We start from the raw sequence: 115343 nt of genomic DNA, 5'->3' as shown, positions 1-115343 counted from the left end.
GCGCGGTCTGGAACAAAGGCGCTGAAGGCGTGATGCACCAAACCCACGACGTGGAAAACAAGCTGCCCTTCGCCATCCTGGGCTTCGACTGCGACAACGGCAGCGAGTTCCTCAACCACCATCTCACGCGCTACTTCCTGCAACGCAAACAGCCCGTCTGTTTTACACGCAGCAGACCGTACCACAAGAACGACAACGCCCATGTCGAACAAAAGAACTGGACGCACGTGCGCGAGTTGCTCGGCTACGACCGGCTCGACAACCCGGCCATGATCAGAGAGCTCAACGCACTCTACCGCGACTGGGAACGGCTCAACAACTTCTTCAAACCCTCGTTCAAGCTAAAAAGCAAGGTTCGCGTCAAAAGCCGGTACAAAAAGAAATACGATGCCCCCGCCACGCCCTTTGACCGCCTGAAGGTCAGCGGCATCCTTGGCGAACAACAGGAGGCTGCTCTGCAACGCGAATACGAAACGCTCGACCCTTTCGAGCTGGGCAATCGCATCCAGCGCCGACGTCGCAAGATCGAAAAAATGAAGAAAACCGGCGAGTCCGCCGCAGTCGGGGAACCCGGGTTCCCCGACTGCCTCCCCACCTTGACAACCCCCGAATTAGAGGGTACCCATTAATGCAGTCAAACGACTCCTCATCCGCACCTCTACGGTGTCATTTATTTTTGAGGCAACGCGCCGTGTTCCCTTCCGAAAACAACACCATATCGCGCGTTGGACAACCAACTCGCGCCCCCGGATTCCCGACAAAAACGTAGCATCGCATCGCGTCCCGAAACTGAACAATCACATCTCATTAATGTCCAACATCATGGGAAAGGAGGACAAAATGCATACTGTATCAACAATCCGGAACTGGACGCACCTGATTCACGATGAAGGAGTCAAGATTACCCACATCTGCGTGAACCTGCTGCACGAAAAAAGTTTTTGGGGAATACTGGCAATTTTGGCTGTGCTAGGTCTGCTCTTCAAGCTGATATTGCTGTTTGGCGACAAGATGCCACTGCGGGAATTCGGCATTCCCTCGCCCTATGGCTACGGCTACTACTAATCAGCGGCTGTCAGAGACGGCATCGAGTGCGGCGCGGTCTGCGCCCGGATCGGATGCCAAGGCCCGTTCGCCTACCCACTTGATGGCGAGAGCCCCGAGAGGCGCGGTGAAAACGATGCTCAGCACGGAAACCGCCAGAATGACCTCCCCGGCAGCGGTTTGCATTCCCGCCTTCTTCATGGCCATTAGTGGAACCGCCCCCATCGCCGCCTGAACCGTGGCCTTCGGCCAATAGGAAACCACGGCGAACAAGCGTTCAGGCCCATTCAGCGGACTTCCGATGAGCGAGAGCATCACCCCCATGCTACGAGCAATCAAACCGCACACGATCAAGGCCAGCCCCGCCAAGCCCGTACTCCATGCCAGCGAAACATCCACCTGCGCCCCCACCAACGTAAAAAGCATGATCGAAGCAAACACCCAAAGCTTCCCCAGCTTGGAGGAGATCTCGTGGGCCATATGCTCCCGTTTTTCCAAAATAATGAATCCCGTTGCCATGACCGCAAGCAGGGCCGCAAACGGTAGCCCCACCCCGGCAAGGAGATGCTCGAAGCGAACCAACAGGATTGAAACACCGATCACAATCATCGTGCGCTTCGTGGCGCGCGGATTAAACTTTTCAAACAGCCTCAACAACAGCCAGCCAATCAGCAAACCCGCCCCGATCCCCGCAATGATGGAGAGAGGAATCCCTGCAAATTTCACCAACACGTTTTCCGACGATCCCGTATAGAACCCCAGAAAAACCGAAAAGATGACGATGGCCACCACGTCATCCAGCGAAGCCGCCGCGAGAATCATGGTTGGAATCCCTTTTTTCGCCCCCATGCGGCGTTCGATGAAATGGATCATCATCGGCACCACCACCGCCGGCGACACCGCCGCAACAATGAAACCGAGCATCGCCGACTCCAGATGCGTCAGCGGCAGAAACCTCGGGCCAAGCAGGGCGATCGTCCCGCCCTCCAGCATACCGGGAACAAACGACATCAGCAGGGCCTGCACCCCCACCCGGTTCAGAACATCGCGGCTCAATTCGAATCCGGCGCGCAGTAGGATAATGATCAGCGCGATCATCCGCAGGTCGGAGGATGCCGCCAGGAATCCCGGCTCCAGCAGATCGAGCACATACGGGCCAAAGAGGACACCGAGCAGCAGCATGCCCAGCAGGCCGGGTAGCCGCAACTTGCGGAACACCCAGTCCACCAGCAATCCCAGCAGGATCATCTCCGCAATGCTAACAGCCATGGAAATTAAGAATTAAGGTTCCAGAAGCAAAAAAACCTCATCCCCCAATCCTGCAAGGGTGACATCCATTTGCACGATCGTGCAAATGGATGTCACCCTTGCGAGGGACTGAAGGCTTCATTCCTCACTCATCAAATGGTTTTGAACGTAATCGGCCACGCCGTCTTCGAGCGCGGTGAATCCGGCATCATATCCGGCGGCGCGCAGCTTCGAGAGGTCGGCCTGGGTGTGGTACTGGTATTTGCCCTGTAGATGCTCCGGCATGTCGATGAACTGGATATTCGGCTCGCGCCCCATGGCCTTGAATACCGACGAAACCAGATCCACCCAGGTGCGCGGGGTACCTGTGCCACAGTTGAACACACCGCCCACATCCCTGTTTTCGCCGAACCACAGGGTTTGCTTCACGGCATCCTTCACATAGACAAAGTCGCGCACCTGCTCTCCATCCTTGTAGTCGGGTCGGTGCGACTTGAACAGCTTCACCTCGCCCGTCTCGAGGATCTGGTAGTAGGACTTGTGAACCACCGAGCGCATATCGTCCTTGTGCGCCTCGCCGGGGCCATAGACGTTGAAATATTTCATGCCCGCAATCTGGCTGGCCACCCCCGCCTTCAACGCCCAGAGGTCGAACATGTGCTTCGAATATCCATACATGTTCAGCGGCTTGTATTTCGGCGTCTCCTCGTCGGCATCCGAATAGCCCAGGTTGCCGTCGCCATAGGTCGCCGCACTCGAGGCATAGACAAAGCGGACACCGTGCGCCAGGCACTCCTCGCACAGCGCGCGGGTGTAGCCATAGTTGTTTTCGGCCAGATAGTCGGCATCCTTTTCCGTTGTCGCGCTGCACGCACCCAGGTGGTAGACCGCCTCCACATCCGCCAGCAGACCATCCGCCAGCACCGTGAACAGGTCGCCCTTGTCGAGGTAGTCCTCGTATTTCAGGCCAACCAGATTCTTCCATTTTTCGCCAATGCCCAGCGAATCGACGATCAGGATATCGTCCTCGCCCCGCGCATTCAGCTCCTTGACAATGTTGCTGCCGATAAACCCGGCCCCGCCCGTTACAATATATTTAATAGCCATCCTATTCCTCCAAATCCTTCCGCATCCTCTGAATCGTTTTAACCAGCACAGGGATATCGCTCTCACAAGCATCGAACACCGCCTCGGCGTCCAGGTCGAAATAGTGGTGGGTAATGATATCCCGAATCCCCATCGCACCTTTCCACTCCACCTCTGGATACATCGGCAGGAGTTCCCGTCCGGTAACTTTATCAAGATTCTTCAAGCTTTCGCCAATCGCAATCAACTGCATGCAGATGGCATCCAACCGCTCCAACCCCTCCTCCGAATCAAGAAAGACGTCCGCAGAATCCACTTTCGAAAAACGCCGCTCGACCCGAAGAGCGGCACCTTCAATTTGCGCAAGGATCTCAAGCACAAGTTTAGGATCAGACATAGCAGGCCTCTTGATCAATGCGCTCTTTCAGAAATGAGTTCATCCTTGATCGATAGCTCACCAAATCCACATGCTGACCGATCCGATCCTCCAGCTCGATGCGCAGACGCGACAACGTGAAGAGATTAGGAGTTGCAAGCTTCACAACAACATCCACATCGCTATCATCGGCGACCAGCCCCCTTGCAACCGAACCAAAGATGCCCAGCGACTCGATTCCAAACCGAACCCCGGCCTCTTCCTTAAAGCTTCTTAACGAATCCAACACCTGCTCTCGGGCAATCATAGTTCAACCCTGCTGATTAGCTTCCTTCCCATACACTTCCAAAATCCTGCCGATCACATTGGTGGTGGAGCGACCTTCAACCATCTTCGCCAACACCACCTTGCCGCCGGCGGCCTCGACCTCCTCGCGACCGGAAACATAGTGCGCCCAATCCTCGCCCTTCACCAGCACATCGGGTAGCAGCTCGGCGATGAGCTCGCGCGGTTCGTCTTCGTCGAACAGCACCACATAGTCGATGCACTCCAACGCGGCGACCACGCTTGCCCGGTCTTCCTCGCAGACAATCGGGCGGTCGTCGCCCTTGTTACGCTTCACCGAGGCATCGGAATTCATGCCCAGCACCAGTACATCGCCCTGCTGCCGCGCAAACTGGAGATAGGTCACATGGCCGGGATGCAAAATATCGAAACAGCCGTTGGTAAACGAAACCACCGTCCCCTGCTCCTTTAGCCTTGCCCGCTCGGCCAGCATTTCGGCCTTCGTCAAAATCTTGTCTTCTAAGTTTCTCATAAGTTCTGAACGATGCCGTTTTCGCCTTTCCATTGAAAGCTGTAAAAAGCAAAAGGCACCCCGCCGGAACGGGATGCCTTTGCGTTGCCGATATGGCCCGCCGCTAGTATTTCTTGAAGCACAGCGTGGCGTTGTGGCCACCGAAGCCGAGCGAGTTGCTGAGCGCGGCGTTGATTTGCATCTCGCGCGCGACGTTCGGGACGTAGTCCAGATCGCATTCGGGATCGGGCGTGGTGTAGTTGATGGTTGGCGGGGCAATGCCATCGCGGATGGCGAGCGCCATGATGGCCGCTTCAACACCGCCGGCCGCGCCGAGCATGTGACCGGTCATCGACTTGGTGGAGCTGACCGCCACTTTGTAGGCAAGCTCTTCGCCCAATGCGCGCTTGATGGCAAGGGTTTCGCCCTTGTCGTTATACGGCGTGGAGGTGCCGTGCGCGTTGATGTAGTCGATATCGGCCGGAGAAAGCCCGGCATCCTTGATGGCGAGCGACATGCCGCGGCCGGCCTGAACAGCCTCTTCCGCCGGGGCGGTGATGTGGTAGGCATCGCCGGTGCGGCCATAGCCGGCGGCTTCGCAGTAGATTCTTGCGCCACGGGCCAAGGCGTGCTCTTCGGATTCGAGCACCACAATGCCTGATCCCTCCGACATCACGAATCCATCGCGATCCATATCGAACGGACGGGAAGCCGCTTCGGGGTCGTCGTTGCGGCGGCTGGTTGCGCGCAGGGCGGAAAAACCAGCAACGCCGAGCATCGCCACGGATGCCTCGGAACCACCGGCGATCATCACGTCGGCATCGCCATACTGGATGATGCGCATCGCTTCGCCGATGGAGTGCGTGCCGGACGCGCAAGCGCTGGTGACACAGAAATTGGGGCCTTTAAAGCCATACTTGATGGATACATATCCGGAGAGGATATTGGTGATCATCTGGGGAATCAATTGGGGCGAAACGCGGCGCGGACCACCCTTGTATGCGCGCAGGCACTGCTCCTGCATGAACTGCATGCCACCGATGCCTGAACTCGCGATGACACCAACCCGCTCGGAATCGACCGCTTCGGGATCGAGCCCGGCATCCTCGATGGCCATGGAGGAAGCGGCCACCCCATGGATGGAAAACGGATCCATCTTGCGGGCCTCCTTTGGCTCAACGTATTTATCGATGTCCAGATCGCGAATCTCGCCGGCGATCTGTACGGCATACTGATCGATATCATCCATGCCCTGGACACGGGAGATGCCAGACTTGCCGTTCTTGATGCCTTCCCAGAACCTATCAAGCTCGCTTGCGACAGGCGAAACCACGCCCAAACCGGTAACTACAACTTTACGTCCACTCATGCTCCGAACCTCGATCGTATTTAATGCTGAAATGGCCGGAACACCCGTTCGGGGCAGTTCCGGCCACTATAAAAACTTCAGCTGGGTTTACTCGAAACCCTTTTCCGTCAGGTAGCTGATGACGCCGCCAACGGAAGTCAGCTTTTCAGCATCTTCATCCGGGATTTCCGCACCGAATTCTTCTTCGAACGCCATAACCAGCTCCACGGTGTCGAGGGAATCCGCTCCGAGGTCTTCGATGAAGGAAGCACCTTCAACAACCTGATCCGCATTAACGCCGAGTTGCTCAACGATGATATCTTTAACTTTATCTGCAAGTGCCATTTCTATTCTCCTTATTCCTAGGTTTACACAACAAGTGTTACATTACCATGCCGCCGCATGTCGAGAGGACTTGTCCTGTAACATACGCGGAGGCATCACTAGCCAAAAACAGTACTACGTTCGCAACATCTTCCGGCTCGCCGAAACGGTTGAGCGGAATCAGCTCCTTCATCTTGCCCTGCACCTCTTCATCCAGCGCATCGGTCATGGCCGTGCGGATGAAGCCCGGGGCAACCGCGTTGCAACGCACGTTGCGCGATGCCAGCTCCTTCGCGACGGTCTTGCTGAAGGAAATCACCCCGCCCTTGGAGGCCGCATAGTTGGCCTGGCCGGCGTTGCCCATCAAGCCGATCACGGAGGCAATGTTCACGATGGTTCCGGAACGCTGCTTCATCATGCCGCGCATGGCCGCCTTGGTGCAAAGGAACACGCCTTTGAGGTTGACGTTGAGCACCGCATCCCAATCGTCCTCGCTCATGCGCATGAGCAGGCCGTCCTTGGTGATGCCGGCATTGTTAACCAGTACGTCGATTTTACCGAAATCCTTGGTGATGGCCTTTACGCCTTCGGTCACGCTGTCGCCGTCGGCCACATTCACGCCATAGCATTCAACCTTGCGGCCGATCGCCTTGACCTTGCCTGCGGTCTCCTCGAGCCATTCGGCGTTGAGATCGCACAGGGCGATATCGGCGCCGGCTTCGGCCAGCTTGACGGCAATGGCCTGGCCCAGCCCGCGGGCGGCGCCGGTTACCATTGCGACTTTATCGTTCAATTCAAACATGGTGTTCCCCTATTGGTTTTCTAAATCGGAAAGTTGGCCGATGTTACGGACTGCCGCACTCTTGTCAATACGCTTTATAAGTCCAGCCAAAACCTTGCCCGGACCGCATTCGACGATTTCCTCCACGCCGTCGGCAACCAGCTTTTGGACGGAGGAGACCCACTGCACGGAAGACGTGATCTGCTTGACCATGTTGCCGCGAATCGCGGCAGCCTCATGCACATCGGCGGTAACATTGGAAAGCACAGGAACCTTGGGCGCGGCCAATTCGACATCGGCGAGGAAGGCATCCATCCGGTCGGCGGCAGGCTGCATCAGCGGCGAATGGAACGCGCCGGCAACCGGAAGGCGGATGGAACGCTTGGCGCCGGCCTCCTGGCAAAGCACCTCGGCCTTATCGATGGATTCGGCCGTGCCGGAAAGAACGGTTTGCGCCAGCGAATTGAAGTTGGCCACGTTGCAACCGGCTTCGGTGGCGATTTCGACGAGCTTGTCGCCATCGAGGTTCATCACGGCCAGCATGGCGCCCGGATTCTCGACGCAGGCGGCCTGCATGAATTCGCCGCGGGCCTTCAATATCTTGATGGCATCCTCGAAGCCAACCACGCCAGCAATATGCAGCGCCGTCCATTCACCGAGGCTGTGCCCGGCGAGAACGTCGTATTCGAGACCGGGTTGCTTGAGCTCCAAGGCCTTGAAAGCCGCCGCGCTGGCAACAAAAATTCCAAGCTGGGCATGGTTGGACTTGTTGAGTTCCTCCTGCGGCCCTTCGAAACAGATGCCGGCGAGGTCGTAGCCGAGGATTTCGTTGGCCTGGTCGAACAGCGCCTTGCACTCGGGAATCGCATCCGCGAGATCCTTGCCCATTCCGACCACCTGGGAACCTTGCCCCGGAAAAACAATTGCTCTTTTCATTACTTCCCCCACTCCAAAACATTTGCGCCCCACGTGAAGCCTCCACCGAAAACGGTCAGGACAACCAGGTCGCCCTTGGCAATGGTTCCATCCTTTACGGCCTCGTCCAGCGCAATCGCGAGGGCGGCCGAGGAGGTGTTGGCGTATTTATCGACATTGGTATACATGCGGTCGGCAACCTTGAGGCGCTTCGCAATGGCATCGATGATGCGGATATTGGCCTGGTGCGGAATGAAGCATTTAACCTCGTCCGCCGAAACGCCGTTCTTTTCCAAGGCCTGGACAACGGATTCGGTCATGCGGGTGACGGCGTGCTTGAACACATCGCGCCCCTGCATCCTCAGGAATTGCTGCTTCTGGTCGAGCATCCCGTGGGTCATCGGGTTGCGGCTGCCGCCGCCCGGAGTCTGGAGCAGCTCGGCCAGGGAGCCATCGGAACCCATCACGGATTTCATGATGCCCCGGCCTTCGTCGCTGGCGCGCAACACCGCCGCCCCGGCTCCGTCGCCGAAAAGAATGCAGGTGGTGCGGTCTTCCCAATCGAGGAAGGCGCTCATTTTTTCCGTACCGATCACCAGGGCGGTTTCAACCGCACCGCTGGCAATCTGGTTCTTGGCATTGTCCAGCGCATAGAGAAAGCCCGAGCAGGCCGCGCCGAGGTCGTAGCAATACGCGTTTTTTGCACCGATTTTTTCCTGCACAAAGCAGGCGGTGCTGGGGAAAAACATATCGGGGGAGAGCGTTGCAACGACAATGAGATCGATTTCGTCGGCACGGATTCCGGCGTCGGCCAAGGCCTTTTGGGCGGCTTCGGCCCCGAGGTCGGATGCGGCCTGGTTTTCCGCGGCAATATGGCGCTCGCGCATACCGGTACGGGAGTGGATCCACTCGTCGGAGGTGTCGACCATCTCCTCAAGATCGTGGTTCGTCAGCACCTTTTCAGGCACATACGATCCCGTTCCAATAATTGAAACTGTACGTTTCGGTTCCATGCAAGCGTTCCGTGAAAATACTAAGATTGGGTGGTTATACTCTGAAGTTCAGCTTCAATCAAATGGTTTACGTCATGATCAAGCGCTTCGGTGGCCACCCGGATGCCGTTCAGGGTCGCAAAGGCGGTCGACGACCCATGGCCGATGATCACCACGCCATTCGCCCCCAGCAACGGTGCGCCGCCATAACTGTGCGGATCGGCGTGCTTGCGCATCTCCTTGAAAACTCCGCGAGCTAAAAAATAACCCAGAATCCGGAATATGTTCCGCTTGAACATATCCTTGAGCCAGTTGCCGATCATGCTGGCAACCGCTTCACTGGTTTTCAGCACCACGTTGCCCACAAAACCGTCGCACACGGCCACGCTGACCTTGCCGCCATAAAGATCGCGGCTCTCCACATTGCCTTTGAAGTTGAGATTGCTCTTTTCCAGCAAACCAAAGGTTTTCTTGGTGGTCTCGTTGCCTTTGGCCGCTTCCTCGCCAATGCTCAGAAGCCCCACGCTGGGGTTTTCCACGCCGAGGATTTCGCGCGAATAGATGGTGCCCATCACGGCATACTGCTGGATCATCTCCGGCGTACTGTCGGGATTGGCTCCGGCATCGAGCAGGACAAACGGCTGGTTCGGGGTTGGCATGACGGTCGCAATGGCCGGGCGCGAGACGCCTTTAAGCGTCCGCAGTTTCAACGTGGCGGCCGCAACCGCAGCCCCCGTGTTGCCGGCGGAAAACACCGCATCGGCCTTGCCATCCCTCACCAGCTCAACGGAACGGGTGATCGACGAATCCTTCTTGCGGCGGATAGCCACCGCCGGGGATTCGCCCATCCCCACCACTTCCGAACAATGCACGATTTCAATGCACGAAGGCACCGGGCCCTTGTGCTTGGCAAGTTCAGCCTTGATGGCGGATTCGTCACCCACCAGATAAAGCTTCTCCAGACCCTGGAGTTTTTCAGCGGCCTGGAGGGATCCGGCGACGATCTCAGCAGGAGCGAAATCGCCCCCCATCGCATCTATCGAGATACGCATGGCCTACTCTTCAGTAGTAACCGAGAGCACCTGGCGTCCGTTATAGTAGCCGCAGCTTTTGCACGCATGATGCGGCTGGGCCGGAGCTCCGCACTGGGAGCAGGAAGAAGCGCGGGCAACCGGCTTCTTGGTGTTCTGTGCCTTGCGGCTTGCTGACTTGCTTTTAGAAGTTTTTCTCTTTGGAACTGCCATCGCAATCCTCCTTCACATCTATAAATTCAATCCATCCAGCGCCGACCAGGCGCTCGGACGTTCCTCGTCCTCACACTCGCAGGAGCCCTTGTTCAGATCAGCCCCACACCGGGGGCAAACCCCTTTACACTCGTCGTTGCACACCGGAAAACCCGGCACATGCAACAGGAGTTCTTCCCGCAAATCATCCGTAATATCCACCGAATCGGTGCCATCTGGGGCGGGATAAGCGCGTAGAAAATCGGAAACCCCTACCGTTGTCGAGAAAAATTGCGAACATCTTGCGCACTGCAAATCCAGCCCAACCTCCAGCGCTCCGCGCACGACCAGCTCATCCGAAACCCGCTGGGCATAGAGTTCATAGTGCACATCACCCGGGTTTTTGATGAATTGCTCCCCCTCCACCTGCAAAATATCCCCCGGATCGTCGCCCTCATAGTTCGAGCCTTCCTCCGGAATCCGTGCCACTAGAATCTTCATATCGTTGCTCCCTGCCTGTTGATCAGGGCGTAATAGTCGGTAATTGGATTCAAGTTTCAAGTTTCAAGTTCCACGTTTCCCCTGTACGTTCCTCCCCATGCAATTTTCGCACCTCATTCAAAACGAAGAAATCCTGCGCGCCATCGCCGATGCCGGCTTCACCGAACCCACCCCGATCCAGGCGAAGGCGATCCCCGCCATCCAGACCGGGCGCGACATCATTGGCTGCGCCCGCACCGGCACCGGCAAGACCGCCGCTTTCGCCCTCCCGCTCATCCAGCGCCTGCTCGAAACCTGGACGGCCGCCCGCGAAATCCGCGTGCGATCGCTGATCCTCTCCCCCACCCGCGAGCTGGCGATCCAACTACAGGAAAACATCAGGAAGTTTTCCGCCCACACCGATCTAACCACCCTGCTCGTGCACGGCGGAACCGAATACGAAAACCAGATCCTCACCCTGCGCGAAGGGGTCGACATCCTGATCGCCACCCCGGGGCGCATGCTCGACCTGATCGACCGCAAGGCCCTAAGGCTCGACCAGGTCGAGATCTTCGTGGTCGACGAGGCCGACCGCATGCTCGACATGGGCTTCGCGCCCGACATCCGCAAAATCGCCCCGATGCTGCCGCAAACCCGCCAGGCGCTCTTCTTTTCCGCCACCATGCCCCGCGAAGCCCTATCGTTGGCCACCGGCATCCTCCACAAGCCCATGCACATTTCGAGCGACCCCGTCTCCGCCGCCGCCGAAAACATCGAAAAATCGCTCTACTACGTGGAAAAGAACAACAAGAACGTTTTGTTGAGCTGGCTCCTCCAACGCCTGGAATACGAACGCATTCTCATCTTCTGCCGCACCCGCCGCGGGGCCGACCGCCTCACCGAGAGCATGAAAAAGCAGCACCTACCCGTCGATGTCTTGCACGGCGAAAAGGAACAGCGCCATCGGCAGAACATCCTCGAAGCCTTCAAATCCGGCGAAACCCCCGTCCTGATCGCCACCGACCTCGCCGCGCGCGGCATCGACATCGAAAACATTTCCCACATCATCAACTTCGACCTGCCCAACGAACCCGAAACCTTCGTCCACCGCATCGGCCGCACCGCCCGCGCCGGCGCCTCCGGCAAGGCGCTCACCTTCTGCGACCCCTCCGAAAAGGGCTACCTGCGCGACATCCTCGCCCACCTCAACGAAGACATCGAGGTCGTCGATGACCACCCCTTCCACAGCGAGCAGGTCAAAAACTATTCCGGGAACGTCAAATCCAAGCACACGCCCGACAAACAGAAGCACGTCAGCAGGATCCGCGAACAAACCACCTGGCGCCTCACCCCCGGCGAACAAAACAAGCTCCACGCCAAACCCGACTCCCCCAAGAAAAACGCCCGCCGCAATCCCAAGAAAAAGAAATAGCCCGCAGGTCTACGCGGATTAACGTGGAAAGAGCAAAGCCCCGGCCAATGGAAAGCCATCGACCGGGGCATTCATTGCAGTTGGCTTATTCCACAGCCTTAACGCGGAAGAAGCGTTTTTCGCCATCGACCGGGATCGACCATTACCGCTGACTATTCCGAGTAAATTATACTTTAATTTAAGAATAGCCGACAGATGAAAGCCGACCTGCGGACATAGGTCGGCCTTGCTTAATCGATCTTTAGCACAAAGAACCTATGGCAAGATCAACACACGGAAGGTTTTGCTCTCCGCGTCGCGCGTAGGGAAGGATATGCCGGTGCGCCCGCCCTCTCCGGTTACGACATCGCTGACATTGCTCCAACTGTCTCCAGTAAGGTTGGTGGACATCTGTACAACATAGTTGCTTCCAGCCATCGCCTTCCATGAAATCTCTATGGCCGGATATTCCGCAATGTAGAGGCTGATCGCGTTCGGATCGGTTCCGTTCTGATATTCCTCAAGGTTGGTGTAGAGATCGCCGTCTGTGTCGCCTTCCGGATCGCAGTTGGAGATGAGGCCGAAGTGCGTTGTTTCCCACGTATCCGTGATTCCGTCATCGTCCTTGTCTGGATCGTCGCTCGGATCAAGCGGATCGTAGCCGTTAGCATGCTCCCAACCGTCCAATGCCCCGTCGCCATCGGAGTCCGGATTTAACGGCAGAGTTCCGGTGGCGATTTCTACACCGTCGTTCAGTCCGTCGTTGTCGGAGTCGGCATCGAGCGGATTAGTACGATGCGAGGATTCCTCTCCATCGATCAGCCCATCGTCGTCCGAATCGGCATCGAGCGGATCGGTTCCGGCAGCGACTTCCGCACCATCAAGAATCCCGTCATCGTCTGAATCTGAGTCGCTCGGGTCAGTTTTTCCATAATCCTGCTCTACATTCTCGACCTCGTCCCCCAAGCCATCAAAATCGGAGTCGGGCTGAAGCGGATTGGTATTTGAAATGTTCAGTTCCACATAATCATCGAGCGTATCGTCGTCCGTGTCCGAATCATGGGGATCGGTTCCGGCCTGGTATTCCTGCAGATTGTTGAGGCCATCGCCATCGGCATTCCCTACGGCATCCCCAGCCCCACCAGAAGTTGGATCAAAGCCGTTGTCGAGTTCCCACTGGTCGGGCATTCCATCGGTATCAGTATCCGCCGACGTAGGTGAAGTTTCATGTGTATGCACTTCTGCGCCATCCAGCAAGCCATCCCCATCTGAATCAGGATTCCATGGATCCGAACCAATCATTTCTTCGTCGGTATTCAACAACCCATCGGAATCTATATCCTCCGTTGCTACCACCGCAATGGACTGTGTTGCAAAGATTCCGCCGGGATAGGAATCATTGAAGACCGAGAGCACAATTTCATAGGTTCCGGTGGACGCCCAGGCATGTGAGGGGAAAAGGTTATTTGTGATCATCGCTTCATCGCCAAGATTCCACACATGCATCGTAGCCGCACCATATATTTCGCCAGTCAATTTGAGTTGCGTATCCGTCACAAGGCAAAGCGGAACGGCTCCAACAGACACGGACACATGGCCGGCAACCGTGTCCGGCCCATGATATTCGTCGCATCCGATAGAGGGCGGATTGAGCCACGACTGTCCATCGACATCGATCGCAGGCAGCTTTGTAGCGATTCCCGCACCGATACAGGGCGACAGAAATGAAAGATGCGTATAGGAAGCCAACAATGGAGCATTCGTAATGTTGCCGTTGACTCCCGGGGTCAGGTCGGAGCAGCAACAAGAAAACACAGCATTCGTTTCTGTCTCTCCGTTGAGAAACTTGACTTCGTCCAGCTCACCAGACAATGCAACATTCCCGAAGATAATGGTATTGAATGCCATAAAACCAGAGACGCGAGCATCTAACAACCCACCCCCATCATAAGCTTGGTTATCCACAATGGTACAACTGTAGACATTGCAGTTGTTCGCCCCACCGCCATCGCCCGTAGCAGTATTACCGTAAATGGAACATCCTTGGAGAGTTGCGAAGTCAGCCCCGCCGCCTCGTGCTGCTTTGTTGCGGGCGATAGTGGAGTTATGAACCGTACCGTTCTTGACCCCGCCGCCATTGGCCAGCGTTTCATTGTCGATGACTATGCAGTTCGTGGCATAGTTTGCAGATCCAAAGTGGATGCCGCCACCATGGTCTCCAGCAAAGTTGCGCTCAACAGAACAGCCTTCCAAGTTGGAGTAGAATACACCCCCACCCATGTCTCCGGCTTGGTTGTCGGCAACGATACAATCGAAAAGCGTGCACCTTCTCACCCCTCCCCCATCGTCACCAGCAACATTCGCCACGATCACACAATTAGTTAAAACCGCGTCAGCCGTTAATGCATCAACTCCACCACCATCGATTGCATGATAACCATTGGAAATCGTGAATCCTTCAACCATGCAAGCTGTCGAACCGAGGTTAAAGCAACGATTGCTTCCTCCTCCATCGACAATGGTCAGATCCGGCCCGTTGATGGACTGGATGACAATGTCATTGGTTACTAAAATCTCAGACGACAACATGTAGTGCCCGGCAGCAACCACGATTAAATCATTGCTTCCAGCAATATCCACAGCATTCTGGATATTGGTTGTCGCCGTTTCCCAAGAATCATATGGCGAAGAAGCATTCGTGCTCCCAATGTCCACATAATGCGTGATTGCCAGTCCATTCACTGCCAGTCCGAATATCAATCCCAACAAACAAATGATGTTCTTCATACCCTAATTCCCTTTCGTTGACACCACCAGCCCCATGCCGGCGATATGCAACCACATACGCCATGAAGTTTTTCGATCTTATTCTAAATATTGCATTTTTTTTTCGAGAAGCGTGATAAAGGGAAGAGAAAAAGGGAGTTCCGCTGTAGCTTGCATATCCGATGCGAGTTACCGGCGAACGGGGAACGCGGATCGGATATCCGCACCACGAATTGCAGCGCATCGGGAATGCGGTGAGGGCACCGCGTCCACGATCCTCCTACTGTTTCAAGGCCGGGAGCTTCATGCAACGCAGCTTGCCGTCCTTGCCAAGCAGGTATAAACGGGAGGCATCGCAGTTCAGGACAGCCTTCTCGACCTTGAAGTCCACTATGCGCGGATCGAAGACGGGGTAGAGGTCGGATTTGAGGGCGATCTGGAGCTGTCCTTTCTCCATGGGGAAGACCACGCGCGGATCCTTACTGCTAAATTCGGGATTTTCAATGCCTGTGCGCACCCAGTGGTTTTGCATAGCTGAGGTCTCGCCGGTTTCGGCATCGTAGAGTTGGAAATTCTGAGACCAAAGCTTACACCAGTATTTTCGCTTACCAGACGCTGGATCCGAGAAAGGGATGATGGCCAAAGGAGAACTGCCTGTACTTTTGATCCAGTTTGTGGAGACCACGAGACTGACAGGATCAATCGAGAGGGATTCAAACCTACTAACACCTCCTCTTGTTAAGAGCAGCCTAGGCTGACCATCTATGCGATCCAATACTACATCGCTAAAATGTGCATTTTTTGAATCGGAATGTGTGATCGATAAAACATTCGACCATGTTGCCGTTTTGTAAACCCGCATATCGGCACACCAACCGGCATCCAAATCGCCACCGTAATAAAAGAATTCTCCTGCATCATCAAACCTGATTCGGGAGGACGGACCATCATCGTGCAGCCATATGCTGGAAAACTGCAGCTCCTTTTCTCCTGTCTCTAAACGATAAACTGTCCCCGTGCTTCCTTCCACAATTGCATAGAACCGGTCAAGGGGATCACAGCATATGGAACGGTTTTTCAGCACCTTTAATGGCTGAATCTTCATTGCCTCCAATGAGCTAAGATCAACCTTCTGAACAAGATTTTCTTTGCCCTCGCCCAGACCTACCAACAAGGTGTCCGGGCGACTTCCTTTGCATAGGTTTGCAACCCGTTGATCGAACGGCACGACAGAAAACGTGTAGCTTTGCATATCGTATAGGTGCAATACCCCGCCTGTAGTTAGCAAGCAGACAACTCCCTGGTTGGAGATACTTACATCAACAACATCCTTCCTAACAACTTTCCAACTACCCGCGAAGCTGGAGATCCCCGAACCTGAACCCACATGCACCTCTCCACCTTCCACAAGCACGCAACAGCTGTTGCCATTTGCTGAAAAAGAAGCTCCTATGGCATCTGCGTACGGCAAATCGAGCATTTCTCCCCGCTCTGGAAACCATCCAGCACGATCCTCTTCAGCGTAAAAAGGGTGACTTCTAAAAAAGCGCAAGAATGCATCATTCGGTGAAAAATATTTCCCGTTTGAAAATATCATATTCATCCTGCTGTCGCCTGAAAAAGAAACTGCGGAAATCGGAAAATCCCGATTGTAAACATATGCTTCACGCAATAGGTCAGGCAATCGGAACCAAAACACGGTTGATGACGCGTGGAACGGAGGCCGGAAAGCCAACCTCGTTTCATCTGGTGAAAGCGCGAGCATTACCGCCTTCCCGTCACCACCAGTCAACAGCTTGCCAAAGCGGGTTCCGTGGCCGACCGCCAACCAACCACGGCACTGTTTGTTTTCTAGATCGAACCACCCAACCATATTGGCACCCAAGGCAATCGCGGCATGGCTTTGGGCTTGGTTTAGCAGAACTCCCGAAATGGCTTGCTTTCTTCCCTTGGAAGCCATCCAGCCCTCTAAGGCCTTGCGGTCGATGTTGTATTCCTCGGGTAACGGGGGATAGTCGAGTTGGCTGACATCCAAGACAGACGTCCATTCTGCCCCGACTTTGCGATAAACCACAGAACCACTGCCCGCCCAAAGCGTTCCCCCGCCAGCTTCATGCACTGCTTCGCAACCCATCAATTCAAATGGCACTTTTATGGACTCAACAACTTTGCCCGGCGCCTTTCGTTTTCCGAAATTGAAGTCATGGACGGCGACGACGGTTTCAGAATCATATCCAACATCAGGAGCCAACCGGATTTTTTTCATCTTCCGCTTCCCAACCACCCAAACACAATTGCTTTCAACCGCCTGCATAATGCCAAGCGGCTCTGCCATGCTGGTTACGATGGAACCCCGGTACGGATTCATGTTGGCGGCGACACGGATGTTGAGGAGGGTTTCTTCGTCAAGGCCATCCATGCCGTACTGGTCATGCAGTTGCCAGAAGGCGGCGACGGTGGCCTCGTAGTTTTGCTCGCCATAATGTGCTGAGATCAGATTGATCAAGCTATGGCGGTGTTCATTGGCGGCCTTTTGTCTTTGGACTTCGGTTTCCTTTTGTTGCGCACGGATCATGAAGAAACCGACACCGAACAATACGGCAATGGTGACTAGCAGGAGGCGGGCGGTGAGGAGGAGTTTGCGCAGGCGGTTTTTGCGGGAGTCGCGCTCACGGATTGCGGATTGGATTTCGTTCAGCAGTCCAACATGGGCAGGATTGTTTTGGTCGAGCAGGGACTGGGCGAGTTCGTAGTCGTGGCGCGCGATGGCACAGCGGGCGTGGTCGAGGGTGGCGGCTTCGAGCAGGGGCTGGGCATCGGGGTTTTCCGGCCAGAGGGTGAGCGCTTCGCGCAAGCCGTAGATGGCTTGGTTGAATTGGTTGTAGTCGCCGCGCTTCTTGGCTTGGGCAAGGTTTTCCTTTGCGCTGGCAAGCAGGGTCAGGCTTTCGGAGTGTGAGCGGTAGTCGCGGATGGCCTGCTGGAACTCCTCGACGGTGCGGTAGCGGTCGGCAGGGGCGGCGGCCATGGCTTTGAGGGCGATGCGCTGCAGTTCGCCATCTTCGTCAACGGGATCGATGTGGTTTTCGGCGGCGGCTTCGAGGCAATAGATGGGGTTCTTTTCGCTGCGCGGCGGGCGACCGGTGAGGATGTGGTAGAGAATTGCACCAAGCAGGTAGACATCGCTACCGACACCCATCCGGTTTTTGTCGGCCTTGGCCATTTCGGGTGCCATGTAGGCGGGCGTCCCGCAATAGGCGGTGTCGGTCGGGACAATGCCGGCCACGTTGGAGCCACTGAGCGTGCAGGCCGCACCCCAGTCCATCACCATGATTTCGCCGAATGCCCCCAGCATGATGTTCTGCGGCTTGAGGTCGCGGTGAAGGATGTTCTTGGAATGGGCGAAGGCGATGGTGTCGGCCACGCGCAGCAGGATGTCGAGGTTTTCATCGAGCGTCTTTTCGCCAATGAGCGCGCTCCACGGGAAGCCTTCCACCTCCTTCATGGCATAGAACAGGCGGCCTTCGCCGTCCACGCCCAGGTCGTAGACCGGCACGACGTTGGGATGGTCGAGGCAACCGGTCACGACCGCCTCGGACATGAGGGCTTCGGAAGCCGATGCGGAATCGGCGCGCTCCGGTTTGACCATTTTTATCGCCACCTCGCGGTTCATCGAGGCCTGGCGGGCGGTATAGACCACACCCATGCCGCCCGCACCGAGCTTGTCACGAATCTCGAAGTCGCCTGATTCCCCGATGGAACGGGGGCTAGGAACGGGCAGGGCTTCGGCCTGGGTGTTCCAGCTTTTGGAGCGGATTGAATCCTCGGATTCCATTCCCGGAGCAATCGACTCCTCCCACATCTTCAGCGTTGCATCGTCCATTCATTCCCCCAAACCAATTGTGCTAAATTCATCATTGCAACGAGTGTTTCGGCAGTTTGGATTCGTTGCTTTTCCTTCATTCGTTGCGCAAATTTCCGTCGTCACCCAATGAGCCGTAATCTCCACACCACTAAATCAAGCGATCCTGATGCGCAGGACGGCGGAGCCAAGTTGCAGTTCGTCGCCATCGCACAGCTCTTCCACCTTGACCTTCTTGCCGTTGAGCAAAACCCCATTGGTCGATCCCTTGTCGCGGATGCGCACCAGACTGCCGACCGGCTCAAGAAGGCAATGCAGGCGCGAAATACCGGCATGTTCCAAACGGTAGTCCGCGGTTTCCCCGCTGCCGATGGTGGCGGGCATCCGGGCAAAAGGAATACTCAGCACCGGGGCGCCATCGCCCTCAAGCACGATTGCCCCGTCGCGATCGATCGGATCGCCGCGCGAATCCACCGAAGCCCTCAACCGGTCGAAGCCCCAGTCGCGGGTGGCGAAAAACGCCCCCGTCTCGTCGGTGCCGGCCTGTATGGCCTTCAGCAGATGCGTGTCCGACATAGATCGATCTTTTTCTTTCATCAACCTCTTCCTCCAGAAACCAATGCGGCAAAGCCGCCCTGGAGTGCGCCTACGACGTCGACGCGTTTAAAAGCGGAGACACCGTCTCCGCACTCCAAGGCACCGCTTTGCGGCGCATCCATGCAAATCCTGTTCATCCTGCTACCTCGTCTACTATTCCCATTCCGCACCATCATCGTTCCGCCTAGATTTCATCCTTCAGGATTTCAACCTCTTCACGCACCAATTTCAGGACGCGGTGCTTGCAGGCATAGACGGCATTGGCCTCCATGTCCAGCCGCTCCGCCACCTCCCCGGCCGAAAGGTTTTCCACGGCGAAGAGCTGGAACGCCTTCCGGCTTTGCTCATTGATTCTTCCGTAGACCCGCTGGAGCGCCGCTTCAAGTACGGCCTTCTCCCACTCCGCATCCCAAACGGAGTCGTCCACCGCGCGCTTTTCCTCGTGCATGACCGCCGCATGGTCGCGGTAGCCCTCGAACAGTCCGGCACGCCGCGACCGGCGGCGTAGGTAGTCGAACACGGCGTTTTTGGTGACGGTCTTGAGCCACCCCCGAAACGAACCCAGCTCAGTGGAATAGTTAAACGAGAAGATGTGCCGGAACAGCTTCACGCAGACATTCTGCACCACATCCTCCGCCTCGGCATGGCTTAAGCCGTGTCGGAGCGCATAGCCGAAAATCATCCGCCCATAGATATTGTAGAACTCGCGCCACGTCTCCTCGTCGCCCTGTTCCTTCAGACGCAGCAATAGACTTGAACGCGTTCGGTATGCGGAAAGCAATTCGTTGGAATCAATCGTTTTCATACGTACACAATAAGATACTGTTTCACCGACTGAAATCTTATTATCGAATCAACAATCATTTCGTTTCTTCATAAAATCGCACCACCAGTGCGCAACGCATCTCGCGACGGCCGTCGTGAGATGCGTGGCGCACTGGTGCGGGATTGTCCGGTTCCGAAGAGGTGGAAAACGGTTACAAACGCCATGCGACATTATAATGGAGAGTTTTGCTGCGCGCGCTATCTTTTGAATCAACCAGCAAGAAATCATGGTCTGGAACAGATGAACCATTGACAAGCAGTACGCAAATAGTTCAAAAGTGTTTCAGGTAGTATTGGCGGCCAGGGTTGGTTACCCACCGCAGGTCATCCCGGGGAGAACCGGGAGCTAACGAAAGGAAAAGCAATGAACCTGATAAAACGCATGATGCGTATCTCGAGCGCCCGCATAGAGGCGTTCCTCTCCTCGGTCGAGGATCCGGAAACGATGTTCCCCCAGCTCGTTCGCGAGATGGAGGAGCAGGTGGGCAAAGCCACGGAAGCCGAGGCCCAGGCGCTCACGGCGCTCAAGCTGGCCGAAAAAACCCGCGACACCGCCAAGGCGAATGTCGAACGGATGCAGGCCGGCGCGGAGCTCGCCCTGAAAAACAGCGACGAAAGCACGGCGCGCGAGGCGATTGCGGCGCAGCTCGACCTGGAAAAGGCGCTGAAGCAAAAGGCCGAGGCCTGCGATCGGGCCCAAGGGGTCTACGAAAACGCCCGTTCCGTCCGCGCCGAGATCAAGGAAAAGCTGGACGAGACCCGCGCCAAGCAGGACGAAATCCTGACCCGCGCCCGGCTGGCCAAGACCCAGAAAAAGATTACGGAGACCGTCAGCTCGCCGATCCACTCGACCGACAGCATCCTCGATGCGATCGAGCGGCTGGAAAACAAAGTTGAACTGGCCGAAGCCGAGCTGGAGGTTGAGCGCGAGCTGGCCGGCAACGGAGCAACCGAAGCCGCCCTGAAGCAGCGACTGGAGCAACTCGAAACGGAGCAGGAAGTGGATAAGCGCTTCGCCGAGTTGAAAAACAAACTGTCCGACTGAATGAATTAGCCACAAAAGAACGCATAGACCGCAGAGCGAATCCTTTGTTTTCCTTGCGTTCTTTCGTGGCTAGAAAACCAGGGAGCATGGAATGAACATCAAAGACCGACTCAAGAACGTCTTCAAGGAAACCTTTCTTGATCTGTTCCACGATGAAGCACCATCGAAGGACACCATCGACAGCGCCCTCGCCCAGGCTCGTTCCGGAGTTGAGGAAGCCACCGATGCGCTTGCCGCATTCACCGTCGCCCACTTGCATCTCACGGAGGAGCATCAGCATGCGGCGGGGCAAATCGAAGCGGTGGGCCAACAGCTCGAAACCGCCCTGGCGGCAAACGACGACGATCTTGCGCGCGCCCTCATCCGGAAACGCCAGCCGTTGCAAAAGGAAGCGGCCGTGCTTGGCGAACGGGTGGAAACCAGCAACAAACGACTGCTTGAATTAAAGGGACGTGTTGCCGCGATGAAGGCGCAAGTGCTGGAAATCGAGCGCAAGAAGCTGGAGTTGCAGTTGCGCGACCGCGCCGCCGATGCCATCGACCAGGTCAACCTGAGCGAAACGACCATTGGACAGGCGCGCGACTTCGCCACCAGCGCCGATGCCGAAGAGGCCACGCTGCAAAAGGAAGCCGGAAACGAAATCGCCGAAGCCGAGCGCGACTCGGTGGATAGCCGGCTGGATAAATTAATCGAAGAAGACGAAATCGAGCAGGAACTTAGCCGCCTTAAACAACAACGGAACTAACGTACCCATGCAGCAGAAGATTGAAACCGCGAAGGAACGCAGAGAACGCAAAATCAGGAATCGAACTACTCTGGTTAGATTCCTTTGCGTTCCTTGCGTTCTTTCGCGGTTAATGAAAAACACCTGCACAGAAGTTGGGATGTAAAATGGGCTTACTTTCACGACTCAAGGATATCAGCACGGGAAAGGTAAAGGCGTTTCTCGATGAGGCCGAGCGCCCGGAAGAGATGATACCGCAACTGCTGAACGAGCTGCAAAGCCAACAACAGGCCTTGCGCAACGCCGAGGCGAAATCGCTAACCGCCGTGCGGGCCGCCCAGCGACGGCTGGAGGAAACCATGGGCCGCGCCCTCCGCTTGGAGCGCGGCGCGGAACTTGCCCTGAAAAAAGGCGAAGAGGAGACGGCGCGCGAGGCGTTGCGCGAACAACTCAAGGTGGAACAGGTTGTCCCCCGCCAACGCGAGCAGGTTGAACAGGCGCAAAAGATCCTGGACGACGTCCGCGAACGCGGCAACGCGTTGAAGGCACAGATTGCCCTGGTCAAAGAAAAAGAAGTGCAGCTAAAAACCCGTCCCGAACCGGCTCTATCCCCGGATCGCACCGAACCCTTGCTGAAGAAAGTCGCGGAGATGGAGGAACGCGTGCTGACCGAAGAGGCCGAGGCCGAAGCCAACCGCGAAGTAAACCAGAACCTACGCAAACGCTCGCTCGACGAACGCCTGTTCGAACTCGAAAAAAACGACGAGATAGAAAAACGCCTGAACCAAATCAAAACCGGGAATTAAGAATGAAGATTTCAGAATGTAGAATTATAGGTCTGCGACAGCCCTGTTTTGAAAAAGGCCAACGCCGCCTGAGTTCCGCCATTCTTCATTCTGAAATCTTAATTCTTCATTTAACAAAATCCAATATGGGGAATAATCATGACGGCTGAACTCAAGGAACTCATTCAGATTGCGCTGGCCGGCATCAACCTGCCGATCACCCTGCTCTTTGCCGTGATGCTGCTCTACTGGGTCAGCGTGATCATCGGCGCGCTGGACATCGACATCCTGCAACTGGATTTCGACATCGAACCCGATGCGGACCTCGACCTGGAAGCCGATGGGGACGTGGATGTGCAGTCCGGCGGCGCCCTGAATGGAATGATGCTCTACTTCAACATTGGAGCGGTTCCCGTGACGGTCTGGCTCAGCTTCCTGATCTTCACCTGCTGGATCCTGTCCATACTCGAGACCTACTATCTCAACCCCGGCCGGCATTTCGTGTTCGGGCTGATCTTCGTGATCCCGAACCTGATTGCCGGCATGTACACCGCCAAGTTTGCCACGGCACCTCTCAAGAAGGTTTTCGAGGCCATGGCGCCAAAGAACACCACGCGAAAGTCGCTCATCGGCCAGCGCGCCGTAGTGGTCTCGTCCACCGTCAGCAGCAGCTTCGGGCAGATCGGAATCAAGACCGATGGCGCACCGCTCACGCTCAATGCCCGCACCGAGGGCGACACCGAAATCGCCAAGGGTCAAACCGTCGTCATCACCAGCGAAACCGGGCAAGGCATCTTTACCGTCGAAGCATTTACCAGCAACTAACCAACGTACTTAAAAACCAACCAGGAGAAAAACCATGCCGGAACTACTCGGATTAATCCGAGTTGCCTCAAATTAAATGACACCGAAGCATCCGATAGGATGCGGGCGGAAAGGATTCGTTGACTCACAAAAAATCACACCCTGTATACAGGGAGGATGAAAGAGATGAGTTGCGAAACCAGAATGGAATACATCGCGGTACAAAAACGCCGCTATAGGCGCGCGGAAAAGGCCTACAAGACCCGGTTGCTCGATGAAGTATGCGCGGTATGCGGCTATGATCGCAAGCATGCCACCAAGCTGCTCAACGACTCGTTTACGCCCTCCAGGGGCAAACGCGGCCGCAAAGGCGAGTACGACTCTGCTGAATTGCGCAAGACCCTCAAAACTCTGTGGCTTCGTTCTGGACAACTGTGCGGGAAGCGCCTCAAGCCTGCTATGCCACATTGGCTGAAGCACTATGAAAAACATTACGAACCGCTATCGACCGAATGCCGTGAAAAGCTACTGAGAATCAGCCCGGCAAGCATCGACCGGGTGCTCAAACCCTTCAAAGCGCAGTACCAGCGAAGGCGCAATACCGGTACCAAGCCCGGCTCGCTGCTCAAGAATCAGATCCCAATCCGCACCTCCACCGAGGACATCGACCGGCCCGGCTATCTCGAAGCCGACACAGTAGCCCACTGTGGCGGATCGATGAGCGGGGACTTCATCTGGTCGATCACCTATACGGACATCATAAGCACCTGGACGGTAACCCGCGCGGTCTGGAACAAAGGCGCTGAAGGCGTGATGAACCAAACCCACGACGTGGAAAACAAGCTGCCCTTCGCCATCCTGGGCTTCGACTGCGACAACGGCAGCGAGTTCCTCAACCACCATCTCACGCGCTACTTCCTGCAACGCAAACAGCCCGTCTGTTTTACACGCAGCAGACCGTACCACAAGAACGACAACGCCCATGTCGAACAAAAGAACTGGACGCACGTGCGCGAGTTGCTCGGCTACGACCGGCTCGACAACCCGGCCATGATCAGAGAGCTCAACGCACTCTACCGCGACTGGGAACGGCTCAACAACTTCTTCAAACCCTCGTTCAAGCTAAAAAGCAAGGTTCGCGTCAAAAGCCGGTACAAAAAGAAATACGATGCCCCCGCCACGCCCTTTGACCGCCTGAAGGTCAGCGGCATCCTTGGCGAACAACAGGAGGCTGCTCTGCAACGCGAATACGAAACGCTCGACCCTTTCGAGCTGGGCAATCGCATCCAGCGCCGACGTCGCAAGATCGAAAAAATGAAGAAAACCGGCGAGTCCGCCGCAGTCGGGGAACCCGGGTTCCCCGACTGCCTCCCCACCTTGACAACCCCCGAATTAGAGGGTACCCATTAATGCAGTCAAACGACTCCTCATCCGCACCTCTACGGTGTCATTTATTTTTGAGGCAACGCGAATCATCATAGGAGTCGTCGCGCTGCTCGTTTTGGGACTGCTCGCCGTCATTGTCAAATGCTACCGCAAAGTTGAACAGGGCACGGCCATCATCCGTACCGGAGTGGGCGGCACCCGCGTCTCCTTCGAAGGCATCCTGGTCTTCCCGGTCATCCACCGGATGGAACTGATGGAAATCTCGGTCAAGCGCATCGAGATCGACCGTGCCGGCGTGGATGGCCTGATCTGCAAGGACAACCTGCGCGCCGACCTGAAGGTCGCCTTCTTCGTCCGGGTGAACAAAACGCCCGAAGACGTTCTGAACGTGGCGCAGTGCCTCGGTTGCAAGCGCGCGTCCGACCCGGTTGCACTGGTCGAGTTCTTCGACGCCAAGTTTTCGGAGGCGCTCAAGACCGTCGGCAAAAAGTTCGATTTCGTGGAACTCTACTCCAACCGCGACACCTTCAAGGAAGAGATCATCAAGGTGATCGGCACCGACCTTAACGGCTACGTGCTCGACGACGCCGCGATCGACTACCTCGAACAGACCCGGCTCGAACTGCTCAACCCCAACAACATTCTCGATGCCGAAGGCATCAAGAAGATCACCGAGCTAACCGCCCGGCAGGCCATCCTCGCCAACGACATTGCACGCGACAAGGAAAAGGTGATCAAGAAACAGGACGTGGAAGCGCGCGAAGCAATCCTCGAACTGGAAAAGCAGCAGGAGGAAGCCGAGCAGAAGCAGCAACGCGAAATTGCCGAAATCACCGCCCGCGAACAGGCCGAAGCCATGAAGGTGCAGGAAGAAGAGCGCATGAAATCCGAGAAGGCGCGCATCCAGACCGACGAGGAGCTGGCCGTGGCCAACGAAAACAAGGACCGCCAGATCATCGTGGCCGCCAAGAACAAGGAGCGCACCGACCTGGTTGAAAGCGAACGCATCATCAAGGATCGCGACCTCGAGGCCACCGAGCGCGAGCGCATCGTGACCCTCGCGCAGATCGAGCGGGACAAGGCGGTTGAAATCGAAAAGAAAAACATCCAGGAAGTCATCCGCGAGCGGGTGATGGTGGAGCGCAACGTGGTTGAAGAGGAAGAGCACATCAAGGACACGCAGGAATTCGCCGCCGCCGACCGCTCCAAGCAGGTGGCCCTCACCAAGGCGGCCGAAGAGGCCGAACAAAACCTTCTGATCGAAACCAAGGCCGCCGAGGCCCGGAAGGAAGCCATGCGCCACGAGGCCGAGCAGATGGTCATCAAGGCCGAGGCGGAACGCGCCGCTTCCGAAAAATCCGCCGATGCCCGCAAGATCCTCGCCGATGCCCAGGCCGAAGAAGAAGCCGTGCTCGGGATCGGTGAAGCGCGCGCCCTCGATGCCAAGGCCGCCGCCACCGAAAAGTTCGGCATTGCCGAGGCCAACGTAATCCAGAAGAAGGCCGAGGCCGAAGCCGCCGCCATCCAGAAACAGGGCGAGGCCGAGGCCGTTGTGATTGGCAGCAAGGCCAGCGCCGAAGCCAAGGGCATCGACGAAAAGGCCGCGGCCATGAAAAAGTTCGACTCCGTCGGCAAGGAGCACGAGGAGTTCAAGCTCGAGCTCAACAAGGATCTCGAGATCGAGCTGGCGCACGTCAATGTCCAGAAGGATATCGCCCGCGAGCAGGCGGCGGTTATTGCCGAAGCCCTCAAGTCGGCGCGCATCGATATTGTCGGAGGCGACAACACCTTCTTCGACAAGATCGTGGACTCCGTCACGAAGGGCAAATCCTTCGACCGGATGATCGACAACAGCACTGCGCTGACCGGCATCAAGGAGACGCTCTTCAACGGCGACTCCGGCAACTTCACCGAACAGTTGCACCGCTTCACCAGCCAGTTCGGCATGGATTCCGAAGACCTGAAGAATATCTCCGTGGCCACCGCGCTCACGCAGATGATCGTCCAGGCCGACGAAGGCACCAAGGGCATCCTGGAGAAGTTCCTTTCGTCCGCCAAGAAGGCCGGCATCGCCGACCAGATGGCCTCGAAGTTCCTCGGCAAATAGAATCATGAACCACAGAGACCGCAGAGACACAGAGGAAGGTATGTTGCCATACTTCTCTGTGCCTCCGTGTCCTCTGTGGTGAGACTTAAAGTTAAAGGGTCTTCCCATGGCTGAAGAAACCGAAAAAAAAGAACAGGGCGCCCAACTCGAGAGCGGGACGTATGAGGTGATCCGGGGGCGGCTGAACACGCACGCCCGCGATCTGCTCACACGGATCGACCAGCTCGACCAACAGCGGCGCGAGGTGTTCGGCTCGATCGAGACCACCCTGCTGGGCACGGAACGGATCACCACCGAGAACAACTGCATCCCGCGCGACATGATCGAGGTGGGCGAGCAGTTCCTGTTTGGCTACAACGTGCACATCGGCCTACGCTCCGAGATGCATCTGGTCGATGTCTTCTCCGTCTACACCTTCAACGAAGACGGTGGCTTCCGCGCCGAGCCGCTCGACCTGATCGGCAACAACGAGTTCAACAGCCATTTCAAGGAACTCTACAAATACTACAAGAACACCACCTTCGCCGCCTTCCGCGATGTCGGCCCCTTCCTCTACATGGTCTTCCGCATCAGCGACGACCCCTCCGACATCAAGGCCTTCAAGTGGCAGCGCAACGACGACGGCACGCTGACCTATATCGACAACCGCTCCGACCACGAAGTCAAGTTTCCGCCCCAGCACGAGTTTGAATGGAACCGCGCCACGCGCGACATGCAGCGCACGGGGGTGCACCCGCATATTTCCATCGAAGAGCGCATCTTTGTTGAAACCATCGGCGGCGACCTCACCATCAAGATCGAGGACAACACCGAATCCGGCGAAGGCATCTTTGCCGAACCGGTCGACAACCCCGACCAGACGCTCGACGATGCCGAAGTCTGGTATGCCTGCATCGAAAGCCTCATCCTGCTCAAGATCCTGCCCTACCAGGAAAAGGATTACCGCTACATCGTCTACAGCGAAAAGCTCGGCACCGCCCACCGCATCGACGCCATCGCCGATTCTTGCGTGCTGCTTCCGCGCAACCGCGGCATCATTTTCGCCAACGGCTACTTCCTCCAGAACGGCGAGGTCAAGACGTTCGACAACAACCTGCTCGACATGCGCTTCCTGCGCCGCATCGCCGCCCCGAACGGCGAAGACCACCTCTACGTTTTCTTCAACCGCCGCAGCGGTCTCTACATCCTGCTCGCCTACAACGTCATCAAGGAAACCGTCGGCACCCCGATCATCTGCCACGGCTACAGCCACTTCCAAAACGGCCGCCTCATCTTTTTCAAGGCCGGCGAAGAGCCGCAGAAGAGCCACGCCATCCAACTCTGGCAAACCCCCTTCACCGGCCCCGACGTCATCCTCAGCAAAAACACCGAAGACTATCTCTACAAGATCGGCAACTCGGACATCGTACGCTGCATGGCCGCCTGCCACACCATCGTCAACCTGTCGCGCCGCGAGGATTCCTACGCCAACCTCTACATCGACCTCGTGCGGGAAACGCAGGATGTGATCGACGCCTATTTCTGGATCGAGAAGGAAGAGGCCTTCGTGCTGCGCGAACCGCTGCTGCAGATCCGCGACGCCGCCAAGGCCGCGATCGACGAGTTCGAGAAAGTACGCCGCCTGCGCCAGCAGGCCGCCGCCGCGCTCAAGGAGATGGCCCGTCGCGTGAAGGAGGCCACCTCGGCCTCCGCCTCCAGCCGCTACCAGAAGCTCGATCCCTACGTCAAGGCGCTCGCCAACCTGCGCGCGCTCCGCGGCGAAACCATCAGCCTGCGCGAGCTGCGCTACATGGATCTCGACCAGGTCGAGGCCATGGAAGCCGCCGTCGCCGCACAGGCGGAGCGGACGGCGCACACCTGCGTCGAATTCCTGCTCAAGCCCGAGTCGCTCATCCCCTACGCCGACGACGTTGAAACGGTATCCAAATCCATCGAGAGCGTCGAAAAGGTTTCCGATGCCAAGAAGATCGAACAGGCCGTGGGCGAACGCGCCGCCGAACTGGAAATGCTCACCGACACCGTCAGCAACCTGAAGATCGACGATGCCACGCACCGCACCGACATCATCGACCGCATCTCGCAGATTTTCTCGGCGCTCAACCGCGTACGTGCCACGCTCACGAACCGGATCAAGGAGCTGGCCGCCCACGAAGGGGCCGCCGAATTCGCCTCGCAACTCAAACTGCTCTCCCAAGCCGTCACCAACTATCTCGACGTCTGCGACTCGCCCGCCAAGTGCGACGAATACCTGGGCAAGATGATGATCCAAATCGAGGAGCTCGAAGGCCGCTTCTCGGATTTCGACGACTTCATCACCCAGCTCACCGAGCGCCGCGAGGAGATCTACCAAACCTTCGAAACGCGCAAGCAACAGCTGATGGAGGAACGCAACCGCAAGGCCGACACCCTCCTGCGCAGTGCCGAGCGCATTCTCAAGAGCATCGGACCGCGCCTCGGAACGATGCAAAGCGTCGAGGAGATCAACGGCTACTTTGCCGCCGACCTGATGGTCGACAAGGTGCGGAACATTATCGGGCAACTGGCGGAAATGGACGACACCGTCAAGTCCGGCGACATCCAGACCCAGCTCAAAACCCTGCGTGAAGACGCCATCCGCCAACTCAAGGACCAGCAGGAGCTTTTCGTCGCCGGCGAAAACGTCATCAAGTTCGGCACGCACCATTTTGCCGTCAACACCCAGCCGCTGGAACTCACCCTCGTCCGCCGCGACGACAACATGCTGCTGCACCTCACCGGCACCGACTTTTTCGAGGCGGTCACCGATGAAACCTTCCTGGCAACGCGCGCCGTCTGGGAACTCGACCTGCCCAGCGAAACGGCCGACCTCTACCGCGGCGAATTCCTTGCCGTGCAGCTCTTCCGTAAGGCGCTGGCCGACGCCCTGCCGGCAAGCACCGAAAAGGCACTCGTGAACTATGTGCAGGAGCACATGGCGACGCGCTACACCGAGGGCTACATCAAGGGAGTCAACGACATCGATGCCGCCAAGATCCTGCATGAGCTGCTCGGCATCCACCAGCGCGCCGGATTGCTCAGATACAGCCCCTCCATCCGCGCCCTCGCCCTGCTCGGCTGGACGCTCCAGGCCAACAAAACGGAACTGGCCAACAAGCTCGAGGGCTATGGCCGGATGCGCGCCGTTTTCCGAAGCACCGATTCCAATGCCGCCTACACCGAAGAGCTGCACCACATTCTCCGCGCTTTTGCGCAGGAGAACGACCTTTTCCCGGCAACCGATGCCGGCTATGCCGCCGAATACCTGTTTGATGTACTCACCCACGAGGGCAAGCATCCGATCAGCCGCGAGGCGATGGTGCTGCACAACGGGTTCGAGCAACGCATGAAACGCCCCGGCGCCAAACGCCTGTTCGACGAAGCGATGGCGCCGGTCAAGGATGCGCCGCTCGCCAAATTCTCGCTCCTGCGCGACTGGCTCGCCGCCTTCATCGAGGATGAAAACCAACCCGAACTGACCGAGGCACTCGAAGAGACCGCCGCGCTCATGCTCACCGGGAACATCGATCCCGTAAACGCCGGCGATCTCGAAACGCGCCGGGAACTCGAAGGCTTCGCCGGCAGCCATGCGCGCATCGCCGACGGGAAATACCAGTTCGACTACCACGACCTGCTCCGCCGCGTGCATCTGCACGAACAGGAACTGCTCCCGAGCTTCACCGTTTTCCAACGGGAGAAAAAGGCGCTCATCGAACGTACCCGCGATGAAATGCGCCTGGAGGAATTCAAGCCGCGCGTGCTCACCTCCTTCGTCCGCAACCAACTGATCGACAAACTCTACCTTCCGCTCATCGGCGACAACCTCGCCAAGCAGATGGGTACCGTCGGCGTCAACACCCGCACCGACCGCATGGGCATGCTGCTGCTCATCTCGCCGCCCGGCTACGGCAAGACCACGCTGATGGAATACATCGCCAACCGCCTCGGCATCATTTTCATGAAGATCAACGGCCCCGCCATCGGCCACCAGGTCACCTCCATCGACCCCGCCGAAGCGCCCAACGCCGCCGCGCGCCAGGAGCTCAACAAGCTCAACCTCGCCCTCGAGATGGGCGACAACGTGATGCTCTATCTCGACGACATCCAGCACTGCAACCCCGAGCTGCTGCAAAAGTTCATCTCGCTCTGCGATGCCCAGCGCAAGATCGAGGGGGTCTACAAGGGCCGCCCGAAAACCTACGATCTACGGGGCAAGTCGGTCTGCGTTGTGATGGCCGGCAACCCCTACACCGAGAGCGGCGAAATGTTCAAGGTCCCCGACATGCTCGCCAACCGCGCCGACACCTACAACCTAGGCGACATGATCGGCGACAGCGGCGATGCCTTTAAACTCTCCTACATCGAAAACGCGATGACCTCCAACGCCGTGCTCGACAAACTCGCCTCCCGCACCCGCGCCGACATCCACGCCATGATTCGGCTCGCGCAGACCGGTTCGCGCGAGGGCATCGAGTTCGAGCGCGACTTTAGCGCCGACGAGATCGGGGAGTTCACCTCGGTGCTCAAAAAGATGCTGCGCATCCGCGACGTGGTGCTGGCCGTGAACCAGGAATATATCCGCTCCGCCGCCCAGTCCGACGACTACCGAACGGAACCGCCCTTCAAACTCCAGGGTTCCTACCGCAACATGAACCGCCTCGCCGAAAAGGTGCAGCCGATCATGAACGATGCCGAGATCGAGACCATCCTGCTCGACCACTATACCGGCGAAGCCCAAACCCTCACCACCGGCGCCGAGGCCAACCTGCTCAAGTTCAAGGAGCTCTTCGGCCTGCTGGACGAAACCGAAACCGCCCGCTGGGCGGACATCAGGAAAACCTTCAACCGCAACCTGCTCTTTTCCGCCGCCGGCGACGACAAGCTCGCACCCATCATCCTCCAACTCACCAACTTCAACGACCAGCTGGGCTCGCTAAGGGACACCATCGCCGCAGCGGCGGGGGGTGGTGGATCAAAACCGGGCAAGGTTACCGCGAGCTTGAGCAAAGCAACGCTCGAGGCGCTCCAGTTCGCCCGGCCCGACTTTTCACCGCTCCAGCAAACCCTGCTCGAGATTGCCGAAAAGATCCAGGCCGCCCACCCGCAGAACAAATATGAACTGCCGCACCACATGCGCAATCCCCTGCCCAAGGATGTGCGGGATGACAAAGGGAAAGAATAAAACCTGGACAAAGAAGAGATGCGTTCTCCGCTTTAGGAAGAGGAAAAAACAACCGTAACGCGATGAGGATATCGCGTCTTCGAATATTTCGAACGGCTTCCGGCTAAACCCAAATGCCGCTTTACATTTATAAGATTATCATATTTATTCCGCTTTTTACGGTTGAGAATTTATTGTTGAGGAAAATCCTGATGAGCTACGAAAAGATCGAAGTCCCTCGCGAAGGCGGAAAAATCTCCATGCTGGAATATGGCCATCTGGATGTTCCGGATCATCCCATCATTCCCTTCATCGAAGGCGACGGAGTGGGCCCCGAAATTACGGCGGCGATGATTAAGATTGTCGATGCCGCAGTGGAAAAGGCCTATGGCGGCACAAAAAAAATCCAGTGGATGGAAGTCTATGCCGGCGAAAAAGCCAATGCCATCTACGGCGAGGATACGTGGCTGCCGGACGAAACCCTAAAGGCGATCGATGAATACCGCGTAGCCATCAAGGGGCCACTCACCACACCGGTCGGCGGTGGCCGCCGCAGCCTGAACGTCACCTTGCGCCAGCAACTCGATCTCTACGTTTGCCAGCGCCCGGTCAAGTGGTTCCACGGCGTGCCCTCCCCCGTCCATAATCCCGACCAGGTCGATATGGTCGTGTTCCGCGAAAACTCGGAAGACATCTATGCCGGCATCGAATGGGAAGAGGGGTCCGACGAAGTTCAAAAGGTCATCAACTTTCTCCAAAACGAAATGGGCGTCACCAATATCCGCTTCCCGGAAGATTCGGGAATCGGCATCAAGCCGGTTTCCAAGAGTGGTTCGCAGCGCCTGATCCGCGCCGCCATTGAATACGCCATCCACAACAACCGCAAGTCGGTCACGATCGTGCACAAGGGCAACATCATGAAGTTTACCGAGGGGGCCTTCCTGCAGTGGGGCATCGATCTGGCCGAGGAAGAATTCGGCGCAGTCTACCACGGTAGCGAAAAGGTTTATAAAATCAAGAATCCGCACACGGGCGAACAGATTGTGGTGAAAGATTGCATCTGCGATGCCTTCCTGCAGAACATTCTGCTCAAGCCGCAGGACTACGATGTGATCGCCACACTCAACCTCAACGGCGACTATGCCTCCGACGCCCTCGCCGCCTGCGTGGGCGGCATTGGAATCTCGCCCGGCGCCAACATTAACTATAAGGATGGCAAGGCCGTCTTCGAGGCCACCCACGGCACCGCGCCCGACATTGCCGGGCAGAACAAGGTGAATCCCTGTTCGCTGGTGCTCTCCGGGGAAATGCTGCTGCGCTACCTGCCTTGGACGGAAGCGGCCGACCTCGTCATCAACGCCGTCGACCAAACGATCCAGAACAAAACGGTGACCGGCGATTTCGCGCATATGATGGAAGACGCCACCTGGCTCAGCTGCTCCGAATTCGCAGAGGCCGTTGTTGCCAATATGTAGGGCACGGGTTTACAGACGCTGGCAAACCACCTCATTATCATACTTATGCAAGTATGATAATCCTGCCCTCTGCGGAAGCGTATTTGGAGGTCGTGACTTCCAACGCGAAACCAACATGCCGAGCGTTTGGCGACGGGCGGCGGATCGGAATCCACCGCCACGCGCCCCCTATCACTCCGCCTTGACGACCTTGATGGGGATGGCGGGGGCGGGATAGTAGATACTGTCCCTGCCCTGCCGAACTTCGGCCGCCACGACCAGGCTGGAGCGGGTTCCGGGCGGGACGGACTCTTCGACCTTGATCAAAATTGCACCGGTAGCCAGATTCTTGTCGTTCTTCTTTTTCCCATCCTTGCCCTTGATTTGCTTTCGGCCGACCCATCCATTCTTCGGGGTAGAGAATCCTTCGGGTGGAGTATCCAGTTTAATGGTATATCCCTTCTGGCCAGCGAAAATATTGCCATCGAGCAGGATCCGGGTTTCCTGGCCGGCGGGCAATTCGATGACCCCCGACTTCGGGATGCGGGCTTCGAACGCCAGCGGAGGCTTCTGCTCAACCGGGGCAAGCACCAGCTCCTTGGCGGGAACGAGATGGCGATAGAGGAAGGCCTGCATCTGGTTATCGACCGGCACCGCGGGACGCGTGACTGGTCGTCCATCGACAATGCCAGTTCCGGTGATTTCCGGACAAACCGCCTTGCCCTTGATCTCTTTGGGGGCGGTGATGGTGAAGCGGGTCATATCGGAGCTCTCGGGAATGAGGGCCTCGCTCATGCTGAAGCCTTCCGGCAGATTGGCGCCCTCGAGCTTGATCTTGCCGTCGAATCCATCCTGGCGCATCGCACGCACGGTAAAGGCGGCGGTTCCCCCGGGAGCGATTTGGATTCCGGAAGGTTCCATGCGTAGCTTGAAATCGGGATTGGACGGACTTATTCGCAGGCGGTAGCCATAGTCGTGGCCGCCCTTGGCCTGGGCATCGCCGATTTCGACGGTGTAGCGCCCGGTGGCGGGAAGCTCATGGTGAAGGTAGGAGTCGGCATGGTGCGTAATAAGTCCGGCCCCCAGATGCAGATGCTCGTCCTTGGCCATGTTGTCGTCGTTGCGCACCGGGTTTTCAAGGCCGGGGCCATTCAGCGTGATGACGGAGTCGAGCGGGGAGTTGAGCCGGCGTGCGACCACCTCGATGGAAACGGAATCGCCTTTCTTGCCGTTGAAGCCGTAGACGTCCACATCGCCGGATTGCTGGATACGGCCATTGATGGTGAGCGGCTGGCGGACTGGTTGCGCCTCTTCGGCTGCATTGTTAGGTTCGACTTCGAAGATTTCGTTCAGTTCCCCGATAGCAAAGGGCATCTCGTTGGAGCGGTAGCCCTGTTTCTTGATGGAAACATGCCTCACCTCGAATCCATCCGCGGGGAGCTTGCCCGTCAACCGGGTCTTGGGAAGGTTTCTTCCGCCCAGGGCGATGTCCACATCCCTGCCCTGCTGGGCGCCCAGCGGGAAGATGCTGGTAATGAAGGGAAGTTCGCCGATGGCGATGCGGTAGATGAAATCCTCACGGCCGCGGTAGATGGAGTCGCGGATCGAGAGCGTGTAGGTTCCCGTGTCCGGGACATCGAAGAAGAGGACGGGGTCGGGATTGAACTTGTAGTCGTCCTCATAGGCCACCTCGTTGCCATCCTCGTCGTAGAGGGCCACAACGGCCTGGAACCAACCGGGCACGGCATCGGCCAGATAGGGAATGATGCGGCGGGCGCCGACATCAACGACAATGGAGTCGCCTTTGTTGGCGTTGAACCGGAAATGATCGATATCGCCGGGGCGGACTTGGCCATTGATGACCGAAGGAACCTCGACGGTCTGCAGCCCGGGCCCCATGTGGTCGTCGTTGGGTTCGGCTTCGTGAATCTCGGCCAGCGTTCCCACCTGGAAGTAGATCGGATTGGAGAGGCCGGCGGGGGTGTAGACGCGCAGCTCGCGTTCGCCGGGCGGGGCGTTGCGGTCGATGTTGACCTTGACCCGGAGCCGGTCTTCGATCTGGGGATTGAACTGCTCCTTGTCATCGATCTTGTAGTATTTCGCTATGTCTTTCTTATCATAGGGGTCCACCCCTACCGGCAGATCGGCCATGGCGATCTGCTTTTCAATCTGGGCAATCTGCTTTTCTAGCTTTGCAACCTCTTGCGTGTCGTTCTTCTCCCGCGCGGCGGCGAGGGTCGCCATGCGGTTTTCGCGGTTCCGGACGAACTGCCGGAAACGGCGGGGTTCATAGCGGACCCCGAATTTAACGATCTCCACCGATACGCCCTCGCCGCTGACAAGGACGTTGGTGGAACCCAGCAGGAATTGCCCGCCGATCTCCACACCGAAGGAGGAGCCTTGCTGGCCTCCGGCGGGGAACCCATATTGGATATGGGGCGAGTTCGCCGCCAAAGCCGAGCCTGCGCCGCAGGCCAGCAACACGATAACCTTCCACTTCGGGGCACGGCTCATGACATGATTTCCCGCAAGCGCCCCCCGATGGTTACGCCATCGGCTTCGGTTGGGCAAACGCGGACATCGATGCCCTGCGGATGCGGAAGGCGGGCATCGCTGGCGATACCGAGCTGCTCGTACATGCTACCGATCAAGTCCCACGGATACACGGGGCGATCCTTCACTTCGGTTCCGTTTTCGGTTGAGGAACCGATCACCTGGCCGCCTTGGAATCCGCCGCCGGCCACCACGTGGCTGAAGCATTTGCCATAGTGGCTGCGCCCTCCGCTCCATGGGGCTTCGTGCTGGATCTTCGGCCCACGGCCGAATTCACCGCCCCACCAGACAATGGTGGAGTCGAGCAGGCCGCGCTGGGAAAGGTCGTCCAGCAGGGTGGAGAACCCGCGGTCGAGTTCGGTAAGCTTGTTGTTCATGATTTCGAAATGTTTTTTGTGCGTATCCCATCCATTGTAGTTGATGGTGACGTAGGGCACGCCGGCCTCGACCAGCTTGCGGGCAATCAGGCAGGAGGCGCCGAAATCGGTGGCGCCATAGCGGGCACGCAGTTTTTCGTCCTCGGTCTTGATATCGAACACCTTGCCGGCATCGCCGAGAATGAGCTCATAGGCCTGTTCCTCGCACATATCCATCTGCTGGAATGCCGGGTTGCCCTGCATTTTCTTGCCATAGGTTTCGAGATCGTGCAACAGCTGGCGGCGGTCTTGCTGCCGTGCCTGGGTGATGCCCTTCTGGATGACGCCTTCGACGGTGAAGACCGGGGCGCTGGGTTTGCCGCCGGTGGCGAACGGCTTGTAGCGCAGGCCCATGAATCCGGATTCGGAGAAACGCCCCTGCGGCCGGGTGAGCACGATGTAGGGCGGAAGCAATCCCTTGTAGCCGGCATCCTCTCCCTTGAAGCGCGAAACAACAGCCCCCGCGCACGGATAGACTTCCCCGCCAACCGGGCGCCCGGTCTGGGTGACGTACGATGCGGTTTCGTGCCCGTTGATGCCGTGGGTCATGCTGCGGATGATCGAATATTTATCGGCCTGCTTGGCCAGCAAGGGGAGGCGCTCGCAAATGCGGATGCCGCTGACGTTGGTTTCGATCGGGCTGTTGTAGGGGCCGCAATAGTCCGGGCCCGCATCGGGCTTGGGATCGAACGTGTCGAGATGGGAAGGTCCGCCCCACATCCAGATCTGGATGACGGATTTGGCCTTTCCGGCCGCAACGGCATTCGCCTGCAACGGCGAACCGAGCATCAGGCCGCCGGCGCCAGCCGCGGCGGAATAGCGCAACATGTCGCGTCTGGAAATGTCCGTGTTCAGATGGTTCTTCTCATTCATTGCTCGACCTCCTGGATCAATGTTTGTAAATGAATTCCTTCGTATTCAAAAGCGCCCACGCAACATCCACGCCTGCTTCCGTTCGGCTATCGCTTTCATGGAAATAGGCCAAGGCGGTTCTTTTCTCCTGCGCAGTAGGATAGCGCGAAAGGATCGATAAGTACATGTTTTCGATGGTTTTTTCGGGGGGATGCCAAGCCGTCCTGGGCTTCTTCGCGTTGCCCTTTTTGTCGGTGCCGTCCTGTTTCTCGAAGTACATGCCGACGAGTTCCTTGTTGTTGAGGATTTTCAGTTGGATGTGCGATGAATTCAGCATATGCAGCTTTTGCGAGCTCGACGGGGTGTTGTTGCGCTCGGATTCGTAGCCGGTGTCGCGGGGCGGGCGGCCGAAGAGGTCGAGGAACGGGCTGGTGATGCTGCCGTCCGACAACTTGATGGAACGCTCCTTTTCCGGAATGAAGGTGAAGGGTTCGGGGATTTGCGAGGAGTAGGATTCGGTGGTCTTGGTGATCTGGCAGATGGCGTCGATCAACACCTCGGCGCCGAGGCGGCGGACATAGTAGCGGGAAAAGTTGGCTTCGTCCGAAAGGTTCCCCTCGTTGTGGATGGAGGCGAGCTGGTAGACCTTCGAGTTGAGGATGATACGGTAGATGTGCCGCAGGTCGTAGTTGCTGGCGACGAGCTCCTTGGAAAGGAAGTCGAGCAGGGCCGCGTTCTGCGGCGGGTTGTCGTCGCGGATATCATCGGCCTCGTGGACGATGCCGCGCCCCAGCAACCAGTACCAGATCCGGTTGACGACGTTGTGTGCAAACACATTGCTATCGACCAGCCAGTCGGAAAAATCGAGGCGCGGGTCGCGGGTCGACGAGAGTTCGATCACGGTGCCGTCGGGCAGGCGCGCCTCGACGGGTTTTTTGGTTTCGGGATCGACGTAGCTTTTGGTGGGGTCGAAGAAGACAATCTCTTCCTTCCACTCGGCGGTGCCCTTGTAGCCGACACTGCCGAAGAAGGCGGCCATGCCTTTGCGGTCTTCGGGTTTCCAGCTGTCGGTGCGCATGCCCATGAAGGTGAGCGCCACGATCTGGGCGATCGACTCCGGCTCGCGCTTGGGCATGGCTCGGTAGAAGTTGACCGGCGCGACGCGGAAATTGCTACCGCTCGAGGTGAGCATGGCCCGGGCGAATTCGTCGTAGGGCATGTTGTTGAAGAGCGCGGTGCGCACCCAGCGGTGGTAGGCTTGGACGGCGTTGGGCCAGAGCTTGCTGGGGAACTCGGCCTTGACCCGCAGCAGGTCGCACCATTTCAGGGCCCAGTAGTCGGCGAACTCGGGACGTTCGAAAAGATCCTCGATGAGTTCGTCCCGCTTGTTGGTGCCGTTGCTGGCCAGGAAGAGGCGAGCCTCCTTACGGGTCGGCAGGGTGCCGGTCATATCGAGGTAGACGCGCCGGAGGAAGACTTCGTCGGAGCACGGATCGGAGGGCGGAATGCCCAGTTCATCGAGCTTATTGAAAACCAGCCGGTCGATCCGGGCGCTGGCCTTGCTTTGGGCGGACTCCGCCCTATCGGCAACCACCCAGGCAACCGCAACCACAAACAACCATCGATAAAGAAGTTTCATTTCCATCCTTTCCAACGTACGGAAGTCTGGGCGATTTCCAACTGCTGGAAACGGAGCGCAGTCCTTGCTGCCCTTGCCCATCCAGAGAACGCTCCCACTCTTGCTCTATGGACAAAATGGAAACGTTTTCTATCAATGCCCGCAGGACAAAAAAAGGGGGTTCCCAATGCGTGGCACGTGGCCATGCACCGGAAAACCCAGGGGAGGATGAAATTCCATGCCTAGAGTACGCCTTGAAGGGCGTCCACGGCCTTGGCAATCGCGTCCTTGGCCTCTACGGCTTCCTTGGCGCTTTTGATGATCTTTTCATAATCCGAGATGGGCATCTGGACGGCGACGGCGTTTCCGTTGCCATCGTAGAAGATCTGTACATTATCGTTATCCATGACTTGCTCCTTGGTTTTTTAACCTTTTATTATTTTTTATTTTTTCAGCTTGTTCAGCAGATCGAGGTGGCCTCCGAGCCAATCATCGTTTTTGGCTTTTTCCGGCTTGGGTATCTGGGCGGGCTCGGGATCGGGCTGGACGGCCTGCTTAACAGGCGCCTCTTGCGAAAGTTCAGCTGCGGGTTCGCTATCGAGGTCGAGTGCCACCGACACCGCCGGCTCTTCGACCATCACGCCACCCTCGTCGTCCATGGAGCCGGATGCATAGAGGCCCGCATCGAACGTCGGCATGGAAAAGTCGGTTTCGGGCTTTTCGTCTTCATAATCGTCGTCCTTGTCGATTTCGAGCGGGAAGAAGTGTTCCTCTTCGACCTTCTCTTCCACCACCGGCGCGGCTTGCATCACGACAGGCTCCGGCTTGGGTTGCTCGACCGGTTTAGGCGCTTTCACCTTCTTGGCGGCAATGGCCGGTACGGGTTCATCCTCTTCCACAACGGCATGCGCGGGCATCTGGATCACCAGTTTTTCGGAGGCGACGGCTTCCGCCGGGACGGCCTCGAGGGTTTCTGCGGCGGCATCGGCCATGGCAATCACTTCGCTGGGCTTATGGCCGATTCCAAAACGATTGAGCACGGACCAAATGAGGCCGATGATTACACCGGCCAACACGAAGGGGAAGACCACCGCGTTGAGCAGGACGCTTCCACCGGCCGTGGACACCTGGCTATTGAGCCCGGCATCGACCACCAGCAACCCGACAATGATGAAGATGAAAGGCACCTGCCCCTTGTTGAAAAAGGCCAAGCGAACTTTCACGGTTGCATTGCCAATGGCCAGCGCGCCGAATGCACCATAGGTGGCGCCGGCGGTGGCAATTTCGGCCACGTTGATTCCTTCCATTCCGCGGACCCCCTTGAACGCCAGGAAGCCGCCAACCACATAGGATAGCGAAACCACCAGCGGCTGGAGGCCCAGCAGGCTGATCGCCCATAGAATGGACACGACGTTGAGCACGACAAATCCGCCCCACAACATCATGTTGTCGATCGGCGCAATCGCACCCTTGCTCGCAGCCAGCCAAACTCCCACGTTGACGGCCAGAAGCACCGCGGCGGCGGCCGCGGACATGACTATGTTCATTGTTTTATTTGCTTTCATGTTTCTCCCTTCCATTCCCTAACTAGCGGTCAGGCCGACTTCCTCGAAAGCCTTGACCAAAACAGCGAGCATGGTGTTGTTCAAATCATCGACCTGGACACACACCAGGTTGTGTCGACTCGAAAGCAGGCGCGGCACTTCGCACAGGCTGAGCGCTTTCAACTCGTCGGTATAGCGCGGATCGAGCGCGATGCGCAGATGCCCCTCGAACATATCGACGAAGGCGAACTCTTCCCATTCGTCATAGTTCCACAGGCTGCAGAAGCCATCCTTCATGGTCACGCGGACCGTTCCGCCGCACGTGTCGTTGAGGCAGGTGTAGTATTGCTTGAAAACGCTGAACAGACGGCCGGACTCGTCGTGCTTGTTGAAATGGTCGGAAATATCCTTCTTGATCGGCGGGACATCGATGCCTTCGGCCATTTTACGCGCCTTTGGCGCTTTTGCCGGTTGCTTCTCGGCCTCGAATTCAATCGAGACCTTCTCCGCTTTTGGAGCAGGCTGGGGTTTAACCGGCTCGGGAGCTGGCTTGGGCTCGACCGCGGCGGCTTTTTCCGCAACCGGTCGTTCCTCTTTCTTCGCTCCGGCCGGAACCTCGCCCCGAGACTCCCCTCCCAGGAAGTTCATGAGGCTCGCCAGCGCAACTTCCTTGGCCTGCCGGATACGCTTGCCTTCACGGGCTTTCTCCATGATGGCCATGTAATCGGCATAAGGAAGCTGCAACTTGCCGTTGTCCTTCGATATTAATGTTTGCTGTTTGATGCTCATTGTTCCCTAACCTTCATGTTTCGGTTTTCAAAATCTGCAGTCGGTATCAAGCATCATGCATGCCACAAATCAAAACGAATGCAATTTTCCTTACCCGCCCCACGCATTTTCGATTCTTCCCAAATCCGGCATGCATCCTGCTTCAAAAGGCCCGTCACAATGGGAGTGCAAAACAAAGGTATGAAAATGAAAAGACAAGATCATAGGATTAAGGGAGTCGTGATCGGCCTGGTCGTTGGTGCGGCCATGTTTGCGAATGCGCAAGGTTCGGTCAACCAATGGCGCGGCAGCGTTGAAGGTGCGGACTGGATGGACCGTTATAAGTGGAAGCTGATGCACACGCCGACCGGCGACGAGGCCGTCCACTTCCGCGAAGCCACCAGCGTGGTCACCGTCAACAGCAGCGTTTATCTCAACAACGGCATGCACCTGTACGGAGAAGAACTTTCGTTGCGTGGAAATGGAAACATCAACCTGCAAAATCCCGTGCCCCACCAGCGCACCATCAACGTGCCCGCATCGGCCACCGGATTCGCAAACCTAACGCTCAACGACAACTTGTCGCTCAACGGACGCCTTGCCTTGTCCGCCAAGGGATTCGGCACCTCGGCCAGCAAAGGTTCGGTCACCTTGAAGGATCGTTCCACGGTTACCGGCGTCTTATCCATCGGCAACGACGGAAACGGAACGGGCCAGGTCTATGTTAAGGGGAATTCCACCTACCGCATCACCGGATTGGAACTCGAGACCCGGGCCAATGCCGGCGGATCCGCCGAAATCCATGTGCTGGGCGGCACCGTCCGCATCGAAACGCAGGAAAACCCGTTCGACGTTTTCCTGGCCGACACCAGTCGCAAACTGATCGTCGGGGATACGGGCACCGTGCGGATAGAACACAACCTGCATCCGGCAAAGAAAAAGGATGCCATCAAAAAGATGATTGTGGAGAAACGACTGGTGGCCGCCCCCGGTTGCCGGCTCCTCCCCCCGGTCATCCAAGACAACATGATGATCATCCGCGCCGAAGACGAGCGCAACGACAACTCGATCAAAACCCAGAAAGCCCTGCTTGCGGCCATCGACCGTATCGAGGTCAACTCCACGGGTTCGGTAGCCTCGTCGTCCGCCAAGCCCAAACTCGAGTCGCTGTTAAAGACGATGCAGACCACCCAACCGTCGCAGGCCCCGGTTGCAACAGCCCCGGCCCAACCGGCAGCACCCGCCATGGCGGACGCAGCCCCGCAGGGCCCCAGGGTGGCGGGCTACATCGTGTTTTTCGGCACCGTACTGCTTGTGCTGCGCCGCTCCCCCAAGGATCTGGACAAAGAAGGCTAGGCACACCGGGAATCGGGAGCCCGTCTCCCGGTTCCCCAAGTGGAACCGCGCGGCACGCCGCATCCATGCCAAGAACAACATGGCCCCGACAAGGTACAACCGCAAGAATGCAATGCAATTGATGCTCGCCATCGGCGCAGCAACAATTCCACCGGCCTTTGCCAACTTGGCCCCGGCAAACCGGCAACCGCATCCCCCCACCACGCGGCCTCCATTCGAGGCCCCCGAACCGCCTCCCATGGACCGGCCCAACATGGCGCAACCGCCTCCCGGTCCCGATGGGAAAACTCCGCAAACGGCTTCAACTCCCTCAGCCAAACTATCCGGCTACACGGTTTTCATGGCCGGACTCCTCTTGCTTTTCCAAAAGAACCGCTAGGCGGTGATTATCACACCTTGTGAGGTGTGATAATGACTCAACCACCCACCTCAGCCAGCTTCACACGGCGCCGTCCTTGGCATGTAAAGTGCTTTTGGAATGGGGATTGATTAGCGTCCAAAATGGTAAGGCAGGAAATATGAAAATGAAAAGCGAAGCGATGTCGTGGAAAAGAAAATCACTGTTGTTCGGGCTGGTTGCCCTACCGACGGCCGCGTTTGCCCAAACCACGTTGGCAAACATGCTGCCCGTGGAAATGAGCCTGACGAGCTACCTCATCATTGGCTTCATGCTGATTATCTCCATCGTCATGTTTTTCCTGTTCCAGCGGCGCTTCCACACCGCCAGCCTGCAGCTGAAGGATGTCACGAGCGAGTTGGGAAGCACCCGGAAGCGACTGGTGGAAAGCAATCAGCAGCTGGAGCTTTCCAAACACGAATTAAAATCGACGGCCGACCGTTACCAGAACATTCTTTTCGACGCCCATGTCGGCATGTTCCAGATGGATGTTTTCGGGAAATGCACCTACATCAACACCTCCCTCCAGGAAATGTCGGGCCTCTACCCGAAAAAGGCACTGAAGGAAGGGCTTGCCAGCGCCATCCACCCCGACGACCGCGAGGCATTCCAAACCGCATGGAATTCATTCGTGGAAAACAACGGAACCTTCAACGAGGTGTTTCGCTTCCGCCAGGCCAAGGAACGCGATGTCCATGTTTCCTGCCGGGCCAACAAGATCTTCAACGAAAAGAAGGAAGTGGAAAGCTTCATCGGCTGGGTAACGGACGTGACCCAGTTCCATGAAGCCCAACTGGCGGAACAGGCGGCCACCGCCCGCTATGAACACTTTGTGGCCGAGACCATCGAGGGGTTCTACCAGCTGGCCCCGAAAACGCCCATCGCCCTATCATCCTCCCCCGACAAGATGGCCGAAGCCATCATGGAAAACGTTGTCCTGGCCGACTGCAACGATACGTTTGCCGCAATGTATGGAGCCAAACCCAAGGATCTGCTTGGAAAATCGATCAACGAACTCAAAGATGGCGTGGGGGCATTCAGGAACAACGAGACCATCAGGGCCTTCGTCGAGGACGGCTACAAGTCCATCGATCTCGAATCCATTCGCCAGGACTTGAGCGGGAACCGAATCAATCTCACCAACAATATCGTTGGGATCATCGAGGATAAAAAACTCGTTGGCATCTGGGGTTCGCACCGCAACATCAGCATGCAGAAGCGCGAAAAAGCGGAGCTTTCGAGCAGAGTCGAGTTCATGCACCGCATCCTCAACTCCCTGCCGGCGGATGTGCACGTCAAGGACACCCGCTGCCGCTACCTCTATGCCAGCAAAAAACTGGCCGACCGCACCGGCATCCCGCAGGAAGAGTGGATTGGAAAAACCATTTTCGAAGTGATGCCGGCCACCCCGCGCGACCACGATCAATCCGCCATCGACACCATGAAGTCCGGCAAACTCTTCCGCTCGGAGCGTCCCTACGAAGCCCGCGCGAAATCCGGCTGGATGGAAACGGTCCAAATCCCGTTGGTCTCTACGGAAGGCTTGGTGGAAGGCGTCGTCGGGCTTTCGCTCGATGTCTCCGAGCGCAAGAAAAAGGAAGAGGAATACCACCACTACCGCGGCGAGCTCGAAAAACAGCTCAAACATGCGAAAGGCGAGCTGGCCCAGTCGCGCATCGACTATGGCAAGAGCACCACCTCCCTTTCCGAAACCATTCAGAAACTCAAGGTGGCCGAAGCCGAAAAGAGCAACCGCGAACACGAGTTCAAGCAACACCTTTCCGAACGAAAACGAGCCGAAGAAGCCCTGCGTCGCAGCGAGCAGGTTTTGCTTGCCCGCCAGGAACAGCTCGAGGAGCAGCTGGCCAAGCGCCTGGCGGAACTCGATGCCGAGACCGACAAGCGCAAGAAATGGGAGGAACTGCTTTCCATCAAGGAAGACGAACTGCGCAAGGCCGAAGACAACCATAAGCAGATCTGCGAGCACTACGAACACGAAACCAATCTGCGCGAACAGGCCGAGGCCCGCCTTGGCGCCAGCCAGAATGCGCTGGAAAAGGTGCGCAGGGAGCTCAACGAGCTTTCATCGGCCCGCGAACAGGAAATCGAACAGCTGACCGAAACGAACAAAACCGAATTCGATGCCGAACACACGGCCCGCACCAAAGCCGAGAAACAACTCGCCAAAACCAAGGAATTCCTGGAAAGCACGCAGGAACAGGTTAAACGCATGACGGAACAGCATGCGGAAGAGCTTGAGCTCGAAGTGGGCGAACGCAAGGCCGCCGCCGAAAAGCTGATCCAGAGCATGGAAGAACTCGACGCGCTACGTCAGCAGTTCAGCCAAAGGCTCGAACAGGAAACCAAATCGATCAAGCAGGAGCTGGCCAAGAAGCAGATTCGCGAAAAGGCCCTGCGCCAGCATGAAAAGGATCTCGAAGGGCGCATTAAGGAACTCGAGGATTCCCTGAACCTGAAAGCGCGGGAATATGCCGAACAGATTCAGGCGCGCGAAGGGGCGGAAGTCGAGAAGCAGCAGATCGAACAGAAGATGGAACAGTTGACCAAACGGCAACAGAGCCTGGTGGACCGGCAAACCCAGAAACTCCACCTCAATATTGCCGAAATCCGCCTGGACGAAGTCAAACTGCGCAAACGCGCCGGCGATCTCGAACAACAAAAGGAAGCCCTGGAGGAAACCCTGCAGCAGCGCGATGCCGAACTCGAACAAATGCGCCGGCACATACAGACGGTCGAAGCCACGCTTACCGAAACACAGGCGAGCCTCAAGCAGCTCTCGACCGACCAATCGAAAGTGATTGCGAAGGAAACCGAGGAGCTCCAGCGCCAGCTCATGTTCATGGAAAAGGCGAAAGAGGAACTGAAGACCCAACTGGCCGAGGTGAACGACGAGAAGAACGACGTTGAAAAGAACCTCGAACTACGCAACGAAGACCTGACCAAGGCGGCGCGTGAATACCGCAAGGTGGTCGATGCCTACAAGGCGGCTCAAGACAAATTCAAGCAGCAGTCGGAAGGGCAGGATGCCTTTGTTGCCAAGAAAACCGAGACCCTGAAAAAGGAGCTTGAACAGTTGCGCAAATCGGAGAAGGAACGTTCCGCCAAGGAACAGCAGCTTGAGCGCCGCGTGGCCACCCAGCAAGAGGAAGTCAATAAGTTGATCGAAGACCTCAAGGCGGAAACCGGATTCCGCCAGGATGCCGAGAACGCACTCCGGGAGCTGCAGGTGGCTTTCGAAGCCAGCCAGGAAAACGCCGATGGACTGGTGCTTGAGCAAACCCGGAACCTGACCAAGCAGGTCGAGGAATATCGCCAGAACGAGACCACGATCATGCAGCAGCTCGAGGATGCCGAACAAACCATCGGGCAACGCGACCAGGCACTCGCCTCCCTGAAGGAAGAGCGGGAGCAGGCAGCGGAGCAGATGACGGAGATCGAGAAAAAACTCGCAAGCATCAAGCTGGAACACCAGGCGGAACTCAAGAAGTCGCTGGCCGAAGTCCAGGAAATCAGCCGCAGGAACAGCACGCTGGTCGATGAACTCAACGATACCGTGCAGACCGCCCTCAACCCGGTGGTCAAATCGACCGTCATCCTGGAACAGGCCGACAACCTGACCCACGAGCAAAAGGGCAACCTGGCAAACGCCAACCATAGCTGCCGCTCGTTGATCGATATGATGAACTACCGCGCCGAACTCACCCACCTTGCCGATGGAAGCGACGATGTGAACCCCACCCCGTGCGACCTGCACGGCCTGATGGCCGAGGTTGACCGGCAGTTCTGCCACCGCGTGGAAACCAAGAAACTGTTCTTTGCGGTAAGTTTTGCCCAATACCAGGCGGCCAACAACGTGCCGAAATATGTGACCACCGACGGGCAGAAACTGCGCAAGGTGATGTCAATCCTGCTGGGCTATGCCCTGGAACAGACGAAAAAGGGCCGCATTGGCCTCCACGCCACGCGCAAGTCGGCCGATAGCAACGGCATGAACATTGCCTTCGAACTGACCTACACGCCAACCGAAGCGCGCGACGACCTGCTCTCGGACATCTTCGAATCGGAAGCCGAAGGCGTGATCGACATGAAATATGGCCTCACCCTTGCCCGTCGATACATCGGCATGCTCGGGGGCGAAGCCAAACTGGAATACCGCGATGCCGGAATCACGGCCCTCTCGGTCGTCTTCCCGTTCGAGCGCTCCGGCTCCAACATCGTCATGCCCTCGAAGGAAAACGAGGAGCAGGCCGGCGCCGCATAGGCAACCGCCCTGTCCTTGACACAATCCATGCACCCACCTACCGTGGGTGCATGAATAAGCAGATCATCGCCGTTTTACTCTGCCTGTCCGCGATCGCCGGGCAGGCAAAACCCTTCCCCGAAACCTGGGCCTATCTCATGAAGGGCGAGGAAAAATATTTCCCGGCCCAATCGCCCATCACCGATGTCGGCTGCTTCAGCGCCGCGGTCGATGGCGACGGCAACCTCTCCGGCGGCCACACCTCGCCCCCCGCCCTGCCCGGCGCGAATCGCGGCACCCGCTACCACCTCGTCGTCACCATTCCCTGGAGCACCACCCTCGCCCACATCTATCTCGACCCCAAGCTCCCCTTCCGCCAGCGGATCATCGACGGCATCGTCGAGCGCTGCGGCCCCTTCGACGGCGTTCAGATCGACATCGAAAGCGTGAGCTCAACCGATGGCACCAACTACCTCAACTTTCTCGCCGCCGTAAAAAAAGCCCTGCCCAAAGGCAAGCTGTTCAGCGTGGCCGTCATGGCGCGCTGGGAGGAGCACAAGCGCAAGAACCCCACCGATGCGTTCGACTATCCCTTCATCGGCATGATCGCCGACCGCGTCGTGGTCATGGCCTACGACGAGCACTACCGCGGCGGCTCCCACGGGCCCATCGCCTCCCTGCCCTGGTGCCGCGACATCTATGCCTACGCCCTCAAAACCATTCCCGCCGACAAGCTCGTCATGGGCGTCCCGCTCTACGGCCGGGGCTGGCAAACCCCCTCCCTCGCCAAGGCCTATAAGAACCGCGAGATCGTCGATGAGCTTTCAAAAAAGGGCATCAAATCCACCTGGACGGAAGATTGCGGCCACTACAGCTTTCAGCAAACCGTCACCATCAACGTCCACTACGAAACCCAGCAGTCGCTCAAGGCCAAATACGACCTCTATGCCCAGCGCCCCATCCGCGGCATCGCCTGCTGGCGCATCGGCCAGGAGCCCGAAGGATTCTGGAACTATTTGTTGCAGTTATAGTGACGGCCGTCACCATAACTGCAACAGACCTAGTCATGGAGGATCAGATTTAAAAATGGGACATATGATCCAGTTGCGCCGTCTTGCTCCAGCCATTCTAATTGCATCGGTGTTGTCATCCACTGCTGACGATGAACTAACGCAAAACCCTTGGATGAAATCCTCCGCAGGAGGAACCGCCCTTTTCAAAATGATCTCACCCGAATGGAATTCCAGCGGCAACGAACTCAACCCGGCCAAGAGACCGCAGGGAATTGCCTACACAATGGACTCGGACGGCAAGCTCACGAAACAGTGGGAAACTTCCGGGTGGTATGCCTACGAAGGATTCATCTCCGATGACGGGCGCTATTTCGTCAGCCTTGATCCGCATTCATGTGACCAAGAGAAACATACCGACATTGCTGTGGCATTCTACGACCGGGGCACATTGCTAAAACAGTATCGCGTGTGCGATCTAATAAAAGACCCTGCCTCCTTGAGTGATTCCGTCATTTACTACCAGTGGCGACCATTCAAGCAGTCCTTTTCCGACCGGATTTCAAACCATAATTTCTGTCTGACAATGATCGATAAAACCAGATATCTGTTCGACGTTGAAACCGGAGATATAATTGAAACTCAACACGATTCCTACGCGAGAAGCTTTACCGAAGTATGTGAAGAAAGGGAAACGGAAGCCGCTAGCAAGGGTTTGGAAGCCTACGAAAAGAGCGCCCTGAATAAGCGATTCCAGAAGTACTTCAAGCTGGAGGAAGCTTCCGACTTCAGAGGACGAAGCACATATGGAATCGACTTCGAGGAACCCGAATGGCGCGCTACGTTCATACCTATTGAAGAATATGGGCACCCCTGCAAAATCAAAACGATTTTCCCCATCTTGGAGCCGGATGTTGTTCATACCGAAATCATGGCCGAAGATATTGACATGGCATTCAAGGAAACAATCGCCCATCCGGAATTCAAAAAGCGTTTTTCTGAAGCATCAATCGTTGGTATCGAGATGAAAATTTCAGGGAACAGCCTCCATATGATGCGCTACAAAGCCGAGCGCGATCTCCCTGAAGCCGGAGTAGATCTTCGAGCCACACCACTGGAAAAATGGGCCTATTTGGTAGTAGAAAGTTCCGGACGGGAATACACGTCGATTTACTATAACGTTTCCAGCAAACAGCTAGTGATTATTAAGTAAACGCTTTTCAATGTGGCGGAGCATCGGCCAGGAACCCGACGGATTCTGGACTAAGATGTCGCATCTAAATTGACGGCCGTCAATTTAGATGCAACATTCGAACCGAAGCAAACGAGGCAGTAAAATTCGAATGGGACTTGTGGAAACCACTGTTACCAGGCTGAAGCGCGTTTATCCGATTCACGGTTTCGTATGGGAGAAGCACACCCGACCACCGGGGCACTCGCATCGGATATGCGAGCTACTTTCCTGTCCGTTGCGGAGGAGACATTAACTCAAAATAATTTGAACGAAATCCACCTCGAAGCATCTATATTAGAAATTATTAATATTCAAGGAGAGGTAGTGAAATGAAAATGGAAAACTGGATTCGTGTCATCGCAGGAATAATGATTCTTGCCTCAGTGGCCCTCACCCACTATGTCCACCCCAACTGGATGTGGTTCACCGTATTCGTCGGGGCCAACCTGCTGCAGTCCGGCATCACCAAATGGTGCCTGATGGAAAAAATCCTCGCCAAGTTCGGCGTGGAAAAGTGATTCCTGACTCGAGACCGGTACTACATGACAACTGAAGCATTACGCTTCAATCGTCAACTTGGTCATTCACACGAGTCCTCAAGCCATAGGGCATACTCTGCGCCGCTGATTTCGCCGGCGGCGAGGGATAAGGTTTGAAGTACGACCGCTTCCTCCGTCGTGCTGAAATTTTTCCCATTTGCCAGAAGGAAAACATAAGCCGCCATAAATCCTGTGCGCTTATTCCCATCCACAAACGGATGGTTTTTCACGATTCCAACGGCATAGTCTGCCGCCTGTTCGTAAAGGGATGAACCCTTGTAGGCGAATGATTTTTTCGGACTCCCCAAAGCAGAAGCCAACATGCCTTCATCACGCACCCCGGACAAACCACCAAAACGGGCAAGCAACTCTTCATGCATCGCATGAATAACCGCCGGTGTTATCCAGCGTGGTTCCTTCATTTGGCAAGTTCCCGAAGAGCATTGCGGTATTTCTGCATCCCCTTCTCCGCAAGTTCCATCATATCGATGAAATCTTCTTCCTCCGGGGTTACCAGCAATGCACCTTTCGGTGCTTCAGTAATGTACAGCGTAGCGCCCTCCTCCACTTTCATTGCCAGAAGCGCTTCCTTCGGAAGAACGATCCCGAGGGAGTTACCAATTTTTCTGATTTTAGTTTTATAAGCCATGTAATAACTCCAGTTATAACATTCAATTTGACAAGCTCATAATTCAGGCGGTCAAAGCAAAAAACCAATGACCGGAAAATCCAGCCATTGGAAGATGCGGAGGCGCGAGGCGGAAACAAAAACAGCGGCCAACCGAAGTCAACCGCTGTTTTCACGATTCAATCGTCACTCGTCACGAACTACGCATTGAGCTCGGCCTGGAGCTCGGCATCGGATTTCAGCACTTCGGCGGCCATCGTTTTCTTGTAGGCGGTGAGTTTGCGCTTCAGCGCTGCATCGCCGATGGCCATCATCTGAACGGCCAGGATGGCGGCATTGATGGCGCCGGCCTTGCCGATGGCGACGGTGGCGACCGGAACGCCCTTGGGCATCTGCACGGTGGAAAGCAGCGAATCCATGCCGTCGAGCGCCCAGCCCTTCACCGGAATTCCGATGACCGGAAGGATGGTGTGCCCGGCCAGTACACCGCAGAGGTGGGCCGCGCCACCGGCGGCGCCGATGATCACTTTATATCCATTCTTCGCCGCGTTTTCCGCAAAGTCGGCCGCTTCATGCGGCGTGCGGTGCGCGGACATCACCTTGACGGTGCTTTCGATGCCGAACTCCTTCAGCGTCTTGACCGTGAACTCAAGCGTGGGCCAGTCGGTTTTGCTACCCATCACGATGGCCACGGTAGGTTTTTTCTTTGTTGCCATGATTACCTCTCCTATTCGTTGTTAAGGTCGATGCCCAACCGCTTCAGTTCGCGGTGGGCGATGTCGTTGCGGTAGAAGGCGTCCTTGAAGCTGATGGTTTCGACGGCGATGTAGGCCTTGGAAAGCGCGTCCGGCAAATCCTTGCCGAGCGAGGTGATGCCCAGCACACGGCCACCGGCCGTGACCACTTTGTCGCCGTCGAGCGCGGTTCCGGCATGGAAGACGACGGTGTCGTCGACCGCGTTGGCCTTCCCTAGGTTTTCAATCTCTTCGCCTTTCGCATAGTCGCCCGGATAGCCACCGGCCACCATGACGACACAGACGCTGTGCTCGTCCTTCCACCGGATCATCTCTTCGGAAAGGTTGCCGTCGATGACGCCGTTGATGGCCGGGAGCATGTCGCCGTCCCAGCGGGCCAGCACGCACTGCGTTTCGGGATCGCCGAAGCGGCAGTTGAACTCAACCACGCTCGGCTGGTCGTTTTCGATCATCAGGCCGGCGTAGAGCACGCCTTTGTAGGTGATGCCGCGCTTTTTCAGCTCGGCCAGCGTACGGTCGTAGACCTCTTCCTTCACCTTTTTCAAAACGGTTTCGTTGACGATGGAGGCCGGGGAATAGGCGCCCATGCCGCCGGTGTTCGGGCCTTCGTCCTTTTCGAAGATGCGTTTGTGATCCTGCGAGGAGGCGAGCATCACCACGTTTTCGCCGTCGATCAGCGCGAGGATGGAGGCCTCTTCGCCAACGAGGAAGTCTTCGATCACGACGCGGCTCCCGGCATCGCCGAAGGCGTTGCCTTCGAGCGCATCGCGGATGGCGGCTTCGGCCTGCTCGACGGTTTCGGCCACGGTTACGCCCTTGCCCGCCGCGAGGCCGTCGGCCTTGATGACGATCGGCGCGCCGCGTTCGCGGACATAGACGCAGGCTTCGTCGGGGTCGGTGAAGGTTTCGTAGGCCGAAGTGGGCACGCCACCCGCTTTCATGATTTCCTTGGCAAACTGCTTGGAGCCTTCCATCTCGGCGGCCGCTTTGCTGGGGCCGAATACGCGGATGCCATCGGCTTCGAGTACGTCGGTCAATCCGGCGCAGAGCGGCGCTTCCGGGCCAATCACGACGAGGTCGGGTTTGTTTTCGGCACACCAGCCCTGGATGCCGTCGAGGTCGGTTGCCCCGAACCCGAGGTTGGTTCCCAACCCGGCCGTTCCGGCGTTGCCGGGCGTGCAGAAAATTTCCGGTTTGGCGCTGTCGTTCGCCAGTTTCCATGCCAGCGTATGCTCGCGCCCGCCGTTGCCTACCACCAATATCTTCATTCAACTCTCTCCTTCTTAAAAATCAAAAACCGCCGCGGAACATACCCAACGAAGGTTTCATTGAAAACATTTTTCGCATCATGGCTCCATGACGCTGATCGTCCCGAGGTCGTCGATCAGATTCTTGTTGAAGATGCTGTCGAAATTTTCGCCCGACATATCACGCTCCTCCAGCACGATGGCTTCGCCGTTCTTGGTGGCGAAAACAAAGCCCTTTTCCCCGATGGGGATAACGGCGCTGGAGAATCCTCCGCCGGTGATGTTGTAACTCGCCATGAAAACCACCGGCAGGTTGCCGGGCGTGGCATCGTTCAAATCGCAGAGGATCGACCATCCGTTGCATTCGGCGCCATTTTGCTCGAAATCGGTTTGGTCGATCGCCGGGCGCATACCGGGGCCGGCAAAGAAGGAATAATCGACGTCCAGATAACCGCCCTCGACCAAGCTGACCAGGAACTCGGTGGAGGTGGCCGTGTTGGTTTCGCCCGACTTTGGCCAACCGGTTGAAAAGCGGCTGCCGGACTCGTAGGCGGTGATGGCTTCCACGATGTAGCGCGCCTTGGCGGCCTGTTCCGTGAGCTTGGCCCGCATGCGCGCCTTGCCGATCTGCGGGGAGACCAGGGTGAAGAGGATGCCGATGATGGCAATGACGGCCAACAGCTCGATGAGCGTGAAAGCCTGCTTCCGGGTGCATGTCTTATTCGATTTCATCTTGTTTCCCCTCCGCGGTTACGTATCCTTCTGCGGTTTTGAAAGCTATCAGATGAAAACCGACCTATTCAACTATGATCTACCGCCTGAGCTCATCGCCCAGCACCCGCCCGAACGGCGCGAGCTGGCCCGCATGATGGTGCTGCATCGCGGCACGGGGCGGGTCGAGCACCGGCAGATCACCGACATCGTGGATTACCTTGCGGCGCCCGATGTGCTGGTCGTCAACAATACCAAGGTGATCCCCGCCCGGGTCTTTGGCCACAAGGCGGCCTCCGGCGGAAAAGTTGAACTGCTGCTGCTGGAAGAAAGCTCCCCTGGGGAATGGAAAGTCCTCATGAAAACCTCGCGCCGCCCAAAGGTTGGGGACGAACTCTCGCTCTGCTCCGGGAAAGCCACGGCCACCATGCTTTACGACGGCGAACAGGGCGAAGCGGTGCTGAAGATCGAATCCGCCCGGCCGCTGATGGAAATCCTCGACGAAGAGGGCATCCCCCCCCTGCCTCCGTACATTGCCCGCAAGGAGCAAACCAGGGAGCAGATCGAGGAAGATAAAAACCGCTACCAGACCGTCTATGCCTCCGAGCCCGGCGCGGCCGCCGCGCCCACCGCCGGTCTGCACTTTACGCCGGAGCTCTTTGACGCTTTGGACAAAAAGGGCGTCTCCAAAGCCGAGCTCACCCTGCACGTTGGCCTCGGCACCTTCCGCCCCGTTTCGGCGGAAATCATCACCGACCACGAAATGCACCACGAACGCTACCAGATTTCCGAAAAAGCGGCGGCAACCATTGCCTCCGCCCGGAAAAACGGCGGCCGGATTGTGGCGGTCGGCTCCACCAGTGTCCGCACGTTGGAATCCGTTTCCCCGATCCGGGCCGCCGAAGGTTCCACCAATATTTTCATCTACCCGCCCTACGAATTCCAGAACGTCGATGCCATCCTGACCAACTTCCACCTGCCGAAGTCGACCCTGCTGATGATGATGTCGGCCTTCGCCGGTCGCGAATTGATGATGAACGCCTACGAAACCGCCGTGCAGAACCACTACCGTTTCTTCAGCTATGGCGACTGCATGCTGATTCTGTAGCTTCGTTCGGGAAAGCCCTGCGCCTAGAGCGACGATCCGCGCCAGTGGAGCTTTTGGGCAAGGACGGAAAAATAGCTATGGCCTTCGAGCTGGAGGAACCGGACCTGGTGCGGGCTGCGGCGGATTTCGAGCCGCCCGCCCTGCTCCACCTTGAACTCGTCCTGTCCATCGATGGAAAGGATCAGCTCCTTGGCGGCGCTGACCACCTCGACTTCGATCAAGGAAGAGTTCGGCACCACCAGCGGCCGCGAACTCAGCGTGTGCGGACAGATGACATTGATGCCGAACCCCCCGACGCCGGGATGCAGGATGGGGCCTCCGGCCGAGAGCGAATGGCCGGTACTGCCGGTGGGGGTGGAAACCATCATGCCATCGCACATGAACGACCCCACCGCCTCGCCGTTGATGGATAGCTTGAGGGTAACAATCCGCGAAGACGCCCCCCACCCCAGCACCACATCGTTCAGTGCGCGCTCCTCGCCAACCGGTGCGCCATTCTGGAAGATGCGGCATTCGGCGACGTCGCGGCCGGAAACCTTGAAGGTTTTGTTTGCGATGGCATCGAGGGCGGAGGGAATGTCCGTATCGCCTACGCTGGTCAGAAAGCCAAGGCTGCCGAGGTTGATCCCCATGATCGGCACCTCGGAACCATGCATTGCCCGGGCGGTGTAGAGCACCGTACCATCTCCGCCGAGCGCCAGCGCAACATCCACCTTGCCGCCGAAGGCACTGGCCGGAAGCAGCTCCGCACCCAACGTTTTGGCCATGGCGGCATCCTCGGCATAGAGCTGGAACCCATGGCTTTCGGCCATCCTCCGCAATTCGCCCAGGATGTGTGCGGCCCGCGGGCGCTTGGTATTCACGATGATTCCGATCTTTTTCATTGCGGCAGTATAGATGCCGCCGTCGGCCATTCCAAGAATTAGGCCCATTCATTTTGCTATGTTCCGCAAGCCGAACCAAGGCGCCACCTTCCTCCGCCCCAGGAAAAAACATCGATGCAGGTTTGCAAAACCTGAATAAGACAGTAACATGTCGCCAAAGAAGGAGTTGATGAGATGCAAACCCTTTTTGAAGAGCGATGCGAACGCCTGGTTGACCAGCGGCTGAAAAACATTAAAACCGGCCATCTGATCATCGAGCTCCCAAATGGTATCCAAGTTCACTATGGCGACGACTCCCCGCCCCGGCACATCAAGGTCAACCGCTACAGTTTCTTTAGCCGCTTGGTCACGGCGGGGAACATTGGGATGGGTGAGGCCTGGATGGCCAACGACTGGGAGAGCGAAGACCTGACCGGTGTGCTTGAGCTGTTCATCGGCAATATGGGCGAACTCTCGGGAAACGGCGTGACGGCCCGTGTTGCAAAACGGTTCCACCACATGGTGCAGCACTCGCTCAACCGCAGCACCATCACGAGCAACCGGTGCAACATCCATGCCCACTATGATCTCGGCAACGAGTTCTACCAACTCTTCCTCGATGACGAAACCATGATGTTTTCATCGGCCATATTCCTGAACCAGGAAGAACCCCTGCCCGATGCCCAGCGCCGCAAGATCCGATGCCTGATCGAACGGGCCGACATCCAGCCCGAACACCACCTGCTTGATATCGGTTGCGGCTGGGGCGGCTTCGCCATCGCGGCGGCACGGCTGACGGGATGCAGGGTGACCGGCATCACCCTATCCGAGGAGCATTCCAATTTTGCACAACAGCGGATTGCGGCCGAAGGCCTCGAAGACCAGGTTGAAATCCTGGTGTGCGACTACCGCGAAATGGAAGGCAAGTTCGACCGCATCGTTTCCATCGAGTTGCTTGAAGTCCTCGGCCATGCCCACCTTGGAACCTTCTTCGCCCGGTGCGACCGCCTGCTCAAGCCCAGTGGACGGGCAGTGCTGCAGGTCAGCTGCATCCCCGACGAATACCACGACCTCTACCACCGCAGCCCCGACTGGGTGCAGAAATACATATACCACGGCGGCATGCTGCCCTCCCAGTCCGAGCTGACCGGCGCCATGGAACGGCATTCAACCTTGGCCGTGGAAAGCCAAGAAAACATCGGCCTCCACTATGCCGAAACCCTGCGCCGCTGGCGGCGCGCCTTCGAAGCCAACCGCAGGAAGCTGATGAAGCTGGGCTACGACGGCGAGTTCCAGCGTAAGTGGATTTATTATCTCTGCTACTGCGAGGCCGGGTTCCAAACCCGCTTCACCAACACCCTCCACCTCGTCCTCGCCCGCCCCGGCGAGAACATCGGGTAGAACTAGACCTTGTCGGCCGGCCGGCATGGCGCCTGCGTTTTTTCATTTAGGGGTGAAAGGTTTCGCTCCCTTTCCCGAACACTATGTAACCTGGAGATCATTATGACGGAAAAGAAGAAAATACTTCTGACGGGAGCGACTGGATATGTTGGCGGAAAGCTGCTCGAACAACTGGAAAATCAAGGGCATGAGGTCCATTGCCTCGTTCGTGATGCGACCAAGATGAAAACGAAAGGGGTTCACACGAAGATTTTCCAAGGTGATGTGCTGGAACGTTCCACGATGTGGAAAGCGTTCCAGGGGGTGGACACCGCGTATTTCCTCATTCATTTCCTTGATGAGAAACAGGATTTCGAAGCCAAGGAGATCCTGGCCGCAAAAAACTTCGCCTACATGGCCAAGGGAGCCGGAGTGAAACGCATCGTTTACCTGGGAGCACTGGGTAACCAGCACGACACCCTGTCGCCGCATTTGAAGAGCCGGCAGGATGTTGGCTATGTGCTTCGAGAATCGGGCATTCCAACCATAGAGCTGAGGGCGTCGATTGTTTTGGGGCAAGGGAGCCTTTCGTTCGATCTCATCCGCGACCTGACGGAACATCTACCCATCATGGTCTTTCCCAGATGGGTTACCACCAAAGCACAACCGATCGGCATACGGGATCTACTGGACTATTTGGTTCAGTCGTTGGATGTTCCAATCGAACATGCCGAAATCGTCGAGATCGGCGGAGCCGACCGGATGTCCTATGGTGAGCTGATGAGGGAGTTTGCCCGCCAACGAGGTTTGATACGCTTCATGATCCCTGTCCCCGTACTCACCCCTTGGCTCAGTAGCCACTGGATTTCCTTCTTCTCAAAGGTCGACCTGACAGTGGCCAGAAAACTGATCGAAGGCATACGGAATCCGACGGTGGTTGAAAGCCGAAGGGCCTCCACCCTTTTTTCCATTGAACCCGTATCCGCAAAGGTCGCCATGAGCGAAGCCGTGATCGGTGAAACGATCTCCAAACCCGAAACTGTGACACTATTTGAACAGGATGTATCCGCTCATGTACAAGCTGCTTAGGGAAACGGTCGTTGAAACAACGATGGAGAAAGCCTGGGATTTCATACGGAATCCGGCCAACCTAAACCTCATCACCCCGGACGACATGCGGTTCGAGATACGCTCCGCCCTGCCTGAAACCATGCATGAAGGTATGCTGGTGGAATACCGCGTCAAGATTCCGGGCATGGGAATGCAACCGTGGCTGAGCGAACTGAAGCACATTGTTGAAGGCCGTTCGTTCGTAGATGAACAGAAGATCGGACCCTACAAGCTTTGGTATCATCTCCACCGGCTCGAACCCTGCGACGGGGGAGTGAACTTTATCGATCAAATCACCTACGAGGTGCCCTTTGGACTGGCAGGCAAGATTGCCCATGCGTTGTTCATCCGAAAAACCCTCGAACGGATTTTTGATTACCGCGAAAAGCAGTTCCTGTCGGTTTTTCAGTAGCATACAACCCGTGCCATCCCTTCCAGACGGTGGAGCATACCCGGATCCGTCCGGCCACCAAAGAAAGACCATTGGCACACCGAACCTTAAACTTAAAATCAACACGCGGTCTCATCCGGGTGTTGATATTTTTTTGTTGTTGCCGACATAATCCGTAGCGAAGCACACCCCTGCCATGGGTCCATGGGCTATGATCCTGAACGTCATAAAGTATTGTAAAAAAGCCTTTGGCACACTGCCCTGTCCTCCGTCCCTAACCATTCAAAAAAAAAACAACTCCGCTGAAAGGTTTCCGATGGATATGCGAACACCCCATGTTCGCCGGAAGCATGGGGCTGACGGCACCGAGTAAACTAAAGGAGTTGCATCATGAAAAAGTATCGTAAGATGCTCGTAGCAATGGCGGCGTTTGTTGCCACAACGGTCGGAGCGGTTGCCTCACCGGTGTATTACACGATCTTCCACGCGTTGGAAGAGGACACCATGGAAGTGTTCACCTATGGCGGACAAGGCATGTTGAAATTATCCACCGATGGCGGAGACTCCTACAGGCAGATCTCCAGCTTCCGCTTCGACCGGCACGGGCGTGCTGTTGCGAAAGTCTACGCACTGAACCATGCGCCGAAAGATGCCATGGTCAAGCTGGTGGCATCATTTAACAGAGGAGAGAACGGACAACCCGTTGACACCCTTGTCGAAACCACTGCGGGTGAATTTCTCGATTCGCTGATGCCTTACAAACGTTGGTCTTGGCTGACCTATGCCCCAGTATACGTTTCCTATGAAACATTGCCGAGCATTGTCGACATTGCCGTGAATGATGGGCGGTTCACCAATCTGGTCGCTGCCGTGGTGCAAGAGGGGTTGGCGGATACACTGGCAAATGACGGACCTTTCACCGTTTTCGCCCCGACCGACGATGCGTTCGAAGCACTGGGCCTTACGGGATCCGACCTGCTGGCGGTTGAAAGCCTGAAGGAAGTCCTACTCTATCATGTTCTGCCGGCCGCATTGGATGGCGACGCAGTTGCAGCCGAAACGCATCTGGAAACCCTGCTGGGCAAAGATGTGGAGGTCACGCTCGACGGTAGCCGGCTCTTCATCAATTCCTCAGAGGTGATTCTTGCCAACATCAAGGCATCGAATGGTATCATCCATGTGATTGACGCGGTTCTGCTCCAGCCCACGCTTCCCTCCATCGTGGATATTGCCGTGGCCGACGGTCGTTTCACCAACCTGGTGGCCGCAGTCGTGCAGGAAGGCTTGGCGGATACGTTGGCCCATTCTGGCCCGTTCACCGTGTTCGCGCCAACCGATGACGCATTCGATGCATTGGGAGCCACGGGGGATGACCTGCTTGCGATCCCTGATCTAGCCAACATCCTTCTCTACCATGTGGTTGATGGACGTTTGAAAGCGGAAGATGTAGTGCTGATGGAACGCATCACCACGAAAATCGGCAAAGATCTGAAGGTCAATGTTACTGCGGAAGGCGTGTTTATTAACGACTCGAAGGTGATCATTCAAAACATCAAGGCAGAGAACGGCATAATCCATGTGATTGATATGGTGCTGATTCCGGAAGCCATGCCGAATGTTTTTGAAATCGCAGACGGTGCAGGCGCGTTTAAAACACTGGTTGCCGCACTCGAGGCCACAGGGCTGGACGACGTTCTCAAAGGCGACGGGCCCTACACGGTGTTTGCCCCGTCCGACGAAGCTTTCGAAAAGCTTCCCAGCTGGCTGTTGAACTTCCTCGTTAAGAATCCGGAATACCTCCAGCAAGTGTTGCTCTACCACGTGGTACCCGGCGATCTGGACGCCTCGGAAGTTCTCGAACAGGGCTTCCTCAGAACCGCCCAAGGACGCAGCGTGAAGGCAACATTGAAGAAAGATGAGGTATTCATCAACCGTTCCAAGGTCATTGAGGCCAACATTGAGGCCAGCAACGGTACAATCCATGTGATCGACAGCGTGTTGATTCCCTGGTTCAGCCACTAATTCCCCTGCCAACATCATGAGCATGCTTCCTCCCTGGCATGCGACTGGCGCCCCGATTCGTCGGGGCGCCTTTTTAAAAGGGACGATTTGCCATTTCCAGACGTTGGAAATATACTATTCCGATGAACGATAAAGAATTAACCAATCCGGAAACCTGGCTGGAAGAGCATGGCGACTATCTTTTCCAGTTCGCCTTCGTGCGCCTGCGCAACCGCGCCGCCGCCGAGGACGCGGTGCAGGAAACCTTCCTGGCCGGCATCAAGGCCCTTGACCGCTACGATGGCAAAACCCCTGTTCGCTATTGGCTGAGGGGCATCCTTCGGCACAAGGTGGTCGACTACATCCGCACGGCCTCGCGCGAGATCGCGGTGGATGATTCAGAAGGGCAGGAAATTCTCGACAGCCTGAAGTTCAAGGCCTTCGGCATCCCAACCCAGCACCCGCCCCCGTGGAAATTCGATCCCAAGCATGCCTATGAGCAGAAGGAATTCTGGGAGGTCTTCTACGGCTGCATGTCGAAATTGAAGGAAAAAACCGGAATGGCTTTCACTCTCCGCGAGCTGGAAGGCCTGTCCACGGAAGAAATATGTAAGGAACTCAACCTCAAGCCGAACAATCTGTGGGTCGTGCTCCATCGAGCCCGCACGCAATTGAAATCGTGCCTGGAGGCCAACTGGACTACGCCCTGACGGAGAATTTGAAATGATTGCATGTAAACAAGTAGCCAAAGCCTTGGCGCATAGCAGATACTATGAACTGCCCTGGTGGCGCAGGATTCCGATGTTTGCCCACATAAAACTCTGCGTCATGTGCGGCAAATACCACCAGCAAGTCGTGGATATGCAAAAAGGGGTTCACGACTATCTCGTACACGAAGATGTCGGCGATGTGGAACCACAGGTGCATCTTTCAGATGCGGCCAGAAAGCGAATCGAGGCCGCCTTGAAACAGGATTGAAATTAAGAATGAAGATTGTAGATTTCAGAATGAATAGCTTTGATGCCGCTGATTCGGGGAGAAATACGGGTGTGGTTGATGGGAATATTCTTGGTTCTAAATCGTCCATTCTTAATTCATTCAGCCTTCCCCTGCTATTCATGCACATCAGCTGCGCTGGAGTCTTTTTTGTTCCCGGCGGATGGCCGGCTTTCGGCATCTTTGCCCTCATGTATGTGTTGCATGTGTTTGCCCTCACGGCCGGCTATCATCGTTATTTTTCGCACAAGAGCTTCAAGACCAGTCGGGCCTTCCAGTTTATACTGGCCCTGCTGGGAACCACTGCTGCACAGCGCGATCCCTTATGGTGGGCGAGCCACCACCGATTGCACCACCAGAATTCCGACACCGAGGAGGACGTGCACTCGCCGCGCCACCACGGTTTCTGGTGGGCGCATATCGGGTGGGTCATGAAACGCGAACTGGCACAAACGGATATGAGCCGCGTAAAGGATTTCGCCAAATACCCTGAGCTGGTTTGGCTCAACAAACACCCGTACGCGCCCGCCTTTATTCTGGCTTGGCTGTTGCTCGGTATCGGCTCATTGATCCACTGGCTCAAACCGGCCTTGGGCATCACGGGATGGCAGTTTGTTTTCTACGGTTTTTTCCTCAGCACCGTGGCGGTCTACCACGTCACCTTCTGCATCAACTCGGTCGCCCACATGGTTGGCAAGCGGCGCTATGACGTGGAAGACGAAAGCCGCAACAACTGGCTACTCGGCCTGCTGGCCATGGGCGAGGGCTGGCACAACAACCACCATCGCTATTCCGTCTGCACGCGCCAGGGATTCCGCTGGTGGGAGATTGACCTTAGCTATTTGTTGCTTCGTGTTCTCCAGTGGTTCCATATCGTTTGGGACATCCGCGAACCACCCAAAAGCATATTGGTCGAACAGAGGACCTGATGGAGATTCTAACGCATTTTTCCCCCATGCTTTTGAATGGCCTGATCGGTTCCTTTTTATTTTTCACCCTGCTGTGGACTGTTCAAGTGATACGCAAGGATGCCGGAGTGGTCGATATTGGCTGGACGGCCGGGGTCGGCGCCATGGCCATCTATGCGGCCATCATCGGCGAAGGCTGGCTGCCCCGCCGGATCCTGATCGGTGGCATGGGCGGAATATGGTCTCTGCGGCTGGTGGTCTATATCCTGAAAGATCGAATACTCTGCGAGAAAGAGGACTCGCGCTACCAACGCCTGCGCGCCTACTGGGGCGACAAGGCCAACAGCTGGTTCTTCATTTTCTTCACCTCGCAATCCCTGCTGGTCGTCCTGTTCGCCCTGCCCTTCCTACCGGGAGCCAACAAGGCGCAGGAATCGCTTTCCATCTTCGATGTTTTGGCAGTGGCCACCTGGCTGCTGGCCATGGGCGGCGAATGGCTGGCCGACTACCAGCTCGCCCGCTTCCGCAACAACCCCGCCAACGCCGGCAAGGTGTGCCGCGACGGCCTGTGGAACCATTCGCGCCACCCCAACTATTTCTTCGAATGGCTACACTGGTTCGCCTATGCCTTCGTCGCGATTGGCGCAACCGGCTTCTGGCTGGCGCCGGTCGGCATCGTGGCCATGTATGTCTTCCTCGTTAAACTGACCGGCATACCCCACGTCGAGCGCGAATCGCTCGCCAAGCGAGGCGAGGCCTACCGGCAGTACCAGGAATCCACCCCCATCTTCATCCCCTGGCCAAAATAGAAACGGAACCAGATTTACAGAATCTGCTCCGGCAACGAACCGCTCGCACCGAGAACCCGTAAAAAATCGGACTCCTTGATAAACTCCAGCGACGCACCGTGCTTTTTCAACTCAACGGCTTTTTCAACCACCCGCGTGCAGCAGGCAAAGGAACAACAACGAGTGCCTTTACTGCCGATGACCAGGTAGTCCGTCCCTTCACTTACATTGGGAGTGAATGTCCCGCCGTTGCCTTCCACACAATGCTCAAGGTCGGTTCGTTTATAGCCATCAAACACCCCCGTTAAACAAAAGCTCTTCCCCTCAAATGAGATTTCAGGGTTCGTTGTGTATAAAAGATCTGGTTTCAAAGGTTGACCTCCTCGATGGTCAGACACCCCGATCAATGAGTTTGAACGGAAAAACGACTTTCCATAGTTAGGCCAAACCCACTAAGCTTTACAAGGTTTTTTAACAAGGAGCAAAGCGGGGATTCCATGGGCAAACGAAAGGAGATTCATTCCAAACCCAAGCTTAAAGGGCTGGAGCATGGTTCCGTTGCCGCAGAGAGAGGTGTATGTCCCGAATGATTGCCGTAAGCGCGACTGCCTCCCATGCAAGGAGCAGGCGGGACGCCTGCTCCACGCCAAGTCCAGTTCTTCGGAAACCCATGCAGATCACCCTTAAGGAAGTGTCATTCGGGAGCTGAACGAAAAGCTTACTAAATTTACTGTAAGGAAATCCTAGTGGGGGCGAACCAGCAACGGAGATTGAATATGATCGATTTAATGGAACTTGCTGAAAAAGGAAAGATGCCCGACACCGCGATCCGCGCCGGCATCCGTAAACTGCTGAGGGATCGGATCAAGCTGGAAGCGAAGGGGTCCCGGGAGGATCAGATGGAGTCGCTCTACAAATTTATCGGCATGATGGAAGAGTCGCCTGTGGCCGTGGCCACCGACACCGCCAACGAGCAGCACTATGAAGTGCCTTCGGAGCTCTTCCAAACGTTTATGGGGGCCCACCTCAAATACAGTTGCGGCTATTGGCCGGTGGCCGACACCACCTTGAACGAAGCGGAGGAAGCCATGCTGGAGCTCACCTGCAAGCGCGCGGGGATCGTGGACGGCATGGACATCCTGGAACTCGGTTGCGGCTGGGGTTCGCTTTCGCTTTGGATGGCGCAGCACTACCCCAATTCCAACATCGTGGCGGTTTCCAATTCGCAGACGCAGAAGAAATATATCGACGCGCGCGGCTTCAACAACCTGGAAGTCATCACGGCCGACATGAACGACTTCCGGATTGCGCGGCGGTTCGACCGCGTGGTGTCGGTGGAGATGTTCGAGCACATGCGCAACTGGCACGAGCTGCTTGCAAGGATCAACCATTGGCTGAAGGCAGACGGCAAACTGTTCATCCATATTTTTGTGCACCGCGAGCTGGCTTACCTCTTCAACGATTCGGGTGAAGTCAATTGGATGGCGGAACACTTTTTTAAGGAAGGCATGATGCCTTCGGAAAATCTCCTCACGTTGGTCAACAACGACATGGTCGTCGACCGGTTGTGGCGGGTGAATGGGCGGCATTATGCAAAGACGCTGCGCGCCTGGCTCGACAATATCGACGCGAACGAAGGCCTTGCCACCACCATCCTGGAGCGGCATCACGGGCGCGAGGAGGCTCGGCTCCAGTTTGGCCGGTGGCGCATTTTCTTTATGGCTTGCGAAGAACTCTTTGGATACAAGGGAGGCGAGGAATGGTACGTGGCACATTACTTATTGAAAAAGCGTTGATCCCCATGGCGCTAATTGGACTTATTGCAATGACTGGATGCTCTACCAAATCGAAAGACCTGTCTCCGGACTGGACGCGCAACACGGAAGCCGTTGAAGGCACGGCGACCATCGAGCCAATGCTGCCGGGATCGGAAACCGAAATGAAGGCGCTCGAAGAGTTCCGCGCGTTCTACGAGCAATATTCGACGCAAGCGATCCAGGAAGGCGTCCGCCGACTCTATGCGGACGATGCCTGGTTCGGCGACCCCTTCCACATTGTCGAGGGCATCGACGACATCGAGCACTATTTCCTGGTGATGGCCGAGCCGGTGGAATCCTGCACCTTCACGGTCGATTCGGTTGACCGCAGTGGCCAGGAATATTTTGCCCGCTGGACGATGGAGCTAGAATCGAAAGCGGCCAAGGGCGAGTTGATCCGCACCATTGGCATCTCGCACGTGCGCTTCAACAGCGAAGGCAAGATCGTATTCCAGCAGGACTACTGGGATTCAAGCGCCATGCTCGACCGCCTGCCGATCGTCGGCTACTGGACGCGCCTCGTGAAGGGGCGCATAGAAAAAGGACTGGAAAAATGAAAACAGCTATACTACTCGGCGCTTTAGCCGTACTTACAACGTCATGCACATCCGCACCCAAGGAGGTTGCCGTGAAAAACTTCTATGAGATCGAAGCCAAAACCATCACTGGCGAAACCGTCAAGATGGAGCAATACAAAGGCAAGTTGCTGCTGGTCGTCAACACGGCGAGCAAGTGCGGCTTCACCGGTCAATACGACGGATTGCAGGAACTCTACGATACCTACAGGGACAAAGGGTTCGTTATCCTGGGCTTCCCCTCGAACGACTTCCTCAAACAGGAACCGGGTTCCAACGAGGAGATCGCCTCGTTCTGCAAGCTGAACTATGGTGTAACCTTCCCCATGTTCGAAAAGATTTCGGTCAAGGGCGACGATCAACATCCGCTCTACCAATTTCTGACCTCAAAGGTAACCAACCCGGATTTCGGGGGAAAAATCAGTTGGAACTTCAACAAGTTCCTCATTTCAAAAGATGGGCGGATCATCAACCGTTTCGGCAGCCGTACAAAACCGGACGACAAAAAGATGGTCGAGGCCATTAAAGGAGCCATCAGCAAATGAAAAACCATTTCGCCCTAGTGGCTCTGATGCTGGTTTTGTCTGGTTGCAAATCGACCTCCAACCTCGACGTGGTGACCGGTTTCGAATTGGACCGTTATCTTGGAACCTGGCATGAGGTTGCCCGATACGATCATCGCTTCGAAAGAAACATGAGCAATGTTTCGGCAACCTATTCACGCAACGACAACGGCACCGTGCGCGTCCTCAACCGGGGATTCAAGGACGACAAGCAGGAGTGGGACGACATCGAAGGCGTCGCTAAACTGAAAGGCGATGACGACCAAGGCTGGCTCAAAGTTAGTTTCTTCAAACCCTTCTACGCCTCCTACAAGATCATCCACCTCAACGAGGCCTACACCGAGGCGATCGTGACGGGGCCCAGCTACGGCTACCTCTGGATTCTCACTCGCAAGCCGGACGTACCTCAGGAAAACCTCGACCGCTTGCTCGAACTCGCGGAAGGGTTCGGTTTCGAGAGGTCGGAAATCATCATCGTTGACCAATCCAAGTATATTCAATCGACCCCGTGAACAACCGAGCAGTCGCATCATGAAAAAAGCCGTGTGCGGAGGTGGCAAGGGATGAAGGAAAAAAAAGTCACCGTGGTCGGATCAGGTGTGGCCGGCCTTACAGCAACGCACATTCTCCAGCGGAAACACCAGGTGACGCTGTTTGAAAAGAGTAACCGGTTAGGCGGACACACGAATACAGTGACGCTTTCCGAAGGAGCGGATGCCGGAACCCCGATAGACACGGGCTTTATTGTGATGAACCACCGCAACTATCCCCTGCTCACCCAACTCTTCGAGCAGCTGGATGTGCAGTTGCGCGACTCCGATATGTCGTTCGGCTACCACGACCTTCCTTCCGGCCTGCAATATTGCGGCACAGGCCTCGACGGCCTTTTCGCCCAGCGCATGAACCTGATCAAACCTTCGTTCCATCGGTTGGTACGCGACACGATGCGCTTCTTCAAAACGGCGGAGGCCGACCGCAGCAGTGACGAGCTGATTGATGAATCATTGGGCGACTACCTCAAACGGAACGGTTTCGGCAAGGAATTCATCGACCACCACCTACTACCGATGGGCTCCGCGATTTGGTCGACGCCCTGCGAGCAGATGCTGGAGTTCCCAGCCCGGAGCTTCCTCCAGTTTTTCCATAACCATGGCCTGCTGACGGTCAACGACCGCCCGCAATGGCGGACGGTGGTGGGCGGCAGTTGCGACTACATCAAACGCATGGAGAAAAGCTGGGAGCGTGTGGATGTCCGGCTGAACGCATCCATCCGGGGAATCAAGCGCGATGCCGAGGGTGTGGAAATCACGCTTGTTGACGGTCGCTTTGAACACTTCGACCAGGTGGTGATCGCCACCCATGGCGACCAGGCGCTGAAGCTTCTCCTCGATCCATCGGAACAGGAACAGCAAGCCCTCGGCTGCTGGCAATACACCACCAGCCGCACCTTGCTGCACACCGATGAATCGGTCATGCCCCCCATCCGCAAGGTTTGGAGCTCGTGGAATTTCCAGCGCATCGAAGGGAACCAAACCTGCCTGACCTACCATTTGAACCGGTTGCAGGGGCTGGAGACGGAAAAACAGTATTTTGTTTCGCTCAACCTCCACCGCGAACCCGAGGGCATCATCCGCGAATTCAACTATACCCATCCGATGTACACCCGCGAGGCGCTGGCCAAACGACCGTTGTTGAAAGATCTGAATGGATCGAACAACACCTGGTTTGCCGGAAGCTACCATGGCAACGGCTTCCACGAAGATGCCGTCCGGTCGGCGGTTGAAGTCGCCCAAGGGTTCGGGATGGAACTATGAAGAGCAGGATTTACAACGGAAAAATGATGCATGCCCGCCAAACGCCGGTCCGGCACAGCTTTTCGTTCCCGTTCTATTTCTATGCGATTGATATCGATGAGCTGCCGGAGCTGGACCGCAAGGTCAAGGGCTTCGGCTACAACCGTTGGAACCCCGTCTGCCTGCGCGATTCCGACTACCTGCGGGAAAGCGGCGGTTTCCGGGAACGGCTTTCGAAATTCATCGACACCTCGGAGCTGGATCGAATCGTGTTGGTGACCGTCGCCCGCTTCATTGGAAAAGTTTTCAACCCGGTGAGCTTCTACTATGGCCTACGCAAGGATGGCTCCCCCGCCTGCATGGTGGCGGAGGTCAACAACACCTTCGGGGAACGCCACCTCTATGTGATGGAGCCCGAGGGCACCTTCCCTCTCGAATGCAAACATATGAAGCAGTTCCACGTCTCCCCGTTCAACGACATGAAAGGGAACTATGAGTTTACGTTCTCGGAACCCGGTGAAGACCTGAAGATTGGAATTAAACTGATCCGCAACGGCGAAGTGGTGATGGATGCGGCCATGTGGGGCATCGGCGACGAGCTGACGACTGCCAACCTATGGAAGACCGTTCTCTGGCATCCGTTCACCGCCGCGCTCACCATGCCGCGCATCCTCTGGCAGGCGGCGGTATTGCATTTAAAAATGAAACTGCCCGTCTTCAAACATCCCCAACCCGACAACCCGATGACCATAAAGGCAAAGGCATGAACACCTTCTTCAAGCTGATCGACTCCCATCTCGAAAACATTTCCAGAGGCCACCTCCTGTTGAAACTTCCGGACGGCACGGCCAAACATTACGGCGACGGCTCCGCCCCGGTGACCATCAAGGTGAACAACCCTGCGTTTTTCCAAAAGGTGGTGCTCGGGGGCAACATAGGCATGGGTGAAGCGTGGACAGACGGCGACTGGGACAGCGAGAACCTGACCGGTGTCCTGCAACTCTTCATCAACAACATCTCCGCCCTCAAGAAAAGCGGCCTCACCTCCGCCCTGGCCAAACGCGCGGTCAATGTTGCCGTGCATGCGCGCAACAAGAATACAAAGGAAGGCAGCCGGCGGAATATCCACGAGCACTACGACCTCGGCAACGACTTTTATTCCCTCTTCCTCGACCACGAAACCATGATGTATTCCTCCGCCCTCTTCGAGACGAAGGACGAATCCCTGCCTGCCGCGCAGAAGCGGAAGATCCACCGGCTCATCGAACTCGCAGACATCAAGGCCAGACACCATGTGCTCGAAATCGGCTGTGGCTGGGGCGGTTTCGCCATCGAAGTGGCCAAGGCCACCGGTTGCAAGGTCACGGGAATCACGATCTCGGAAGAACAGTTCAAATACGCCAAGAAACGCGTGGCTGAAGAAGGGTTGGAAGGGCAAGTTGAAATCCTTATGTGCGACTACCGCGACGTGCAGGGCGAGTATGACCGCATTGTATCCATCGAAATGCTCGAAGCCGTCGGCCACCCATACTACGGCACCTACCTCTCCGCCTGTGATCGCTTGCTAAAACCGGGCGGGCTGGTGGTTCTGCAGGTCATCACCATCCCCGACCAGCGCTACGACGCCTACCGAAAAAACCCCGACTGGATCCAAAAGCACATTTTCCCGGGCGGCATGCTGCCCTCGCTCACCGAACTATCAAAGGCCATGCTCAAACACACGCCGTTCACCGTCGAGCACCTCGACAACATCGGCATCCACTATGCGGAAACCCTGCGCCGCTGGCGGAAGGCCTTCGAAGCAAAACGGGAGCAGTTGCTGGAAATGGGCTACGACGAAACCTTCCAGCGCAAGTGGATCTATTATCTCTGCTATTGCGAGGCCGGTTTCCAAACCCGCTTCACCAACAACCTCCACCTCGTCCTCGCCCGCCCCGGCGAGAGCGTCGGGTAGGGACGGCCATCCCTGCTCCCCTCCCTATCATTGCTGCGCGGCGCGGCCGGCGGTGAAAGGGCTGGCGATCGAGGTGCCGGCATAGCCCTTGCCATTGAACGTGGCCTTGGCCGGGGCGTAGATATCGACAAAGTCGCCATAGTTGGATTGTTCCCACTGGCTGCCATCGGCATTCAGGCCACCGACGGCGATGACGGAATCGTAGCCTGCGGGATAGATCGGTTCGCCCGTGGGTTCGTTGCCGGCGGCGGCAAAAAGAGTCATGCCGTTTTGCGCGGCATAGTCCATGGCCATCTTCATAAACGCGCTGTCCACGTCTGATCCCCAGCTCATATTGACGATCTGCACGCCGGAGTTGGCGGCGAATTCCAAGGCGCGCATGAGGGTGTCGGAGCTGGTCATGCCGTTTTCATCGAAGGTTCGGATGGCCAGCACCGGAGTTCCGGTTTCGGCGGCCTGCGCCCCTTCGGGCGTGATGACGCCTGCGGCAACGAGCGCGGTCAGGGTGCCGTGGCCCAATGGATCGCTGATGCTGGCGGATGGATCGACGGCATCGTAGGTTCCGCGAATGATGGGCAGGTCGGCATAGCGCGGATCGAGACCGGAATCGAACACCGCCACGGCGGTTTCGCCGGGCTGGAGGTTCAGGTTCATGCCGGCGCCCGTTCCCATTCCCGGCAACGGCGCATTGCCCATGCTCGGAAACGCCAGGTTGGGCTCCGTTGTCTCGACGCCCGGATGCTCCATGGCGATTGCCATGGCCTCCTCGACCGACATGCCCTCGTTGAGCTTAATACGGTAGATGCCGGGCGGATCGATCACCTCGACCACCGTGCCGTTGATTTTGCGCAACAGCTGGTTCAGATCCTGGATGGTTGCCCCCTCCCCGAAGCCCACCATGATTTCGCCGCGGATATATTTGACGCCGTCCTTGCCCTCGACCACATCGAGCACCCGGCTTTTTTTGCTCAGGGGTTGGGCCGCCGAAAGGTTCTTGCCGTAGATGCGGATGCGCGAAACCTGGTAGAGATCCCCCAGCGGGCTGGCCACCCGCTTCCATTCCACCAGGTAGCTGTTGGGGCTCGCCAATTGCCCGATCAAGCGCTCAACCTTGGTATTTTCCCATTCCCCCGAAACCCGGCCCAGATCGAGCGCGGGGTCGATCAGCACCTCCGCGCCGCGCTGCTCGAACAACCGCAGCACCTTCGAAAGCGGCGCTCCTTCGGCATCCAGCCAAGCATGCTCCCCCTCGATCCGCAGCGTGGCGGCCGGGGTCGTTATGGCGAGCAACAACGCTCCTATGAGGAAAAGTAGCTTCATGCGGGGAACAATAACGGTCGGGAGGGGGAAAACAATCTATAAAAAAAACCCTTTTTCCCCGCTTCTTGACCCGCATCAAGGTTTGAACCGGAACCATATGCATAATGGCTTGCATCATTTAGAACAAAAATGGTCGTATTTAAAACCGAAAACCAACCAAGGAGAAGAAAATGAGTATGTTCTGTTACCAATGCGAACAAACCAGCCAGTCCACCGGATGCACCGCCTTCGGCGTATGCGGCAAAGACCCGGAAACCGCAGCCCTGCAAGACCTGTTGGTCGAAGTCTGCAAAAAGATTTCCGAAAAGGCACACGCCAAGCGCCAGGCCGGCGAAACCACCCGCGAAGCCGACCTCTATGTCATGGAAGGCCTCTTCACCACCGTCACCAACGTCAACTTCGACCCCAAAGACCTTGCCGGCATCATTTCCCGCGGCATCCAGCTCGGGACTGAAATGGGCGTGGAGTGCGACCACGGAATCCCGCAGACCCTCGACGAAATGATTTCCATGGGCGAGCAAGTCGGCATCGAAAGCCGCATGAACACCCTCGGCCCGGACGTGACCGGCCTGCAGGAACTCATCATCTATGGCCTGAAAGGCACCGCCGCCTATGCCGACCACGCCTTCGTTCTCGAAAAGGAAGACGACTCCGTCTTTGCCTTCTTCCACGAAGCACTCGCCTTCCTGCTCAACCCGGCCCCCACCGTGGACGAGCTCGTGGGCTATGCCCTCAAGACCGGCGAAGTCAACCTCACCGTCATGGCGCTACTCGACTCCGCCAACACCGGCACCTACGGCCACCCCGTCCCCACCCCGGTCCGCATCACGCCGGTGGAAGGCAAGGCCATCCTCGTTTCCGGCCACGACCTCAAGGATCTCGAGCTGCTGCTAAAGCAGACCGAAGGCAAAGGAATCAACATCTATACCCACGGCGAAATGCTGCCGTGCCACGGCTATCCGGAGCTGAAGAAATACAGCCACCTCGTCGGCAACTATGGCGGCGCCTGGCAGGATCAGCGCTCCGAGTTCGAAGCCTTCCCCGGTGCCATCCTGATGACCACCAACTGCATCCAGAAGCCGAAGGAAAACTACAAGGCCCGCATCTTCACCTCCGGACTAGTCCAGTGGCCGGGCGTTGAGCACATCGACAACGGCGATTTTTCCGCCGTCATCGACGCCGCCCTCGCCGCCGAAGGCTTCGCTGAAACCGAAGAGGAAAAGACCATCCTGACCGGCTTCGGCCACAACGCCGTGCTCGGCGTTGCCCCGCAGGTGATCGATGCCGTCAAGAGCGGTGCCCTCAAGCACTTTTTCCTGATCGGTGGTTGCGACGGTGCCAAGCCGGGCCGCAACTACTACACCGACTTCGCCGAAGCCGTACCGGACGATTGCGCAATCCTCACGCTGGCCTGCGGCAAGTTCCGCTTCAACAAGCTCGAGTTCGGCGACATCGGCGGCATTCCGCGCCTGCTCGACATGGGCCAGTGCAACGATGCCTACTCCGCCATCCAGGTGGCCGTCGCCCTCGCTGGCGCGTTCGAGTGCGATGTCAACGACCTGCCGCTTTCCATGATTCTTTCGTGGTACGAGCAAAAGGCCATCTGCATCCTGCTGACCCTGCTGCACCTCGGCATCAAGGACATCAAGGTTGGCCCGAGCCTTCCGGCCTTCATCACCCCGACCGTACTGCAGGTGCTGGTGGACAACTTCAACATTGCCCCCGTCACCACCGTCGAGGCAGACATGAAGCAATGCCTCGGAGCCTAACGGCAGTTATCCTTTAAAGACGATGGGTTAACAGGAAAGGCGCTCCTCGCGGGGCGCCTTTTTCATCATCATAGATTCTGAAGGTTGACTTCGGATTAGGGATGTCCGATGTTTTTATCAGAATCTTGCAATAGGTGAGTTGGGAGATGTGAGCCTATGATGTATATTTTAGTGACCGTTAACCTCATCGTTCTATCGGTCGTTTTGATTAACTGGATCAAATGGCGCCCCATATCTCCCCTCCCACACATTTCTGGGCCGTGCGTATCCGTACTGATTCCTGCCCGAAACGAAGAAAAGAACATTGCTTGCGCGATCCAGTCGGCGCTGGAACAGGGAGCCATTGTCCAGGAGATCCTGGTTTATGATGACCATTCGGAAGACCAGACCCAACCGATTGTATGCGCCCTGGAAAAAGAAACCCCAACCCTGCAGCTGATCGAACCCGCACCCCTTCCGGACGGATGGATGGGCAAGCCCTTTGCCTGTGAACAGTTGTCAGCCAAGGCCACCGGCGAATGGTTGCTTTTCCTGGATGCCGACACCCGGCTTCATCCTGGAGCCGCAGAGGCGATGCTGCAGGCGGCAGAAACCAGGGAAGCCACCTTTCTTTCCTGCTGGCCGGGTATTTTGACGGGATCTTTCTGGGAGCATATTTTCATGCCCATGCTGAATTTTGTGGTCTACAGCATTTTCCCCACGCCCATGCAGGAGAAGAACCCCTCCCCCTCTTTCGGGCTTGCCCACGGCGCCTGTCTCTTCATTCACGGAAAAACCTATCGTGCGACCGGCGGCCATGCCAGCGTGAAGAGCGAACTGTTCGAGGACACCATGCTTGCCCGAACGTGGCGGCAAAAAAAACAGGTGGGCCTTTGCCTGGATGGCCGGAAAATCGTGTCGGTGCGCATGTATCAAAACCTGCCCGAAATCATATCCGGGTTTTCAAAGATCGCCTACCCGGCCTTCGAGCGGGAGCTTTCCTTCTGGCTCTTCATGGGCTTCCACTTTCTTTTCATGCTGTTGCCCTTCCTTCTCCTTCCCTTTGCGACATCATCCATATGGCTTGCAACGGCGGCAGGAGTAGTCCTTCTGGCACGGTTGGTTCAATGCATTCAATTCGGTTTCCCGCCCTGGGCGGCAGTGTTCCACCCCATTGCCGAAATGGGTTTAATTGGACTGGGGCTTTATGCGCGGCACAAATGCAGGCATGATTCGGGGGTCTCCTGGAAGGGGCGCGTCTATAATCCGGCAGGAAAACCATGAGCAAAAAAAAGACAGCGGTTGTGATCGGGGCAGGCTTGGGCGGAATGGCGCTGGCGCTTCGCCTGGCCAGCCAAGGCTGGCGTGTGGTCATCGCGGAACGTTCCGGAACGCCCGGCGGAAAAATGAACCGATGGACGACCGAGGGCTACACCTTCGATACGGGGCCATCGCTCATCACCATGCCGGAGGTCTTCCAGGAGCTTTACCATTCCATCGGAACCGACATGCGCGACCATGTGGAACTGATGGCGTTGACGCGACAGGTGCACTACACGTTTGACGACGGGACAACCTGCTGCCAATCGGCCTCCCTGCCGGAATGGCTGGATACGGTGAGGGCACTGGAAGGCCAGACCGATGGTTTCATGAAATACATGGAGCTCGGAGCCCGCTTGCATGAAATATCCAAGGCCACCTTCTTTGCGCGAAGCACCCTCGAGCCCCCGGGCAAGGAAACAAAAGGCGTACTGTCGAACATGCCCCTGCTGCGCGGATGGGGCAACTACCACAAGGAGATGTGCCACTTTATCAAGAACCCCTACCTGAGAATGATATTCGACCGCTACATGACCTATGTCGGATCCTCTCCATACCAAGCGCCGGGCACCCTGTGCGTGGTGCCCTATGTGGAATATGCCCAGGGAGGCTGGCATGTCCGCGGCGGACTCTACGAGATCATCCGCTCCTTTTTGAACCTCATGGAATCGATGGACATTGAGCTTCACTTGAACGCCCCCGTAGCAAAGATCCTGCATGAGGGAAAGACCGTGAAGGGCATCCGTCTGGAAGGCGGGGAATGCATTACGGCGGATACCGTCATCATGAATGGAGACACGGCGAACGCGGGCAAATTGCTGGGAGCGGAAGGCTACCGCTCCTGTCCTCCGGAACAGCGCTCCCTTTCCGGGTTGATCTTTCTTTTTGCCTTAAGGAACAGACACCCGGACTGGCACCACCACCAGGTCCTTTTTTCCAAAAACTACCAACACGAATTTGCACAGCTCTTCGACGAGCATGTCTTTCCCGATGACCCGACGATCTACGTGAACATGCCCAGCATTACCGACCGAAGCCTAACCCCCGGCGACGGAGAGGTGATGTTTGTGATGGCCAATGCTCCGGCAAACGACCGGCTCAAATGGGATGCATCGGCAACCGAGGCCGCAAAGCAACGCGTCTTGAAACGCCTGAAATCATCCGGGTTCCCGGAGTTCGAACACGAGATCGTGGCCTCGGATGCTTGGACTCCGGAACGGCTCCAATGCACCTACGACATGCCCGGGGGAGCAATCTACGGGCGGAATTCGCACGGAAAAAAGAATGCCTTTGTTCGCCCCTTCAACAAAGACCTTCGCTACCAAGGCCTTTACTATGTTGGTGGCAGCACCCATCCGGGCGGGGGAACCCCGACCGTTTTGATGTCTGCCCGCATCACCGCCAACCTCATAAAAAAGCATGAACAATAAACTAACCATTCCGATTCGACGGTTTCCTGCCTTATTCTACGCCCTGCTTTGGATTGGTGGCGTGTTCAGCTATGTGATCTGGGGCGCCCCACCGGAAAACGTAACCTGGACGGCTCCGGCATTCCTTTGGCTGGCCGCGCTGCTCGCGCTGATGGCGGTTCCCGCAAAAGAGCGGATCGTGCTGGCCGGATGCGCGCTCGGGGGCTTCCTGGTTGAAGTGTCGGGCGTGCACACCGGCTTCCCGTTCGGAGGCTATTCCTATACGGATGTGCTTTATCCACTCGTTGCGGGAACGCCGGTCGCGATGGGCGCCGCGTGGGTGATCCTGCTGGCCTACTGCCGTCATCTGGGTTCGGCGCTTCCCCTCAACCGCATAGCCGCCGCTGCCGTGGGCGCCTGCTGGATGGTGTTGATCGACCTCGTCATTGACCCACTGGCAGCGGGGCCCTTGGCCTATTGGACGTGGGACCATCCGCACGGATACTATGGCGTTCCATGGAGTAACTTTGGCGGGTGGTGGATCACGGCCTTCATGCTACTCGCGTTTTATCCTGCACCGGAGAAGCAAGCCCCTCCGGTTTTACGGGTTGGCCTGAGTACGGTGCTGTTCTTCACGATTCTTGCATGGGTGCATCAGATGTGGATTCCGGCGCTTGCGGGTCTTTGCCTTGCGATTGGGCATTTTCTTCTGCAGCGGCTTCGGCATCTTTCTCCTTTATGAGCCGGTCGATTACGGCATAGCAGTCCTTCAGCTTTTGCTCGTTGGCCTCGCCCCTGATCCGGTGAACCACCAGACCATTCCTATCGACTATAAAAATATCGGCCACGCCCGCCGTGTATTTAAATGCTTCGCAAGTCGCCCCCGTCCAATCCATCATAACGGGATATTCAATGGATTTTTTGAAGATACCCCGGAGCATCGGCCGAAGCATCTTCGGCAAGCCTTTCATGTTGGCCACCCCGCAGATATCCACCCGTTCCCCATAGCGCTTGTAAAACGGGGTGATCCAATCTTCGAGCTGATCCGATCCTTTTCGATCGGCCAACGCAAAAATGCTGATGATTTCCTTGGGAAACGACTGGGGCATGTTCTTCTTATATTGGTTGCTCAACACGAAATCGTTCACCTTGAAAGAATGCGTTGAAACACGTTCCGCCTGCTCCTCTCCGGATACGGCTTGCAGGGAAAAAAGTGTAAGCATCAGAAATAAACAAAATCGCAGTATCATCGTAAGGTTTTACCTTCTTAATTGAACAGAAAACGGTAGTGTATACGGAATTTTATAAATATCAAGATGGGCAATAGCAAACGGGAGATGGAATGGCTGGGCATGAATGGACCTTGGATGAGTGGGAGGCACTTCAACTAAAGGTAGTTGAAGATTCTAAAAAGTGCGCCACAAACCCTGAAGCAAGACTGCCGATAACCCGACATGCCCGACATGTTATGCGGCATTACACTACGGGGTTTTTCATCGTCAGCCGCTTCCTTCCCAAGGTTAAACGCGATGACGTAGAATTAATCTATGCCGCTGTCCGCTATCCGGATGAAGTTGTTGACACGTTTAAGATTTCGGATGACCATAAGAAGAAGCTGCTGGCCGAGTGGCGGAACGGATATAGGGCGGCCCTCAAACCAGGGGGCATTCTCCCGGCACTTGGTGGAGACGTTCCCCCGTTTGTTGCGGCATTTTCCGATTTGGTTCAACGGCACGAAATCCCCGTCGAATATTACGAATCATTCCTAGACGCCATGGAGTTCGATATTGCCCCCCGGCCATTCGACTCCCTGGAGGATTTGATCGGGGGGTATATTTACGGCAGCGCCATTGTGGTGGGCTATTTCCTGACGCATGTATACGGCGCATGCGCCCCGGATGCATTCGATGACGCCATGCAAAGTGCCCGGGATCTGGGCATCGGCCTTCAACTGACCAACTTTCTGAGGGACATCCAGGATGACGCCCGGCGAGGCAGGGTCTATCTTCCGACCGACATTCTGGAGGCGCACGGAATTTCCGCATTCAACCCATCGGATGAACAACAGCAGGAACAGCTGCGCCCTGTGGTGAAGGAAATGACGCAATTGGCTGATGGCTATTATGAAAAATCCTTCCAAACCCTCAACGCATTCCACCCCGACAGCCGCATTGCCATCAAGGCCTGCATCGATGTCTACCGCATGTTGAACACGCGCATTGCAGACAGCGGATTGGGCATACATCATCGAGAGAGCGTACCGCTGGTGGAAAAACTAAAGCCGCTTCCCACCAGTAAGTTCTGGCGCATTCCCTTGGCCTATCTGCTCCCCTGACCATGAATAAACCAACCACAGAGCAACGGGCATTGGTTGTTGGCGGAGGGCTGGGCGGACTGAGTGCGGCCATACACCTACAGCTCAAGGGCTTTCATGTGACCTTGCTGGAAAAAAACAAGACGCTTGGAGGAAGAGCCAACCGGATTGAAGCAGAAGGATTCCGTTTTGATACGGGCCCCTCTCTATTGAACTACCCATGGGTCTTCGAAGAACTGTTCGAAGCCGCCGGCAAAAAGATGACCGACTACATGCAGTTGATCCCCGTGGATCCATCCATCACCTTTCACTGGCCGGATCAAACTTCGTTCACTCTTTCCTCCCAGATCACGAAGCTCGTGAGTGAATGCGAAAAAATTGAGACGGGTGTTTCCGCCAAGCTTTTCGCCTTCCTTAGCGATGCCGAATGCAAGTACCGCTTTTCCTTCGACAAGCTCGTCTTAACGAATGAAGACAACCCCTTGAAATGGGTGCTCAGCCTAAAGCCCCGCGAACTGGCAAAAATGGGAGTGTGGCATTCGCTCCACAAAGAGCTCGGGCGCTTTTTTAAAAGCCCGTACCTGCGCGAGGCTTTCGGCTCCTATGCCATGTATCTCGGCGGTTCCCCATGGGCGCTGCCCGGTCTTTTTTCCATTCTTCCATATGGGGAACTCGCCTATGGACTCTGGCTTCCCAAAGGCGGCATTTACGGCATGGTCGAAGCCCTGCAAAAACTAGCGACCGACGTTGGCGTCCAACTCCGAACCGAATGCGCAGTTCAATCCATTTCAACCCATGGAAAAAAGGTGACCGGCGTCGTAACCGAAGACGGAACCACCATCGACTGTCCGATTGTTGTCTCCAATGTCGACGTTCCGCAAACACAGGCCGAACTGCTCGATGCGCCTGCCTATAAGAAACAAAAAACACCCAGAATGACGTGTGGCGTGGTGACGCTTTATTGGGGGTTGCGGCACAAGGATACGGGGCTTCCGCATCACTCCATCTTTCTTCCCAGCGACAGCCGGACGAGCTTCGGGCAGCTCATGGACGAAGAAACCATTCCCGATGAACTACCCTTCTATATATGCCTTGCTTCCGAAACCGAACCTTCGATGGCTCCCAAAGGACAAACCAGTGCTTTTGTCCTGGCACCTGTCCCTCTGATTTCCAAATGGGGTGAGGATTGGGAACCGGCCGTGAAGCTGATCAAGGAACGTGTGTTTGACCGTCTAAAGCATCACGGAACAAATCTCGGGGAGGAAGATATCCTTGTTGAACGGGTTTGGACCCCAGTCGAATGGCGAGATCAGTTCGGGCTTTTCGACGGATCGGCTTTTGGAGCTGCCCACCACCTGTTTGAAGTGGGCCCTTTTCGAGCCAAAAACTATGACACACAAATCAGGGGACTCTATTATGTCGGCGCCAGCACAACCCCCGGAACCGGGATGCCCATGGTGATCCTCGGCGGAAAAATGACCGCGGAAAGAGTTTGTTCCCATGTTCTATAAGACCTATGGAAAAGGCCAACGGCTCTATCTAGCGTTCCATGGATGGGCAGGCGACCACCGTGAATTCGCAGCCATTGCGGCTCGACTTCCGGATGATGCCTGCTGGGTCAGCGTAGACCTACCGGGTTACGGCGACTCCCCCGCGCCGCCGGCCTGGAATATCGAAGCGATAACCGAACAGCTTAGCTTCGAACTCTCGGATCTGCTGGATAAGCATGATGACATTACACTCGTGGGATTTTGCAGCGGCGTCGTTCTCGGCATTGAACTGGCAAGAAAACGACCGAATTCGATCAAACGGATGGTCATGATCGACCCCTTCGCATTCCTGCCTTGGTACTTCAAGATTTTTACGTTAGGGGAGTTCGGAAGACGCGCCTATGCATCCACCTTCATGAGTCCCGCAGGCCGCAAAATCACAGACAGCATACTTTCCTCGATGCAGACGTCGGATGCCGACTTTACCGGAGCATTCGTAGAGGCTGACCACGAGCTGATCCAAAACTACCTCAGGCTGTTTGCAACACTGAACGGGAGGCAGGTCTTCTCGGGTTTTGAGATCGATGTGGAAATTGCCCTGGGTGAAAAAACCTTTGGAGCCGTCAAGAAATCGGTTAGGCAGATCCAGGAACAGTGGCCGGATGCCCGCGTCCATGAACTTTCACGAACGGGGCACCTGCCCCTCGTCAAAGGGGCTCGGAAACTCCGCCGAATCATTTTCGGCGGATGACGCTATTCCCAGGATTAATCCAGAATCACTTCCTGTTCGAAGCCGGGAACGGAGCAGCTCCAACCGGTCTTTTCGGATAGGAAGGTTTTGAACGCCTCGGCCTGCTCCTCTTCGCCGTGGGTGATGAACACGTTGCGGGGCGCTTCTTGGATGGAGGAGATCCATCGGTAGAGTTCGTTCTGGTCGGCATGCGCCGAGAAGCCGGAGATACGCTCGATGCGCGCCTTCACCAAATGCTCCTCGCCGAAGAGGCGGACGGTTTCGGGCTTCTCCAGGAGACGGCGCCCCAAGGTGCCGAAGGCCTGGTAGCCCACGAACAGGATGGTGCTTTCTGGACGACCGATGTTGTTCTTGATGTGGTGCTTGATGCGCCCACCGGTGCACATGCCGGAGCCGGCGATGATGATCGCCGTACCCTTGATGTGGTTGATCGATTTGGACTGGTCGACGGTGCGCGACATGGTGAGCCCGGGGAAATTGCAGGGTTGCTCGCCGGCTTTCATCTGGGCAAGCGTCTCTTCATCGAACAGCTCCGGATGCTTCTTGAACACCTCGGTGATCTTGATCGCCATCGGGCTATCGACAAAGGCGAGCAGGTGCGGAATGCGGTCTTCCTTGAGCAGGTTGTTGAGGTGGTAGAGCAGCTCCTGCGTCCGCTCCAACGCAAAGCTGGGAATCACAATATTGCCGCCGGCCGCGTGGGTCTCCTTGATGATGCGCTCCAGCTCGCTGGGAATGTCGGCCACTTCGCCGTGCACCCGGTCGCCATAGGTGGATTCGATCAAGACATAGTCGGCATGCTCGAACTGGAACGGATCGCGCATGATCGGCAAATCCCAACGACCGACATCCCCCGAGAAGACGATGGTTCGCTTTTCGCCCCCCTGCTCCACCTCGAGACGAATGGAAGACGAACCAAACACATGCCCGGCTTCACGGAACTCGGCCGTAATGCCTTCGCCGATCGGCACCTTGGCGTTGTATTTCACCTTATTGAACAGGGTGTAGGCTTTCTCGGAATCCTCCGTGGTGTAGAGCGGCTCGTAGGGGAAGGGACTCTTCTTGCCGGACTTTTCATGCCGGCGCTGCTTGTGCTTGATGTCTTCTTCCTGGATATGCGCGGAGTCGAGCATGATAATGTTTGCAATCTCGGCCGTGGCGGAGGTGGCGTAGACCGTACCCTTGAATCCTTCTTTCACCAGCTTCGGCAATCGACCGCAGTGGTCGAGGTGGGCGTGCGTCAGCAAAACGGCATCGATCGTGTTGGCCGGAACGGGGAAGTCGGCCCAGTTGCGCGGCTTGAGATCGCGTTCCTGGTAGAGACCGCAATCGACCAGCAGGCGGAAGCCATTGGCCTCAAGAAAGTAGCAGGAACCTGTAACGTTTTTTGCCGCGCCGAAAAAGTTGAGTTTAATCTCCATGCCTTTGCTCCTTGGGTTTAATGCGTAATGCGTAATGCGTAATGCGTAAAGGTTCCAGCCAACTCCCAGTCCAATCAATTACGAATTACGTATTACTCGTTAATCTAGCTCATCCCGCTCCACCGCATCGGTACGGCAAACCGAAACATAGTCATTATAGCCGGCGATCAGCGGATCGACAGCGAAATCGCCCTCTTTCAGCTTCTGGATGTTTCCATATAGCGTTGCGAGGAATCCGGGCACCAACCCCTCCTCATCCATCGGCACCAGGCTTTTCTTCAGCGAAGCAGCAATCTTGGCCGCCTCGCGCTCGTAGAAGAGATAGCCGGCCTCCACCCATCCGTTCAGCTCTTCCGTGTTGAATCCACCGAAGAGGTGTTGCTGGGCGGCGAAGGCATAGACCGGCAACTGGCAATCGAGGTTGCGCAGGATTTCGTCGATGTATTCCTCCTGCTTGCCGCGCGACCGGCTGGAACCCTTGTAGTCGAGCACCCGGATTCTTGCCAGCTCCCCGGTCTCGGAAAAGAGCAGATCCACCCGATCGATTACCCCCTTCAGCTTCACCTCGCCCAGATCAACGGCGGTATCCCCATGGAACCGTTGCTCGAACAAGGCAGGGAAACGGTTTTCGGTGGAGCAGGTCTCGACATCGTAGCGCACGAAGTTGAGCACCATCTCCATAATCTTCTGGCGCTCCGCTGCCCAGACGCCCGGATGCCCGAGCTCCTTCCCGTCCATTTCCTGATTCGCAATCTTCCGCGCAAAGGCTTCATACTCCACCAGACGATCCGGAACAAACACAGCCATCGGAATTGCACCCAAGCCATCCTCCGCCCGCCTCATCCAGCCCTTGTCGGTCTTCACCGCCCAATAGCGCGGCGCATCGATGCCGGACTGCCCGAGGGCAATGGCGTTGTAGATCGTGTGCAGGATGGAATGGATCAAACCGCCGCGATCCATGGGATCGGGCATATCGTCGGCCACACGCGGATCGCGGATGCCGAAGATCTTCTCCAGCAGGAAGACATAGCGGCATTGCGCCAGCGTTTCCAACGCCGTCGGGCCCATCTCCTCCTTGCGCTCGAACCAGGCGGCCACTTGCTCCTTCAGGGCTCCGACATGGCCGGCGTAGACGGAAGGCTCCCGCTCACCCAGTGGTGTTTCCAGGAAAGCTTCACGTTCGGCTTCGATCTTGAGCATGGAAACCACGTGCTTTAGAACGATTGGAGGGTCGGGTTCCACCCCGACCGCGCGGGGGCAGGAGGAACTCGTCGCTCCACTCACCGCCGCCTGCAATGCTTCATCCCCTGCCCGGCACAACGGCAACGGAACGATGGGCAGGAACGACTCGCCGGGCATCGGTTCGCGATCCTCGGCGGGGGTGTTCCGCTGGGCATTGAAATGGTTTTCAAAAACGTTGCCCGAATCCAGCAGGCCCATGCGCCAGTGGTCATAGGGGCTCAACTCAATACGGTCCTTCGCGCACCAGCCCGCGAGGTTCCAGAGCTTGCGATAGTATTCACCCGCCCCCTTTTCATTCCCCTCCTGGTCGACCGACTGATAGGAGAAAACCAGCTGCTGGCGCGCCATGCCCAACGCGGTGAGGAAGAGGACGGACTGTTGCTCGAACAGGACATCGGCCTTGGGCAAGGCCATCTTTGGCAAATGACGTCCCCGCTCTTCCAAATGGGTGCGCAGCCCATGGCGTTCTGCATCGCTCAACAGCGCGTCCTGCCGGGGAACCCCGGGAAACTCCCCATCATTCAGCCCGGAAAACAGAACCAGGTCAAAATCCAACCCGACCGCATCGTGCGGATTGATGATCCAGACACCCTGCTCATGGCTGTCGCGCGGCCGGATGGTGGCATCTTCCAGCAGCTCCTCTAAAAGATCGACCAGCACATGCAACGGCATGGACTGGTTGCCAAAACCCTCAAGCGCATGGACCACCGCCTCCAGCGCCTCCGCATTAAAATGATCCTCCGGCTCAACGATCCGCTCCCGAAGCAGCTCTACCGCCTGCCGACCTGTCACATTAGGGGTCAGTCCTATAAAATAATGTTTTCCACCAAAAACATTAAAATATAAGACCGACCCCTTTGCCGACCCCTTTGCCTGCTCCACATGTGGGGCAGACTTTCCAGTCTGCCCAGCGTCCAGCAGGGGCGGTATTTTGAGAAGTTTTTCAACGGTCTCTTCCCGCCCTTCGAACTTGATGGCCGGATTGCGAACGAGATCGATGAGGGCGTCGCGCTCGGGGCGCAGGGGGAAGGCGAGCCAGGAGAGGAACGCCTTGACCACCGGCGACGAAAGAACCGGGCGGCCCCGGCGAAAATAGTAAGGGATTCGGAACCGGCCGAAGACGTGTGGAACAATGTCCTGCACGGCTCCGATATTGGGAACCACCAAGGCCATGCGATTGGGGGCAACATCCTGGTTTTGCAGGTTCCAGCAAATGCGTCGGGCAAGATCCTCGATCTCGCCATAAGTTCCGGCCGAGCGTGAAAAATCGATGCGGCAAGAATCGGCCAGCTGGAGGATGTCGGGACTGTCGACCGCCAAGGCATCGCCAAGATCCTCGGCCCAGATGGCCCAGGGTGCGGCCATGATTTCAGAACGGATCCGCTGGCCGAGTCGATCCGCCGCCGCTTCGGCATGGGCGGGCGGCAACGCGGATTCAACCTCCACCTTCAGCTTTTGGTTCAATGCGGCAACACACGACTCCTCAAACGGATTGAACCAACGTACCGACCTGAAGGTGAGTTTGTTGCAGTTGCGCAGTTGCGGCGGCCAGTTTTGGCGATTGCCCCGCAGCAATTTCACGATGGCCAGATTCACATCCAGCGGATCGGCAAGCCCCTCCTGCTTGATGGAGGCGCGCCAGACGCTAATCAACGTCCCCAACTGGTAGAGCTTGTGTTTGCGGTGGTGGTCGAGCAACCACTCGATGATCCGCATGGTTTCGCCGGGCAAAGCGGCCAGCTCGGTCACGAGCTGGTCGAGCACATCGCCCAGTGCGCTGGCCGACAATTCACCGAGGGCACCCTGTCCATGAAAATGGCCAATGGCGGTATCCACCACCTGGCGTCGCATGAGCAATTGGCCGGCGGAATCCATGGGCCGCCCCTTGATGTTTGCATAGGGAAGGCAGAGCCGCCGCAAACGGGCAAAGGTGGTGTGGCGCGAGGCATCGACCCACCCCTGCCCGATCGCCTGTTCCTGCTGGAAACGCCGAAGTGCCAGCTCGGTCGGGAAAACAATCAGTTCCCCACTCATCAACCGGCTCCTTGCCGGGAGGTTTGGCCACAAAAAGGCACAAAAAGCACGAAGACCCGAACCGCTGTTTGTCTTAGTGCTTTTTGTGCCTCTTCGTGGCAGTTCATATGAGAGGAACCGGGTTAGAGTTTTTCGATGAAGCGGGCGATGCGTACCATGGCTTCCTTGATCTCGTCGAGCGAGGTGGCGTAGGAGCAGCGGATGAAGCCCTCGCCGCAGGCACCGAAGGCGGTGCCGGGAACGCAGGCCACGTTTTGCTCGTCGAGCAGCTTGAGGGCGAACTCCTTGGAGGTCATGCCGAACTTCGAGACATCGGCGAAGGCGTAGAACGCGCCGTCGGGATAGATGCACGGGATGCCCATCTCCTCGAAGGAGGCGTGGATGTAGTTCCTGCGCTTCTTGTATTCCGCCTTCATGTAGGCGATGTCGGCCTCGGCGTTCTTGAGCGCTTCCACGGAAGCCTCCTGGCTAAGGATCGGGGCGCAAAGCATCGTGTACTGATGAATCTTCATCATGGCCTCGGTCAGCTCGGGCGGCGCACAGGTGAAGCCCATGCGGAATCCGGTCATGGCCCAGGCCTTGGAAAAGCCATGCAGGTAGATGGTGCGCTCGCGCATGCCGGGCAAGGAGATAATGCTGAAGTGCTCTTTATCGTAGGTCAGCTCGTCGTAGATCTCATCGGTCAGCACAATCAGGTCGTGCTCGATGGCGAATGCGGCGATATCCTCGACATCCTCTTTCGACAGGGTGGCTCCGGTCGGATTGTTCGGATAGTTGAGGAGTAGCACCTTGGTCTTATCGGAAACGTTTTCCTCCAAGTCCTGGCGGGTCAGGCGGAAGCCGTTTTCCTTCTTGGTCTGGATGGCAACGGGGACTCCGTAGGCAAACTGGATGAGCGGATTGTAGGAAACATAGCTCGGCTCGTGGTAGAGCACCTCGTCGCCCGGTTCAACCAAGGCGCGCACGGCGAGGTCGAGTCCTTCGGACACCCCAACGGTGACGAGTACTTCATCTTCCGGACGGTACCCGATGCCAGTCTTCTTTTCGACATATTGCGCAATGCCACGCCGCAGGGAAAGCAGCCCCATGTTGGAGGTGTAGGACGTCATGCCGCGATCCAGCGCCAACGACGCGGCCTCACGAATGTGCCACGGCGTCGCGAAATCCGGTTCGCCAATACCGAGCGAAATAACGTCCTCGCGCGAACTGACGATTTCGAAAAAGTCGCGGATGCCGGAGCGAGGGATGTCGCGGACGGTTTTGGCGATCTTGCTACGGAGAGACTTTGAGTCGTTCATCGTCCTCCCCCGTGTGCATGACAATGCCGTTTTGCTTGTAGGTTTTCATCATGAAATGCGTGGCGGTCGAGGTGATGCCCGGCATGGTGGCCAGCTTTTCGCTAACAAAGCCAAATGCCTCATGCATGGTGCGCCCCTTGATGAAGAGCAGCAGGTCGAAGCCGCCGGACATCAGGAAAACCGAGTCCACTTCCGGGAAACGGCTGATGCGGTCGGCAATGCGGTCGAAGCCCCCTTCGCTTTCAGGGGTCACCTTCACTTCGATTACGGTGGTCACCAACGAGGCATCGAGCCGTTCTTCGTTGACGACGGCTTGATAGGCGCGGATCACCCCGTCCTTTTCGTATTCGGCAATCTGTTGCTTCACATCCTCAACGGAAATCCCAAGCATTTTGGCAAGGTTTTCCGGGGATTCGAGCGCATTTTGTTTGAGCAGGTTCAGCAGTTCGTTCATGGCTTCCACCCTTGGGTTAATTAAATATAAAGATGTTGGATGCTACCGGTTTGGCCCTCCGCGACCAAACCAAAAAAAACGCCCCGGCGTTCGGGGCGTTTGCATTGCGTTTGGCTTACCGATTAAAAATCGTATGCAATGTTGACTCCGCCCCAGAATTTTTCCTTGGCTTCGTATCTCTGCCCACCCGCGTCTTCGATCTGGCCACCATAGAGCCCGGTGTAGGTCAGGTTCACGCTTGCGGTGAGGTTTTCCATGATTTCGTAGCTCGCGTTGCCATAGAAATTGTAATCGTTGAATCCTTTGTCGCTGGTGCCCCAGTAGCCGGAGTTGTAGCGGGCATCGCCCCAACCGGTGGCAAAACCGACTTCAACCTTCAGGACATCGCTGACCTCGTAGGGGGCAACAATGTCGAACAAGATGTAGGAACCATCAATCTCGCCGATATCGCCATAGTAGGTTGCGGAGGGAATCACGAATTCCTTGAAGGTGAGCCAGTAGGCGGCGGCAAACAGCTCGGTGGTGGATTTGCTGTTTGTTCCCAATCCGTTAAGTGTAGTAGGCCCATTGGCCGGGAACTGGTAGTTGATGGCGCCAATGGTGAAGGACACATCGTTGAGATCCAGCGGAAGGGTGTAGGCCAGCGAAAGATCGACTTCCGAAAGGTCGTTTTCGACATCAAGATAGTTCTTGCTGAAGCTGTAGTTCGCCCAGACATTGAAGCTCACACCGTATTGGGCAACCGTGAACTGCGGCTGGAGGACGAAATCTTCGTTCTGAACCTGACCACGCCAAACCTGTGCGGAAACGAGTGCCAACTCAACCGAGGCTTCTGCATCGGCAATATCATTTCCCCCACCTTGGTTCACCATGAGATTGCCATCCTGGGCATTTGCAAAACCTGCAGCGAAAACAGCCGCCAAACCAATAGTCATAAATTTATTCACGAAGCATACCTCCAGTTGATCCGCCAAAAAAAACATCCACACCGCGCCCATCGCGGTATTTTGCGAAAACTTGCGCTAAAGATTGCACTTGCCCCACGGTGTTGCAATCCAATTCTCCGGCAATGTTCCCGCGCCTCCGAACGATCGATAAAACGCAGGAAAACAAAGGGTTTAACGCCCTTTCAAAACTACTTCACCGTTGCGCCAGAGCCGAGATCGCCATCGATGGTGACCAGCTTCAAATCATCGCCCTTCGAGGCGGCCAGCAACATACCTTCCGACTTCACGCCGCGCAGTTTGGCCGGCTTGAGGTTGGCGACGACGACGATGGTTTTGCCAACCAGTTCCTCGGGTTGGTAGTGCAGTGCGATGCCGGCGACGAGCTGCCGCGTTTCCCCGCCAAGATCAATCTGAAGCTTGAGCAGCTTGTCGGCCCCTTCGATCTTCTCGGCTTCCAGCACAACCGCCGTCTTGAGCTTGACGTTCATGACCTGGTCGAAGGTGATGAGGCCATCGGCGGATGGCTCTTCCTTTTTCTTGGGCTGTTGCTTCTGTTTTTTCGGTTTTTCAGCCGGCTTTTCTTCCATCTTTTCCAGTTCGATGCGCGGGAAGAGGGCTCCGGACGGAGCAATTCCGGAACCGGGTATGAGTACGCCGAATTCGGTCAGCTTGCCGAGGTGCGGCTTGGCGTCGGCCATGCCGAGCGCGGTGCGCAGGGCGAGCATTTTCTCGGGCATGACCGGATAGAGCAGCGCCGCGCAGACCCGCAGGCATTCCGCCGCGGTGTAGAGGCAGTGGGCCACTTCCGCTTCTTTGCCCTCCTGCTTGGCGAGGCTCCACGGGGCGCGCTCCTGCAAGTAGACATTAATCTTGCGGACAGCGGACATGACCAGCCCGACCGACGCATCGAGCTTCATATCGCTGATCATCGGGCCCATTTCCTCGGCGGCCGCAACGGTTTCTTTCCAGAGTCCATCCTCAAGCGCGGTGTCGAAACCACCGGCGGAAACGGCCGGGATCTTGCCGTCGCAGTAGCGACTGATCATGTTGAGCACACGGTTGGCCACATTGCCAAGGTCGTTGGCCAGGTCGGAGTTGTAGCGCTTCACGAAAGCCTCTTCGGTGAAGGAGGCGTCTTGCCCGAGCGTCATTTCGGCAATGAGGAAATAGCGGAAGGCGTCGACGCCGTAGCGGTCGATCATGTCCATGGGGTTGACGACGTTGCCAAGCGACTTGCTCATTTTGGTGCGTCCGGTGAGCCACCAGCCGTGGGCGAAGATGGATTGCGGCATATCGACATTCATCGCCTTGAGCATGGTTGGCCAATAGACGGTGTGCGTGGTGAGGATGTCCTTGCCGATAAGATGGCAGGAGCACGGCCACCACTTCCGGAACTGCTCCTCGTCCGACTTGTAGCCGACGGCGGAAATATAGTTGATAAGCGCGTCGAACCAGACGTAGGTAACGAAGTCGGTATCGAACGGGAGCTCGATCCCCCACGCGAGGCGCGACTTTGGCCGCGAAATGCAGAGGTCCTGCAGCTCCTTGTTTTTCAGGAAGCCGAGCGTTTCGTTGGCGCGGAAGGCCGGCTGGATGAAGCCGGGGTTTTCCTCGATGTATTGAATGAGCCAATCCTGGTACTTGCTCATGCGGAAGAAATAGTTGGACTCGATAATCTTGTCGACCGGGCGGTTGCACTCGGGGCAGTTGCCTTCGACGAGATCCTTTTCGGTGAAGAAGCGTTCGCATCCAACGCAATACCAGCCTTCGTATTCGGCCTTGTAGATTTCATCGCGATCAAACAGCTCCTGCAGGGTTTGCTGGACCACGGTCTTGTGACGCGGTTCCGTGGTGCGGATAAAGTCGTCGTTCTTGATTTCGAGACGTTGCCACAGTTCCTGGAAGCGGACCACGGTCTGGTCGCACTGCTCCTGCGGGGTGATGCCGTTGGCATCGGCGGCCTGCTGCACTTTCTGCCCGTGCTCGTCGGTGCCGGTGAGAAAATGGGTGGGCACGTCGAGCAGGCGGTGGTAGTTCGCCAGCACGTCGGCCAGGATCGTGGTGTAGGAGTGGCCGATGTGCGGTTTGTCGTTCACATAGTAGATCGGCGTGGTTACATAATATTTAGATGGTTTTTCGCTCATGGCACTTCTCTTCCGGGGTTTTGAAAATCGAGCGGGCATGATAGGCGGAACCCCGCAAGATACAAGCGTTAACCGCCTTCGGCGGGAAATCCGAATCCCGAACCCCCCAAATCCGAAACAAGCTCCAAACGACAATGCCAAAGTTGAAAACAAAACCTGCCACCATCTGCCATTTCGTGTATCTACTGTATTTCGTGGTTAACAATTCGCGCCCTATTGGCGTTCATTCGTGGTTATACTTTATGAAATTCAGACCCTGCATAGACCTGCACAACGGCAAGGTGAAACAGATCGTCGGCGGCTCGCTGGCCGATGGCGCCGAACCCGAAACCAACTTTGTCTCGGAAAAGCCGCCGGCCTGGTATGCCAGGCTCTATAAGCAGGACTGGCTGACCGGCGGGCACGTGATCAAGCTCGGAACCGGCAACGACGATGCCGCGCGCGAGGCGCTTGCCGCCTGGCCCAACGGCTTGCAGGTGGGCGGCGGCATTACGGCCGAAAACGCGTTCGAGTGGCTGGATGCCGGGGCCGCCCAGGTGATTGTGACCTCCTACCTCTTCCAGAACGGACAGCTTGATGAAACACGCCTGAACAAGCTGGTGGCCGAAACGGGGCGCGACCGGCTGGTGCTCGACCTGAGCTGCCGCAAGAAGGACGGCCAATACCACGTTGTGACCGACCGCTGGCAAACCTTCACCGAAACGATCGTGGATGAGCGATCGCTCCGGCAGCTTTCCGACTGTTGCTGCGAATTCCTCGTACACGGCGTGGATGTGGAAGGCAAGCAGCAGGGCATGGACGAAGAATTGATCGCCCTATTGGCCGAACACGCCCCCATCCCCTGCGTCTATGCCGGCGGAGTCCGCAACTTCGACGACATGGAAAAGCTGGCCCAAGCCGGGAGGGGCAAGATCGATGTCACCATCGGTTCGGCGCTCGACATCTTCGGTGGCACCATGCCCCTGCGGGATGTGGTCGAGTTCTGCAAAAGCAACTGACGACACCGAATGATCATACTTGCATAAGTAGGAAATGCATTTTCGAGCCCGTATTAGGGCTCATCCGGCCATTTCATACTTATGCAAGTATGATGTTTGGCAGCATAATCCAGCAGTTCGCCAAGGTATGCGGCCGACTCCGGGCTGTATTCCTCGGGAGCCCACGGAGCGAATTCCTTATCCGCCTTGGCATCGTACGGGCCGGGCTTAACCTCGAAGAGCACGGTATCGGGTTCGAGTGCCATGAAGCAGTGCCAGATTCCACCTTCGGTATCCACGCCGAATTCCGGCGCCCCCGCTTTCAGCCGCAGCACAACATCAACGGCCCCCTCCTCCGTGAACGTCAGATAGAGCAAGGTGCCGGAAAGCACGACAATGCTCTCCCCCCTTCCGGGGGCGTGGCGATGCGGGCGGATGTAGCTACCCGGCTGGAGGGTGTTGAGCATGCGCTGCAGCAAATCGCCGCCCTGTTTATGCAACGGCTGAATGATTCGGCCCCGCGGACTCTTGCGGGAGGCGGCCTTGCCGCCTGCAAGCAGTTCCTCGCCGATGGCCGTCAATGGGCCGTCGGGAGGCGGAAGCGCCATGGGATAGTCTGTTTTCTCTGTCATTTCATTTCCCTTAAAAACAAAAAGCCGCCCACCGGGCGGCTTTGTCGGAACTCAAAGCCCATGGTTTAGAAGTCGTACGAAAGACCGGCCATGAGTGTGATGTCGTTGTGCTTCACGACCTGATCGTCGATGAGGTTGTCATATTCATCGCGCAGCTCGGCGAACAAGGAAAGCTCCTCGTAGACCTGGCTGCGGATGCCCGTCACCAGCAAGCCGCCATTGTCGTTGCCGGTGTCATCCATGTTTGCGGTGTACTCGATGTTGAGGTAGTAGGACGACTTTTCGGTGATGTTCCAGAGGTAGTTGCCCGCCGCACGATATTCCCCGAAAGTCCGCTCGCCCGCCGCGGTGCGCTCATAGACATAGTTCAAGCCAAACGAGGCATCGAGCTTCATGTTGTCCGTGTCGATGAAGTAGTAACCGATGTTAGGACCAACCTTGCCCCGGAAACGGATGCTCTTGATCGAATCGTGCAGACCTTCTGCAAATATACCGGCGAAAAACTTGGAATCGCCGAACTTGTGGCGATATTCGCCCTGTGCGCGCACCTGGCCTTCGGTTTGCTGTTTTTCCGGATCCGGATCTGCGGGGGTCGGCGTTCCGGTCTTGCCGTACTCCGCGTAGAGCGAGCTCAGCACATCATGATGCTCACCGAAACGATCTCCCTTCAGGTTCATCGTGAAAAGCGACTTTTCGCTGTTGCCGTTGCGGTAGGTGGCCCCCATGGACAGGTTGCGCTCCCACTTAACGCCCGCTTCCGCGGCGTCGTCTTGGGCCATGCCGGCAAACGGGAAAGCAACCAGCGCGCTCAACAATACTCCATTGATCAATTTCATCCTTCATCTCCTTAATGTTTAATTTACGGGGAGAGCTTAGGGAATACTGCATGCCCGGGCAACCCTGAAGAAGGGCAATGAAAGGCTAGAGTTTCTTTTTCCCGGAGGATACATTCTTGTTTTTGGCGTTTGGCCAAGGGATGACCTGCGCGCGCTCGGCATAGGCCTGCCACATGGCGGCCAGCTCCCCAACCCGCTCCGGATGGCTGGCCGCCAAATCATCCAGCTCACTACGGTCCGCGGCCAGATTGTATAGCTCCCATTTTCCAGTGCGCCCCTTGGCCACCAGCTTCCAATCGCCAACGCGGACGGCACGGTTGCCCTCGTGCTCCCAATAGATCGCCTTGCGATCAAGGGATGCCCCACCGAACACGGGAACGAGGCTCCTGCCTTCCATGGGATGGATCTTTTCGTTGTTTCGCTCCGCCGGGTAGGCGGCGCCGGAAAGCTCCACGCAAGTTGCCATCAGGTCGATCAAATGGCCCGGCTCCTTTCGCAGCCCGTTCCTGGCGGAAATACCCTGGGGCCAATGGGCGATGAGCGGCGAGGAAATGCCGCCCTCGTGCACCCAGTGCTTATACTCGCGGTGCGGCGTGTTCGAAACATTCGCCCACCCGCGGCCATAGCCGATGTAGGTATCGGCCGGCCCCGGCATCACGTGCCCGCGCAAAACGGGCCATCCCTCGCGCGTCTGCTTCGGCCAGGAACCGGTGTAGTGCGCAACATCGTCGGGAATCGGATCGAGGGTGGGCTGGTCGGCACGGGTCACCAGCGGCCCCTTTTCCTTTCGCCCCCCGCTCTCGGCGCAACCGCCGTTATCCTGGAGAAAGAGGATCAGCGTGTTGTCGAGAGCCCCTTTCCTTTCCAGCGCCTTGACGATCCGCCCGATGCCCTGGTCCATCTGGTCGACCATCGCGGCATAGGTTTCCATGCAGGCAGCTTCCCATGGCTTGTCTTCGACCGCATCCCAGTTGCCTACGGTTGGCGAAAGGGATGCGTTCGGCTCCACCACCCCGAGTTTTTTCATCTTGGCCAGGCGCGCCTTGCGGATCGGCTCGTAGCCGGCATCATACTGCCCCTTGTATTTGGCCATGTCCCGTTCGCGCGCGTGCATCGGCCAATGGGCCGCCGTGTAGGCCACATACATGAAGAAGGGCTTCGCCGGATCGTGCTCGTCGATGAACATTGCCGCGTTGTCGCTGATGGCATCGGTGAAGTGATACGGCTCTTTCGGCTTGTAGACCGGGTCGTTCTTGATCGTGATCGGCTGGTTATCCCGCGTCAGCGAGTTGGGATCCCAAAGACTGGAAGCCCCGTTGATGATGCCATAGTAGCGATCGAAACCACGCTGGAGCGGCCAGTTGAATTTGTCGGATTCTTTTTCGGGATGCGTATGTTTGGTGACGTGCCACTTGCCGACCATATAGGTTGAATAACCCGCCGGGCGGAGCACCTCGCCGATGGTGACGCACTTGCGGTTCAGGTCGCCGCGATATCCGTCGAGCCCTTTGTCGGCCATCATGTGGCCGATGCCGGCCTGGTGCGGATAGAGGCCGGTCAGCAGCGAAGCCCGGGTCGGGCAGCAGCGGGCCGTGTTGTAGAACTGGGTAAAGCGGAGTCCCTTCCTCGCGAGGCCATCGAGCACCGGCGTTTGGATTTCGCCGCCATAGCAGCCGATATCGGAATAGCCCATGTCGTCCGACATCATGATGATGATATTCGGGCGCTGGCCCACTTCACCCACGGCCGAAACCGCGGCCATCGACGCGCAGAAACCCAGCGACTGAAAAAAAGAGCGTCTTTTCATTTTCCATTCCCCTGTTGTTTCCCCAAGGAACGACCACCCCGTCTTCCGGCGGACAAAGTCGGAATATTTAATGGCGGTTTCATGTAGTACCGCTATGATCCGAATTCATTACGAAGCATGCACCATGGAGATTTGCAATGAGCGACTACATCTATACCCCGACCATCCAGCATTCCGGCGACGACACCCCCTACCGCCACCTCACCTCCGAAGGCGTCCGCGTTGAACAATTCAACGGGCAGGATGTTCTCGTGGTGGAACCCGAAGCGCTCGAACGGCTCGCCTACGAAGCCTTCCACGATGTCTCCTTCTTCCTGCGCCCCGGCCACATGGCGCAGGTTGCCAAGATTCTCGACGACCCCGAAGCCAGCGAAAACGATCGCTTCGTGGCCAAGGCCTTTTTGGAAAACTCCATCATCGCCGCCTACGGCGAGCTACCCACCTGCCAGGACACCGGCACCGCCATCGTAACCGGCACCAAAGGCGCGCACGTCTGGACGGACTTCGACGAAAAGGAAGCCCTCTCCAACGGCATCTTCCGCTGCTTCCAGGAATTCAACCTGCGCTATTCCCAGATCGCCCCGCTCTCCATGTTCGCCGAAAAGAACACCGGCAACAACCTGCCCGCCCAGATCGACCTCTACACCGCGCCCGGCCTGGCCTACAACCTGACCTTCATCGCCAAGGGCGGCGGCTCCGCCAACAAGAGCTACCTCTTCCAGAAAACCAAGTCGTTGCTCACCGAGGAAAACCTCGAAGCCTTCCTCAAGGCCGAACTGTTCAACATTGGCACCGCCGCGTGCCCGCCCTACCATTTCGCCATCGTCATTGGAGGCACCTCCGCCGAAGCCACCATGAAACAGGTCAAGCTCGCCTCCACCGGCGCGCTCGACGACCTGCCCACCACCGGCGACGCATCCGGCCGCGCCTTCCGCGACCTCGAATGGGAAGACCGCATTCTCAAAATGGCGCAGGACTCCAAGATCGGCGCCCAGTTCGGCGGAAAATATTTTTGCCACGACGTCCGCGTCATCCGCATGCCGCGCCACGCCGCCTCCTGCCCCGTTGGCCTCGGCGTCTCCTGCTCCGCCGACCGCAACATCAAGGCACGCATCACCCGCGATGGCCTCTTCCTCGAACAGCTCGAACACGATCCCGCAAAGTATGCCCCCGCCAACCTCGGCCAGGAAGAAGACAATGCACCTGCAATCGACCTCAACCGCCCGATGGCGGACGTGCTCGCCGACCTCTCGCAATACCCCGTCTGCACCCGCCTGCGGCTCAACGGCACGCTCATTGTCGCGCGCGACATTGCCCATGCAAAAATCAAAGAGATGCTCGACCGCGGCGAACCGATGCCCGACTACTTCAAGAACCACCCCGTCTACTATGCCGGCCCGGCCAAATGCCCCAAAGGCAAACCCTCCGGCTCCTTCGGCCCCACCACCGCCCAGCGGATGGACCCCTATGTCGAGCCCTTCCAGGCCCAGCGCGGCTCCATGGTCATGCTCGCCAAAGGCAACCGCACCCAGACCGTCGTCGACTCCTGCGCCAAGCACGGCGGCTTCTACCTCGGCTCCATCGGCGGTCCCGCCGCCCTGCTCGCCGAAAAAAACATCAAATCCGTCGAGATCGTCGATATGGAAGAACTCGGCATGGAAGCCGTCCGCAAGATCGAAGTGGTCGACTTCCCCGCCGTCATTCTCACCGACGACAAAGGGAACGATTTTTTTGCGGATGTGCTGAGGGGCAACTCGTAACAACAACATCTAACCCGAATCAGGGAGCAACAAGTGAAGCACATTAGAATCGCAACCGCATGCATCGCACTATTGGCCAGCCCAGCCAAGGCCGACTCGTGTACGAATGGGGCAGATAAAGCCTGTGTTAAAAAGGCACCTGAGTCTCAAACTCAACAAGCGGAAAAAACTGAAGAACGTAAAAAAGCAGCAACTACCATGATCTACCCTCTCAGCCGCACCAAGGGAGAGCAACTGAGAGCAAAGCTAGTCGATACCACCACAAGGCAAACGAGAATCATTGAAATCAAAGACGACATGAAGGAATTAAAGCTAGAATGTCCGGATGACAAATGGACTGTACTCATACTGGAAAAGTTTGATCCCGAGAAACAAAAATGGATCGAAGTCCATAAGATCAGCAGAGGCCCCCAGAAACTAAACTGAAACGGCACGACTTCACCGAACTCACGAAGAAGAAGCAGGGTACCCGCATAAGTGCCAGTGCTATCTCATACCAAGATCGAGGAAATGGTTAACCACGGAGAGCCGGTTCCCAAATACTTCAACACACATCCCGTCTACCATGACAACCCCGCCGTCATCATCGTAGACGAAAATGGCCCCGACTTTTTTGCTGATAAACTCAAAGGGAAATGAAGAAACAAGGCGTTCCGATCCTTTACCAAAAACTAAATCAAGGAGATACTCCATGCCTGAAGCACAGCAACAGGAAACCACGGTCACCCAACCCATTCCCCAGGAAGCCTTCGACTGGTACGATGAATATGCCCATGGCTTGATTACGCGGGAAATGTTCATGACCCGGCTGTCGTCGCTGGCCACCGCAGGCTTCACAATGGGCATGCTGCTCCCCGTGTTGATGCCAAACTATGCCGCCGCCGAACAAGTCTCGTTCAATGATCCGGACATCAAAGCAATCTATGCAACGTTTCCAGCGCCCAAGGGACATGGCGAAGGCCGGGGCTATCTTGTGACCCCATCCAATATGCCGGAAAAAATCCCGGTAGTCCTGGTGATTCATGAAAACCGAGGGCTCAACCCATACGTCAAGGACGTTGCCCGACGGCTCGCTAAGGCGGGTTTTATCGCCTTCGCTCCCGATGCGCTGCATCCACTGGGCGGCTATCCGGGCAACGACGACAAAGGCCGGGCCATGCAAAAATCGTTGGATCGGGCAAAAATCGAACAGGACTTTATCGCGGCGGCGCAGTTCCTGAAGTCGCATAAGTCGGGTAATGGAAAACTCGGAGCCGTGGGATTCTGTTTCGGAGGCTATATCGTCAACATGCTGGCTGCCGCCGCTCATGACACCCTGAATGCCGGCGTTCCCTTCTACGGAACCCCGGCAGCCAAGGAGCTGCGCAAAAACATCAAGGCTCCGTTAATGATTCAGCTGGCCGAACATGATAAACGGGTCAACGCCAGCTGGCCCGAGTACGAAGCCGACTTAAATGCGAGCGGCGTTGAATATATCCTGCACATATATCCGGAATGCAACCATGGTTTCCACAACGACTCAACCGGCCGTTACAACGAGGAAATGGCAGAGCTGGCCTGGCAAAGAACGATCGATTTCTTCAAGCAACACCTCCTTTCAGAAACCCACTGATGACTGCACCAAATACAACGGCTTCTACCTCGGCTCCATCGGCGGCCCCGCGGCCCTGATCGCCGAAAAAAACATCAAGTCCGTCGAGATCGTCGACATGGAAGAACTCGGCACGGAAGCCGTCCGCAAGATCGAAGTGGTCGACTTCCCCGCCGTCATTCTCACCGACGACAAAGGCCACGACTTCTTTGCGGATGTGCTGAGGACAAGCACATAACCTAGATCCGGGAATGGAAATGCCGGAAACGGTGCCGCCGCCAGGGAAATCGTTATCCCCATCAGTTGATCCGCCACATAGCAGCCGCGTCAACAGCCCATCCGGGCGCTTCCTTGCGCAATCTTTCTTTAAAAGAGGATTGGCTACAGGCATGGTTCGTGCTACGTACTATCCGCCATGAAAACTATTTCGAAAGAGGAATTTGTCGACTTTATGTCGGAGGTGTTGCCCGAGCTGATTTCGTCGGTCATGCGAGAGGATACGAGCGCCGTATCGAAGGGGGCCATTTCGGTGCCGCAGTTCTGGGCATTGCACTACATCAACCAGCATGGGCACCTCACGGTCAACGCGTTGGCGGCGGCATTGCACCGCGGGAAATCGACCACATCGGCCTTGCTCCAACGTCTGGAAAAAAGCGGGCTGGTGAAGCGCCGACGCAGCGCCGAAGACCAACGCATTGTCCAGGTTTCGCTGACTCCGAAGGGGAAGAAGCTGGTTGACCAACTCGCCGCCAACCGCAAGATGGGTATACGCGAAACCTATGCCACGCTCTCCGCAGAGGAGCGCACCCAGCACATGCTGATGCTGCGGAAAATCATCCAGCATGCCCGCACGGCGGCCCTGGCGGTCGCCTTGCTGATCCCCTCCCTATCCTTCCCGCAAACCACCAACCGCTACTCGCTTGAAGCAAGCATCCAAATCGGACTGAAGCGGTCGCTAACGGTGGCGAACGCGGCACGCAACCGCGAGATTGCCGAAATGACGCGCAAGCGGGCCATCTCGCAGGCGATGCCGAAACTGACCGGCACGGCCAACTATACCGCCTTCGACCCGGACAACATCAGCGGCACCGAAAGCAAGGGCGTCGGCGCCTCGGCAAACTGGGAAATCTTTTCCGGGGGCCGGACGCTCTCGGCGATCCGCGCATCGAAATCCTACCGCAGGCTGACCGCCTACCAGGAGCGGCGCGTGAGGGCCACGCAGGCCCGCGACATTACGCTGGCCTACTACGAAGTCCAGCTGGCCAAGGAACAGGTTTCCGCGCTGGAGCAATCGGTGGAGCAACTCGCGGGGTTCGAAAACGAAACCCGGAAAAAGTACGATGCCGGAACCGTTTCGGAGTTCGACTGGCTGAGTGCGAAGGTTTCGCTGGCCAATGAACAACCGCGGCTGATCGTTGCCGAAAACTCCCTGAGCCTGGCCATTGAAGGGTTCCGCAACCTGACCTTCATCGACGACGAATTTTTCGAGCTGACCGAACCACTCACCAACGTCCCGGTGCAGGTCAATCTCGACCAGGCCATTGCCCTTGGCTTGCGGAAGCGCCCGGAGCTGATGGAGAAAGCCAGCTCGGTCGAGCTGCGCAAGGAAGACATCAACCAGCAGAAGAGCGACTATTACCCCAGCCTGAACCTATTCGCGAACTACGACTACACGAAGCCCGATCCCTACAGCTTCTTCCTGGGCGAATCCGGTTGGCAGGGGCATTGGTACACCGGCATCGGCGCCAGCTGGAACCTGTTCGACGGCGGTGCACGGAAATCCAACGTGGCCGAGAGCAAGCTGAACCTGGCCATCGAAGAGGACGAATACCGCGACCTCGAGCGCTATGTTTCGCTGGATGTGCGCTCGGCCTGGCTCCGCGGTCGCGATGCCGCGGAAATCATCGATGCCTCCCAGGAAACCGTTGGCCTCGCCACCCGCGCACTGCAGATTTCCCGTTCGCGGTTCGATGCCGGCCTCGGCACCAACCTGGAGGTCACCCAGGCCAACGTTGAACTGAGCGATGCCCGGCTCGCACGCTCGCAGGCGCTTTACGAATACATGGTGGCCGTCGCCCAGATGAAATATGCAGCAGGCATTCTTTTAGAGGAGTATGAATAATGAAAGAGCGGAAAAACGCCATTAAAATCGTCTTGCTGGCCATCGTCCTGGGGCTCGTGCTGTTGATTGCCATGTTCAATTTCATGAAACGCCACGCGAAGCCCATGCCGGAGGCCACCGAGGCCGCCATGCCCGTGCTCACCATGCCCGCGCGGCTGACCAGCACCGCGGACATCGTCTTTCTCCCGGCCCTCATCGAAGCCAACGTGGACGCCATGCTGGCCGCCGAAAAGGCGGGGCGCATCGTGGCGCTCAAGGCCGACCGCGGCGACCGCGTTGAAAAAGGGCAGTTGCTGCTGCAGATCGACGACCGCATTTGGCAGACCAACCTCAAACAGGCCAACATTGCCGCCAAGGACGCAGAAAAAAACTTCGGACGCTTCAAGACCCTGAAGGAATCCGGCGCCGTTGCCGACAGCGAGTTCGATAGTATCGAGACCGCCCACATCCGGGCGGAAGCCATGGCCACCGAGGCCGAAATAAACATCGAGCAGTGCCGCGTTGAATCGCCGGTGAACGGCACGGTGAACGACCGCTTTGTCGAAGAAGGCGAATATGTGCAGCCCGGCACTCCGGTTTTCCAGGTGGTGGATACCGCCACGCTGAAGGTGGTCGTGCAGATCCCGGAAAAGGACATCTATTCGATCCAGCTCGGCGACACGGTCTCGTTCGGCGTCCAACCGCTGAAGGACCGCACCTTCGAAGGCAAGGTGACCTTCGTCGCCGCGCGGGCCGACGGCCGCAACAATGCCTTCCGCGCCGAGATTACGGTTGAAAACTCCGACGGCATCCTTCGCCCGGGCATGATTGCGCTGGTCGAGTTCCACCGGGGCATCAACGAAAACATGGTCTCGTTGCCGATGTCCGCCGTGCTGCCCTCGAAGGGCGACCATATTGTCTACCTCGCCTCCGACGGCCAGGCCGTGCGGCGCAAGGTGACGCTCGAGACGATCACGCGCAAAAACGCCATGGTCTCGCACGGGCTGGAAGAGGGCGAGCTGGTCATCATCGAAGGCAACCGTACGCTGAGCGACGGCCAGCGCGTGGAAATCGTTGAAGCAGGTGGCGGCGAATGATTGTAACCAACTATGCCATCAAATTCCGCACGGCGGTTTTTGTGTTTATCGCCGTGCTGGTTTGGATGGGCTACAAATCCTACAAGACCCTGCCGCGCGAGGGCTCGCCTGACATCACCATCCCGCAGGTGTTCGTAACCGCCATCCATCCGGGCACCGCCCCGGAGGACATGGAAAACCTCGTCTGCATCCCGATCGAAAAAAGGCTCAACGAGCTCGGAAGCGTGAAGGATATCTCGGCCATGGCGGCCGACAGCGTGGTGGTCTTCACCATCGAATACATGGCCGGCGTCGATGTCGACACCGCCATCCAGCGCGTGAAGGACAAGATCGACCTCGCCCGCCCCGACCTGCCCGACGATCTCGACGAACCGGTGGTGGAAGGCCTCAACTTCAGCACCGACATCCCGATCATGCGCTTCGCCCTCTCCGGCGACCCCGACCTGGAACGGCTCAAGAGCACCGCCGAATTCCTGCAGGACGAGATCGAGAATATTTCCGGCGTCAAGGAGGCGCGCATCGTCGGCACCCGCGAGCGCGAGATCCGGCTGGAGTTCGACCTGCCGCGCCTGGTGGCCTACAACATTCCGCTGTTCGATGTGGTTGGCCTGATCGGCAAGGAAAACGTTACGATGTCGGCCGGCATGCTGGAGGTGGACGAAAACAAGGTGCAGGTGCGCGTGCCCGGCGAATTCGTGCTGGCCTCCGACCTGCGCGACCTGGTGGTGGTGCAGCGCGAGAACCGCCCCATCTACCTGCGCGACATCGCCACGGTCTCGGATACCTACAAGGACCTCGAAAGCATTTCCCGCATCAATGGCGAAACCGCCGTTACGGTCGAGGTGTTCAAGCGCGCCGGCGAAAACTCCGTCCACCTGATCGACGAGGTGAAGCAGCACATCGACCCCACCAGGATCTCGAAGGATATCCACATCACCATTGTCCAGGACGATTCCAAGGATATCCGCGACATGCTCGCCGAACTGGAAAACAACATGGCGTCGGGTTTTTTCCTCGTCATCGTCGTGCTGCTGATTTTCATGGGGCGGCGCAACAGCCTGTTCGTCGGGCTGGCCATCCCCTTCTCCATGCTGCTTTCGTTCACCATCATGTCGCTGATGGGCATCACGATGAACATGGTGGTGCTGTTCGCCCTGATCCTCGCCGTCGGCATGCTGGTCGATAACGGCATCGTGATCGTGGAAAACATCTACCGCCTGCACTGCGAAGGGTTGTCGCGGATGGAGGCCGCGCGGCAGGGCGCGGCGGAGGTAGCCTGGCCGGTCACCACTTCGACCCTCACCACGCTCGCCGCCTTTTCGCCGCTGTTGTTCTGGCCGGACATCATGGGCGAGTTCATGAGCTACATTCCACAAACCCTCATCATCACCCTCGCCTCGTCGCTCTTTGTTGCGCTGGTGATCAATCCGGCCATCTGCTCGGTGCTGATCAAGCGCGGCAAACGCAACTTCGACGACAACCGAACCGAGCACCACCCCTTTGTGCGCGGCTACGAAGCCCTGCTGCGCCATGCGTTGCACCACCGCGCCACCCTGCTGATCATCAGCCTGCTGTTCCTCATCCTGAGTTCCCAGCTCTACGGCCGCTTCGGCAAGGGCGTCTCGCTGTTCGTCAACACGGAACCGCGCGCCGCCCAGATCGAAGTCCGCTACCCGGAAGGCACGGCCATTGAAAAAACCGATGCCGTCATGAAGCACGTCGAGAACGCCATCAGCGATCTCGACGACATTGAGTTCATCCTCGCCACCACGGGGCAAGGCATGGGCAGCGGATTTTCGGAAGGCAGTGGCGGAACCTACCTGGGATCGTGCTACATCAAGTTTGTCGACGAAAAGGAACGCGTGGGCAAGACCTCCGAATTGATCCAGAAGTTCCGCGACCGCATTGGCCGGATCCCCGGCGTGGAGATCAAGATCGATGCCTTCGAGGAGGGGCCGCCGCAACAACCTCCGGTCAACATCGAGGTGTCCGGGGAAAACCTGGAACAGCTCAACGACATTGCCACGGAGATCAAGCGGCGCATCAGCCCGGTGCCGGGGCTGGTCGACCTGCGTTCGAACTATGAGAGCGCATTGCCCGAGCTGCAGTTCATCGTCGACCGCAAGCGGGCCGGCGTGCTGGGGCTCGACACCGAAACGATCGGCTTTTTCCTGCGCACCTCGATCTACGGTACGGAATCGCAACGCAAGTTCCGGGCGGGCGAGGACGAGTTCGATATCACCGTACGCCTGCCCCGCCCTTCCCGCGAACAGTTCAACCTGTTGGACGAAATCTACATTCCGGTGCAGGATGCCGAACCCGTTCCGCTCTCCTCGCTGGGCAAATTCGAATATACCTCCGGGCGCGGCGTCATCCGCCGCAAGAACCAGAAACGTGTCATCACCATTTCGGGCAACAAGGATGGCCGCGAATCGAACGAGCTACTGGCCGACATTGTCCCCATCGTCAGTTCAATCAAGATGCCGCCCGGCTACACCATCGTTTACACCGGCGACCGGGAAGACCAGGAGGAGTCGTCGGAATTCCTGTCGCGCGCGTTCATGCTGGCGCTGGCCGGCATCGTGGTGGTGCTGGTGCTCCAGTTCAACTCCGTCATGCTGCCGTTCGTGATCCTGCTCTCGATCATCCTTTCGATCATCGGCGTGATGTGGGGCCTGCTGCTCACGCGCATGCACTTCAGCATTGTCATGACCGGTGTGGGCATCATCAGCCTGGCCGGCATTGTGGTGAACAACGCGATCGTGCTCGTCGACTGCATCAACCAGATGAAAGCCAAGGGGCTCGACACCCGCGAAGCGGTCGTGCACGCGGGCCGCCTGCGGCTGCGCCCCGTCCTGCTGACGGCGGTGACGACCATTCTCGGCCTGATCCCGATGGCCATCGGCTTCAGCTTCGATGTGCATACGTTCCGCTTCTCCGCCGGCGGCGCAACATCGGCCTGGTGGGCGCCCATGGCCATTGCGGTGATCTTCGGCCTGGCCGTTTCGACCTTGCTCACGCTGGTGCTCGTGCCGCTGATGTATAGCCTCGCCGATTCCTTCGCCGCCTTCCTCCGTCGGCATATCGTGATTGGTGAGGACTGACGTGAAGCGTGAAGTGTGAGACGTGACGATTGAAACGTGAGGAATTGAAAACATCACATTTCAACCCTCATGAATCACTTCTAGTATTTTTTGCTATTTTTCCCGTATGCGGAGGCTTGCTCTTCCGCTAGAGCCTGTTTATGCTCTGGCAGTTAGGTCGGAAAATTAATCGAGGACACGATTGTGGTAAAAATATCAGACAAGGACTGGGACGCACTGAAGAAAAAACTGGCCGACGACGGTCGCCTGGAAAAATTCATCCTGGGCGAACCGGAGCAGGAATATGTCACATCCCGTGGCATGGAAATCCTGCGACTGCATGCGACCGACTTCGTGAACAAGCGCCTTGCCCCGGCCAAACCCAAGAACGACGGACGCCAAACCCCGACCAAGGGACACCCCGTCTTCATTGCCCAGCACGCCTGCGGCTGCAACGACCGTTCGGCCGTAGAGGAATTCTTCGGCTATGAAAAGGGCCGCGAACTCACGGAGGACGAAGTCGACATCATCGTCGACACCATCCTTCGCTGGATCGACGAGCACCTCGACACCTAAGGCCCGACCCAACGGGCTGTAAAAATCCACCATGCGGTGGATTTTTTCTTTTTTCCCACCCCCCCTTCGAATACCCTGCGCCACTTATGGAACCAACCGTAGTTAAGAGAGCCGACCACAATGTCAGCCGAAAAAATATCAGCTCCGCCGCCGTAAAGGTGCTCTATCACCTGAAGGACGAAGGCTATACCGCCTATTTGGCCGGGGGCGGCGTACGCGACCTGTTGCTCAACCGCAACCCCAAGGATTTCGACGTGGCAACCAATGCCACCCCCGAACAGATCCGCAAATTGTTCCGCAACTGCCGACTGGTTGGCCGCCGTTTCCGGCTGGCCCACATCCTGTTCCGCGGCGAGGTGATTGAAACCTCCACCTTCCGCGCCCCGGTGCCTGAAGATGCCGATGACACCGTCCACTGCGAAAACACCTTTCGGACCGCCGATTCCGGGCAGGTGATGCGCGACAATATTTTCGGCACCCCGGAAGAGGATGCCCTCCGGCGCGATTTCACCATCAATGCGCTCTTCTACAACATTGCCGACTTTTCCGTGATCGACTACGCGGGCGGCCTTGAAGACCTGGAACAAAAGATGATCCGCGTCATCGGCGATCCCGACAAACGGTTTGCCGAAGATCCCGTGCGCATGATTCGCGCGGCGCGTTTTGCCGGCACCCTCGGTTTCGAGATCGAACAGGGAGCCTACGACTCCATCTGCCGCAACAAGGACCTGCTCCGCCACGCGGCCCCTTCGCGCATGTATGAGGAAGTCCAGAAGCTCTTTTTCTGCGGCCATGCCAAGGAGGTTTTCCACTGGCTGGAAAAAACCGATCTCCTGCACCCGATGTTCCACGATTTCTCGCACTGGATCGACGAGGACAAGACGCGCCACGACTGGGTAATCCATGCGCTGGACCAGATGGACCGGTGGCGCAAGGCCGGCCTGCAGGTGCACCCGGCCCTGCTCTTCGCGTTGATCTTCGGCGAGTATCACGAATATTTGATCCAGCAGCTCGTCGAGGCTGGCCAATCGCACCTCGACGCCGCCCGCAACGCGGTGCACGGCCACCTCAAGGGCATGTGCGAAAACGTCCGCGTGCCCAAAAACGTGATTTACCAGGTTTCCGACATCATGGGCAACCAGCAGCGCTTCGAACGCACCAAAGGGCGCCGACCGCAGCGTTTCATGCAAAGCCGCGGCTTCCTCGATGCCTTCCTCTACTTCAAGATTTCCTCCAAGGCCCACAACCGCAACCAGGAACTACTCGAATACTGGAACGAAATGCGCCAGCCAAAGAAATCGTAGCGGGGGATCGGTGCATTCCCCCGACCTTGGCTTTTTCTTTCAGCGTTTGGTTTGAATCGCCCCCCGCCCCGCCTGCTTCATGCCCGTAGGACAAATATTTCCAAAACACACTTGTGTGCACCCTGCCTATTTAGATACATTTTTGTATTCAGGTTTGGGCAATGAACAAGCCCACCCCGCATGAGGATGCAAAAATGAATCAAAGTGAAAAAGAACTGCAGGTTCTGTATAAAATCTCGCAGACCATCTCGGCTCGCCAGCACAATATTTCCGGGTTGCTGAACGAGGTATTGGAAATCATGGAAACCGACATGGGGGTCTTGCGCGGAACGCTGACCCTGCGCAAACCCGGCACCGATATCCTGAACATCGAAGCCTCCAGCGGGCTTTCCACCAGCGAAATGCGCCGCGGGCAATATGAGCTGGGCGAGGGCGTCACGGGACGCGTCGCCAAGACCGGGCAGCCCGATCTCATCCCCGACATCAGCAAGTCGCCGGATTTCCTCAACCGCACCAAGGCGCGCGGCGATCATAAAACGGCCTTTATTTGCGTACCGATCATCCACCACAAGGAAGTGATCGGAACCATGAGCATCGACCTTCCGTCCTCTGCAGAAGAAGAGCTACAGGGCTATTCCGTGTTTCTCGAGCACGTTGCCCAAATCCTGGCATCCGCCGTTTCGACCATCCGCGAGGAGAACGAGGAACGCAATGCGCTCGAATCGGAAAATGAAATGCTGCGGCGCCAGCTAGGCGGGCGCTACAGCATCGACAACATGGTGGGCAACTGCAACTCGATGCGCGCGGTCTATGAACAGATCGTCCAAGTGGCCAACAGCGCAGCGACGGTGCTGGTGCGGGGCGAGTCCGGCACCGGCAAGGAGCTGGTGGCCCGGGCCATCCATTTCAACAGCCCGCGCAAGAACAACGCCTTTGTGAGCGTCAATTGCGCCGCCCTGCCCGAAAACCTGATCGAGTCCGAACTCTTCGGCCATGAAAAGGGGGCCTTCACCGGGGCGCAGCAACAGCGCAAGGGGCGCTTCGAACTGGCCAACGGCGGAACGATCTTCCTCGACGAAATCGGCGACATCTCGCCGCCAGTCCAGGTGCGCCTGCTGCGCGTGCTGCAGGAAAAATCGTTCGAACGGGTTGGCGGCAACGAAACGATCACCGTGAATGTGCGCGTGGTGGCCGCCACGAGCCGCAACCTGGAAGAGGGGATGACGACCGACACCTTCCGCGAGGACTTGTATTACCGTCTCAACGTCTTTCCGATCATGCTGCCGCCATTGCGCGAACGCAAATCCGACATCATGCTGCTGGCCGACCACTTCCTGCAAAAGTATGGCGAAATGTATGGCAAGGACATGAAGCGCATCTCCACCTCGGCGATCAACATGATGATGGCCTACCACTGGCCAGGCAACGTGCGCGAACTGGAAAACTGCATAGAACGGGCCGTGCTCACCTCGTCCGACTGTGTCATCCATGGCTTCAACATGCCGCCGTCGCTGCAGACCAGCGATGAAACCCACACCAGCCTACTGCCCGAAAACGGCGCCAACCTGAAACAGATGATCGAGGCCTACGAACGCGAAATCCTGATCGATGCACTGAAAAAACATCGTGGCAATGCGGCGGCGGTCGCCCGCTACCTGCAAGCCACGCAGCGCATCATTAACTACCGCATCAAGAACCTCGGCATTGAACCACGGAATTACAAGTAGGGCCCAAACGCCCCGGACCGGACAACCATGGAAATAGACCAACTAGTTGAATCGTTCGCGTTCCGCTTCAAAGCCTCCGGCGTGGACAATGCCAAACGGGTGGCGGAGGAACTACTGGCCCACGTCTTTGAATGCCGGCCGCTGGAAATCTACACCGGGAAGCCCCCCGAAGCGCGCTCCACCGCCGAGCAGTTCAAGATCATCAGCCGGCTTGAACCGCTGGCCGAACGAATTGAGAACGGCGAACCGCTGCAGTACGTGGTTGGCCACGTCGACTTTTGGGGACTCCAAATCAAGTGCGATCCGCGCGCACTGATCCCCCGCCCCGAAACGGAGCTTTTGGTCGAAGAGGTTTTGGCCTCGAAGGTTTGGAACCAAAAGAAGCCGGCAACGGTTATCGATGTGGGGATTGGCTCCGGGTGCATCGTCATAACCCTGGCCAAGCAACGACCGGATGCCAACTTCAAGGCGGTGGATATTTCCCCGTCCGCCCTTGAGCTGGCCCGGGAAAACGCGGAAGCCCATGGCCTGAAAAATCGCATTCTTTGGATAGAAGGATCCTTGCTCGAGGGCCACGCCCCCGAAAGCGCCGATGTGGTTGTGGCGAACCTGCCCTATATTGCCTCGAAGGACTGGAGCGAGCTCCACCCATCGGTGCGAGACCACGAGCCGAAGTCGGCGCTCGACAGCGGCCCTACGGGCATGGAGCTGATTGAAGACCTAGCCATGCAGGCTCGATCCATCCTCGTTCCGGGCGGGCAGATCTTCCTCGAATTCGGCTACAACCAAGGCAAGGCCGTCCTTGAGTGCCTTGAAAACATGGGCTATGCCGACATCCAGATCAAAAGCGACCTTGCCGGCCACGACCGCATGGCCATCGCCACCAATCCGTAGCCCCTTTTTTCCGACTGCCGAAGCCAAGGTGGGCTGACGGCAAAACATCATACTTGCATAAGTACGATATCATACTTATGCAAGTATGATGTTTCACTCAATCCCGCAGATAGTGGCAGCCGGTGTGGTGGGAGCCGCGGTTCTTGAAATAATCCTGGTGATACGCCTCGGCGGGATAGAATTTTCCTCCGGCCGTGATTTCGGTCACGATGGGCTTATTCCACTTTTTCTGGGATTCGGCCTTTATCTTTTCGGCGGCGGCCTTTTGCTCGGGGGTGTAGTAGAAAACGGCCGACCGATACTGGGTTCCTTTATCGGGTCCCTGGCGATTCATGGTGGTGGGATCGTGCAACCGCCAGAAATAGGCCAAGAGCTCGTCGTAGGAAACCCTGGAGGGATCATAGACGATTTCAATCGCCTCGGCATGGCCGGTTTCCTTGCTGCAGATTTCCTTGTAGGTGGGGTCGTCGGTTTTTCCGCCGGTGTAGCCTACGGTTGTATCGACCACTCCGTCCAACTCCTGGAAGACCGCCTCAACCCCCCAGAAGCAACCCGCCGCAAATACCGCCTTTTCCATCTTTGTCTCCTTAGTCCCTGCGCCCGCCGCAACTGCCACAGCCGCCAATGCCATCGTGATCCATCTCGTTTTCATGGTTATCTCCTATGCATCTTTTAGAGGGCGATATCAAGATTTCGTTCAATGGAGAGCATGCAGGGTCCATGTGAAACGGCAACATTCCTTGGCCCCGGGCGACACTCCGTTTAACGAAATGCGTTGCGCCAACCGCGCCGACCTAAACGCGGCGTGCTTTGCGCGGAGCAGCGTTCTAGGTGTAGAGTTCGGCCTCCTGCACGGCAAACTCGCGCGATTTTTCCTGCATCCCTTTCTCAACGGCTTCGGATTCGGAGAGGCCCTGTTCGGCGGCATATTGGCGGACGTCTTCGGAGATGCGCATGGAGCAAAACTTGGGCCCGCACATGGAGCAGAAGTGCGCGGTCTTGGCATCTTCGGTCGGCAGCGTTGCGTCGTGGTAGGAACGGGCGGTTACCGGGTCGAGCGCCAGATTGAACTGGTCTTCCCAACGGAATTCGAAGCGCGCCTTGCTGAGCGCGTTGTCGCGGATTTGCGCGCCGGGGAACCCTTTGGCGAGGTCGGCGGCGTGGGCGGCGATCTTGTAGGTGATCACCCCGCGCTTGACGTCCTCCTTGTCCGGCAGGCCGAGGTGTTCCTTGGGCGTGACGTAGCAGAGCATGGCGCAGCCATACCAACCGATGTTCGCGGCACCGATGCCGCTGGTGATATGGTCGTAGCCGGGCGCAATGTCGGTGGTCAGCGGCCCGAGGGTGTAGAACGGGGCTTCAAAACAGGAATCGAGTTCCCAGTCCATATTATCTTTAATGCCCTGCAGCGGCACATGGCCGGGCCCTTCGATCATCACCTGAACATCGTGCTTCCAGGCAATTCGGGTCAGCTCGCCGAGGGTTTCGAGCTCGCCGAGCTGCGCCTCGTCGTTGGCATCGGCGATGGCGCCCGGGCGCATGCCGTCGCCCAGTGAAAGCGACACATCGTATTGTTTGCAGATCTCGCAGATTTCCTCGAAGCGCTCGTAGAGAAAGCTTTCCTTATGATGCGAAACGCACCACTTGGCCATGATGGAGCCGCCGCGACTAACGATGCCGCAGACGCGCTGGGCGGTCATGGGAACATAGCGCAGGCGGACGCCGGCGTGGATGGTGAAATAGTCGACGCCCTGCTCGGCCTGCTCGATGAGCGTGTCGCGGAAGAGTTCCCACGTCAGGTCTTCGGGGCGGTCGCCCACCTTTTGCAGCGCCTGGTAGATCGGTACGGTCCCGACCGGAACCGGGCAGTTGCGCAGGTTCCATTCGCGGGTGTCGTGGATGTTTTCGCCGGTGGAGAGGTCCATGATCGTGTCGGCGCCCCACAGGGTGGCCCACTGGACCTTCTCGACCTCCTCGCCAATGCTGGAGCTGACGGCGGAGTTGCCGATGTTGCCGTTGATTTTCACCAGGAAGTTGCGGCCGATGATCATGGGTTCGGCTTCGGGATGGTTGATGTTGGCCGGAATGATGGCGCGGCCTTCGGCCACCTCCTTGCGCACGAATTCGGGCGTGATGAAATCCGGGATTTGGGCGCCGAATGCCTGGCCCGGATGCTGGTGGTCCGGGTGCCGCATGCCGGCGGTCTGCGCCTGGGCCAGCAGGCCGGCATCGTGTTCGGACTTCATGTAGACCGCCTTGAACGCTTCCTGGCGGCCCATGTTTTCGCGGATGGCGACGAATTCCATTTCGGGGGTAACGATGCCCTTGCGGGCATAGTGCATCTGGGACACGTTTGCGCCCGGCTTGGCGCGGTGGACGGGTTTCCCCAAACCCAGGAACGGAATCCGGTTCGCATCGCCGCCCAGCCCGTCGTCGCCGGGCTGGTAGCCGCGGGCGGAGTAGGCTTCGGTATCCCCTCGTTCAGCAATCCACTTTTTCCGGAGGGGCGGAAGTCCCTTTTCCAGATCCAGGATATGGTTCGGATCGCTCATCGGACCGGACGTGTCGTAGGCGAGGATCGGCGGGTTTTCCAAAGAAGAACCATCGGCCCTGCGGGTATCGGTCAGGCGGATTTCGCGCATGGGGACGCGGATGTCGGGGCGGGAACCGGTCGCATAGACCTTGCGGGAGTTGGGGTAGTCGGTTCCATAGTCGTTGAATTCGTGCTTTTCCTGGATCATGGTTTTCCTTGTCGTATTGCGTACTGCGTATTTCGTATTGCTGATCGGCCAATACGCAGTAAGCAATACGCAGTACTGGTTTACTTCCAATGTTCGGAAAAATGCAGGAAGGGGGCGCGGCGCGCTTCCCTTCGCCGGCATTATCCGTACAGGTTCGAAGGGTTTTTCTCAGCCCTGCCAGCCGGTGGCTGGAAATCCAAAATCCCAATCCCCAAATCCTAAACACCGTCCCTCCAGCTGAGTTTAGAAATTAGTTTTCAGTGCTTAGGATTTTCCGCGCAACGAATGGGCACCCCTAGCGATAGGCAGTGAATATACGCCTTCGCCGACACGCGTCAACCCTTTTGATGACTATGTTTATCATCTTTTGCGCATCTATCGGTTTACAACCCGGAATCCCGTGGTAGTATCCGCCCCCGTTAATTGATTTGGAGAGAAAACCATGGATTGGAAAGTAATCAGCGACCGCGTGTTGGATGGCGGCAACATTACGGAAGAGGAAGCCTTGGCGATCCTGGAGTCGCCGGACGACGAGCTGCTGGAGGTGCTGCAGGGCGCCTTCCGCATCCGTAGGAAATATTTTGGGAACACGGTTTCGCTGCACCTCTTGCGCAACGTGAAAAGCGGCAAGTGCCCCGAGGATTGCGCGTTTTGCTCGCAATCGACCTCGGCCATCAACGATGTGGAGCGCTACGACTTCCAGACGGTGGAAAGCATTGTCGAGGGGGCGCAGGCCGCGGTCGATCGCAATGCCAAGCGCTACTGCGTGGTGTCAAGCACCCGCGCCCCGGCGCCGAAGGAGCTGGAAACCATTTGCGAAGCCGCCATCCAGATTAAACGGAAATATCCGGATCTGGAAATCTGTTCGTCCCTTGGCCTGCTGACCGAGGAAAAGGCGATCCGCCTGAAGGATTCAGGCGTCGACCGTTTCAACCACAATCTCGAAACCTCCGAAAACTATTTTTCGGAAGTGGTGACCACCCACGAATTCGAGGATCGGGTCAACACCGCCAAGATTGTGAAGAAGGTCGGGCTCGACCTCTGTTGCGGTGGCCTGTTTGGCATGGGAGAGTCGCTTCAGGATCGTGTGGATCTTGCCTTTGCCTTGGCCGACCTGAACGTGGACTCTGTTCCGATCAACTTCCTCGACCCGCGCCCTGGTACAGAGTTCGCGGGCAAGCCCAACCCGTTGAAGCCGAACGACTGCCTGCGGGCGTTGGCCATGGTTCGCTTTGTGATCCCGGAAACGGAAGTCCGCATTGCGGGTGGACGCGAAACCACGCTGCGCGACCTCCAGCCCCTCGCCCTCTACCCGGCCAACTCCATGTTTACCGCCGGCTACCTGACCACCGGCGGACAGAGCTATGAGGAAGACAAGCGCATGATCGAAGACGCCGGGTTCGAGATTGAAATGAATGCGTGAGGCGTGAGGCGTGATAATCACGGCTCAATCGTCACTCGTCATCAACCATGAATTTCTGGAATTCCATAGACCGCCCGATCATTGCCTTGGCACCGATGGAAGATGTTACCGACACGGTACTGCGCGAGCTATTGATCGGGCTGGCCGATCCGGGCGCATTGCATGTGGTGATGACGGAGTTTGTCTCGACCGATGGGCTGGTGCACCCGAAAGCCCGCAAGCGCATTAGCCATCGCCTGCAGGTGACTGGCGAAGAGCGGCGGTTGCTCAAGGAGAAGAACGTAAAGATCGTGGCCCAGATTTGGGGCAACACCCCCGAAAACTACCAGCAGGTGGTCAGGGAAATCACCGATGAAATGGAGTTCGACGGGATCGACATCAACATGGGTTGTCCTGTTCCGAAGGTGGTGCGCCGCGGATGCTGTTCCGGTCTGATCGGCAATCCGTCGCTCGCCAAGGAAATCATCCAGGCCGCGCAGGAAGCCACCCACCTTCCGGTTTCCGTCAAGACACGCATCGGCCTGAAGTCGGTCGCCACCGAGGAATGGATTGGCCATGTGCTCGAAACCAAACCCGCCGCGCTGACGATCCACGGGCGGACGCAAAAGCAGATGTCGGATGGCCTGGCCGACTGGGGCGAGATTGCCAGGGCGGCACGGTTGCGCGACCAGCTCGGGTTGGAGCTGCCTGTGATCGGCAACGGTGACGTACTTTCGCTGGAGGAAGCACGCGCCAAGTGCGCCGAATTCAAGCTGGATGGCGCAATGATCGGCCGCGGCATTTTCCATAATCCATGGATCTTCATGGAAGAGCAGCGCGAGCGCACCAAAGAGGAAAAGCTCGATCTGCTATGGAAGCATACCGAGCTTTTCGACCGCGTTTGGGGCGACACCAAGAATTTCCACATCCTGCGCCACTATTATTCCATCTATTCCAAGGGTTTCCCCGGCGCCGCCGAGCTACGCGCCCGCCTGATGCAGACCGGGTCCATCGCGGATGTGGAGCGGATTCTACGACGAGCATAGGCACGCTTTTTCATCTGCTCGTTCTTCCTTACCGGCTTTGCGTCAATGGCGCTTCCAGGTGTATTCCTTCTCGACGGAACTGGGATCGCAGATTTCGCGCATGAAGGTATTTCCGGCCGGCGTCTTGAGGTAGACCCGCACGCGGATGCCCTCCATATTATCCTCGGACATTTTGTTGTAGGACGTATTGCGGTCAACGGTTCCATCTGAATAATAGGTCGTCTCCAGTTGTGCCTGATAATACCGGAATAGTTTAATCTCTTTGGTCGTTTCAAGATGCTTCCCCCGAACAGGAAGCCTAAGGACCTTTGATTTTCCCGTCTCCACCGTCAGCTTATCCGCACCGCCTGCAAGATTCTCGGTATTCATATACATGCAGTATTCAATCCAGATCCCTTCGAACGGGGCGCCCGATTTGTTATCCAGCTGGATCTCATAGAAACAGGGGGATTTCGCCCGTTTGGTTTCCGAAGTCTCCCCCGCAGTTCCCTTTCTCTTGTCCACGTTGACCCGGAGCTTGGAGTTCGAAAGAAAATTCTGGGCGGCCAGCCATTCCTTGATGTAGGCCTGGTCGGCCTCGGAAAAGATATTTGCCGGGACGGTGACCTTGCGGCGGTCGTCACGCTCGACCGTGATTTTCCCGGACCGGGTATCAACCTTGATGAGCTTCGCCTTGATCTCGCGGCCATCCTGATCGGTGAAGGTGCGGTATTCGCCGTCCCCGAAGGAGGAAAGGGCGAGCGCCAAAACCAACAGCACGGCAACCTTCATTGACGTCCTTCTACCAGGCATACTTGCCTTTGATGCTGTCTGGTTCATAGACATCGCGCACCGCGGTTTGACCGCTCTTGGTCTTGACCGTCAACCGCACCCAAATCCCCTTGAGCTCGCCGCTCGTCGACTCGGGATCGCCACCCTCCACATAGTAGTCCGACATGTTGAACTCGAATTCCTTGAGCACCACCGGTTCCGTATTGGCTCGCCGCGTCTCCTTCGCCCGCACCCGTTCGACGTCGAGCGTTCCCGATTTGACCTGCTGGTGGTTCACCACCTTCTTGGTGGCCATATCGTTTTCCTCCTGTTCGTAGTAAATACGATACTCCACCTTCAAGGGGTCGATCTCGGAAGCCGTGCGGTTCGCCAAAGAAACTTCATAGACATATTTCTCGAACTTGGTCTCGAAGGCGTCGTCGCCCTCCTTCCACTGCTCCAGCTTTTTCTTGGCGCATTCGATCTTGAACTGGGACGAGCTTCTGAAGCCATCGAGGGAGGCCCATTCCTTGATATAATCCTGGTCCGCCTGCACAAAAATCGTAGGATCGATCTTCTTGCGCGAGCCGTTTGCCAGCTGGAGCTCAACCTGGCCCAGCTTCGCGTTGTAGTCCATAATCTCCGCCTCGACGGAACGACCGTCCGGCAACTTGAACGCATGCATTTCGGCTACGGCCCAACCAGAGGCCAACAACACCGAACAGATTAAAATGGATTGGATTGATTTCATCGTCTTCTCCTAATGCTATTTCTTTTTGCGCTTCTTCTTGCCCGAAGAGGTTTCCACCTCGGCTTTTGGAGGGGCTTTCCAAACCTGCTGCTTCATAACGCTGGCCGGCTCGCAAAAGTCGCGGACAAAGGTTTCGCCGCTCTCCGTGGTCAACTTGGCCTTCAGCCAAACACCCTTCATCTTCGAACTCTGTTTGCCGGTTGCCCCGTTGGAATAGTAATAGCCTCCGGCCAGATACTGGTAGACCAACGTCACGGGATCGGTCTGGACTGCGACGGCGGTCCGGGGAGCCACCGAGTTAATGCTGTTCCGCCCGGAATAGTCCAGCCGTTCCTTCCGTTCGCCGCTGGCCTCGGGATATTCCTGCTCCCAATAGACGCAATACTCCACCTCGATATTCTCGAAGGTGTAGGCCGAGCCATTCTTAAGGTCGCAAATGTAGACGACCTTCTCGAATTCGCGGTTGACGCCAATCCCGCCACTTTCGCTCCAATCCTCAATCACTTTCTTCTCCCCCTTGAAGCGGAATCCTGAACTGGCCATGAATGCCTGCCCAATAGCCCAGTCGCGGATATAAGCCTGGTCGGATTCAATGAAAACCGTAGGCTTCACCTTCTTGCGTTGCTTGTTTTCCAGCTCCAGCTCCACCAGGCCGCGCTGGGAATCAACCTGGATAATCCTGGCGCTC

Annotated in this window: 100 protein-coding genes and 1 pseudogene (2 of these 101 cut by a window edge); 54 read left to right on the top strand and 47 right to left on the bottom strand. The window is 57.1% G+C overall.

What is annotated here, in order from left to right; genetic code table 11:
- Together E9954_RS00955 and E9954_RS00950 are read left to right on the top strand one after the other, a co-directional pair.
- On the top strand, positions 1 to 629 hold the 3' portion of the coding sequence (locus E9954_RS00955; RefSeq protein ID WP_136077388.1) for a DDE-type integrase/transposase/recombinase. Its footprint begins 595 nt before the window's first position; only the last 629 of its 1224 coding nucleotides appear in the window; its start codon lies beyond the left edge, outside the window; its stop codon occupies positions 627 to 629.
- A gap of 211 nt (positions 630 to 840) precedes the next feature.
- A complete protein-coding gene (locus tag E9954_RS00950) occupies positions 841 to 1065 on the top strand; it encodes a hypothetical protein (protein WP_136077387.1) in 225 nt (74 codons plus the stop codon).
- On the opposite strand, the gene E9954_RS00945 is transcribed toward E9954_RS00950, so the two are convergent.
- The 13 genes from E9954_RS00945 to E9954_RS00885 all read right to left on the bottom strand — a co-directional run bounded on the left by E9954_RS00945 (position 1066) and on the right by E9954_RS00885 (position 10634).
- Positions 1066 to 2313 carry a cation:proton antiporter domain-containing protein gene (locus tag E9954_RS00945; protein ID WP_136077386.1) on the bottom strand — a complete coding sequence of 416 codons (1248 nt, stop codon included), beginning with the start codon at positions 2311 to 2313 and terminating at the stop codon, positions 1066 to 1068.
- A 117-nt stretch (positions 2314 to 2430) separates the two neighbouring features.
- Entirely contained in the window at positions 2431 to 3399 is a 969-nt protein-coding gene (rfaD, locus tag E9954_RS00940) for an ADP-glyceromanno-heptose 6-epimerase (protein WP_136077385.1), read from the bottom strand.
- 1 nt (position 3400) lies between these two features.
- The gene (locus E9954_RS00935) at positions 3401 to 3775 is read right to left on the bottom strand and encodes a HepT-like ribonuclease domain-containing protein (protein ID WP_136077384.1); all 375 of its coding nucleotides are present in this window, start codon (positions 3773 to 3775) and stop codon (positions 3401 to 3403) included.
- The gene (locus E9954_RS00930; protein WP_136077383.1) at positions 3768 to 4061 is read right to left on the bottom strand and encodes a nucleotidyltransferase family protein; all 294 of its coding nucleotides are present in this window, start codon (positions 4059 to 4061) and stop codon (positions 3768 to 3770) included. The genes E9954_RS00935 and E9954_RS00930 overlap by 8 nt, the downstream gene beginning before the upstream one ends.
- Before the next feature lie 3 nt (positions 4062 to 4064).
- The gene (gene rfaE2 / locus E9954_RS00925) at positions 4065 to 4571 is read right to left on the bottom strand and encodes a D-glycero-beta-D-manno-heptose 1-phosphate adenylyltransferase (protein WP_222846997.1); all 507 of its coding nucleotides are present in this window, start codon (positions 4569 to 4571) and stop codon (positions 4065 to 4067) included.
- A gap of 103 nt (positions 4572 to 4674) precedes the next feature.
- A complete protein-coding gene (gene fabF / locus E9954_RS00920; protein ID WP_136077381.1) occupies positions 4675 to 5919 on the bottom strand; it encodes a beta-ketoacyl-ACP synthase II in 1245 nt (414 codons plus the stop codon).
- An 87-nt stretch (positions 5920 to 6006) separates the two neighbouring features.
- The gene (locus E9954_RS00915; RefSeq protein WP_136077380.1) at positions 6007 to 6243 is read right to left on the bottom strand and encodes an acyl carrier protein; all 237 of its coding nucleotides are present in this window, start codon (positions 6241 to 6243) and stop codon (positions 6007 to 6009) included.
- A gap of 37 nt (positions 6244 to 6280) precedes the next feature.
- On the bottom strand, positions 6281 to 7024 hold the full coding sequence (gene fabG / locus E9954_RS00910) for a 3-oxoacyl-[acyl-carrier-protein] reductase (RefSeq protein ID WP_136077379.1): 744 nt from the start codon (positions 7022 to 7024) through the stop codon (positions 6281 to 6283).
- A gap of 9 nt (positions 7025 to 7033) precedes the next feature.
- Positions 7034 to 7939: an ACP S-malonyltransferase gene (gene fabD / locus E9954_RS00905; protein ID WP_136077378.1), complete on the bottom strand. Its 906-nt coding sequence runs from the start codon at positions 7937 to 7939 to the stop codon at positions 7034 to 7036.
- Entirely contained in the window at positions 7939 to 8931 is a 993-nt protein-coding gene (locus tag E9954_RS00900) for a beta-ketoacyl-ACP synthase III (RefSeq protein WP_136077377.1), read from the bottom strand. The genes fabD and E9954_RS00900 overlap by 1 nt, the downstream gene beginning before the upstream one ends.
- Positions 8932 to 8951: 20 nt before the next feature.
- Positions 8952 to 9962 (bottom strand): phosphate acyltransferase PlsX, encoded by a 1011-nt coding sequence (gene plsX / locus E9954_RS00895; RefSeq protein WP_136077376.1) that lies wholly within the window; start codon positions 9960 to 9962, stop codon positions 8952 to 8954.
- Between the two features lie 3 nt (positions 9963 to 9965).
- Positions 9966 to 10154 (bottom strand): 50S ribosomal protein L32, encoded by a 189-nt coding sequence (gene rpmF, locus E9954_RS00890; RefSeq protein ID WP_136077375.1) that lies wholly within the window; start codon positions 10152 to 10154, stop codon positions 9966 to 9968.
- An 18-nt stretch (positions 10155 to 10172) separates the two neighbouring features.
- Positions 10173 to 10634 carry a YceD family protein gene (locus E9954_RS00885; RefSeq protein WP_136077374.1) on the bottom strand — a complete coding sequence of 154 codons (462 nt, stop codon included), beginning with the start codon at positions 10632 to 10634 and terminating at the stop codon, positions 10173 to 10175.
- 97 nt (positions 10635 to 10731) lie between these two features.
- Here E9954_RS00885 and E9954_RS00880 point away from each other — a divergent pair, with 97 nt between their 5' ends.
- Complete coding sequence (locus tag E9954_RS00880) at positions 10732 to 12045, top strand: DEAD/DEAH box helicase (RefSeq protein WP_136077373.1); 1314 nt, start codon at positions 10732 to 10734, stop codon at positions 12043 to 12045.
- A 255-nt stretch (positions 12046 to 12300) separates the two neighbouring features.
- On the opposite strand, the gene E9954_RS00875 is transcribed toward E9954_RS00880, so the two are convergent.
- The 5 genes from E9954_RS00875 to E9954_RS00860 all read right to left on the bottom strand — a co-directional run bounded on the left by E9954_RS00875 (position 12301) and on the right by E9954_RS00860 (position 20051).
- Complete coding sequence (locus tag E9954_RS00875) at positions 12301 to 14811, bottom strand: right-handed parallel beta-helix repeat-containing protein (RefSeq protein WP_136077372.1); 2511 nt, start codon at positions 14809 to 14811, stop codon at positions 12301 to 12303.
- 259 nt (positions 14812 to 15070) lie between these two features.
- Positions 15071 to 18493: a serine/threonine protein kinase gene (locus tag E9954_RS00870; RefSeq protein ID WP_246046711.1), complete on the bottom strand. Its 3423-nt coding sequence runs from the start codon at positions 18491 to 18493 to the stop codon at positions 15071 to 15073.
- 312 nt (positions 18494 to 18805) lie between these two features.
- Positions 18806 to 19246: an FHA domain-containing protein gene (locus E9954_RS00865; protein WP_136077370.1), complete on the bottom strand. Its 441-nt coding sequence runs from the start codon at positions 19244 to 19246 to the stop codon at positions 18806 to 18808.
- On the bottom strand, positions 19246 to 19383 hold the full coding sequence (locus E9954_RS32195; RefSeq protein ID WP_168441871.1) for a hypothetical protein: 138 nt from the start codon (positions 19381 to 19383) through the stop codon (positions 19246 to 19248). The genes E9954_RS00865 and E9954_RS32195 overlap by 1 nt, the downstream gene beginning before the upstream one ends.
- A 47-nt stretch (positions 19384 to 19430) precedes the next feature.
- Complete coding sequence (locus E9954_RS00860; RefSeq protein WP_136077369.1) at positions 19431 to 20051, bottom strand: RNA polymerase sigma factor; 621 nt, start codon at positions 20049 to 20051, stop codon at positions 19431 to 19433.
- A gap of 384 nt (positions 20052 to 20435) precedes the next feature.
- On the opposite strand from E9954_RS00860, the gene E9954_RS00855 reads away from it, so the two are divergent.
- From E9954_RS00855 to icd, 8 genes are all read left to right on the top strand, one after another.
- On the top strand, positions 20436 to 21116 hold the full coding sequence (locus E9954_RS00855; RefSeq protein WP_136077368.1) for a PspA/IM30 family protein: 681 nt from the start codon (positions 20436 to 20438) through the stop codon (positions 21114 to 21116).
- A 91-nt stretch (positions 21117 to 21207) separates the two neighbouring features.
- Positions 21208 to 21861, top strand: coding sequence for a PspA/IM30 family protein (locus E9954_RS00850; protein WP_136077367.1), 654 nt, complete (start codon positions 21208 to 21210; stop codon positions 21859 to 21861).
- A 146-nt stretch (positions 21862 to 22007) separates the two neighbouring features.
- The gene (locus E9954_RS00845; protein ID WP_136077366.1) at positions 22008 to 22646 is read left to right on the top strand and encodes a PspA/IM30 family protein; all 639 of its coding nucleotides are present in this window, start codon (positions 22008 to 22010) and stop codon (positions 22644 to 22646) included.
- Between the two features lie 138 nt (positions 22647 to 22784).
- Positions 22785 to 23450 (top strand): OB-fold-containig protein, encoded by a 666-nt coding sequence (locus E9954_RS00840; protein ID WP_136077365.1) that lies wholly within the window; start codon positions 22785 to 22787, stop codon positions 23448 to 23450.
- A 165-nt stretch (positions 23451 to 23615) separates the two neighbouring features.
- Entirely contained in the window at positions 23616 to 24839 is a 1224-nt protein-coding gene (locus E9954_RS00835) for a DDE-type integrase/transposase/recombinase (RefSeq protein ID WP_136077364.1), read from the top strand.
- A gap of 34 nt (positions 24840 to 24873) precedes the next feature.
- On the top strand, positions 24874 to 26922 hold the full coding sequence (locus E9954_RS00830) for a flotillin family protein (RefSeq protein WP_222846996.1): 2049 nt from the start codon (positions 24874 to 24876) through the stop codon (positions 26920 to 26922).
- Between the two features lie 106 nt (positions 26923 to 27028).
- Positions 27029 to 32119, top strand: coding sequence for a DNA repair ATPase (locus tag E9954_RS00825; protein ID WP_136077363.1), 5091 nt, complete (start codon positions 27029 to 27031; stop codon positions 32117 to 32119).
- A 191-nt stretch (positions 32120 to 32310) separates the two neighbouring features.
- On the top strand, positions 32311 to 33573 hold the full coding sequence (gene icd, locus E9954_RS00820) for an NADP-dependent isocitrate dehydrogenase (RefSeq protein WP_136077362.1): 1263 nt from the start codon (positions 32311 to 32313) through the stop codon (positions 33571 to 33573).
- 171 nt (positions 33574 to 33744) lie between these two features.
- On the opposite strand, the gene E9954_RS00815 is transcribed toward icd, so the two are convergent.
- The 6 genes from E9954_RS00815 to E9954_RS00795 form a co-directional block, all read right to left on the bottom strand.
- On the bottom strand, positions 33745 to 36066 hold the full coding sequence (locus E9954_RS00815; protein WP_136077361.1) for a PPC domain-containing protein: 2322 nt from the start codon (positions 36064 to 36066) through the stop codon (positions 33745 to 33747).
- The gene (locus E9954_RS00810) at positions 36063 to 37394 is read right to left on the bottom strand and encodes a DUF1501 domain-containing protein (RefSeq protein ID WP_136077360.1); all 1332 of its coding nucleotides are present in this window, start codon (positions 37392 to 37394) and stop codon (positions 36063 to 36065) included. The genes E9954_RS00815 and E9954_RS00810 overlap by 4 nt, the downstream gene beginning before the upstream one ends.
- Positions 37395 to 37410: 16 nt before the next feature.
- Entirely contained in the window at positions 37411 to 39012 is a 1602-nt protein-coding gene (locus E9954_RS00805; protein WP_168441870.1) for a DUF1553 domain-containing protein, read from the bottom strand.
- 221 nt (positions 39013 to 39233) lie between these two features.
- Positions 39234 to 39398: a hypothetical protein gene (locus E9954_RS32190; protein WP_168441869.1), complete on the bottom strand. Its 165-nt coding sequence runs from the start codon at positions 39396 to 39398 to the stop codon at positions 39234 to 39236.
- Between the two features lie 36 nt (positions 39399 to 39434).
- Positions 39435 to 40556 carry a hypothetical protein gene (locus E9954_RS00800; protein ID WP_136077358.1) on the bottom strand — a complete coding sequence of 374 codons (1122 nt, stop codon included), beginning with the start codon at positions 40554 to 40556 and terminating at the stop codon, positions 39435 to 39437.
- Between the two features lie 18 nt (positions 40557 to 40574).
- Positions 40575 to 41324 (bottom strand): hypothetical protein, encoded by a 750-nt coding sequence (locus tag E9954_RS00795; RefSeq protein ID WP_136077357.1) that lies wholly within the window; start codon positions 41322 to 41324, stop codon positions 40575 to 40577.
- Positions 41325 to 41510: 186 nt separating this feature from the next.
- On the opposite strand from E9954_RS00795, the gene E9954_RS00790 reads away from it, so the two are divergent.
- From E9954_RS00790 to E9954_RS00770, 5 genes are all read left to right on the top strand, one after another.
- Positions 41511 to 42659, top strand: coding sequence for a hypothetical protein (locus E9954_RS00790; protein ID WP_136077356.1), 1149 nt, complete (start codon positions 41511 to 41513; stop codon positions 42657 to 42659).
- Between the two features lie 524 nt (positions 42660 to 43183).
- Positions 43184 to 47338: a PAS domain S-box protein gene (locus tag E9954_RS00785; RefSeq protein ID WP_168441868.1), complete on the top strand. Its 4155-nt coding sequence runs from the start codon at positions 43184 to 43186 to the stop codon at positions 47336 to 47338.
- 50 nt (positions 47339 to 47388) lie between these two features.
- Positions 47389 to 48348 (top strand): glycosyl hydrolase family 18 protein, encoded by a 960-nt coding sequence (locus E9954_RS00780; protein WP_136077354.1) that lies wholly within the window; start codon positions 47389 to 47391, stop codon positions 48346 to 48348.
- Positions 48349 to 48403: 55 nt separating this feature from the next.
- Entirely contained in the window at positions 48404 to 49540 is a 1137-nt protein-coding gene (locus E9954_RS00775) for a hypothetical protein (RefSeq protein WP_136077353.1), read from the top strand.
- 350 nt (positions 49541 to 49890) lie between these two features.
- On the top strand, positions 49891 to 50079 hold the full coding sequence (locus E9954_RS00770; RefSeq protein ID WP_136077352.1) for a YgaP family membrane protein: 189 nt from the start codon (positions 49891 to 49893) through the stop codon (positions 50077 to 50079).
- 62 nt (positions 50080 to 50141) lie between these two features.
- Here the strand turns inward: E9954_RS00770 and E9954_RS00765 are convergent, their stop codons facing one another.
- The 5 genes from E9954_RS00765 to E9954_RS00745 form a co-directional block, all read right to left on the bottom strand.
- Positions 50142 to 50522 carry a type II toxin-antitoxin system death-on-curing family toxin gene (locus E9954_RS00765; protein WP_136077351.1) on the bottom strand — a complete coding sequence of 127 codons (381 nt, stop codon included), beginning with the start codon at positions 50520 to 50522 and terminating at the stop codon, positions 50142 to 50144.
- The gene (locus tag E9954_RS00760) at positions 50519 to 50749 is read right to left on the bottom strand and encodes an AbrB/MazE/SpoVT family DNA-binding domain-containing protein (protein ID WP_136077350.1); all 231 of its coding nucleotides are present in this window, start codon (positions 50747 to 50749) and stop codon (positions 50519 to 50521) included. The genes E9954_RS00765 and E9954_RS00760 overlap by 4 nt, the downstream gene beginning before the upstream one ends.
- A 179-nt stretch (positions 50750 to 50928) precedes the next feature.
- The gene (gene purE, locus E9954_RS00755) at positions 50929 to 51444 is read right to left on the bottom strand and encodes a 5-(carboxyamino)imidazole ribonucleotide mutase (RefSeq protein ID WP_136077349.1); all 516 of its coding nucleotides are present in this window, start codon (positions 51442 to 51444) and stop codon (positions 50929 to 50931) included.
- An 11-nt stretch (positions 51445 to 51455) separates the two neighbouring features.
- Positions 51456 to 52751, bottom strand: a complete 1296-nt coding sequence (purD, locus tag E9954_RS00750; protein WP_136077348.1) for a phosphoribosylamine--glycine ligase — start codon at positions 52749 to 52751, stop codon at positions 51456 to 51458.
- A gap of 78 nt (positions 52752 to 52829) precedes the next feature.
- Positions 52830 to 53462, bottom strand: a complete 633-nt coding sequence (locus E9954_RS00745; protein ID WP_136077347.1) for a type II secretion system protein — start codon at positions 53460 to 53462, stop codon at positions 52830 to 52832.
- Between the two features lie 52 nt (positions 53463 to 53514).
- Between E9954_RS00745 and queA the strand changes: the two genes are divergently transcribed.
- Complete coding sequence (gene queA / locus E9954_RS00740) at positions 53515 to 54549, top strand: tRNA preQ1(34) S-adenosylmethionine ribosyltransferase-isomerase QueA (RefSeq protein WP_136077346.1); 1035 nt, start codon at positions 53515 to 53517, stop codon at positions 54547 to 54549.
- 23 nt (positions 54550 to 54572) lie between these two features.
- Here the strand turns inward: queA and E9954_RS00735 are convergent, their stop codons facing one another.
- Entirely contained in the window at positions 54573 to 55481 is a 909-nt protein-coding gene (locus E9954_RS00735; RefSeq protein WP_136077345.1) for an NAD(+)/NADH kinase, read from the bottom strand.
- Positions 55482 to 55607: 126 nt separating this feature from the next.
- Here E9954_RS00735 and E9954_RS00730 point away from each other — a divergent pair, with 126 nt between their 5' ends.
- The 8 genes from E9954_RS00730 (at position 55608) to E9954_RS00695 (ending at position 63007) form a co-directional block, all read left to right on the top strand.
- On the top strand, positions 55608 to 56813 hold the full coding sequence (locus E9954_RS00730; protein ID WP_136077344.1) for an SAM-dependent methyltransferase: 1206 nt from the start codon (positions 55608 to 55610) through the stop codon (positions 56811 to 56813).
- 102 nt (positions 56814 to 56915) lie between these two features.
- Positions 56916 to 57881, top strand: a complete 966-nt coding sequence (locus E9954_RS00725) for an NmrA family NAD(P)-binding protein (protein ID WP_222846995.1) — start codon at positions 56916 to 56918, stop codon at positions 57879 to 57881.
- The gene (locus E9954_RS00720; protein ID WP_136077343.1) at positions 57865 to 58314 is read left to right on the top strand and encodes an SRPBCC family protein; all 450 of its coding nucleotides are present in this window, start codon (positions 57865 to 57867) and stop codon (positions 58312 to 58314) included. The genes E9954_RS00725 and E9954_RS00720 overlap by 17 nt, the downstream gene beginning before the upstream one ends.
- Positions 58315 to 58683: 369 nt before the next feature.
- Entirely contained in the window at positions 58684 to 60315 is a 1632-nt protein-coding gene (locus E9954_RS00715) for a fasciclin domain-containing protein (protein WP_136077342.1), read from the top strand.
- 122 nt (positions 60316 to 60437) lie between these two features.
- A complete protein-coding gene (locus tag E9954_RS00710) occupies positions 60438 to 61004 on the top strand; it encodes a sigma-70 family RNA polymerase sigma factor (RefSeq protein WP_136077341.1) in 567 nt (188 codons plus the stop codon).
- A gap of 13 nt (positions 61005 to 61017) precedes the next feature.
- Positions 61018 to 61272 (top strand): hypothetical protein, encoded by a 255-nt coding sequence (locus E9954_RS00705; RefSeq protein WP_136077340.1) that lies wholly within the window; start codon positions 61018 to 61020, stop codon positions 61270 to 61272.
- A gap of 8 nt (positions 61273 to 61280) precedes the next feature.
- Complete coding sequence (locus E9954_RS00700; RefSeq protein ID WP_222846994.1) at positions 61281 to 62219, top strand: acyl-CoA desaturase; 939 nt, start codon at positions 61281 to 61283, stop codon at positions 62217 to 62219.
- On the top strand, positions 62219 to 63007 hold the full coding sequence (locus tag E9954_RS00695) for a DUF1295 domain-containing protein (RefSeq protein WP_136077339.1): 789 nt from the start codon (positions 62219 to 62221) through the stop codon (positions 63005 to 63007). Before E9954_RS00700 ends, E9954_RS00695 begins: the two co-directional genes overlap by 1 nt.
- Positions 63008 to 63021: 14 nt before the next feature.
- Here E9954_RS00695 and E9954_RS00690 read toward each other — a convergent pair whose 3' ends face one another.
- On the bottom strand, positions 63022 to 63357 hold the full coding sequence (locus E9954_RS00690) for a BRCT domain-containing protein (protein ID WP_168441867.1): 336 nt from the start codon (positions 63355 to 63357) through the stop codon (positions 63022 to 63024).
- Between the two features lie 405 nt (positions 63358 to 63762).
- On the opposite strand from E9954_RS00690, the gene E9954_RS00685 reads away from it, so the two are divergent.
- The 7 genes from E9954_RS00685 to E9954_RS00655 all read left to right on the top strand — a co-directional run bounded on the left by E9954_RS00685 (position 63763) and on the right by E9954_RS00655 (position 69688).
- A complete protein-coding gene (locus E9954_RS00685) occupies positions 63763 to 64782 on the top strand; it encodes an SAM-dependent methyltransferase (protein WP_136077337.1) in 1020 nt (339 codons plus the stop codon).
- A 29-nt stretch (positions 64783 to 64811) separates the two neighbouring features.
- Entirely contained in the window at positions 64812 to 65360 is a 549-nt protein-coding gene (locus E9954_RS00680; protein ID WP_168441866.1) for a nuclear transport factor 2 family protein, read from the top strand.
- A gap of 71 nt (positions 65361 to 65431) precedes the next feature.
- The gene (locus E9954_RS00675; protein ID WP_281281187.1) at positions 65432 to 65923 is read left to right on the top strand and encodes a glutathione peroxidase; all 492 of its coding nucleotides are present in this window, start codon (positions 65432 to 65434) and stop codon (positions 65921 to 65923) included.
- Entirely contained in the window at positions 65920 to 66453 is a 534-nt protein-coding gene (locus E9954_RS00670) for a lipocalin family protein (RefSeq protein WP_136077334.1), read from the top strand. The genes E9954_RS00675 and E9954_RS00670 overlap by 4 nt, the downstream gene beginning before the upstream one ends.
- Before the next feature lie 51 nt (positions 66454 to 66504).
- The gene (locus tag E9954_RS00665; protein WP_136077333.1) at positions 66505 to 67755 is read left to right on the top strand and encodes an NAD(P)/FAD-dependent oxidoreductase; all 1251 of its coding nucleotides are present in this window, start codon (positions 66505 to 66507) and stop codon (positions 67753 to 67755) included.
- The gene (locus E9954_RS00660; protein ID WP_136077332.1) at positions 67752 to 68501 is read left to right on the top strand and encodes a DUF1365 domain-containing protein; all 750 of its coding nucleotides are present in this window, start codon (positions 67752 to 67754) and stop codon (positions 68499 to 68501) included. The genes E9954_RS00665 and E9954_RS00660 overlap by 4 nt, the downstream gene beginning before the upstream one ends.
- Positions 68498 to 69688: an SAM-dependent methyltransferase gene (locus tag E9954_RS00655; RefSeq protein WP_168441865.1), complete on the top strand. Its 1191-nt coding sequence runs from the start codon at positions 68498 to 68500 to the stop codon at positions 69686 to 69688. Before E9954_RS00660 ends, E9954_RS00655 begins: the two co-directional genes overlap by 4 nt.
- A gap of 27 nt (positions 69689 to 69715) precedes the next feature.
- On the opposite strand, the gene E9954_RS00650 is transcribed toward E9954_RS00655, so the two are convergent.
- Complete coding sequence (locus E9954_RS00650; RefSeq protein ID WP_136077330.1) at positions 69716 to 71008, bottom strand: S8 family serine peptidase; 1293 nt, start codon at positions 71006 to 71008, stop codon at positions 69716 to 69718.
- Positions 71009 to 71184: 176 nt separating this feature from the next.
- Between E9954_RS00650 and hcp the strand changes: the two genes are divergently transcribed.
- From hcp to E9954_RS00630, 4 genes are all read left to right on the top strand, one after another.
- Positions 71185 to 72777 (top strand): hydroxylamine reductase, encoded by a 1593-nt coding sequence (gene hcp, locus E9954_RS00645; RefSeq protein ID WP_136080093.1) that lies wholly within the window; start codon positions 71185 to 71187, stop codon positions 72775 to 72777.
- Positions 72778 to 72933: 156 nt separating this feature from the next.
- Positions 72934 to 74040 carry a glycosyltransferase family 2 protein gene (locus E9954_RS00640; protein ID WP_136077329.1) on the top strand — a complete coding sequence of 369 codons (1107 nt, stop codon included), beginning with the start codon at positions 72934 to 72936 and terminating at the stop codon, positions 74038 to 74040.
- Positions 74037 to 75506, top strand: coding sequence for a phytoene desaturase family protein (locus E9954_RS00635; RefSeq protein ID WP_136077328.1), 1470 nt, complete (start codon positions 74037 to 74039; stop codon positions 75504 to 75506). Before E9954_RS00640 ends, E9954_RS00635 begins: the two co-directional genes overlap by 4 nt.
- A complete protein-coding gene (locus E9954_RS00630) occupies positions 75496 to 76227 on the top strand; it encodes a carotenoid biosynthesis protein (RefSeq protein ID WP_136077327.1) in 732 nt (243 codons plus the stop codon). Before E9954_RS00635 ends, E9954_RS00630 begins: the two co-directional genes overlap by 11 nt.
- Here the strand turns inward: E9954_RS00630 and E9954_RS00625 are convergent.
- Positions 76118 to 76708: a TlpA family protein disulfide reductase gene (locus tag E9954_RS00625; RefSeq protein ID WP_136077326.1), complete on the bottom strand. Its 591-nt coding sequence runs from the start codon at positions 76706 to 76708 to the stop codon at positions 76118 to 76120. The two genes, E9954_RS00630 and E9954_RS00625, sit on opposite strands and share 110 nt — an antisense overlap.
- Positions 76709 to 76953: 245 nt before the next feature.
- Here E9954_RS00625 and E9954_RS00620 point away from each other — a divergent pair, with 245 nt between their 5' ends.
- From E9954_RS00620 to E9954_RS00610, 3 genes are read left to right on the top strand one after another with little or no spacing between them, the layout of a single operon-like run.
- Positions 76954 to 77820 carry a phytoene/squalene synthase family protein gene (locus E9954_RS00620; protein ID WP_168441864.1) on the top strand — a complete coding sequence of 289 codons (867 nt, stop codon included), beginning with the start codon at positions 76954 to 76956 and terminating at the stop codon, positions 77818 to 77820.
- Positions 77821 to 77822: 2 nt separating this feature from the next.
- Positions 77823 to 79310, top strand: a complete 1488-nt coding sequence (locus E9954_RS00615; RefSeq protein ID WP_136077324.1) for a phytoene desaturase family protein — start codon at positions 77823 to 77825, stop codon at positions 79308 to 79310.
- Positions 79300 to 80040 carry an alpha/beta fold hydrolase gene (locus tag E9954_RS00610; protein WP_136077323.1) on the top strand — a complete coding sequence of 247 codons (741 nt, stop codon included), beginning with the start codon at positions 79300 to 79302 and terminating at the stop codon, positions 80038 to 80040. Before E9954_RS00615 ends, E9954_RS00610 begins: the two co-directional genes overlap by 11 nt.
- 14 nt (positions 80041 to 80054) lie before the next feature.
- On the opposite strand, the gene E9954_RS00605 is transcribed toward E9954_RS00610, so the two are convergent.
- The 6 genes from E9954_RS00605 to metG form a co-directional block, all read right to left on the bottom strand.
- Entirely contained in the window at positions 80055 to 81461 is a 1407-nt protein-coding gene (locus E9954_RS00605) for an MBL fold metallo-hydrolase RNA specificity domain-containing protein (protein WP_222846992.1), read from the bottom strand.
- 99 nt (positions 81462 to 81560) lie between these two features.
- Positions 81561 to 84737 (bottom strand): PD-(D/E)XK nuclease family protein, encoded by a 3177-nt coding sequence (locus E9954_RS00600; protein WP_136077322.1) that lies wholly within the window; start codon positions 84735 to 84737, stop codon positions 81561 to 81563.
- Positions 84738 to 84859: 122 nt separating this feature from the next.
- Positions 84860 to 86035 carry an aminotransferase class I/II-fold pyridoxal phosphate-dependent enzyme gene (locus E9954_RS00595; protein WP_136077321.1) on the bottom strand — a complete coding sequence of 392 codons (1176 nt, stop codon included), beginning with the start codon at positions 86033 to 86035 and terminating at the stop codon, positions 84860 to 84862.
- Complete coding sequence (locus tag E9954_RS00590) at positions 86010 to 86489, bottom strand: Lrp/AsnC family transcriptional regulator (RefSeq protein ID WP_136077320.1); 480 nt, start codon at positions 86487 to 86489, stop codon at positions 86010 to 86012. The genes E9954_RS00595 and E9954_RS00590 overlap by 26 nt, the downstream gene beginning before the upstream one ends.
- Positions 86490 to 86611: 122 nt before the next feature.
- On the bottom strand, positions 86612 to 87436 hold the full coding sequence (locus tag E9954_RS00585) for a hypothetical protein (RefSeq protein WP_136077319.1): 825 nt from the start codon (positions 87434 to 87436) through the stop codon (positions 86612 to 86614).
- A gap of 188 nt (positions 87437 to 87624) precedes the next feature.
- A complete protein-coding gene (metG, locus tag E9954_RS00580) occupies positions 87625 to 89580 on the bottom strand; it encodes a methionine--tRNA ligase (protein WP_136077318.1) in 1956 nt (651 codons plus the stop codon).
- A 242-nt stretch (positions 89581 to 89822) separates the two neighbouring features.
- Between metG and hisA the strand changes: the two genes are divergently transcribed.
- Positions 89823 to 90578, top strand: a complete 756-nt coding sequence (gene hisA / locus E9954_RS00575) for a phosphoribosylformimino-5-aminoimidazole carboxamide ribotide isomerase (protein WP_136077317.1) — start codon at positions 89823 to 89825, stop codon at positions 90576 to 90578.
- Positions 90579 to 90631: 53 nt separating this feature from the next.
- Here hisA and E9954_RS00570 read toward each other — a convergent pair whose 3' ends face one another.
- The 3 genes from E9954_RS00570 to E9954_RS00560 all read right to left on the bottom strand — a co-directional run bounded on the left by E9954_RS00570 (position 90632) and on the right by E9954_RS00560 (position 93787).
- Positions 90632 to 91189, bottom strand: a complete 558-nt coding sequence (locus E9954_RS00570; RefSeq protein ID WP_136077316.1) for a WbuC family cupin fold metalloprotein — start codon at positions 91187 to 91189, stop codon at positions 90632 to 90634.
- Positions 91190 to 91254: 65 nt separating this feature from the next.
- Positions 91255 to 92025 (bottom strand): DUF481 domain-containing protein, encoded by a 771-nt coding sequence (locus tag E9954_RS00565; protein WP_136077315.1) that lies wholly within the window; start codon positions 92023 to 92025, stop codon positions 91255 to 91257.
- A gap of 85 nt (positions 92026 to 92110) precedes the next feature.
- Positions 92111 to 93787, bottom strand: coding sequence for an arylsulfatase (locus E9954_RS00560; protein WP_342793745.1), 1677 nt, complete (start codon positions 93785 to 93787; stop codon positions 92111 to 92113).
- Positions 93788 to 93969: 182 nt separating this feature from the next.
- Here E9954_RS00560 and E9954_RS00555 point away from each other — a divergent pair, with 182 nt between their 5' ends.
- The 12 genes and pseudogenes from E9954_RS00555 (at position 93970) to prmC (ending at position 107965) form a co-directional block, all read left to right on the top strand.
- On the top strand, positions 93970 to 95592 hold the full coding sequence (locus tag E9954_RS00555) for a FumA C-terminus/TtdB family hydratase beta subunit (protein ID WP_136077313.1): 1623 nt from the start codon (positions 93970 to 93972) through the stop codon (positions 95590 to 95592).
- A 33-nt stretch (positions 95593 to 95625) separates the two neighbouring features.
- Complete coding sequence (locus E9954_RS00550) at positions 95626 to 96018, top strand: hypothetical protein (protein ID WP_136077312.1); 393 nt, start codon at positions 95626 to 95628, stop codon at positions 96016 to 96018.
- Between the two features lie 84 nt (positions 96019 to 96102).
- The gene (locus E9954_RS33420; RefSeq protein ID WP_281281186.1) at positions 96103 to 96231 is read left to right on the top strand and encodes a hypothetical protein; all 129 of its coding nucleotides are present in this window, start codon (positions 96103 to 96105) and stop codon (positions 96229 to 96231) included.
- A 52-nt stretch (positions 96232 to 96283) separates the two neighbouring features.
- Positions 96284 to 97204: a dienelactone hydrolase family protein gene (locus tag E9954_RS00545; RefSeq protein ID WP_136077311.1), complete on the top strand. Its 921-nt coding sequence runs from the start codon at positions 96284 to 96286 to the stop codon at positions 97202 to 97204.
- A pseudogene (locus E9954_RS33585) lies at positions 97200 to 97421 on the top strand (fumarate hydratase C-terminal domain-containing protein); the annotation flags it as partial. The gene E9954_RS00545 and the pseudogene E9954_RS33585, both read left to right, overlap by 5 nt.
- Before the next feature lie 177 nt (positions 97422 to 97598).
- Positions 97599 to 99305 carry a TolC family protein gene (locus E9954_RS00535; RefSeq protein WP_136077309.1) on the top strand — a complete coding sequence of 569 codons (1707 nt, stop codon included), beginning with the start codon at positions 97599 to 97601 and terminating at the stop codon, positions 99303 to 99305.
- The gene (locus E9954_RS00530; RefSeq protein ID WP_136077308.1) at positions 99305 to 100381 is read left to right on the top strand and encodes an efflux RND transporter periplasmic adaptor subunit; all 1077 of its coding nucleotides are present in this window, start codon (positions 99305 to 99307) and stop codon (positions 100379 to 100381) included. Before E9954_RS00535 ends, E9954_RS00530 begins: the two co-directional genes overlap by 1 nt.
- Positions 100378 to 103485, top strand: a complete 3108-nt coding sequence (locus tag E9954_RS00525) for an efflux RND transporter permease subunit (RefSeq protein ID WP_136077307.1) — start codon at positions 100378 to 100380, stop codon at positions 103483 to 103485. Before E9954_RS00530 ends, E9954_RS00525 begins: the two co-directional genes overlap by 4 nt.
- Positions 103486 to 103668: 183 nt before the next feature.
- On the top strand, positions 103669 to 104040 hold the full coding sequence (locus tag E9954_RS00520; protein WP_222846991.1) for a DUF4186 family protein: 372 nt from the start codon (positions 103669 to 103671) through the stop codon (positions 104038 to 104040).
- Between the two features lie 86 nt (positions 104041 to 104126).
- Positions 104127 to 105344 carry a polynucleotide adenylyltransferase PcnB gene (gene pcnB, locus E9954_RS00515; protein ID WP_136077306.1) on the top strand — a complete coding sequence of 406 codons (1218 nt, stop codon included), beginning with the start codon at positions 104127 to 104129 and terminating at the stop codon, positions 105342 to 105344.
- Between the two features lie 194 nt (positions 105345 to 105538).
- Positions 105539 to 107071, top strand: a complete 1533-nt coding sequence (locus E9954_RS00510; RefSeq protein ID WP_136077305.1) for a sigma 54-interacting transcriptional regulator — start codon at positions 105539 to 105541, stop codon at positions 107069 to 107071.
- A gap of 27 nt (positions 107072 to 107098) precedes the next feature.
- Positions 107099 to 107965 carry a peptide chain release factor N(5)-glutamine methyltransferase gene (gene prmC, locus E9954_RS00505; RefSeq protein ID WP_136077304.1) on the top strand — a complete coding sequence of 289 codons (867 nt, stop codon included), beginning with the start codon at positions 107099 to 107101 and terminating at the stop codon, positions 107963 to 107965.
- A gap of 97 nt (positions 107966 to 108062) precedes the next feature.
- Here prmC and msrA read toward each other — a convergent pair whose 3' ends face one another.
- Together msrA and thiC are read right to left on the bottom strand one after the other, a co-directional pair.
- Complete coding sequence (gene msrA, locus E9954_RS00500; RefSeq protein ID WP_222846990.1) at positions 108063 to 108617, bottom strand: peptide-methionine (S)-S-oxide reductase MsrA; 555 nt, start codon at positions 108615 to 108617, stop codon at positions 108063 to 108065.
- Between the two features lie 175 nt (positions 108618 to 108792).
- Complete coding sequence (gene thiC, locus E9954_RS00495; RefSeq protein ID WP_407947750.1) at positions 108793 to 110607, bottom strand: phosphomethylpyrimidine synthase ThiC; 1815 nt, start codon at positions 110605 to 110607, stop codon at positions 108793 to 108795.
- 541 nt (positions 110608 to 111148) lie between these two features.
- On the opposite strand from thiC, the gene bioB reads away from it, so the two are divergent.
- The gene (gene bioB / locus E9954_RS00490) at positions 111149 to 112129 is read left to right on the top strand and encodes a biotin synthase BioB (protein ID WP_136077302.1); all 981 of its coding nucleotides are present in this window, start codon (positions 111149 to 111151) and stop codon (positions 112127 to 112129) included.
- Positions 112130 to 112176: 47 nt separating this feature from the next.
- Entirely contained in the window at positions 112177 to 113154 is a 978-nt protein-coding gene (locus tag E9954_RS00485) for a tRNA dihydrouridine synthase (protein WP_136077301.1), read from the top strand.
- 42 nt (positions 113155 to 113196) lie between these two features.
- Here E9954_RS00485 and E9954_RS00480 read toward each other — a convergent pair whose 3' ends face one another.
- The 3 genes in view from E9954_RS00480 to E9954_RS00470 are tightly spaced (at most 15 nt apart) and all read right to left on the bottom strand, a layout consistent with a single transcriptional unit that may run on beyond the window.
- Positions 113197 to 113925, bottom strand: coding sequence for a hypothetical protein (locus E9954_RS00480; RefSeq protein WP_136077300.1), 729 nt, complete (start codon positions 113923 to 113925; stop codon positions 113197 to 113199).
- A 10-nt stretch (positions 113926 to 113935) separates the two neighbouring features.
- Complete coding sequence (locus E9954_RS00475) at positions 113936 to 114655, bottom strand: hypothetical protein (RefSeq protein WP_136077299.1); 720 nt, start codon at positions 114653 to 114655, stop codon at positions 113936 to 113938.
- Positions 114656 to 114670: 15 nt separating this feature from the next.
- Positions 114671 to 115343 carry the 3' portion of a hypothetical protein gene (locus E9954_RS00470; protein ID WP_136077298.1) on the bottom strand. 110 nt of this gene lie beyond the right edge of the window, so 673 of the gene's 783 nt are visible here — the last part of the coding sequence; its start codon lies beyond the right edge, outside the window; it ends in the stop codon at positions 114671 to 114673.

Source organism: Pontiella desulfatans, from assembly GCF_900890425.1.
Taxonomy (GTDB): Bacteria; Verrucomicrobiota; Kiritimatiellia; order Kiritimatiellales; family Pontiellaceae; genus Pontiella; species Pontiella desulfatans.
Note: the sequence above shows the minus strand (reverse complement) of the source record. Positions and strands in the feature narration are given on the sequence as shown.

Bases quoted from the DNA above. Each gene is read 5' to 3' on its own strand.
- fabG (WP_136077379.1), bottom strand. From the start codon at position 7,024: ATGTTTGAATTGAACGATAAAGTCGCAATGGTAACCGGCGCCGCCCGC.
- E9954_RS00605 (WP_222846992.1), bottom strand. From the start codon at position 81,461: ATGGAGATTAAACTCAACTTTTTCGGCGCGGCAAAAAACGTTACAGGT.
- E9954_RS00485 (WP_136077301.1), top strand. From the start codon at position 112,177: ATGAATTTCTGGAATTCCATAGACCGCCCGATCATTGCCTTGGCACCG.
- plsX (WP_136077376.1), bottom strand. From the start codon at position 9,962: ATGCGTATCTCGATAGATGCGATGGGGGGCGATTTCGCTCCTGCTGAG.
- thiC (WP_407947750.1), bottom strand. From the start codon at position 110,607: ATGCGCGAAATCCGCCTGACCGATACCCGCAGGGCCGATGGTTCTTCT.
- E9954_RS00640 (WP_136077329.1), top strand. From the start codon at position 72,934: ATGATGTATATTTTAGTGACCGTTAACCTCATCGTTCTATCGGTCGTT.
- E9954_RS00535 (WP_136077309.1), top strand. From the start codon at position 97,599: ATGAAAACTATTTCGAAAGAGGAATTTGTCGACTTTATGTCGGAGGTG.
- E9954_RS00665 (WP_136077333.1), top strand. From the start codon at position 66,505: ATGAAGGAAAAAAAAGTCACCGTGGTCGGATCAGGTGTGGCCGGCCTT.
- E9954_RS00795 (WP_136077357.1), bottom strand. From the start codon at position 41,324: ATGAGCATCAAACAGCAAACATTAATATCGAAGGACAACGGCAAGTTG.
- E9954_RS00765 (WP_136077351.1), bottom strand. From the start codon at position 50,522: ATGAAGGAACCACGCTGGATAACACCGGCGGTTATTCATGCGATGCAT.
- rfaE2 (WP_222846997.1), bottom strand. From the start codon at position 4,571: ATGAGAAACTTAGAAGACAAGATTTTGACGAAGGCCGAAATGCTGGCC.
- E9954_RS00685 (WP_136077337.1), top strand. From the start codon at position 63,763: ATGATCGATTTAATGGAACTTGCTGAAAAAGGAAAGATGCCCGACACC.
- E9954_RS00850 (WP_136077367.1), top strand. From the start codon at position 21,208: ATGAACATCAAAGACCGACTCAAGAACGTCTTCAAGGAAACCTTTCTT.
- E9954_RS00855 (WP_136077368.1), top strand. From the start codon at position 20,436: ATGAACCTGATAAAACGCATGATGCGTATCTCGAGCGCCCGCATAGAG.
- bioB (WP_136077302.1), top strand. From the start codon at position 111,149: ATGGATTGGAAAGTAATCAGCGACCGCGTGTTGGATGGCGGCAACATT.
- purD (WP_136077348.1), bottom strand. From the start codon at position 52,751: ATGAAGATATTGGTGGTAGGCAACGGCGGGCGCGAGCATACGCTGGCA.
- metG (WP_136077318.1), bottom strand. From the start codon at position 89,580: ATGAGCGAAAAACCATCTAAATATTATGTAACCACGCCGATCTACTAT.
- E9954_RS00810 (WP_136077360.1), bottom strand. From the start codon at position 37,394: ATGAATGAGAAGAACCATCTGAACACGGACATTTCCAGACGCGACATG.
- E9954_RS00695 (WP_136077339.1), top strand. From the start codon at position 62,219: ATGGAGATTCTAACGCATTTTTCCCCCATGCTTTTGAATGGCCTGATC.
- E9954_RS00945 (WP_136077386.1), bottom strand. From the start codon at position 2,313: ATGGCTGTTAGCATTGCGGAGATGATCCTGCTGGGATTGCTGGTGGAC.
- E9954_RS00615 (WP_136077324.1), top strand. From the start codon at position 77,823: ATGAATAAACCAACCACAGAGCAACGGGCATTGGTTGTTGGCGGAGGG.
- pcnB (WP_136077306.1), top strand. From the start codon at position 104,127: ATGGAACCAACCGTAGTTAAGAGAGCCGACCACAATGTCAGCCGAAAA.
- E9954_RS00735 (WP_136077345.1), bottom strand. From the start codon at position 55,481: ATGGGCCTAATTCTTGGAATGGCCGACGGCGGCATCTATACTGCCGCA.
- E9954_RS00655 (WP_168441865.1), top strand. From the start codon at position 68,498: ATGAACACCTTCTTCAAGCTGATCGACTCCCATCTCGAAAACATTTCC.
- E9954_RS00670 (WP_136077334.1), top strand. From the start codon at position 65,920: ATGAAAAACCATTTCGCCCTAGTGGCTCTGATGCTGGTTTTGTCTGGT.
- E9954_RS00865 (WP_136077370.1), bottom strand. From the start codon at position 19,246: ATGAAAGAAAAAGATCGATCTATGTCGGACACGCATCTGCTGAAGGCC.
- E9954_RS00590 (WP_136077320.1), bottom strand. From the start codon at position 86,489: ATGAACGAACTGCTGAACCTGCTCAAACAAAATGCGCTCGAATCCCCG.
- E9954_RS00815 (WP_136077361.1), bottom strand. From the start codon at position 36,066: ATGAGCCGTGCCCCGAAGTGGAAGGTTATCGTGTTGCTGGCCTGCGGC.
- E9954_RS00660 (WP_136077332.1), top strand. From the start codon at position 67,752: ATGAAGAGCAGGATTTACAACGGAAAAATGATGCATGCCCGCCAAACG.
- E9954_RS00885 (WP_136077374.1), bottom strand. From the start codon at position 10,634: ATGAAGATTCTAGTGGCACGGATTCCGGAGGAAGGCTCGAACTATGAG.
- E9954_RS00730 (WP_136077344.1), top strand. From the start codon at position 55,608: ATGCAAACCCTTTTTGAAGAGCGATGCGAACGCCTGGTTGACCAGCGG.
- E9954_RS00875 (WP_136077372.1), bottom strand. From the start codon at position 14,811: ATGAAGAACATCATTTGTTTGTTGGGATTGATATTCGGACTGGCAGTG.
- icd (WP_136077362.1), top strand. From the start codon at position 32,311: ATGAGCTACGAAAAGATCGAAGTCCCTCGCGAAGGCGGAAAAATCTCC.
- E9954_RS33420 (WP_281281186.1), top strand. From the start codon at position 96,103: ATGGTTAACCACGGAGAGCCGGTTCCCAAATACTTCAACACACATCCC.
- E9954_RS32195 (WP_168441871.1), bottom strand. From the start codon at position 19,383: ATGAACAGGATTTGCATGGATGCGCCGCAAAGCGGTGCCTTGGAGTGC.
- E9954_RS00525 (WP_136077307.1), top strand. From the start codon at position 100,378: ATGATTGTAACCAACTATGCCATCAAATTCCGCACGGCGGTTTTTGTG.
- E9954_RS00760 (WP_136077350.1), bottom strand. From the start codon at position 50,749: ATGGCTTATAAAACTAAAATCAGAAAAATTGGTAACTCCCTCGGGATC.
- rfaD (WP_136077385.1), bottom strand. From the start codon at position 3,399: ATGGCTATTAAATATATTGTAACGGGCGGGGCCGGGTTTATCGGCAGC.
- E9954_RS00700 (WP_222846994.1), top strand. From the start codon at position 61,281: ATGAAGATTGTAGATTTCAGAATGAATAGCTTTGATGCCGCTGATTCG.
- E9954_RS00930 (WP_136077383.1), bottom strand. From the start codon at position 4,061: ATGATTGCCCGAGAGCAGGTGTTGGATTCGTTAAGAAGCTTTAAGGAA.
- E9954_RS00720 (WP_136077343.1), top strand. From the start codon at position 57,865: ATGTACAAGCTGCTTAGGGAAACGGTCGTTGAAACAACGATGGAGAAA.
- E9954_RS00770 (WP_136077352.1), top strand. From the start codon at position 49,891: ATGAAAATGGAAAACTGGATTCGTGTCATCGCAGGAATAATGATTCTT.
- E9954_RS00630 (WP_136077327.1), top strand. From the start codon at position 75,496: ATGAACAATAAACTAACCATTCCGATTCGACGGTTTCCTGCCTTATTC.
- E9954_RS00860 (WP_136077369.1), bottom strand. From the start codon at position 20,051: ATGAAAACGATTGATTCCAACGAATTGCTTTCCGCATACCGAACGCGT.
- E9954_RS00570 (WP_136077316.1), bottom strand. From the start codon at position 91,189: ATGACAGAGAAAACAGACTATCCCATGGCGCTTCCGCCTCCCGACGGC.
- E9954_RS00725 (WP_222846995.1), top strand. From the start codon at position 56,916: ATGACGGAAAAGAAGAAAATACTTCTGACGGGAGCGACTGGATATGTT.
- E9954_RS00715 (WP_136077342.1), top strand. From the start codon at position 58,684: ATGAAAAAGTATCGTAAGATGCTCGTAGCAATGGCGGCGTTTGTTGCC.
- purE (WP_136077349.1), bottom strand. From the start codon at position 51,444: ATGGCAACAAAGAAAAAACCTACCGTGGCCATCGTGATGGGTAGCAAA.
- E9954_RS00635 (WP_136077328.1), top strand. From the start codon at position 74,037: ATGAGCAAAAAAAAGACAGCGGTTGTGATCGGGGCAGGCTTGGGCGGA.
- E9954_RS00935 (WP_136077384.1), bottom strand. From the start codon at position 3,775: ATGTCTGATCCTAAACTTGTGCTTGAGATCCTTGCGCAAATTGAAGGT.
- E9954_RS00790 (WP_136077356.1), top strand. From the start codon at position 41,511: ATGAAAAGACAAGATCATAGGATTAAGGGAGTCGTGATCGGCCTGGTC.
- msrA (WP_222846990.1), bottom strand. From the start codon at position 108,617: ATGAAAACGAGATGGATCACGATGGCATTGGCGGCTGTGGCAGTTGCG.
- E9954_RS00780 (WP_136077354.1), top strand. From the start codon at position 47,389: ATGAATAAGCAGATCATCGCCGTTTTACTCTGCCTGTCCGCGATCGCC.
- E9954_RS00705 (WP_136077340.1), top strand. From the start codon at position 61,018: ATGATTGCATGTAAACAAGTAGCCAAAGCCTTGGCGCATAGCAGATAC.
- E9954_RS00950 (WP_136077387.1), top strand. From the start codon at position 841: ATGCATACTGTATCAACAATCCGGAACTGGACGCACCTGATTCACGAT.
- E9954_RS00560 (WP_342793745.1), bottom strand. From the start codon at position 93,787: ATGGCCGCGGTTTCGGCCGTGGGTGAAGTGGGCCAGCGCCCGAATATC.
- E9954_RS00530 (WP_136077308.1), top strand. From the start codon at position 99,305: ATGAAAGAGCGGAAAAACGCCATTAAAATCGTCTTGCTGGCCATCGTC.
- queA (WP_136077346.1), top strand. From the start codon at position 53,515: ATGAAAACCGACCTATTCAACTATGATCTACCGCCTGAGCTCATCGCC.
- E9954_RS00555 (WP_136077313.1), top strand. From the start codon at position 93,970: ATGAGCGACTACATCTATACCCCGACCATCCAGCATTCCGGCGACGAC.
- E9954_RS00480 (WP_136077300.1), bottom strand. From the start codon at position 113,925: ATGAAGGTTGCCGTGCTGTTGGTTTTGGCGCTCGCCCTTTCCTCCTTC.
- E9954_RS00915 (WP_136077380.1), bottom strand. From the start codon at position 6,243: ATGGCACTTGCAGATAAAGTTAAAGATATCATCGTTGAGCAACTCGGC.
- E9954_RS00835 (WP_136077364.1), top strand. From the start codon at position 23,616: ATGAGTTGCGAAACCAGAATGGAATACATCGCGGTACAAAAACGCCGC.
- E9954_RS00475 (WP_136077299.1), bottom strand. From the start codon at position 114,655: ATGAAATCAATCCAATCCATTTTAATCTGTTCGGTGTTGTTGGCCTCT.
- rpmF (WP_136077375.1), bottom strand. From the start codon at position 10,154: ATGGCAGTTCCAAAGAGAAAAACTTCTAAAAGCAAGTCAGCAAGCCGC.
- E9954_RS00800 (WP_136077358.1), bottom strand. From the start codon at position 40,556: ATGAAAGCAAATAAAACAATGAACATAGTCATGTCCGCGGCCGCCGCC.
- fabD (WP_136077378.1), bottom strand. From the start codon at position 7,939: ATGAAAAGAGCAATTGTTTTTCCGGGGCAAGGTTCCCAGGTGGTCGGA.
- E9954_RS00880 (WP_136077373.1), top strand. From the start codon at position 10,732: ATGCAATTTTCGCACCTCATTCAAAACGAAGAAATCCTGCGCGCCATC.
- E9954_RS00870 (WP_246046711.1), bottom strand. From the start codon at position 18,493: ATGGGTGTGGTCTATACCGCCCGCCAGGCCTCGATGAACCGCGAGGTG.
- E9954_RS00775 (WP_136077353.1), top strand. From the start codon at position 48,404: ATGGGACATATGATCCAGTTGCGCCGTCTTGCTCCAGCCATTCTAATT.
- E9954_RS00840 (WP_136077365.1), top strand. From the start codon at position 22,785: ATGACGGCTGAACTCAAGGAACTCATTCAGATTGCGCTGGCCGGCATC.
- E9954_RS00620 (WP_168441864.1), top strand. From the start codon at position 76,954: ATGCGGCATTACACTACGGGGTTTTTCATCGTCAGCCGCTTCCTTCCC.
- E9954_RS00710 (WP_136077341.1), top strand. From the start codon at position 60,438: ATGAACGATAAAGAATTAACCAATCCGGAAACCTGGCTGGAAGAGCAT.
- E9954_RS00825 (WP_136077363.1), top strand. From the start codon at position 27,029: ATGGCTGAAGAAACCGAAAAAAAAGAACAGGGCGCCCAACTCGAGAGC.
- E9954_RS00845 (WP_136077366.1), top strand. From the start codon at position 22,008: ATGGGCTTACTTTCACGACTCAAGGATATCAGCACGGGAAAGGTAAAG.
- E9954_RS32190 (WP_168441869.1), bottom strand. From the start codon at position 39,398: ATGGATAACGATAATGTACAGATCTTCTACGATGGCAACGGAAACGCC.
- E9954_RS00595 (WP_136077321.1), bottom strand. From the start codon at position 86,035: ATGAACGACTCAAAGTCTCTCCGTAGCAAGATCGCCAAAACCGTCCGC.
- E9954_RS00680 (WP_168441866.1), top strand. From the start codon at position 64,812: ATGACTGGATGCTCTACCAAATCGAAAGACCTGTCTCCGGACTGGACG.
- E9954_RS00650 (WP_136077330.1), bottom strand. From the start codon at position 71,008: ATGAAGCTACTTTTCCTCATAGGAGCGTTGTTGCTCGCCATAACGACC.
- hisA (WP_136077317.1), top strand. From the start codon at position 89,823: ATGAAATTCAGACCCTGCATAGACCTGCACAACGGCAAGGTGAAACAG.
- hcp (WP_136080093.1), top strand. From the start codon at position 71,185: ATGTTCTGTTACCAATGCGAACAAACCAGCCAGTCCACCGGATGCACC.
- E9954_RS00600 (WP_136077322.1), bottom strand. From the start codon at position 84,737: ATGAGTGGGGAACTGATTGTTTTCCCGACCGAGCTGGCACTTCGGCGT.
- E9954_RS00545 (WP_136077311.1), top strand. From the start codon at position 96,284: ATGCCTGAAGCACAGCAACAGGAAACCACGGTCACCCAACCCATTCCC.
- E9954_RS00785 (WP_168441868.1), top strand. From the start codon at position 43,184: ATGAAAAGCGAAGCGATGTCGTGGAAAAGAAAATCACTGTTGTTCGGG.
- E9954_RS00900 (WP_136077377.1), bottom strand. From the start codon at position 8,931: ATGGAACCGAAACGTACAGTTTCAATTATTGGAACGGGATCGTATGTG.
- E9954_RS00745 (WP_136077347.1), bottom strand. From the start codon at position 53,462: ATGAAATCGAATAAGACATGCACCCGGAAGCAGGCTTTCACGCTCATC.
- E9954_RS00510 (WP_136077305.1), top strand. From the start codon at position 105,539: ATGAATCAAAGTGAAAAAGAACTGCAGGTTCTGTATAAAATCTCGCAG.
- fabF (WP_136077381.1), bottom strand. From the start codon at position 5,919: ATGAGTGGACGTAAAGTTGTAGTTACCGGTTTGGGCGTGGTTTCGCCT.
- E9954_RS00625 (WP_136077326.1), bottom strand. From the start codon at position 76,708: ATGCTTACACTTTTTTCCCTGCAAGCCGTATCCGGAGAGGAGCAGGCG.
- E9954_RS00610 (WP_136077323.1), top strand. From the start codon at position 79,300: ATGTTCTATAAGACCTATGGAAAAGGCCAACGGCTCTATCTAGCGTTC.
- E9954_RS00565 (WP_136077315.1), bottom strand. From the start codon at position 92,025: ATGAAATTGATCAATGGAGTATTGTTGAGCGCGCTGGTTGCTTTCCCG.
- prmC (WP_136077304.1), top strand. From the start codon at position 107,099: ATGGAAATAGACCAACTAGTTGAATCGTTCGCGTTCCGCTTCAAAGCC.
- E9954_RS00805 (WP_168441870.1), bottom strand. From the start codon at position 39,012: ATGAAACTTCTTTATCGATGGTTGTTTGTGGTTGCGGTTGCCTGGGTG.